A 113,816-nucleotide genomic window follows, 5' to 3' on the forward strand; every position below is an offset into this window, starting at 1 on the left:
GGCATGAATTCGAAGGCCGACATCAGGTCGCAGCAGTCGCGTCGCGCGCGGCGATAGAGCGTGATGGCGTCATCCAGCGAGTTGAGGGCGAGGAGCGCGGTGGCGACATTATCCGGATAGGGCGTGAGTTTCACCGACACGGCGGTGATGATGCCGAGCGTGCCTTCGGCCCCGATGAACAGCTGCTTGAGGTCGAGGCCGCGATTATCCTTGCGCAGCGTCGAAAGTCCATCGAAGACGCTGCCATCAGGCAGTACGACTTCAAGGCCGAGCACCAGTTCGCGGGTCATGCCGTACCGCAGGACGTTGATGCCGCCGGCATTGGTCGAGACATTGCCGCCGATGCGGCAGCTGCCCTGCGCGCCGAGCGCCAGCGGGAAGAACATGCCTTTTTCAGCGATCGCATCCTTCAGCTCGGCCAGGATGCAGCCGGCCTCGGCGACGGCGGAGAAATCGTCGGAGTCGATGTTGCGGATGCGGTTCATCCGTTCGAGGGTAAGCACGACCTGCTGTTGCGGCTCATCGGGCGTACCGCCCAGCACGAGGCCGGTATTGCCACCCTGCGGTACGATCGCAAGGCCAAGTTCGCGACAGGCCTTCACGGCCGCCTGCACATCCGCGGTCGAGCGCGGCCTGATGACTGCGACTGCGTCGCTGGTCACGTCGCCGTGCCAGTCCATGCAGTAGCGCTGCATGTCTTCTGCTTTTGTCAGAACAAGATCGTCGCCCAGAATGGCGCATAGGGAAAGGCGCTGCTCCGCGATCGAGCCCGGTGCCTTGGTCATGTGTTCCTCTCCTCCCTAGGACTTCCAGAACCTCCTCCGGCAGTCCCCAGGACACATTCAGCGTTTCGTCTCAGCTTTTTTAGCCGATGACAAACTAACCTATTTTCAACTTGACCATACAGGGTTATCAGACAACCTTACAAGGAGAATTTCGTGGGGCATCCACGAATGTGTGGGAGGAAAACATGCATATCCTTATCATCGGTGCGGCCGGCATGGTCGGCCGCAAGCTCACTGCGCGTCTCGTTTCGGAGAAAGGTCTGAACGGCAAGCCGATCAGTGCGCTGACGCTTGTCGATGTCGTCAAGCCCGATGCGCCGGAAGGGTTTTCCGGCAGCCTGGTAACGCGTGAATGCGATTACAGCTGCCCCGGCGAGGCTGACGTGCTGATCTCCACGCGCCCGGATGTGATCTTTCATCTCGCGGCCATCGTCTCGGGCGAGGCTGAGCTCGATTTCGACAAGGGCTACAAGATCAATCTCGACGGCACGCGCCATCTGTTCGATGCGATCCGCGTCGCGAACCAGAAGGAAGGTTATTTCCCGCGGGTCGTGTTCACCTCTTCGATCGCCGTCTTCGGCGCGCCGCTGCCTTATCCAATCCCTGACGAATACCACCTGACGCCGCTCACCAGCTACGGCACGCAGAAGGCGATCAGCGAATTGCTGCTGGCCGACTACAGCCGCCGCGGTTTCTTCGACGGCATCGGGATCCGCCTGCCGACCGTCTGCATTCGCCCCGGCAAGCCGAACAAGGCGGCTTCGGGCTTTTTCTCCGGCATTCTGCGTGAACCGCTGGTCGGCCAGGAAGCGATCCTCCCGGTCTCCGACGATGTGCGGCACTGGCATACGTCGCCGCGCTCGGCGGTCGGGTTCCTGATGCATGCCGCGGGTCTCGACCTGTCGAAGCTCGGCTGGCGCCGCAGCGTCTCCATGCCGGGCGTCAGCGCCACGGTGGGCGAGCAGATCGAGGCGCTGCGCCGGGCGGCCGGTGAGGATGCCGTCAAGCTCATTCGCCGTGAGCCGGACGAGATGATCATGAAGATGGTTGCCGGCTGGGCGCCCGGTTTCGAAGCCAAGCGGGCGACCGAGCTGGGCTTTACGTCGGAGAAGAATTTCGACGAGATCATTCAGGTCCATATCGAGGACGAGCTGGGGGGCAAGCTATGACCTCCGGCGACGCTTCCTCCACGCGCATTGCCGTTCTCGGCACGGGCCTGATGGGGTCGCCGATGGCGCGGCGGCTGGCAAAAGCAGGCTATGCGCTGACGGTCTGGAACCGCGATGCCGCAAAGGCCAAGCCGCTTGAGGCCGATGGCGCGGTCGTTGCCGCCTCAGCAGCCGAGGCGGTGCGGGATGCCGATATCGTCTTAACCATGCTGACGGACGGCAAGGCCGTTGGCGCGGTTCTGTTCGAGAGTGGTGTCGTCGATGCCCTGAAAGATGGAGCCGTCGTCGTCGACATGAGCTCGATTGCTCCACCGATCGCCCGTGACCACGCAGTCAAGATAGCCGGTCGCGGGATCGCCCATGTCGATGCCCCGGTTTCCGGCGGCGTTGTCGGTGCGGAAGCCGGTACGCTGGCGATCATGGCCGGCGGTGAGGCGGATGTGGTCGAAGGGCTGAAGGATGTCTTCGCCGTGCTTGGCCGCGTCACCCATGTTGGCCCAAGCGGCGCGGGTCAGGTCTGCAAGCTCGCCAACCAGCAGATCGTTGCTGTCACGATCGGTGCGGTGGCGGAGGCAATGATCCTGGTCGAGGCCGGTGGCGCATCGCGCGAGGCCTTCCGCAGCGCGATCCGCGGCGGTTTTGCCGATAGCCGCATCCTTGAACTTCACGGCGCCCGCATGGTCGAGAGGCGATTCGAGCCCGGCGGCTCGTCGCAGAACCAGTTAAAGGATCTGAATGCGGTTATGGCCCTTGCCGAGCAGCTGTCGCTGCAATTGCCGCTGACCAGTGCGGTGACGCAGGAATATACGGATTTCGTCGCCAAGGGCGGCGGCGTGAAGGACCATAGCGGTCTTCTGCTTCATCTCGAAGACCTCAATCCCAAGGCGTGAATGCCGTTTCACATCGCAAGGCAATGATCGGGAGAAAACATGAGCCAGCAGCTTTTCAGCCTTGAGGGACGCTCTGCCCTCGTCACCGGTTCTTCGCGCGGGTTGGGCAAGGCGATTGCCCAGGGTCTCGGGGAGGCAGGCGCCGCTCTTGTCATCAACGGGGTCGATCCGCAGCGCTGTGAGGCGACGGCCGCCGAACTGCGTTCGCTGGGTTTCAAGGCAACGGCCCTCGCCTTCGACGTGACCGACGAGGCGTCGGTGGTTGCCGCGATCGAAAAGCTCGACGCAGACGGCATCGAGGTGGATATCCTGGTCAACAATGCCGGTATCCAACTGCGCAAGCCGATGATCGAGCTGACCAGCGCCGAATGGCACAAGGTCATCGACACGAACCTGACGAGCGCCTTCCTGGTTGCCCGTGAGGTCGCCAAACGCATGCTGCCGCGCGGCCGCGGCAAGATCGTCAATATCGGTTCGCTGATGAGCGGTCTCGCGCGGCCGTCGATCGCGCCCTATACGGCGGCCAAGGGCGGGATCAAGCTTCTGACCCAGTCGATGACTGCGGAATGGGCGCCGCACGGCATCCAGACCAATGCGATCGGTCCGGGTTATATGCTGACCGACATGAACCAGGCGCTGATCGACAACAAGGAATTCAACGACTGGGTCATCGGCCGCACGCCCGCACGCCGCTGGGGTGACGCGAAGGATCTCGTGGGCGCGGCCGTATTCCTGTCCTCGTCGGCCTCCGACTATGTCAGCGGCCAGATCATCTATGTCGACGGCGGCATGGCCGCCGTCGTCTGACAGTGACCCTTACTTGACGAAAAGCTGGCGGGGGAAGTTCGTCAGCTTTTCGTAGCCAGTCTCGGTGATCGTGATCGTTTCCGACATGCCGAAGCCGCGGGCGAGCACGTAGGTGTGGAAGGTCTGGCCGGGTTCGAAGACCCAGGTGCTGTTCTCTGCCGATTCCAGCGGCTCGCCACCATTCGGCTGCAACAGCAGACCGACGGAATAGAAGGTCTTGTTCGTGTAGGTTTCGCGCAGCCCCGCCGACAGTACGCCGTCGCGGTAGATCGCATCGGGCACGCGCACCGAAACGCCGGGCTTCACCTCACGGATCGCCGCATCCTGGATGGCGATCAGCTGCTCGACAACCTTGTGATCGTCATCCTGTACCGGCCCGACCCGGATCGGGCGCATGAAGCGGGCGTGGTAGTGCTTGACGTTCGGCGTCGTCTCGATCTGCACGATATCGCCGGCTTCCAAAATACGGTCGGAATAGCCGCCATGCAGGTGGAAGGCGCGTTCGCCGGACGACATGACGCCCGGACCAGGAAGGTCGGAGCCGGCGCGGATCATCGCGGCGCAGACTTCGGCGGCCATTTCGCGCTCGCTCACGCCGACGCCGGCCGTATCGATCGCCGCCTGCATGCCCGCTTCCGCAGCCCTTGCCGCACGGCGCTGGTAGGCGATTTCAGCCGGCGACTTGATGAGGCGCATCTGCGGCGTCATCAGGCTCTCATCCTGCCAGACGATGCCGGGGAGTGCCGATTTCAGATATTCGTAGCGGCCGGCCGACAGCGGCCAGGCGGAGAGTTCGATGCCGAGCTTGGCAGTCTTGCCAATGCGGCTTTCGATCGCATAGGCGGCGACCGCCATGCGGTCGTCGCTATCCGTCCACATCACGCGGTCAGAGAAGACGCAGGTGCTGTCGAGATAATATTCCTCGACATCGCGGCAGAACATGGTCGGCTCGCCCTCGGCCGGGATGACGGCGAATTGCAGCGTGCCGTAGGCGCGGGTGAAATAGCCGGTGAGCCAGGTGACGGTTTCCGGCAGGAAGGCGACGAGGCCATCGAGCTGCTTCTTCTTCAGCTCGGCCTGCACGCGGGACAGGCGGGAGAGAAATTCTTCGCGTTCGAACCAGTAGGCAGGCGTTACCATCGTCATTCCTCGATCGGGATGTGCTTGAAATCGGCCTTGGGGATCAGGCGTTCTGGACCAGTTCGGCGAAGCGGGTGAGCATGGTCTTCGCCTCGGATGCCTCATGGGCCTGCGCCTTCAGGTCGTCGATATTGGCGCCGTCCTTTTCCATCCGCTCGCGGTTCTCCTCGAACCAGATGACGGCCTGCGCCTTGGTGACTTCCGGGTGGCCCTGGATGCCCCATATGTCCTTGTCCTTGTAACGCCAGACCTGGTTCGGGCAGTCGTCGGAATAGGCAAGGATCGTCATATCCGGATGGTCGGCCTTCACCTCGTCATTGTGCCAGACGAACATGTAGGCGCTGTCGACGAGATCGCGGCAGAGCTTGTCTGTCTTGGCCGCTTCCGTCAGCGGCAGGTCCTTGTAGCCGATCTCGCAGGAGGTGCGGCGGAACACTTGGTCGCGACCGCAGAGCGCCGAACCGAGGATCTGGCTGCCGAAGCAGATGCCGAGCATGGGGATTTCCATATCAGCCGCTTCGCGGATCAGGTCGTGTTCGCGCAGGATGAAGGACACGTCCTCATAGGCGCCGTGGGGGCTGCCGGAGAGAAAAATGCCGTCATAGCCCTTGAGTGAGGAGGGGAACTGGCCGTCATAAGCCCAATAACGATCGACCTGCAGGCCCCAGGTCTCGAACCGATCATCCAGTTTGGCAACCGACTGAAACTTGCGGCCGTTGCCGAGATAAAGAAGGCGTCCCGCCATGTCATTCCCCGTTTTCGAAATCTGCGCACCATTGGTATACCAATGGTCTTCAGGCCGCAATCGAGAATTCGTGGCATTCTGGCGCCGGTCTGCTATGCATCTGTCCGACAAGGTAAAAAGGGATGAAACATGCGCGTCGACCTCAATTCGGATCTCGGTGAGGGCTTTGGCCCATGGACGATGGGCGATGACGCCGCGATGCTCGATATCGTCAGCACCGCCAATATCGCCTGCGGTTTTCATGCCGGCGATCCGGACATCATGCGCGCCACCGTGCGGCTGGCGAAGGAACGCGGCGTCGCCTTCGGCGCCCATCCCGGCTACAACGACCTTATCGGTTTCGGCCGCCGACGCGTGCCGGGTCTGAGCCTTGCAGAGATCGAATCGCTGGTCGCCTATCAGGTCGGCGCGATGGCTGCGATCGCCGCACTCGAAGGTCATCCGATGACCCATGTGAAGACGCATGGCGCGCTCGGCAATGTCTCGGCGGATGACGATGCGACGGCTCTGGCCGTCGGCCGGGCGATCAAGGCGGTCGATCCGAAGCTCGCCTTCATGGTCATGCCGGGTACGGCCACTGCGCGGGCCGCCGAGAAACTCGGCCTGACGCCGATCAACGAGATCTATGCCGACCGCACCTATGCGGACAATTTCAACCTGTCGCCCCGCTCCGAGCCGGGTTCGGTGATCCACGATCCGGAGCTTCTGGTGGAGCGCGTCATCACCATGGTCTCCGAAGGCTGCCTGACATCGACCTCGGGCAAGCGGCTGGAAGTGCCGATCGGCTCGATCTGCGTGCATGGCGATACGCCCGGTGCCGTCTCCATGGCGCGGCAGCTGCGTGCGGCGCTGGAAAAGGCCGAGTGGACGATCGGCTCGTCCGTGCACTCATAATCTAGGGAGAGGGCGGGCCTGACCGAGGTTAGGCCTGATCCGGGATCAGGGCTTCTTGCGCAGGTCGCCGATCACGGCGACAAGGCGTTCTTCGGCGCGGATGAACAACTCTTCCGCCATGTCGGCCGAAATCGCGCGGAACATGAAGCGGCTGCCGGCCGGCATCTGGGCAAGGCGCGTCAGGTCGGACGAGATCACCGTCGCGATCTTCGGATAGCCGCCGGTCGTCTGGCCGTCGGCGGTCAGCACGATCGGCTTGCCCGATCCGGGAACCTGGATGGAACCGAGCACGGTCGCGTCTGAGACGATGTCATGGCCCTTGAACGCTTCCGTCTTCGGGCCGTCCAGCACCATCGCCATCCGGTCGCGCGACTGGGTCACGGTGAATGGCTGCGTCAGGAAGGCGCGCCAGGCAATCTCGTCGAAATAATCCTCCTGCGGGCCGGGCACGATCTGGATCGGGCCGGATCCGCGCAGATAGGGCGTGCCGAGCGTACGCGGCGAGAGTTTGGCAGTCGATCCGATCGGCAATGTGTCTCCGGTCGCAAGCGACTTGCCGTCCACGCCGCCGACACCGGTTCTCAGATGCGTCGAGCGGCTGCCGAGTACCGGCGCAATGGTAATGCCGCCGGAGATCGCGACATAGCCCCAGACCGAACCCTGCAGGCCGCCTACAGAAAGGGTCTCTCCGGCTTTGAGTATATGGCTCTCCCAGGTCGAGACCGGTTGGCCGTCGATTTCGATCGAACAGGCGCCACCCGTCACGGCGACCAGAACATCCCGATCTGCGGAAAAGCTGCCGCCCATCAGGGCGAATTCGATTGCGGCCGCTGCTGGGTCATTGCCAACCAAGGCGTTAGCGATCGCATGGGCGTCGCGGTCGACGGCGCCGGAGGTCGAGACGCCGCGGGAGCGATAGCCGTAACGGCCACCGTCCTGCACGGTCATCAGCGGACCATGCTTGAGGATGGTGAGGAGAGCGGTCATTCGGCGATCTCCTTCAGTTCGGCTGTTCCGGCCGCGACTTGTCCGTCCAAGTCCTTCGCCTCGTCTGCATCGATGCCATGGAAGCGGATCCTGTCGCCGGCCTTCACCAGGAAGGGTTCTGCTCGAGTGGCATCGAACAGTTTGAACGGCGTGCGGCCGAGAAAGCGCCAGCCACTCGGGCCGGGCACGGAGTTGATGCTCGACTGCCGTCCGCCGATGCCGATCGCGCCGGCCTCGATCCTTTGGCGCGGCACGGCGAGGCGCGGCGTGTGCAGGACTTCCGGCAGGCCGCCGAGATAGGCAAAGCCCGGCGCAAACCCGATCATGTAGACGCGGTATTCGGCCGAGGCATGCATGGCGATCACCTCGGCGACCGTCATGTTCTTCATCTCGGCCAGCTCATCGAGATCGGCCTGATGCTCGCCGCCGTAGAAGACCGGAAATTCCAAGAGCCGGCCCGTATGCTCGATCGCCCCACCACGCGTCGCGCGTTGCATCAGATCTTCGCCGAGTGCCGCGCCGCCGATCTTGCGCGGATCGTAGATCACCGTCAGCGAGCGGTAGGTCGGGATGGTTTCGAGAACGCCGTCGATGGGCTCCGCCGTCAGCGAGGCATCGAGCGACAGAACTTCAAGGTTCGCCGTCTCGCTGATCGCATCGGAAAACTCGATGCCGATGGCGCGGTCGCCGCAGCGGAGAATACGGGGATAGGAAATCTCTTTGCCGGGCTGAGGCATGAGGGGCATCACTTCAATCTACCAATTCGCGATCAGGTTCCGATGGGGGGAATCTCGCCGATCGTACGCAAATGCGCCAGTACCTTGCCGGCGACCTGAAGGCCAGTCTTTTCCAGCGCCTCCTCCGTCGATCCGCCGATATGAGGGGTGAGCACCAGGTTGGGGCAGGCCATCAGCGGATTGTCAGACGCAATCGGTTCGATCGTCAGGACGTCGAGACCCGCGCCGCCGATCGTGTCTTCCGTCAGGGCGGCGACCAGAGCCTGTTCGTCGATCAGCGAGCCGCGGGCGGTGTTGATCACGAAACCGTCGGGGCCGATCAGCGCCAGTCGGCGAGCGTCGATCACGGGTGTCGCCTCGGGAATGCCGTGCAGCGAGACGATATCCGCCCATTCGCAAAGGCTGTCGAGATCGGGCATCAGGACGATGCCTTCGGCCTGCAGTTCTTCGGCCGGCGTGAAGCGGGAGACCGTGGCGACCTGCATGCCGAAGGCCTGGGCCATGCGGGCGACGAGCCTGGCGATGTGACCGAAGCCGACCAGCCCAAGCCGCCGGCCGGAGAGTTCGAAGGTCCTGTGTTTTTGGCGGAACAGATGATCGCCGGTGCGGGAGGCCTGATCGGCGGCGACCAGCGAGCGGGCGCAGGTCAGCATGAGGCCGATGGCAAGTTCGGCCACCGATTGGGCATTGGCGCCCGGCGTGTTGGCGAGCGGAATGTCGCGTGCGGCGAGCGACGCCTTGTGCACCTTGTCGGTGCCGGTGCCATGCACGCCGACGATCCTGAGATTGGGCGCGGCCGCGATTTCCTGCTCGGAGAGGCCGTGATTGCGGGTGATCACGGCATGGGCTGTGGTGAGGTATGGCTCAAGGTCTGCGAAAGCTGTGGAGGAGGCGACATGAATGACAAGCCCCGCATCCTCCAGCAGGCGGACCGCGCTTTGCGCAATCGGCTGGACGATCAGACAGTCGCAACGGGGCGTAGCCATGGTCAGGCCTTCAAAGGCGGATCGAGGCACAGGGCCGAGACGAGGCGTGCCGCCTCGGCGAAGTCCGCGATATCCATGTGTTCGTCGGGATTGTGGCTGCCATTGGCATTGCGGATGAAGATCATGCCGGTCGGCACGCCGGCATCGGCAAAGACCGCCGCATCGTGGCCGGCGCCGCAGGCCATGGTCTGCGCTTCAATGCCCTGTTCCCTGGCGAAATCCGACAACGCCGTGACGATCGCGTCGTTCATCTTCGCCGACTTGCTGTCGGTCAGGCGGCCGAGTTCGAATTTGACCCGATGCTCGGCCTCGATGCAGGCCACGGTCTCGGACACGATCGCCTGCATCCGGGTGAGCGTCTGCGGTTCCTGGCTGCGAACATCCAGCGAGAAGCTGAGCTTGCCGGCGATCTTGCTGAAGGCGGCTTCGGACGGATCGGTGGCGAACTGGCCGAAAGTGACGACGAGGTCGGCACCCTCTGACTGAAGCTTGTCCCAGGCCTTGTCGAGTTCGGTCACGAGTGCGGATGCCGCGCGCACCGCGTCGCTGCGGTATTCTCGTGGCGTGGCGCCTGAATGGGCGTAGACGCCGACGCATTTCGCTTCGCGATAGCGGAATGAGCCGCGGATCCCGGTGACAATGCCGACCGGGATTTGTCGCTCGATGAGAACCGGTCCCTGCTCGATATGCGGTTCGATGAACATGGCGATATCGGCCGGGTCCAGATAGGATTTGCCGGAGCGCAGGAATTCCGTGTCGCCGCCGGCCGCATCGATCGCGTTGCCGAGCGAGATCTGGTCGGAGGAGCGTTTGACCTGATCGAGCTCCCTTGACGTGAGGCGGCCGAGTGCCGCGCGACTGCCGATATAGGAAGCGCCGAACCAGGTGCTTTCCTCGGCCCGGATCGCCATCACGGTGATGTCGCGCGGCGGGCGGATGCCGGCGCGGACGTAGCCCGAGATTACGGAAAGGCCGAGGAGGACGCCTGCGGCGCCATCGAAATTGCCGCCCATCGGCACGGAATCGAGATGCGAGCCGATGAGGATGCCGGGGCCTTCCTCGCGGCCCTTAGTCGTCATGTAGAGATTGCAGCCCGGATCGGTCTTCACCTCAAGCCCGAGCTTGCGGGCCTCGCGGCGCACCATGTCATGCGCGATCTGTTCGCCGAGGCCATAGGAGGTGCGCGTGATGCCGCGATTGGTTCCGGTGCGGCGCTTCAACTCGTCGAAAAGCCGTTCGGCCAGCTGGATATCCACCGGGGCTGCATTGCTGAGCGCGGACCGATCCATCCCGTCGCTTTCTGCCAAAACTGTCATGCGCGGGTCAGTCTCCCGATAATGCTGTCTCTAACGTGGTCGAGGTGCTGGCGCATGGCCTGGGCCGCGTCCTCGCCGCGCCCTTCGCGCAATGCGCCGACGATGTCGAGATGCTCGCGGCAGGTCGTTTCAAACCGTTCCGGCATGCTTCTCAGGTCGAAGATCTGCGTCTGGCGGCGCAGGGTGCGGATGATCTGGGCCAGCTGCGGGTTGCCCGCCGCGTCGCCGATGCCGCCATGGAGGCGGTCGTCGACATCGCGGACGGAGCCGCGATCAGGCTTGCCTTCGCCGTCCTCCGGGTTGCCAAGAAGGCCTTTCAGGTCCGCCTCGAGTTCATCGAGTGCGGCGGTCGGCATGCGACCGGCCGCCAGGCGCGCAGCTTCTGGCTCGAGCAGTTGGCGGATCTGCAGGGCGTCCATATAGTCCTCGATGCGCATCTGCTTGACCTGCAGGCCGCGGCTGCCCTGGCGGATCAGCAGGCCTTCGCTCTCGAGCATCAGCAGCGCATCGCGGATCGGCGTACGCGACATGTTCAGTGTGTCGGCGAGGCGGCGCTCGGTCACCATCGCACCGGGCTGCGCGGCACCGGAAAGGATCAGGTTCAATATCTGTTCGTAGGCCTGCAGCGCCAGCCGCTTATCGGTTTCAATCAGCATAAATATCCTGTCCCTCCCATAAGGAGACGGCTTCAAATACCTGTCTGGTGCCACACGCTTTGGCGGTTGTCACCAAAATGTACGCCCAACGGCTGTGCATCGTCCCCTGTGCGCCTCCCAGTGCACCGGAATTTTTGTATTCCGCTGGTTGACGACTGGTATACCAAACCGTAGTGTCATGCAACATCGAGCTTTGACGATCTTGTCGAAAGGACCTTCGCGTGAGTGCCATGCCGCAACCGAACCTTCCTTTTTCCCGGGAAGAGCATCTGCAGCGTCAGGATAAGCTGCGGACGGAACTTGCGGCGCGGGGCGTCGAGGCGATGCTCGTTTTTGCTCAGGAAAGCATGTACTGGCTGACCGGCTACGACACTGGCGGATATGTCTATTACCAATGCCTCGTCGTGCCGACCGACGGCCGTCAGCCGGTGCTTCTTACCCGCCGGCCGGATCTGGTGCAGGCGAAGCAGACCAGTATCATCGAGGACATCCGCATCTGGTGGGATGCCGAGGACGCCAATCCGGCGGCCGACCTCAAGGTCATCCTCGAGGAGCTCGACCTCGGCGGCAAAAAGATCGCCATCGAGCTCAATACCCATGGCCTGACGGGTTGGAATCTCTATCGCACCCAGCAGACGATCGGCGACTGGTGCGAGCTGGAGGACGACCGTCACCTGATCCGCTGGCTGCGCGTCTGCAAGTCGCCGGCCGAGATCGAGTATACCCGCAAGGCGGCCCGCATTCTCGATACGTCGCTGAATGCCGTCATCGCCGCTGCCAAGCCCGGCATTCTCGACAGTGACCTGAAGGCCGTTTACCTGACGTCGATCCTGGGGCAGGGCGCCGACATGCCGCCGAATGCGCCGCTATTCAATTCCGGTCCGCGCGCCGTCTATGGCCGCGGCGTTTCCGATCCGCGCCGGCTGGAAGAGCAGGACCAGATCCTCGTCGAGTATCCGGTCGCCTATCGCCGCTACAACGTGAAGACCGAGTGGACGATCCTGTTCGGCCAGGCCTCCGATGCGCATCGCAAGATGTACGACGTCGGCATGGAGACGCTGCGCAGGATGACCGAGATCGCCCGTCCGGGCACGACGCTCGGCGAAATCTTCGACGTCTATGCCGACGGGCTCGACAGGGGCGGCTACAAGCGCGCCCGCTACGGCGCGACGGGCTATTCGGTAGGCTGCACCTTCGCGCCGACCAGCATGGACGTGCCGCCGATGATCTATTCCGGAAACCCGACCGTCTGCCAGCCGGGCATGACGCTGTTCTACCACGTGATGAACGGCGATGCCGATACGGGCCTTGCCATGGGCGTCGGCCATACGTTGCTTGTCACTGATGGCGCGCCGGAAGTGCTGACCGGACTGCCGGACGAACTGACGGTGATCCGCTGACGAATACAAATTCCGCCGGGAAAATCATAAAAACAATGCCGCCCGGCTCTCTGTCGAACCAACTTTCTAGAGGGCAAAATGACAACTTTCATGATTTCCCGACGCACCATGGTCATGGGCCTTGCTGCAACGGCACTTCTTCCCGGCATCAACATCACCGACGCGCTGGCGGCTGAAACGCCAAAGGCCGGAGGCACGCTGAAGATCAGCCACTCGACACGCATCGCGACGCTGAACGTGCTGAACTGCTCCGGGCCGGCCGAATATCCGGTCGTCGACATGCTCTATTCCGGTCTCACCCGCATGGGTCCGGACAACAAGCCGATGGCGGATCTCGCCGAGCGCTGGGAAGGCAGTGAAGACGCCAAGACCTTCACCTTCTATCTGCGCCAGGGCATCGTCTTCCACGACGGCACGCCCTGCACGGCCGATGATGTCGTCGCCACCTTCCAGGCGATCCTCAACCCCGACATTCCGGCTGCCGCCCGGTCCGTCCTCAACATGATCGAGAAGATCGAGGCCGTGGATCCGTCGACCGTCAAGTTTACGCTGAAGACGCCGTTCGCCGACCTGCCGATCTCGACGGCCCATGCCAACGCCCGCATCCTGTCGAGGGCGGCTCTTTCCGGCCCGCGCGAAAAGCTCGACACGACGGCTAACGGCACCGGCCCGTTCAAGCTCGAGACCTATGACAGTGCCCGCATGGTGCGCCTCGTCAAGAACGAGAACTATTTCATCAAGGGCAAGCCGCATCTCGACGCCGTCGAAATGATGCTGTTCCCCGATCTCGCCGCCGAAAGCGCCAACTTCCTCTCCGGCGCAGTCGACGTCATGCTGGTCGTCCAGCAGGCCGATTTCCAGCGCATCGCCGATGCGACCGGCATTACTGCGCAGCGCATCCCGTCAGGCCGTTTCGTCAACATCACCATGCGCCAGGATCAGAAGCCGTTTGACGACGTGCGTGTCCGCAAGGCGCTCGCCATGTCCGTCGACCGCCAGATGATGGTCAATATCGTGCTGGAAGGCCTCGGTCGCCCCGCCTACGACAACCTCGTGTCGCCGGAATTCCCCTACGCGATCGAGACGCCAGAGATCGCCTACGATCCGGAAGGTGCCAAGAAGCTGCTCACTGAGGCCGGTTATCCGGACGGCATCAAGATCAAGCTCGTCGCCTCCAACCGCCCGGCCATCCGCGCCCAGGTGGCGATTGCGCTGAAGCAGATGGCACTGCCTGCCGGCTTCGACATCGAAGTCGAGACCATGCCGCACGACACCTATCTCGCCAATGTGTGGATGAAGGGTCAGTTCTACATGGGCTATTGGGGCATGCAGGCGACCGAGGACGCAACGTTCAACCTACTGCTCACCTCCAACGCGTCCTACGAGGACACGGCCTGGAAGAATGCCGATTTCGACAAGCTGGTTTCCGATGCCCGCGCCACCGTCGATCCCGAAAAGCGCAAGGAACTCTACGCCAAGGCGCAGCAGCTGCAGCTCGACGAGACGCCTTACATCGTGCCGATCTTCGAAGACATCCTGACCGCCAGCGGCAAGGGTGCAGAGGATTGGACGATCGCGCCTCTGTCCCGCTACTACTATATCGAAAACGTCTGGCTGAATAAGGCCTGATCGCATGAGCCGGGGCTATCTCATCCGCCGCTTGCTGGCTGTGTTTCTCGTGCTGGCAATCGTAACCTTCGCCGTGTTCGCAATCACGACGATGCTGCCGGGCAATGCGGCGATCATGATCCTGGGGGAATATGCCACTCCGGACGCGGTCGCTGCACTGGAAAGGCAGTTGCATCTGGATCAGCCCTGGTACACTCAATACTTGAGCTGGGTCGGCGGCATTCTGCACGGCGACTTCGGCACCTCGCTTCGCCTCTCCTTGCCGGTGACTGAGGTCGTCGGCGAGGCCTTCGCGAACTCCGCCATGCTGGCGCTGACAGCGCTCGTCGTCGTCACGATCACCGCCATCCCGCTCGGTGCGCTCGCCGCCATCAAGCGCGGCACGGCGATGGATCTCGGGCTTGGCCTGTTCAGCTATCTCGGCACGGCATTGCCGGAATTCGTTACCGCGACGCTGCTTCTCGTGTTCTTCGCGGCTCCGCAGCAGGGGATTTTTCCGGCGGGCGGCTTCGTCGCGCCCTGGGAAAGTCTCACCGGTTTCGGCGCCCATGTGGTGCTGCCTGCCGCAACGCTCGGGCTGGTGCTGATGGCCCACGTCGCCCGTCAGGTCCGTTCCGAAATGTCGGAAGTGCTGTCCTCCGATTATATCCGCGCCGCACGGCTGAAGGGTCTCAGTGAAAAGAGGGTCATTCGCCGGCATGCACTGCCGAATTCGCTTGCACCGGCCGTCGCCGTCATCTCGCTCGATATCGGCTATCTGCTCGGCGGCATCATCGTCGTCGAGGAAATCTTTGCCTGGCCGGGCCTTGGTCGCCTTCTGATCTACGCGCTGGAAAACCGTGACCTTCCCGTCATCCAGGCCGTGACCCTGCTTCTCGCGACGGTCTATGCCCTGTCCAACCTTCTGTCGGACATCGTCATCGCTCTGCTCGATCCGAGGGTGCGCTATGCGTAATTTCTTCTCTACCCCCACCGCCATTGTCGGTACGGCGCTTCTGTCGATCGTCTGCTTTGCGGCGATCTTCGGTCCCTTCATCGCGCCTTACGATCCGCAGGCGTTCGATGCGCTCAATCGTCTGCAGGGGCCGTCCATGGCCCATTGGCTCGGCACCGACCAGTTCGGCCGTGACCTTCTATCCCGTATCCTGACCGGCGCGCCCTCGACCGTCGCCTTCGGCGTCGGCGCAACCGTCGTCGGCGTCGGCATCGGCTCGATCATCGGCGTCGTCGCCGGTGTCTCCGGCGGCTGGGTCGACTCCACGATCATGCGCATCCTCGACGGTCTTCTTGCCGTACCGGACCTGCTGTTCACGCTTCTGATCGTGACAATCCTCGGCGGCGGCATGGAGCATGCAATGCTTGCGGTCTCGATCGCCTTCGCCCCCGGCATGGCGCGCATTTCGCGCAGCGCCGTGCTTTCGGTGCGCACCCGCGACTATGTGCGTGCCGCAGTCGCCCGCGGCGAATCCGGCTTCTACATCGTCCGCGCGGAAGTGCTGCCGAATGCGCTGAGCCCGATCGTCGTCGAGGCGACCATTCGCGTCTCCTTCGCCATCATGATCGGCGCGACGCTCGGCTTCCTCGGCCTCGGCGCCCAGCCGCCGAGCACCGAATGGGGGCTGATGGTGGCCGAAGCCCGCCAGTTCATGTTCCGCAATCCCTGGTGCGTTGCCGTTCCCGGCCTTTCCATCGCCATCGCCGCTCTCGGCTTCAACCTTTTCGGCGACGCCCTGCGTGACAGCCTCGACCCCAAGAGGAGCCACGGATGACAGCGCAGACCTTGATGAAGGACGCTCCCATCGCCGCCACCGAAAAGTCGGCACTGTCGATCATCGACTATTCGCTTTCCTACAAGACTGCCAACGGTCTCATTCCGGCGCTGCAGAACATCGACCTGACCATCCCGAAGGGCAAGACGGTCGGCCTCGTCGGTGAATCCGGTTCCGGCAAGTCGTCCATGGCATGGTCGATCATGCGCTACCTGCCGTCGAATGCGGTCGAGACGGGCGGCGCGATCCGCCTGGCCGGCGAAGAGCTGCTGGACTACACGCCGTTCCAGATGATGGATATCCGCGGCCGGCGCATGTCGATGGTCTTCCAGGATCCGTCGACCTCGCTCAACCCGACGATCCGGCTCGGCGAACAGATTGCCGAAGTGCTGATGCGCCACCGCGGCCTGACCAAGGTGCAGGCCTTTGCGGAGGCGGAAGCAGCGCTCGCCCGCACCGGCATCACCCGCCCGAAGGAAATGCTGCAGCGGTTTCCGCATGAGGCATCCGGCGGCGAGAAGCAGCGCGTGGTGATCGCCACCGCCTTTGCCTGCGAGCCGGAACTGATCATCTTCGACGAGCCGACGACCGCGCTCGATATTCTCACCGCACGCCAGATCCTCGACCTGTTCAACCAGCTGCGTGACGAGACGAATGTCTCGGCGCTCTACATTTCCCATGACCTCGGCCTCGTTTCGCGCGTCGTTGACGAAGTGAATGTTCTGCACAAGGGCGTCATCGTCGAGCGAGGTGCGGTCGATGAGGTGTTTCGCAAGCCTTCGGCGCCCTATACACGCCAGCTCATCGGCGCGGTGCCCAATCCGGACCGCTGGATCGGCGCGGATGCACCGGCCGAGCCGCAGACGCTGGTCAAGCTCGACAAGATCGGCGTCCATTATGGCGCGCCGTCGAGGATCCAGAAGATGTTCTGGCCGGAAGATGCCGACAACGTCGGCTTCTGGGGCGCCAAGGATGTCGCGTTCGAGGTCCGCAGGGGCGAACTGCTCGGCGTGGTCGGCGAAAGCGGCTCCGGCAAGTCGACCATCGCCAAGGTTCTCGCCGGCCTGCAGGATTTCGAGGGCCGTCTCGAATTCGACGGCAAGAATGTCGCCAGCCGCAAAGCGATCGACCGGGCCTATCGGCGCCGCGTGCAGATCGTCTTCCAGCATCCCGACGCATCGCTCAATCCGCGCCAGAAGATCGGCAAGATCCTATCGAGGCCGCTGAAGCTCTACGGCATCGTGCCCCGTGACCAGATCAAGGCGCGCATCGCCGAGCTTCTGGAAATGGTGCGGCTGCCGGCGGAATTCGCCGATCGCTATCCGCATGAACTCTCCGGCGGGCAGAAGCAGCGCGTGGCGATCGCCCGCGCTTTTGCGGCCGAACCGGAACTCGTCATCTGCGATGAGGTGACGGCAGCGCTCGACGTGTCCGTGCAGGCGGCGGTCGCCGAGCTTTTGGTCAAGCTGCAGAAGGATACCGGCGCGGCCTGCGTCTTCATCACCCATGACCTCAACCTTATCCGCCAGCTGGCGCATCGCATCGCCGTCATGCATCACGGCAAGCTGGTCGACTTCTTCGATCGTGCGGACGCCCGGTCGGATGATCGCGACGCCTATACCAAGGCGCTTCTCGATGCGGTGCCTGTCCACGCGGCGCCGCAGGAAACGGCGTCTGCATGATCTCCATCTATCCCATCATCAAGACTGAGAATGGCGACTTCGCATGAGCATGTATGTCCCCCAGGAATTCGCCGGTTCAACCCGTGGCGGTCGCCAGGTTCTGCTGAAGTTCAGGCAGGCGGAATTCGAAGGGCGCCTTGCGGCGACCCGCCGGCGGATGCGCGAGCGCGGGCTTGATGCGCTGATCGTGTTTGCCCAGGAAAGTCATTACTGGCTGACGAGCTACGATACGGCCGGTTATGTCTTCTTCCAGGCCGGTCTGGTGCTGGCCGACGACGGCAGCGATACGGTATTGCTTACCCGCACGCCCGATCTGCGGCAGGCCAATGTCGCCTCGCTCTATGACGATGTCCGTGTCTGGCTGAATGCCGAGGATGCCAATCCGGCAGAAGATCTGCGCGCCATCATGGCCGAGAAGGGGCTGGCCGGCAAAAGGGTCGGCGTCGAATATGCGACTCATGGCCTGACTGGCGCCAATGCCCGCATGGTCGACAAGGCGCTCGAAGGTTTCTGCGTCAACGAGGACGCCTCCGACATCATCCGCACTGGCCGGCTGGTGAAATCCGCGGCTGAGCTCGAGCATGTGCGCATGGCCGGCAAGCTTGCAGATGCAGCGGTGCAGGCGGCGATCGACGTTACCCGGGCAGGCATACCCGATACAGTTCTAAGCGGCGCGGCCCTGACCGCAATGCTTGCCGGCGGCGGCGACATTCCCTCTGGTGGCCCTCTCGTCAATTCGGGATCTCGCGCGCTTTACGGCCGCGGGATCGGCGGACCCCGATTGATCGAGGAGCAGGACCAGATCCTTGTCGAACTCGCCGGCTCCCATTGCCGCTATCATGTGGTGGTCGAGCATACGCTGGTGACCGGCAAGCCGGATCCCCGCCAGCTCGACATGCTGAAGGTGGCGAAGGATGCGCTTGACCAGATCAAGGACGCGGCGCGGCCGGGCGTCGCGCTCGGTACTCTCGACGATATCCATCGCCGCGTGCTGGACGATGCCGGCTTTGCCAAGGCGCGTTATGCGGCCTGCGGCTATGCGCTCGGCTGCACCTTCAAGCCGACCTGGATGGACGTGCCGCCGATGATCTATTCCGGCAATCCGCTGATCATGACGCCGGGCATGGTGTTCTTCGTCCACATCATGATACCGGATGCGACGACGGGTCTGACGGCCGGTGTCGGCCAGACCTTCGCCATCACCGAAAACGGATACCCGGAAGTCTTCAGTGACTTGGCCGTGCAGCTCTACTGCTGCTGAGAGGAGAAACAATGACATTCAACGTTGATACCAAGGGCGTCTATGCCATCGCCGCCACGCCGTTTCTCGACGACGGCGCGATCGACTTCAATTCGGTCGACAGCCTGACCGACTTCTACGAGAACAGCGGCTGCACCGGCATCACCATCCTCGGCATCATGGGCGAGGCGCCGAAGCTGGAAGCGGATGAAAGCCGTGCGATCATCAAGCGGGTGGTCGAGCGCGCCAAGGTGCCGGTCATCGTCGGCGTATCGGCACCGGGTTTTGCCGCCATGCGTTCGCTTGCCCGCGGCGCCATGGATATGGGCGCTGCCGGCGTGATGATCGCGCCTGCGCCGGGATTGAAGACCGACGAACAGACGATCAACTATTTCGCCAATGCCGTGGAAGCCGTCGGCGATGACGTTCCGTGGGTTCTGCAGGACTATCCGCTGACCCTCAACACGGTGATCGCCACGAGCGTCGTCGCCAAGATCATGGCAAACCATCCGTCCTGCCTCATGCTCAAGCACGAGGATTGGCCGGGTCTCGAGAAGATTTCCAAGCTGCGCGCCATGCAGCGGTCCGGCGAGCTTCGCCCTTTCTCCATCCTTTGCGGCAATGGCGGCATGTTCCTCGATTTCGAACCGGAGCGCGGCGCCGATGGCGCGATGACCGGCTATGGATTCCCGGACATGCTGGCCGAGCTGGTTTCTCTCTTCGCTGCCGACAAGCGCGACGAGGCGCACGACCTGTTCGATGCGCATCTACCGCTGATCCGTTATGAGCAGCAGCTCGGCGTCGGTCTTGCCGTGCGCAAGCATGTCCTGAAGCGCCGCGGCGTCATCGCATCGGATGCCCAGCGCAAGCCGGCGCAGACGCTCACCTCGACCGCCCGTGCAGAGGTCGACTACCTGCTTGCGCGTCTTGCCAAGAAGGACAAGCGCGCCGCAGTCTAAACGGCGGTAGAGTTCTCGGGAGCGGCGAGATACCGCTTCCGATGAAATCACTATTCGCTGGCATGGCCGATATGATGGGCGTAACACTGAGGCGTTGTAACCTCTTGCGCGGCCCCTAAACGCCATGTCGGAGCCTTTCGCCGCCGCGCTCGCCACCCATGGACAAGCGCAGTGGAAAACACCCTAGCGAATGATATGACCTCGTCATCCATTGACGAGAAGGTCAGGCTAAAATCCATTGTCGGCGGTTCCGCCGGCAATCTGGTCGAGTGGTATGACTGGTACGTATATTCGGCCTTCACCCTCTATTTCGCACCGATCTTTTTCCCTTCCGGCGACCAGACTGCAGAGCTTCTGAGTGCTGCCGCCGTATTCGCCGTCGGCTTCCTCATGCGACCGATCGGGGCGTGGTTCATGGGTATCTATGCCGACCGCAAGGGCCGCAAGGCAGGGCTGACGTTATCGGTTACGCTGATGTGCCTGGGGTCATTGATGATCGCCATTACCCCGGGCTACGCTACGATCGGTCTCGCGGCACCCACCATTCTCGTCCTTGCGCGCCTGCTGCAGGGTATAAGCGTCGGCGGCGAATACGGTGCCAGCGCGACTTACCTAAGCGAAATGGCGGGCCGCAACCGGCGTGGGTTCTTCTCCAGTTTCCAGTATGTGACGCTGATTTGCGGTCAACTGGTTGCGCTGGCCGTCCTGCTCGTTCTGCAGGCGGTTCTGACGGCCGAACAATTGCAGTCCTGGGGTTGGAGGATCCCGTTCCTGATCGGGGGCATTCTGGCGATCGCCGTGTTCTACATCCGCCGAGGCCTCGCCGAGACCCAGTCCTTCATCAATGCCGATGCAGGCGCCAAGAAAAGCTCGGGCGGGTGGGTGCTGTTCAGGCAGTACCCAAAAGAGGCTTTCCTGGTCATCGCTCTGACCTCGGGCGGGACGCTGGCGTTCTATGCCTACACCACCTACCTGCAGAAATTCCTGGTCAACACGTCGGGTTTCAGCAGGGAGGCGGCAACGGAGATCACGACGGCGGCTTTGTTCGTCTTCATGCTGTGCCAGCCGATCGCCGGTGCGCTGTCCGACAGAATCGGCCGCAAGCCGCTGATGGTCGGCTTCGGCATTCTCGGGACGCTGTTCACGTACCTGATCTTCACGTCGCTGGCGGTCACGACGTCTGCCATGACTGCCTTTGTCCTGTCGCTCGCCGGCCTGCTGATCGTCACCGGCTACACCTCGATCAATGCCGTGGTTAAGGCGGAGCTTTTCCCGGCGCATATCAGAACCTTGGGAGTAGCGCTTCCCTATGCCCTGGCGAATACGATCTTCGGTGGCACGGCGGAATTCGTGGCCCTCAAGTTCAAGCAGATCGGCCATGAGGAATGGTTCTTCTGGTATGTGACGATCATGATCGCCATCTCGCTCGTGGTATACGTGAGGATGCTCGACACGAAATACCACAGCCATATCCGAGAGGATTGACGGCTCACTTATCTGAACCTGCTTTACCCTGAGCGAGAGCGCATCATGATGCTCGTCTATTCGATCTGCCGGATGCCTCCGCGCCGGTAGGCGCAGCAGTCACATTGCAGCTTCAGCTCACTCGATAAAGCTTGGCGCAAGCCTCGATCAAGGATGCGCGGCTAGCTTCCAGTCTTCGCCAATCGGGGCCCGTTACGGGCAGAACGCTTCGTTTCCTTAAAGCTTGGACGATCAAAATTAACCTTTTGTTAACCATGTCGAAGCTAGACAGAGGCAACGATTTATTAACGTAGATGACCAAAGTGCTAACAGACGCTCGCTCCATCAGAATCAAGGGCCGTTCGTTCCTGGCGGTCGTTCTTTCGCCGGATCTTCCGCTCGATCAATGGCTTGTCCGCCTGGACGACCTTGCCTCGCGCTCGGCCGGCTTCTTCCTCGATCGTCCGGTCGTTCTCGACGTTTCGGAACTGTCGATCAAGAAGGCCGAACTGAAACAGCTCATCGACGACCTTGCCGAGCGCAATGTCCGGATCATGGGCGTCGAGGGCGCACGCCCGTCGCAGCTTGGCCCAGGCATGCCGCCGGCGATGAAGGGCGGCAAGCCTGCCTCCGACGTCGAAGTGACTGCACGCGATGCGGAAGCGGAAGCAACCGAGCCGGCAGAAGCGCAGGTTCAGGCCGTCCCGAAGCTCGAGGCACCGCAGGTTCGCGCGATCCCGCAGTCGCTCGTCATCGACGAACCGGTTCGCTCCGGCCAGTCCATCATCTTCCCGGAAGGCGACGTCACCATCGTCGGCTCCGTGGCATCCGGCGCCGAAGTCATCGCCGGCGGTTCGATCCATATCTACGGCGCCCTTCGCGGACGTGCCATGGCGGGATCGATCGGGAATACCAACGCACGCATTTTCTGCCGCCGCCTGGAAGCGGAGCTCATTGCCATCGACGGCATCTACAAGATGGCCGAGGACATGGATGAGAGCCTTCGCGGGCGGGCAGTTCAGCTGTCGCTCGAGAGCGACGTCATCATGGCAGACATACTTTTCTGAGCCGCAAAAGGTCAGATAACCAGGAGATCAAGATGGGGAAAGTCATCGTAGTCACGTCCGGCAAGGGCGGTGTTGGCAAGACAACATCGACCGCCGCACTCGGCGCCGCACTCGCTCAACGCAACGAGAAGGTCGCTGTCGTCGATTTCGATGTCGGGCTGCGCAATCTCGACCTCGTCATGGGTGCCGAACGTCGCGTGGTCTATGATCTCGTCAACGTCATCAATGGCGATGCCAAGCTGCCGCAGGCGCTGATCCGCGACAAGCGTCTCGACACGCTGTTCCTGCTGCCGGCCTCGCAGACGCGCGACAAGGACGCGCTGACGGAAGAGGGCGTCGAGCGCGTTATCGGCGAGTTGAAGAAGTATTTCGACTGGGTGATCTGCGACAGCCCGGCCGGTATCGAGAAGGGCGCCACGCTTGCGATGCGCCATGCCGATATCGCCGTCGTCGTCACCAATCCGGAAGTCTCTTCCGTTCGCGACAGCGACCGTATCATCGGCATGCTCGATTCCAAGACGCTGAAGGCCGAGAACGGCGAGCGGATGGAAAAGCATCTGCTTCTGACCCGTTACGATTCGACCCGCGCCGAACGCGGCGACATGCTGAAGGTCGATGACGTCCTCGAAATCCTCTCCATCCCGCTTCTCGGCATCATTCCGGAAAGCATGGATGTCCTGAAGGCTTCCAACGTCGGCGCTCCCGTCACGCTCGCCGACACCCGCAGCATGCCGGCCCAGGCTTATTTCGAAGCTGCCCGCCGTCTTGCAGGTGAAGTCGTGCCCGTAACCGTACCGGGCGAAAAGCGTGGCATCTTCGGAAAACTCTTCGGAAGGAAGGCCGCATGAGCATACTGCGTCTTTTCACACGATCGCGTTCGGCGCCTGCGGCGCGGGAACGCCTTCAGGTTCTGCTCGCCCATGAGCGTGCATCCGCCGGCTCCGATCTCGCAGCCATCCTGCGGGAAGAAATCCTCGCCGTCATCGCCAAGCACGTCGAACTCGACGGCGACCGCGTAACGGTGAAGCTCGATCGCGAAGCCGACGTCTCGATCCTTGAGATCGATGTCGAGATCCCGCTGGATGCCGCACGCGCGGCCTGATCGAGGCGCGGCGGATGACCGCCGCGACCACATCTGAATTGATGAAGGCGACCCGGACTTCCGTCCGGGTCGCCTTTTGCGTTCCGTAGGACTAGCGCGCCGGTTTGCGGATCGGGAAACGCCACAGCGCCGAGCGCTTGCCCCTCAGGAACATGTGGACGGGCCGTTCGAAGAATTCATATCCGGCAATGCCGACCAGCGTGCCAAGTATTGTCGCCACGATGAGCAGCAGCGGCGGGGCAAGCGAGAGCGCAAGCCCGATCTGGACGACGACCGATACGGCGAATGTGTGCCAGAGATAGATCGAGTAGGAACTGTCGCCAAGATAGGTCAGCGCTGGCATGGCGGGCAGTTTGCCCCTGGTCTCGATGCCAAGCGCGCCGAGCACGAGCATGAAGGCCAGAGGACCACAGGTCCACGCGTCGAATTCGAGCTTCATCACCTGGATCGTGGCAAAGCCGGCAATCGCGAGACAGACCAGGACGAACCCGATGGGCGCAGCAGGCAGGCGGCCATGTTTCCAAAGCTTGGCCAGCGCCGCGCCGGCGACGAATTCAAGGATGATCGGCGCGGTATAGAAGGCGAGCGTCTGGTTTTCCGGCTTGGCGACAATGCCGATCAGGGTGAGCAGGCCGAAGACGCCGGCTAGCGCCGCAAGCCTGACCGACGGCTTGAGGAACAGGACCAGGGCGAAGACGGCGTAGAAGAAGATCTCGTAGTTCAGCGTCCAGCCCTGGACGAGAACCGGCCAGAGATGATCGTTATTGGGAGAGGGCAGGGGAATGAAGAAGAATGATCCGAGCACATTCGCAGGATCGAGCTGAAGGTTCGGAAACAGTCCCACGATTGCGCCGATGACCATCACCGTCGTGGCGGCCCAGTAGGCCGGCGCGATGCGCTGCAGCCGATTGCGGAAGAAGCCCGCTGGAGTGTCCGGACGGCCGTCGCTGATCGCCATCATGATGAAGCCGCTGACGACGAAGAAGACGTCGACGCCCGCTGCGCCGATGGTGAAATGCAGCCCGGTCCGTTCGCCGGCATGGAAGACCACCACGGCGAAAGCGGCCAGTGCCCTGAGGTACTGGATGGAAAAGAGCGTCTGCATCTCGGGTGGCCTCAGCCTGTCTGCCTGCCGGTGCGTCCCGGCACGAATTGATCAAAGAAGACCCGGTTGGGTCTGCGTTGCGCCAGTGCCAGTCTGCCTGCCGCGAAATAGAAGAGGAACGAGCCCACATGATAGGGGTTCATGATGTCGATTTCGACGAAGGAACGGACGAGCAACAGGCAGGCAATGCCGAAAAACATCAATGATTCCGGTGTCCGCGCGATCACAAGGAGGCGCCGCAGATGCCCGATGATGATGGTCAGCAGAATGAAGACGAGCAGGACGGTCCCGATCACACCGGTCTCGACCATGGTCTCGATATAGGTGTTGTGGAAGTGGAAGCCGCTGCGGCCCGTGATCCCGAAGAAATCCCACAGACGTTCGGCCTCTGGGAAACCCTGCACCCAAAAGCCCTGATAGCCGATGCCTAGCATCGGATATTCGCTGGCGGCGAGCATGCCCTGCTGCCAGAGATAGGTGCGGCCGGTGAGGGTGGAATCCTTGCCGAATATGCCGAGGATCGCATCCATCGCGCCGAATTGCAGGGCGCCAACCACGGCCCCCAGACCAAGGATCAGGGCTGCTCCGAAGAAGGCGCGGCGATGCTTCGGCGACAGGAACATGAAGCCCTGCAGGCCGACGCATGCCGCGACGACCGCAACCGTGGTGATCACGGACGTGGCCGACTGCGAGGCCAGAAGCGAGTAGGCTGAAAGAAGGCTGATGCCGCCGGCCGCAGGAAACCAGATGCCGCGCTCCCGAAAGAGCATGACGGCGGCATAACAGAAGAAAACGCCAAGCGAAGCATAAAAGCCGAGCTGGTTCTTCGAAGAGAAGGCGCCGACGAAGCTGAACGTCCCGTCCATGGCGTCCGGCAGATAGATGCCGAACAACATCGAATAGACGAGCACCACGGCCGTTCCGGCAATCGCTCCGCGAACCAGCGTGCGCGTACTGATGGTGCGCATCGCAATGAGGGCGCAAACGATATGCGTCATGTACTGGATGGCCGTCCGCAGCGAGGTCCCGAAGGCCGGCGACCAGAAGGCGGAGATGAAGCAGAACAGCCCGAACCCGAAGATCCAGAGATATTTCAGATAATTGCCGAGCGCGCGCTTGTAGTCGACGAGAACCAGCAGGAACCAGACGCCGTAGTAGCCGAGGATCGAAATCTGCCCGAACCTGTTCGAATAGGCGAACACGAAGAAGGACAACGCTACGGCGGCTATGCCGTAGAGTTCGTTCTTGGTCGGATCGATAAGGGTAGATTTCGCAATCTTCACGCGGGCTCCACCGTTTACTGCATCAGGAGTTCGGACGAGACCTTGATGACGTCGCCGGGGCGCAGTCGCGTGTTCTCATCGACGGTCAGCTGCTTCGGCCCGTCGCCTTCGTCGCGCACGACGACGTACTTGATCGTCGCGTCCTGATTGTTGGGATCGAGCTTGATCGCCTCGGCAGACTGGGCCAGGGCTTCCTGCATCAGCTGCCGGCTGGTCGAAAGTTCGAGACCGAGCTTTTCCAGAGACGCCTCGGTATCCTGCAGATCTTGAGTACGCTGGGCATCCCAGTCGTTGCGCAGGTTGATCTCGTCCTGGTTGGCCTTGTTGATATCCTGCTTGGCGCGGAGAGCGGCCGTGCTCGTGTCCAGCATGTTGGATTCGAGATCTGCTGCACGCTCTTCCGCCGATAGGCGCCGGCTGGAAGTTGCCAGACCCTGTTCGGTCAGCTTCGCCATTCTGTCGCGATCATCATTGACAAGCTTAAGCTGGCGATCCTGCGTCGTCGCCTTCTGAGCGAGCGACTGAACCTCGGTGTTCAGAAGATCCTTCAGGTCCGCGAGTGCCTTGAGCTGGAGCTCATAGCGCTGGCGCCTGGATTTCATCAGGGTGGCTTCACTGTCGATCAGCTGCTGAGCATTCGGCAGTTTTTTCAGCTCTTCGGGGATCTGCAGTTCGGTCGCGCCGGATATTTCCGCCAAGAGGCGTGTATGGCGGGCGATCAGCCGACCCCGTTCGGTATCGCTGACATCCGCGTCACCACGGGCGCGGATGAAATCGCGGGCGAAACGCTGACCCGCGTCCGAACGACGCAGACCGCCTGCAAGACTGACCGCCTTCAGGACGGTGAGATTGGGAGAATAGGGATATTCGCCGGGTGTCTCGATATCTCCAGAAACGAAGACGGGACGGAACTGGGCAATTTCGACGGAGGCGGAGGGCAAATTGCGCAAGGCGAACTGGCTTTGAAGCTTCTCGCCGATCGCCTTGCCGACCTCGGCCGGCGTCTTGCCGGCGGCGTCAAGGTCGCCAATGAAGGGCATGGAGAGAGCTCCGGAAGGCCCGACCGTGTAGTCGCCGCTGACGACGTTCCAATCTCTGATGCTGCCATCGGCAGGCTGCCACTCGGCGACGCGGATACGCAGCTTGTCCATGACGCCCAGGCGATAGGCGTCGTCCTGAGCAGCTTCCTTGTTCGGAGCCGCCTCATTCTTGACCGCGTCGTTCTGAACGGCGTCTTGCGCCCATACGGGCGCGGTGGTGGACGACATGAACATGCCCGCCGCCATTACAAGCGCCGGGAAGCCGGTGGGAAGGACCTTACGGATGCCCATCAGATCTCCTGTATTTCTTTAGTTTGAAGGCACTACCAAGAGCGGTCGATGCAGCGTCCCGATTTCTCGCGGACGCTGCCCGGTGACGCTCAGTAGCTGCCGCGTGCCAGGCATACGGCGGGTATTGTCCGCAGAATGATGGCAACATCTTGCACAAGCGACCAGTTCTGGACGTAGTGCGTATCGAAAGCGATGCGGCTTTCATACGACACGTCGTTGCGGCCGCTGATCTGCCACAGGCCAGTCAGGCCAGGGCGGGTCTGCAGATAGAAGACTGCAGAGCTGTCATAGACCTTCAGTTCGTCGTCCACGACCGGGCGTGGTCCAACAACACTCATTTCACCGCGGACGATGTTGAGCAACTGAGGAAGTTCGTCGAGGCTGAGCTTGCGCAGCACGCGGCCGACCGCGGTGACGCGCGGATCGTCCTTGAGCTTGCGGGTGCGGCGCCACTCTTCGGCAGCCTCGGGGTTTTCCCTGAGGTGTTTGCGGAGAAGCTCATCACCGTTCACAGCCATGGTCCGGAACTTAAGGCACTTGAAGGTGCGCCCGCCGTGTCCGATGCGGCTGTGACCGTAGAATGCAGGCCCTTTATCCGAGAATTTCACCAGCGCCATAATCATCAAAAATATCGGGCTGAAAATAATCAGGGCCAGACCGGCCGAAGCGATATCGAAACTTCTTTTTGCCAAACCGCCAATCGGGAGAGTGAAGGCGGAGTGATCTAGATTCGTAAGCGGCGTATCTGCCGAACGTGTCGCGGACTTCATGGGGAGGACTCCACTTAGGTTTTGCGATAGTCGGTGCCTTTTCGGCGCATCAATGTGCAGCTATGGGATAATAATTCTGTGTTCGGAATTTGATGCTAGTCAAAATTTTCTGACAGGACCTCCCGATGAGCCCCCATGGCGTCCAAGGACCCATCGGTAGCACACCCATTGGTAGTATATAAAAACATAAAGACCTGCGAAAATACTACGAACGTCGTGTAAATTTGAATCGATCTCGAATGTAATAGGTAATCGAAACTTGATCTGATCGTATTACCTATCGCGGCAGGCGATCAAAGCGAGCGCCGCTTCTTGAGGGCCGGACCATAAGTAGCTTGCCCTTCGGACCAAAGGCCTAGGCCTGTTGCACTGCAATACAATGGTGCAACGCAAAAGCGCATGATCGCGCTCAGTGACCTTTGTAACAAAAGTTGATCAGATAACGTGGCCGTGAAGCAGCCGCGAACGCTGGTTGGTTCCAAACCGCGGCAATTCGGGCTGAAATGTGGCAATAATGTGGTGAGATATATGTAGTAACTTAGTGTTGAATCGATTTGAGGCCGCTCATTTGCGGCTCTTTGCCGACCTTACCAAAGTTTCATGCGCGCAACGGCCCTGACGGGTCCGAGAGCCTTGAATCCTCTCCGTTTGGCCCATAAAGTACAGGCTTAGGAGAGGGCATTATAAATTGTCAGTTTTCTAAGAAAATCCCTCGGGAGGAATGATGATGTACGCACCGCGCGTCTTTGTGAGCATGATGGCAGTTCTGATCGTGTTTGCAGTGGCGGCGTACCTCACGACCGGTTCCTTGCTGACCGCCCTCGGCGAAACGCTGCTCTGTGCGATTATACTTCAAGTCGGTTATTTCATCGGTGTCGTCTACCTTGTGCATCGCGAAAAAACCGGTGCCGGCAAGGATCGCCACCCCGACGCCCGTTCACCCCGGCAGGTTAACGATGACCTCGGACGCGATGAAATCCGGGCCGATGCGGCTGCAAGGGTTCGTCTCCACGATCGGTGATATACTTTAGCAGTTGCTGCCGCACTGCAAAATCTCGCCTCTTTCACATCGTCGCCATTTTCCTAAGTTTCATGGTCTGTAACGACAGACGATGGAGACGGGCATGGCGGATAGCGCTACTCAGACGATCTGCGTGATCATCGCAGCAAAGAACGCATCCGACACGATCGGTCTGGCGGTGGCATCCGCCTTGCGCGAGGATGCGGTGTCCGAGGTGGTCGTGGTCGATGATGGATCGAGCGACGCGACAGAAGCCGCGGCACGTGCCTTGGATGACGGCAGCAACCGGCTCAAGGTCATCTCCTTTGCGCAGAACCGCGGGCCGTCTGCGGCACGCAATGCGGCGATCGCGCAGTCGAGCGCGCCGCTCATCGCCATTCTCGATGCCGACGACTTCTTCTTCCCTGGCCGGTTCGCGCCGATGCTGGCCGAGACCGATTGGGATTTCATCGCCGACAATATCGCCTTTGTCGCGGATCCTACCGCACTTGCCGCCCCGCCGCGCTTCCAGTCGAGGGCGCGATCGATGTCCCTGGTGCAGTTCGTCGAGGGCAATATATCCAAGCGCGGCAAGCCGCGTGGCGAGACGGGCTTCCTGAAGCCGATCATGAGTCGCGCGTTTCTTGACCAGCATGGTCTGCGATATGACGAAGAACTCCGTCTCGGCGAGGATTATGATTTCTATGTCCGGGCACTTGCCAAGGGCGCGCGCTACAAGGTGATCGAGCATTGCGGTTATGGCGCCGTCGTGCGCGGCGATTCCCTCAGCAGCCGTCATCGCACCGAGGATCTGCGGCGTCTTTACGAGGCGGATAACGCCATCATGTCCCAGATGGCGCTTGCGCCGGATGCCAGGCACGTCATTACGACGCACAGGGATCATATCCGCGCCCGCTACGAGCTGCGGGCTTTCCTCGATGTGAAGTCTCAGTCAGGCAAGGCGGCTGCGATCAGCCACATGCTGAAGCGGCCGGACGCTCTGCCGGCGGTGGTGTCGGGCATCGCCTTCGACAAATATGATGCCCTGCGACGGAAGAACAATTCGTCCGCGGCATCCCTGCCCGTCACGCCCCGCTATCTTCTGTCCGGAATACCGGCTGCCGGCAAATAGTCGGCCCCGCCGCTACAAGACGTGGCCGGGTTTTACCCTAGCGGGGACGGCGGTCGAGCTTGCCGGCGCCGAGGCGCATGGCGGCGCCCAGGATCGCGGGATCGCGCATGATCCAGCGTGCGAGCAGGCCGAACTCGGGCGCCTGCCGCCTCTTCAGCCGTCCAGCCTGGCTCCAGAGTGCCTGTCGTCGCGCGGTATTCTTGTAGGAGGCGATCGATGCGACATCTGCCGGGCGGCTGTGAAATCGCGTTTCCAGTGTGTCGAGCGCAACCCAGGTGTTGAACTGCTGCCGCAGGAACTCGGGCGAGCGGTTATCGATGCCGTGGAAGATGTTGACGCCCATGCCGCGCGCGGCACCCGGCTCGTCGCATAGGATCGTGCGTGCGGATTTGAGGATGCAGTCTGCGAAGAACAATACGTCCTCCGCCGCCAGTCTCAGCGAAGGCTCGAACCTGACGGTTTCAAATACCGGCCCGGCGATCACCATGCAGCTTAAGTGAAGGAAGGCCCAGTCCCTCAGCATCACGCTGGCGAGATCCGGGATTTCTATGACAAGAGGATCGCTTTCGAGCCGCTTGCCACCTTCCTTCTCTTCCAGCTTGGCGATGCCGAAGTGATAGTAGAATTCCTCGCTCGCCTGCATCGATGCCCAGTAACATTGGGCGCCGAAGCGGGTCATGAAATCATGGGCATTCTTGAGGTGGTCTGGCAGCCACATGTCGTCCGAATCGAGCAGGGCGACGAATTGCGTTTCGCTCGGGACGTGGTCCAGTCCGGTATTGCGGGCAGCACCCGGGCCACCGTTCTTCTGGCGGATGACGCGGATCTTCGACATGCGCTCCGCACTCATGTCCTTCAACTCGACATCGGCTGGCAGTGGTGATTCATCATCGACAATAACGATGTCGAAATCCTGCAGGGTCTGCTCGAAGATCGAGTTCAGCGCCCGGGACAGGATGCCGGCCTCCTTCTGGTAGAAGGGGATGACCACAGTGAATGCCGCCATGTTTCGTGGACCTTACCTATTCGAAGAATTGAAACTCACGCAGGGTCTGCCGCCTTGAATGCTCAGGCATTCGTCGGCGCAAACTGCACCTTGCGCGTTGGGGGTGCATAGAGAAAACCGGCTCCGCTCCGGTCCGCCACTGTCTTGATCGCCAGCGATAGCCCGACTGCGATGATACACACGAAAGGCACAGCAAGATAACCGGCGGCGGGATTTTCGCCGATCGCCAGTGAAATCAGCGCTGCCAGCGCCGACACGATCATTACGTGGGTGACGTAGACGGGAAGCGTGTTCTGTCCGAAGTAGGAAAATGCCTGCCTGATGCGCTGTATTCGCGACATGAGCATCGCCGTCCCGCACAGCCAGGCAAGCCCTGCGACCGATGAGGCCATTGCCCATGCACCCTTGTCGATGGCCTGCAGTCGCCATCTCAGCACGTAAAGAGCGCTGAACGCCAGAAATCCGACGACCGCGGTCATGACCGGGCGGGCGGTGATCTTGTGGACGATCGCCTTGCCGTACCAGCAGCCGAACAGAAAGAAGGCGAAATACTGCAGTAGATTGCGGTGGGTGAAGAGATCGATCTGCAGATGGTTGCCGAATGTCAGCAGCGAGACGATTGCGGCAACGCCGATGACCGCCGCATGGGAGAGTGACGATGCAGCCTTGGTCGCAACCATGTAGATTGCCAGAGCCCATATGAACCAGATGCCGGTGCTCGGCGCCCACCACATTTCGATCAGCTGATAGAGGTCGTTCCCTTCCGTCGGCAGCAGGCCGTTGACCTGGACGTAGCGGAAATAGAGCCAGCGTATCGTGCTCCACACGGCGAAGAGGTAGAGGAGCAATCGAACCTTGCGATAGAGGAACTCGCGCCATGGCTTCTGGGTGGCCGATGCGGCGAGGAAGCCGGAAACGGTAAAGAAGAGCGGCATCCGGATGGGGGTCATGACGTCGCTGATGCGGCTATAAAGGTCGGGCGCCAGATGATGGAGATTGAGATAGAGAAGGGTGTGGTAGATCACCACGAAGAAGATTGAGATACCCTTGGCAATATCCAGCCAATCGATGCGGGCTTTGGGCTGCATGGATTCCTCCGGCATTGTGCGCTGCGGGAGATAAAAACCTAATTGCGGCAAAACCGAGAGTGACTCGTCATCTCGGCGCACATTAGGTGTCGCTTGCCGGGTTGTAATAGGATTTGGACAATCATCCCTTGTGGAAACATGAAATCAACACATTTTCAGCTTTTCTCTGCGGGCCATATGTGTTGCAGTGCAAAAAAATGCGTTGCGCCGAGCCGGGGGCTGTCCTGTAACGTTCGCCCTCTGAAGTTGATTTGATCGTCGAAGGGAACGCCATGCTCCCCCAGCCTGTTGATATTAGCCTCATAATCTCGTCGAGAAACAGGGCTTATGGACTGTCGGGATGCCTTGAGGCGCTTGCTTCAGCGGCCCGTCAGGCAACCAATCTTCGTCTCGAACTCGTGTTCGTCGACAATGGTTCCACGGATGGTACGTCTGATATCGTCCGCGAATGGAGCCTGTCCGCGCCAATCGAGACGAACCTCATCCATGAAAGCAGGCCCGGCCTTTCCAACGCGCGAAACGCCGGTATCATGGCGGCACAAGGCCGAATCCTCGCCTTCACGGATGACGATTGCGAGGTCTCCGCCGACTATTTTACCGTTCTGTCCAGCCTGTTTGCCGACGATGACACCATCGTCATGCGCGGCGGCAGGGTTAACCTCGGCGACGAGCGCGATCTGCCGATCACGATCAAGACGGATGCAGATCGCGCTGTCCTGAACCACGACCTGCATGCCGGCGGCTTCATCCACGGCTGCAACATGGCTTTCCCGAAGGCCCTGGTCGATGCGATCGGCCTTTTCGACGCCCGCTTCGGTGCGGGGGCGGAATTTCGTTCGGGTGAAGACACCGACTACATCCATCGCGCGTTCGCGGCCGGTTTTTCCGTGGAATACTGGCCCGAGCTTGTGGTGAAGCATTTTCACGGTCGGCGCGACATCAAGGATATCCAGAAGCTGCACAATGGCTATTCCTACGGCAATGGCGCGCTCTACGCGAAATATATGTTCGATCGCCGGTCGAACATGCGGGGCATGCTGCGCTGGGATATCCGTCAGGCTGTCAAGGAAGTCTTCGGCGGGCGCAAGCTGGATCCGGAAATGGGGCTGACCTATCGGGGTACGGTGCAGCAGAACCTTGCGGGTGTGCTGGCCTATTGGAGAAGTCCAGGGCGGCAGATGTCCGCCCCGAAATGAACCTTTAAGATCACGTGCTACCCGGCATGCCCTCATGCTGCCGGATAAATGGGGATAGCTGCGGCACTTGGCCCGTTTCGGGCGTTTGCCCTAGCCGATTGGATCATTCATGGATGCTGGTGCCGTCGACGGTGGCGACCTGAAAAAAAGAACGGCCACCTCTATTCTGTGGTCGATCGTACGCGTCGGATGGAGCACGGTTGCGACATTCGTCATCTTCGTCTTTCTCGCAAGAATACTGGGACCGCAGGATTTCGGCACCTTTGCGCTTGCCAGTCTGTTCGTGGAAATCGGCAGGGTGCTCGCCTATGCCGGCCTCGGAGACGCGATCACCCGCCAGCTCGACCTCGACGAAGAGCTGGCCGACACGGCGTTCTGGGCGTCACTTGCATTCAGCGTGCTTGTCGGGCTGGTCATCTTCGTCATGGCCCCGGCCTATGGCGAACTCGTTCGCGATCCCGCCGTCAGCGAAATCTTGCAATGGCTGGCGCCGCTCCTGCCGCTGTCCTCGCTTGCCGTTATCCATAATGCCCGGCTGGCCCGCGATTTCGGCCACAAGAGCCTTGCCGCCCAGAGCATCGTCGCCAGCCTTCTTTCCGGCGCAACCGCGGTCGCGGCAGCCTTCCTCGGCTGGGGCGTCTGGTCGCTCGTCGCCCAGACGGCGGTCAATGCCGTCGTCATCGTGCTTCTCGGCTGGCTGTCCTATCGCTGGATCCCGAGGTTCAGGTTCAATTTCGCCCTGTTCCGCTCGGTCTTCCTGTTCAGCGTCAGTCTCGTCGTCAGCCAGCTTCTCTGGATGCTGCTCGCCCGCGTGCAGGATATTTTCATCTCGCGCTGGTACGGCTCGGTGGAAGTCGGACGCTACAGGATCGCCTGGCGCCTGATCGAACTGATCTCGCAGGCGGTGCTGTCGCCGATCGGCAGCGTCGCGCTCGTCACCCTGTCCAAGCTCCAGAATGATCCTGCCGCCTTCCGCAACGCGTATAACCGCATCGTCGGTCTCGCGGCGCTTGGAACATTCCCGCTTCTGCTGGGCTTCGGCGCCCTGTCCGACCAGCTGATCCTGTTCCTCTTCGGTAACAAGTGGGGCAATGCCGGCGACATCGCCACGGTGCTGGTGATGATGGCGGTTCCGTTCGTCATGAATGTCTTCGCCTCGTCGGCGCTTGCTGCCGTCAACAGGGCCGAGAGCATCCTCTCCGTCGCGGCGCTGCAGCTCGCCATGACGGTGCTGCTGACCTGGCTTCTCATCCCCTACGGCATCCTGGCGGTTGCCGCTGGTTATGCCGCGCGCGCCTGGCTCACCATGCCCTATCAGCAATATGTGCTGAAGCGCTATGCCAATATCGCGCCGCTCGGGACGATGAAAGCCATAGCGATGCCGTTCGTTGGATCGCTGGTCATGGCCGGCTGCGTATGGCTCGCAAAACCTTTCATCCTGGCCGCCATTTCGCCGGTCTGGCTTGCCACGGGCGTCTGTATCGCTCTCGGCGCTGCCATCTATGCCGCATTCATGCTTCTTTTCGCCTTCAGCATGATCCGGCCCTATCTCGACATGGTGTTGTCCATGCTGCCTTCCCGTTGGAGGCCGCTTGCACACCGATAAAATCCGGCTTTCGAAGCAAGGCCTCTGCTCTCACGTCAAGGAGACCCCATGCAGGAAACGAGCGTGAATACCATCAAAAGGCTCCAGGGGCTGATCAATACCTGCCTCTCCGACCTGGTCGATCTGTCGGGACGCTACGCGCTCCTGGACTTCCCGAACCACTACAATATCGGGGACAGCGCGATCTGGCTGGGAGAGCTCGCCTATTTCGAACAGGGCCGGTCGCGGCCGACCTTCGTCAGCGAAATCCGCACCTATAAGGAAGATCGGATGCTGGCCGCCATCGGCGACGGCCAGATCATTCTCCATGGCGGCGGCAATTTCGGCGACATCTGGCCGGGCTATCGCCAATTCCGCGAGGACATGCTGACGCGCCATCGCGGACGGCCGATCGTGCAGATGCCGCAGACGATCCATTTCAAGAGCCAGGAAAACATCGACAGCACCGCCAGGGCAATCGAGCAGCATGGCAACTTCACGCTGCTCGTCCGCGACAAGAAGAGCCTTGAATTCGCGCGTCGGTGGTTCCAGTGCGAGGTGCGTCTCTGCCCCGACATGGCCTTCTGCATCGGACCGGTCGCACGGCCGGCGCCGCAGCACGATCTTCTCCTCAACCTTAGAGAAGACCAGGAAGTCGGCGCGCCGCATGATACGTCCAGGGCCATGGCGCGCCCGAACGTCGTCAAGGCGGATTGGCCGCTGGAGGACGAAGCCGATTATCAGCGGCGCACCAAGCGGGCGGCGGTCGTCAAGGCGCTGCTGCGCGGAAATGTCGGCGGCCGAGCAAAGATGACGGAGCTGACCTACCGAGAACGGGCCGAGCAGCGCTTCGATCGGGGCGTGAAACTGCTCAGCTCGGCAAAGCAGGTCATCACCGACCGCATGCACGGCCATATCATGTGCCTGCTGCTCGATGCGGACCATTGCGTGCTCGACAACAGCTACGGCAAGACCAGCAGCTTCATCGAGGCCTGGGGCACGGTGAATGGCGAGCGGGCTGCCATCGTCAACAGCATGGACGAGGCATTGGCGATCCTGGATGGCCGCAAGGCCAAGGGTCGCGAGGCGTTCGTCGCCTAGTCCGGCCTGCCAGCCTGGAATATATCTTTGTCGCAGCCGGGACTCGTCGTACCGGCTGCGATTTTCATACCGGTTTCCGTAATCAGTGCAGCCTGGTATCGCTCGCGAGGTGATCGGATACCTCGCAGATAATGGCAGCCAAGCCGCAAAGGCGCCTTTGTTTTGCCGCAATTTCTTCTGTTTCCGCCAGCCACCTCACGAGGAAAGCACGATCAGGAAAAAAAATGTGATCGTTTTCGTGACTATGACTCGTGCTGCATTGCAGCAAATCCGGTGGGCCGTGGCTGCTTAAACCTAAGGTTATCAAGGGCAGGGGGTAATCTACCGCTTTCGACGCGCTGCCCAAACGGCGCATATGCGAAATCTCGCACCTCGCCTTTTTTGCTGCGCTGCCACATTTTGCTCCAAACTCCACGTGATCCTTGTCGGCAAACGCGGGCTCAAGTCTGCTCTGATTGAACCGGCGGTGACGGGAGGCGCTGCCCAAAAGGGGTGACCTGTTTGACTGTTGATCAGAACATATCCTCCCGCATCAATTTGATGCGCATACTACTGATCTCCGGCATCGTCTTCGTGCACGTGCCGTTTAATCCGGCCACAAGTCCCTTCCTCGGGACGAATGGCTGGTTTGACTGGCTTCGCGTCTTTCTCGGCGACAGCCTCTTTCGTGTCGGGGTTCCGTGCCTCAGCATGATTTCCGGCTACCTGCTTTTCCGCAAGGGCATGCAGTCCTTCGATTACGGCAAGACCCTGCAGTCGAAGGCCAAGACCGTGCTGTTGCCGTTCCTGCTTTGGAATCTCGGCCTGTTCGCCGCCGTCTGGCTTGTCCAGAGCGTCGGGATCGGCCAGGGGTATTTCCACGATGTGCATGGCTCGTCGGTTCGCGATACGCTGACTCTCGCCTTTGCCACGGAAGATCTGCCAGTCAATCTGCCGCTTTATTTTCTTCGCGATCTAATCGTTTGCATTGCGCTGTCACCGCTGCTCGCGCTGCTTGTTCGTCGCTTTGCGGTTCCCACGCTCGCGATACTGTTCGTGTTTGCAGTGCTTCCCGGCGTCGCGATCCCGATCGTTATCAAGAAGACGATCCTGTTCAGCTTCACCATGGGCATATTCCTCGCGCTTCGCGGGGCTGATCTCAAGATGCTCGACCGTTTCGCCGTGCCGGGCACGGTCGTCACGATCGCGGCGGCACTCGCTTTGTCGATCGCCCAGTATCAGTCGGGCCCGGATTATCCCTGGATGGTTGATCTCGCCCGCAATGCCCTTTCCATGCTCGGCGCCTTCGGTTTCTGGATGATATCGGCCATCGCCATCCGCAGCCGTACGGGCCAGAGGCTCGCTGCGACGGGCAGCCTCAGCTTCTGGATCTTCTGCGCCCACTATCCCGTGTTGATGGTCTTGTGGATGGTCTGGAACAAGATCGCAGGCGTCAGCGCCTATCCGGTCTTCTATCTCGGCGCCGTGGCGCTGACGCTTACCGTCATGGTCATCACCAACGCTCTGGCCATGCGCCTCATGCCACCACTTTACCAGGTGCTGACCGGCAGCCGCGGCCGCAAGGAGAAGCTTGCAAACGCTACCGCCAGCCGCTCCGTCGGGGCAGGCCATTCTCCGATCGAACCGAATTTGTCACAGCAGCGCAGGTGAGACATGACGTATCTCTTAAACAAGCTCACGATCATCCTCGGTACCGTCATTGCCGCATCCGCCGCCGTTCCCGCAGTCGCACAGGATCTCTCGGCCGGCAAGTCGTTCCTGGAGACTTTCGATACGTTCGACCGTTCCTTCTGGTACGTGTCTGACGGCTGGAACAATGGCGGCCATCAGAACTGCACTTGGTCGCGCAAGCAGATCAACACCGAAAACGGTGCGCTGAACCTCAACTATTCCGAGGGCCAGTCCAAGGATCGCAAATATCTCTGCGGCGAAGTGCAGACGCGCGGCCGTTACGGTCACGGTGTCTACGAGGTGCGGATGAAGGCTGCGACCGGTTCCGGCCTGAACTCGGCCTTCTTCAGCTATATCGGCCCGTCCGACAAGAAGCCCTGGGACGAGATCGACTTCGAGGTGCTTGGCAAGAACGCCAACCAGGTTCAGGTCAACCAGTATATCAACGGCAAGGGCGGAAACGAGAAGCTCATTCCAGTGGCCGGCGGTGCCGACCAGGGCTTCAACGATTATGCCTTCGTCTGGGAACAGGATCGTCTGCGCTATTTCCTGAACGGCCAGCTCGTGCAGGAAGTCACCGACAAGTCCAAGATCCCGACCAATGCCCAGAAGATCTTCCTGAGCCTCTGGGGCACCGACACGCTGAAGAGCTGGATGGGCACGTTCGCCTATAACGGCCAGACCACGATGACCATCGATCGGGTGTCTTTCACCGCGCTCGGGGACAAATGCCAGTTCCCTGAATCCGTTGCCTGCAACATCGACTGAGCCGTTTCGACGGCTTTGTCGGCATCCCGCCTTTCAGTCTTCCACAGAACAGGAGCCGGCCTGCTTGACCATCCACGTTCTATACCTTGCGCATGATCTCGCCGATGCTGCCATCCGGCGACGTGTCCTGACCCTCAAGGCCGGGGGCGCAGAGGTGACGGTTGCCGGCTTCCTGCGCGGGCGCAATCTCCTGGAGGGCGAGCCGGGCGTCGAGACGATCGTGCTCGGGAAGACGGCGGATGGCCGTTTCGCCCAGCGCATCGGCGCCGTGGTGAAGGCCAGCCTGACGCTGAAGGGAAGCCTGACCGGAGTCAGGCGCCCGCATGTCATCGTTGCCCGCAACATGGAGACACTGGCGCTTGCCGGCCAGACGGCGCGTCTTTTCGACCGTCGGCTTCCGGTCGTCTACGAGTGCCTCGATATTCACCGTCTGCTGCTCGACGACGGCATCAAGGGCAAGCTGATGCGGGCGGTCCATCGCTATTTCGGCCGCCGGGCACAGCTGCTGATCACGAGTTCTCCGGCTTTCGTCGAGAATTTCTTCAAGCCACGCTCCGGTCTCGACCTGCCCGTGATGCTTCTGGAGAACAAGGTCCTGGACCTCGATGCCGATGTCGATCAGGTCGAGCAGTCGGCGCGTCCACCGAAGCCGGGCGAGCCCTGGCGCATCGGATGGTTCGGAGCGATCCGATGCCGCAAATCTCTGTCGATCCTGACCGAATTTGCCGACCGGATGGACGGCAAGGTCAAGGTCGTCATCCGCGGCCGTCCAGCCTATAGCGAATTCGACGATTTCGACCGGATCGTTGGCGAGGCGCGCCATGTGGAATTCCACGGCGCCTACCGCAATCCGGAGGATCTCTCGCAGATCTATGACGACGTGCAGTTCAACTGGGCGATCGACTTCTTCGAAGAGGGGCTGAATTCCGACTGGTTGCTGCCGAACCGTCTCTACGAAGGCGGTCTGCATGCGGCCGTTCCGATCGCACTCGCCTCGACCGAAACCGGACGTTTTCTGGCGCGGCGCGAGATCGGCGTGACGATCGACAAGGCGACGCCCGGTGCGCTCACGCGGATCTTCGAGGCGATGACGCCGGAGATCTACACCGAACAATTTTCTCGCGTCGCGGCCATCGAGCGCGGCCAATGGGTGACCGGACCCGCGGATTGCCGGGCGCTGGTCGCCAGGCTCGCCTCGCTCAAACCCGACCTACAGTCGCCTGCCGAAATGCAGGCTGCTTCAACAATGCAGTCGTGAGGTGGATCATGGTAGAGAGTAGCGTTTCCGGTTCCGACATGTCCCGCTTCGAGGTCAGCCCTCGTGTCCTGCTCGTCATTCCGTGCCTCAACGAGGCAAAGACGATCGACCCGCTGCTGCACAAGCTGGCTTTGCAGCGCGGCAACATGGACATGCTGATCGTCGTCGCCGATGGCGGCAGCAAGGACGGCACGATCGAGATCGTCCAGCGCCTGACGGGAGAGATTTCTGATCTCGTGCTGATGGACAATCCGCGGCGCATCCAGAGCGCTGCGATCAATCTCGCGGTCGACCGTTTCGGCGGGGATCGTGATTATCTGATCCGCATCGATGCCCATGGCGACTATCCGGATAATTACTGCCGTGCGCTGATCGAGGAAGCCGAGTCGAAGCAGGCGGATTCGGTCGTGGTCGGCATGGAAACGGTTGGTTTCGGTGCCTTCCAGCAGGCGGCGGCGATCGCGCAGAATTCCAAGCTCGGCAATGGCGGTTCCAAGCATCGCGCCGGCGGCGGCGGTGAATGGGTCGATCATGGCCACCACGCCCTGATGCGCATCGCCGCCTATTCCGCGGTCGGCGGCTATGACGAGAGTTTCAGCCACAACGAAGACGCAGAGCTGGACTTCCGGCTGCGCCGATCCGGCTTCCGCATCTGGATGACCGGCAAGACCTACATGACCTATTATCCGCGCTCCAGCGCGTCGGCGCTTTTCCGCCAGTATCTCGGCTATGGCCGTGGCCGCGCGAAGAACCTGATGAAACATGGCTCTATCCCGAAGATCCGCCAGGCGATCCCGCTTGCCGTGGCACCTGTTGTGGCCGGCGCGGTCCTGGCGCTGCTTCACTGGTGGGCCGCGGTGCCGTTCGCGGTCTGGGTTGCCGCCTGCCTCGCCTACGGTGCCTATATGGCGATCGGCCAGCGCAACATGCTGGCGCTCTTTGCCTCCATCCCGGCGATGATCATGCATTTCGCCTGGTCGGCGGGTTTCTGGATGGAGTTGATCGGCTTCAAGCGGAAGAGGGCTGCATGACGAACACCAATCCGATCCGCATCGATATCGGCATTTGCACCTTCCGGCGCCCGGCGCTTGAGGAGACGCTGGAGTCGCTGTTCAAGCTGACCGTCCCTTCGGATGCTCAGGTTCGCCTGATCGTGGCTGATAACGACGCCGCGCCAAGCGCCAAGGATCTCGTCGACAGCATGGCCGCGCGTTCGCCGTTTCCGATCCGCTACGTCCATTGCCCGAAGTCGAACATCTCGATTGCCCGCAATGCCTGTCTTTCGGCCTGCGAGGCGGACTTCCTGGCCTATATCGACGATGACGAGACTGCGACGCCCGGTTGGCTCGCCGCGCTTGTCGAAAAGGCGCGCGAGACGGGTGCCGAAGCGGTGCTTGGTCCGGTCCGGGCGCTCTATGGCGACGACAGCGCCGGCTGGATGCGCGATGGCGATTTCCACTCGACCATGCCGGTCTGGGTGAACGGCCGCATCATCACCGGCTATACCTGCAACACGCTGCTCGACATGCGCTCGCCGCTGGTTGCCGGCCGGCGCTTCGCGCTCGCGCTCGGCCAGAGCGGCGGCGAGGACACCCATTTCTTCTCGCAGCTGACCGAAGCCGGGGGGCGGATTGAATTCGCCGAGAATGCGCTCGTACTGGAACCCGTACCGGCAAGCCGGGCCAGCTTCGGCTGGCTCGCGAAGCGTCGTTTCCGCTCGGGTCAGACCCATGGTCGCATCGTGGCTGCGAATAACGGCGGTGCGAAACGGATTCCGAAGGCGCTGATCGCGGCGGCCAAGGCCGGTTATTGCGGTGCCGTTGCTGCGGGCTTCATGCTCATGCCGGTCCGGCGCAACCGTTACGCGCTGCGCGGCGCACTGCATGTCGGCGCCGTCATGGGCATGCTCGGGGTTCGGGAAATCCGCCAATACGGCACTGCGGAGGCGGCATGACCATCGAGACGCCCGATATCAGCTTCATCATCGCCGCCTATAATGCCGAGGAGACGCTTGAGCGCGCCATCGACAGCGCGCTTGCGCAGGTCGGCGTCACGGTCGAAGTGATCGTTGTCGACGATTGCTCGACGGATCGGACCCGCGACATCGCCGGCGCCTATACCGATCCGCGCGTCAAGCTGATCTGCCAGCCGCAGAACGGCGGGCCTGGCAGGGCACGCAATACCGGCATCGCGGCGGCAACCGGCCGCTGGGTGGCGACGCTCGATTCCGACGATGCCGTGAAGCCGGACCGCTCGCTGTCCATGCTGCAGAAAGCGGCGGCCTTCGATGCCCAGATCGTCGTCGACAATGTCGATGTCGTGCCGCTCGAAGGTGGCGCGCCGAAGACGATGTTCGATCACAAGGAGCTCGAGCGGCAGCGGGAAATCTCACTGGTGGACTTCATCTCCTCCAACGTCATTTTCAACACGACGTTCAACTACGGCTACATGAAGCCGATCTTCGATCGTGCCTTCCTCGCCCGGCATGATCTCGCCTTCGATGACATGCTGCGCATCGGCGAGGATTACATCCTGTTCGCATCCGTGCTGGCCAGCGGCGCCCGCTGCGCCGTCGACCCGAATGTCGGATATGTTTACTATCTGCGCGCCGGCTCTATCTCCCGCGTCCTGAAGCATCAACATCTTGACGACATGCTGGAGGCAGACCGCGCATTTCTCTCTCGTTTCAAGCTGGGCCCTGCCGAAATGCAGGCGCAAACGCGCCGCACCCGCAGCATCATCGAGGCCCGCTCGTTTCTTACGCTCGTCGACGACATCAAGCGAAAGTCCGTCGGCAGCTTCCTCAAAACTGCAATGGGCAATCCGGGAGCGCTGAAGCTCTTCAGGATGCCGATTGCCGTTCGCATGCGTCGGTTCGCTAAAGCGGCCGGCGTCAACTGAAATCCTGACACACAGGGCGGGGGCGCCCTCTAGAAAGGACGAAGGAATGGACTTGAAAAGACCAGTTCGGAAGGCGGTGATACCCGTTGCAGGCAACGGCACCCGTTTCCTGCCGGCCACCAAGGCGATGCCCAAGGAAATGCTGACGATCGTCGACAGACCCGTCGTGCAGTATGCCGTCGATGAAGCCATGCAGTCGGGCATCGAAAACATCATCTTCGTCACCAGCCGTAACAAGACGGCGATCGAAGATTATTTCGACAGCAATCCGGAACTGATTGCCAGCCTCACCCGCGCCGGCAAGACGGTGCAGGTGACCCAGCTCGAAAAGATGCTGCCGCTCGCCGGCACCGTCAGCTATACCCGCCAGCAGGTGCCGCTCGGTCTCGGCCACGCCGTCTGGTGTGCTCGCGAACTTGTGGGCGACGAGCCCTTTGCGCTCCTGTTGCCCGACATGGTATCCTACGGCGCTCGCGGCTGCATGTCCGGCCTGATGGACCTCTATGAAGAAGTCGGCGGTAACGTGTTCGCGGTCGAGCAATGTGCTCCGGAAGAGACGTCCAGCTACGGCGTTGTCAGCATGGGCAACGACGTCCAGCACGGCTTCCAGGTCACCGGAATGGTAGAAAAGCCGAAGCCTTCCGAGGCTCCGTCAAATTACTATCTCAATGGCCGTTATATTCTGCAGCCGGAAATCTTCGAATTGCTGGAAAGCCAGGAGCGTGGTGCCGGCAACGAGATCCAGCTGACGGACAGCATGCAGAAGCTTCTGAAGGTGCAGCCGTTCCACGCGCAGCCTTACAAGGGACGCACCTTCGACTGCGGCAGCAAGCGCGGCTTCATCGAGGCCAATGTGGCTTTCGCCATGCTGCGTTCCGACATGAGCGGCGATCTCGCCGTCACGATCAAGGAGTTGCTCGATTCGCACGAGACCCGAGTTCGCGCAGCTTAATCGCGCAAAACGCATCGAAACGGCGGGAGTACCGCCGTTTCATTCCGAATTCCCAAAGCGGATGACACTATGGACCAGGTAAATTTCCGACCGATGACGATCTTTCCGAACGAGCCGAAAGACCAGGACACGTTCATCGATCTCGACAAGCTGTGGTCCGCGGCCATGCGCCGCCTCAAGGTGATCATCGCCTGCGTCGTCGTGATGGTCGCACTGGCCGGCGTCTATCTGCTCATGGCCCAGCCGATCTACACGGCGGCAACACAGATTCTGGTGGACGACAACCTTTCGCGTTACGCGGAAGATGATCCGGAAAGCGGCCAGACGGCACAGCAGATCGACAACCGCATGTCGAGTGCGGTCGAGATCCTGAAATCGAAGGCATTGGCTCTCAGCGTCGTCGACAAGGCGAATCTTGCCGAGAACGACCTGATCGTCGATCCTCCCAAGTCGCCGACCGATCTGATCAAGGGTGCGGTGAAAAGCATTGTCTCGCTGGTGACGCCGGGCGAACCGCCGGCAACCGAAGAACAGATCCTGGCCGGCAAGCGCCAGAAGGCTGGCGCCGTGCTTCAGCAGTCGATCTCGGTGGAAAGGGTAGGGCGCAGCTCCGTCATCGCGCTCACCGCCCGCTCGCCCAGTCCCGCGCTGTCGGCACGGCTCGCCAAGACCTATGCCGAGGCCTATCTCACCGAACAGCTGAACGCCAATTTCGACGCGACGGAACGCGCCAGCGTCTGGCTGCAGGAACGTCTCAACGATCTCAACACGCGCGCGCAGCAGGCGTCGCTGGCGGTCGAGCAGTACAAACGTGAAAAGGGCCTCGTTTCCCCGCGCGGCGAACTCCTGTCCACTCAGCAGCTTTCCGATCTCAACACCCAGCTGATCTCGGCCCAGGCCGATGTCGCCACCGCCGCTGCCCGCTACAACCAGTACAAGGCGATCATCGACAAGGGGCCGGATGCGGCCGTCCAGAACGCGGTCGTCTCCAACCGCGACACGGACAACACCGTGATGCAGGACCTGCGCAAGCGCTACATCACGATCAATGATCGCGAGCAGGGCATCATCCAGCAGTTCGGTGCCGATCATCCGCAGGCGATTGCGATGAAGGCCGAGAAGCAGGATGTCGCCCAGCAGATGTTCCGCGAACTGCAGCAGCTGACCGGCAGCTTCAGCAACGAGCTGGACGTGGCCAAGTCGAGGGAAGCATCACTGCGGGAAAGCATCCAGCGTGTGGCCGGCAACAATTCCGATGCCAATGTCAACATGGTCCAGCTTCTGGAACTCGAGCAGCGGGCTTCGGCTCTCAGGACGCTTTACGAGTCCTATCTGCATCGCTTCGAGCAGGCTTCCCAGGCATCCTCGCTGCCGATCGCCAAGGCCCGCGTCATTTCCGACGCCGGCGTTCCGACGGCGCCGTCCAGCCCGCGCAAGACGCTGACCATGGCTTTGTCGGTCGTGCTCGGCCTCCTGATCGGTGGTGCCGCCGCGACGGTTCTGGAGCTGCGTGAACGCTTCTTCCGCACCGGCGACGATGTGCAGCGGAAGCTCGGTGCGCGGTTCCTCGGCTATCTTCCGAAGATTGCCGGCTCCGGCCGCGACGATGCAGCGAGCGCCAATCCAGCGCCCGCGGCCCCGCCGAAGGACCAGGGTGATGCCGCCAACCAGCCGCAGGGGGATCCGATCTCCTTCCGCCGGATGATGCGTATTGCCGTGGAGGCTCCGCGCTCGCAATTCGCCGAGACGCTGCGCAACACGAAGCTTGCCTGCGACATCGTTCTGCAGGGCAAGAAATGCGCCGTCATCGGTGTCGTGTCCTGCCTTCCCGGTGAAGGCAAGTCGACGGTTGCGGCCAACCTTGCTGGCCTCATCGCATCGAGCGGTGCCCGCACGCTGGTGATCGACGCCGACCTTCGCAATCCCGGCCTCTCCAAGATGCTGGCCAGCGAGCCGGAACTTGGCCTCGTCGACGTCATTCTCGGCAAGACGTCGTGGACGACGGCTGCCCGCGTCGATCGCCGTTCGCGCCTGACGATCCTGCCGATGACCCCCCGTCGTCAGGTGACCCATACCAGCGAGCTTCTGGCCTCGACCGGAATGAGCCAGTTCCTGGAAAGCATCAAGGAAACCTTCGACGTCATCGTCGTCGACCTGGCGCCGCTGATCCCGGTCATCGACGCCAAGGCCTTCGAACCCTATGCGGACGGTTTCGTCTTCGTCACCGAATGGGGTGCGACGCCTGCCAAGGCGGTCCAGAGCGTGCTGCAATCGGAGCCGCAGATTGCGGCAAAGACGATCGGCGTGATCCTCAACAAGACCGATCTTGCCGAGCTGCACAAATATGCAGATCCGGGTGCGCCGGAACGTCTGCGCGGCAACTACATGTCCTACTATCGGGACAGGGAGCCGACGCAGGAAACGGTGAAGTCATAATCAGAAGCAGTTTGCGGCCCGGTCATCCCGGGCCGCAAATCGTTTGTACGGTGTGTTCGAGAAGAGGCGGCGCCTCAGCGCTTGACGCGCAGACCGTCCATCAGCAGGCCGATCAGCCTGTTGGCGCGTTCGCGCCATTCCGGCGCGTCCGGGATCGAATAGATGCTCGACATGGCGTGCATCAGATCCGTCTGGCAGATATCGTCGCGGACCAGTCCCTGTTCGCGCGCAGTCATCAGCAGCTTCTCGAAGGCGCCGCGGATGCGACCGAAGCCTTCGGCAAACATCGATGAATTGGAACTGGCGATGATCTTCAGGCTGCTTGCCATGCCGCGCTTGGTCGCCATGTAGTTGACGAAGCGCAGCATCCACTGTTCGAGCGCGATATCGGCCGGATATTGCCGGGCCAGTTCGTCGGCGGATTCCGCAAGGTTCTGCAGCTCGCGCCTGTAGACGACTTCGACCAGATGCTCGCGCGTCGGAAAATGCCTGTAGAGCGTGCCGATGCCGACGCCGGCACGGCGGGCGATGTCCTCGAGTGAAGTCTCGACGCCATTCTCGGCAAAGGCCAGGGCCGCGACCTCGATCAGCTTGTCGCGGTTGCGACGTGCATCGGCCCTCAGTTTCGGGGTCGTCTGATCTACCGTTTCCGGCGCGGCCGAGTCCAAAATCCTGCTCCAACGCAATCAGCCCTTGACGGCAGCCGTCAAGTCGCTAGTTTAAACGGAGGCGCCTCCGCTTTGGAGGTCCTTCCACTTTTAGACCATAAGTGGGGGTGGATGTCATGCCGAAATATAGTCGACTTCCATCTCAGATAGAATTTTTTCGGATTTCGACCAGTCGTTCAAGCCGGAATTTCTCGTGACGATATCAGGAGAGCTTATCATGACCCGAACTATTCACGTCACACTCGATATAAACGGGGAGATGCACTCGCTCGATGTCGAGCCACGCGTCACACTTCTGGATGCACTTCGCGATCATCTGGAGCTGACCGGAACCAAGAAAGGCTGCGACCAGGGCCAATGCGGCGCCTGCACCTGCCACGTCGATGGCCAACGCGTCCTCTCCTGTCTCACCCTGGCGGCCCAGGTCGAGGGTCGTCAGGTCACCACGATCGAAGGCATTGCCGATGACGACGGCACATTGCACGCGGTGCAGAGAGCCTTCCTCGAACACGACGCCTTCCAGTGCGGTTACTGCACTCCTGGCCAGATCATGTCGGCCGTTGCCTGCATCCGCGAAGGCCATGCCGGTTCCGATGCCGAAATCCGGGAGTATATGTCCGGCAATCTCTGTCGTTGCGGCGCCTATAACAGCATCGTGGCTGCGGTGCGTGAAGCGGCGGAACTGACGGCCGGCGTGCGCCAGAAGGCGGAGGCTGCGTGATGAGAGATTTCTCCTACACCCGCGCTTCTTCCACGGAGGACGCCCGCAAGGCAGCTCTGGAGGCCGGCGCCATGATCCTGGCCGGCGGCACGACCCTGCTCGACCTTGCCAAATGCGGTGTTGCCGAGCCGGATCAGCTGATCGACATCAGCCACATTCGCGGGCTCGACGGAATTGCCGTGGATGACAGGGCTGCCACGATCGGCGCGCTGGCAAAGATGAGCGCCGTCGCGGATCATCCCGAGATCCTGTCGGCGTTTCCTGCCGTCTCGCAGTCGCTGTCCCTGGCGGCATCGCAGCAGTTGCGCAACATGGCGACGATCGGCGGCAATCTGCTGCAGCGGACGCGATGTCCTTATTTCCGGGATCCTTCGACGTTCCCGGCCTGCAACAAGCGTGAACCCGGCTCCGGCTGTTCCGCCATCGGCGGCGTGACGCGCAATCACGCGGTGCTCGGCACGAGCGAGTATTGCATCGCCACCTATCCCGGTGATTTGGCCGTTGCGCTCGTGGCCTTCGATGCCGAAGTGAACCTCGGCACGCGTACGGTTTCGGTCGAGGACTTCTTCCTCGCACCCGGGGATACACCGGAAAAGGAGACCGTGATCGCGCCCGGCGAGATGATCATGGGTATCAGCATCCCGGTTTCCCCCGCCGCGAGACATTCCACCTATCTCAAGGTCCGCGACCGGCAGTCCTACGAGTTTGCTGCCGCGAGCGCAGCCGTTGGTCTCGAGTTCGAGACGGATGGTAAAACCGTGAGGGGCGTTCGGGTGGCGCTCGGCGGCGTCGCGACCAGGCCTTGGCGTGCTCGCGCCGTCGAACAGGCGCTGGTCGGGAAGGTCCTCACGGAAGAGGCTATCGCCTCTGCCGCCGCGCTTGCCATGGAAGGTGCCGTCGCGCACGGCGCCAATCGCTACAAGATCGAGCTCGCGCCCCGCGTGATCGCCCGCGCACTGCAGACCGTAGGAGGCCTCGCATGACCATCATGGAACCCCGCAAACACGGAAGTGCTGCCGACGGAATGGTCGGTGGCCGCATGTCGCGTTTTGAAGGCGAGCTGAAGATCACCGGCTCGGCCACCTATGCGCTCGAATATCCGATGGAAGACGCTGCGCATGCGGTGCTCGTGCAGAGCACGATCGCGGCCGGCCGCATCGTCTCGGTCGATACGTCGAAGGCGCTCGCCATGCCGGGCGTGCTGGCGGTGCTCACCCCGGAAGACGACCTAGGCCTCAGGGCCTGCGGCGACTGGATGGGCTCGGCGGCGAAGGACGAGCCCTATTATCCGCTGCCGAAAGTGGTGCAGTTCAACGGCCAGTCGATCGCAGCCGTCATCGCGGAAAGCCGGGAACAGGCGTCTGAAGCGGCAAAGCTCGTCACCTTCACCTATGAGGAGACACCGTCGGTCACGAGCTTCCACGATCCGAATGCCGGCGAGGGCAAGCTCATGCCCAATCTCGTCGTCAACTGGGGAGATGCGGAAGCCGCGCTTGCCGCAGCAGCCGTCAGGATCGAGGCAACCTACGAGACGCCGCGCGAATACCACGTTGCGATGGAGCCTCACGGCTTGGTGGCGAAGTGGGACGGCGACGAACTTACGATATGGGAGCCGAGCCAGTGGTCTCACGGCATGGCGCGCATGTATGCAGAATGGTTCTCCGTGCCTTATGAGAACGTTCGGATCGTTTCGCCCTTCATCGGTGGCGGTTTCGGCTCCAAGGGGCAGCCGCTCGCCTATGGCGCGGTCGCCGTTGCAGCTGCGAAGCGGCTCGGCCGGCCGGTCAAGCTCGCCGTCACCCGGCCGCAGAATTTTACCAGCTATGGCGGGCGTGCCGCTACCCGGCAGACGATTTCGCTCGGCGCGACGAAGGACGGCATCCTGCAGTCGATCGTCCATCGCGGCATGAGCGAGACCTCGATCTACATGGACTACCCGGAGCAGACGGGTGCCGCGACCCCGGTTCTCTACAAGGTGGAGAATTTCTCCTCCGAACACCGCGTCGTGCCGGTCAACACGGTGACGCCCGGCGCTCTAAGAGGCCCGGGCAAGAACCCGAGCTCCTACGGCATCGAATGCGCCATGGAAGAGCTTGCCTATGCGCTCGGCATGGATCCGCTGGAACTGAGGCTGAAGAACTATGCCGATCACGACTACCAGTCGGGCAAGCCGTGGTCGACGCGTCAGCTGCGCGAGGCGCTGACCGAAGGCGCCAAGGCCTTCGGTTGGGACAGGCGCAGCCATGAACCGCGCTCGATGCGCGACGGCAACCAGCTCGTCGGCTGGGGCATCGGCTGCGGCACGTTCCCGGTCATACGTGCGCCGAGCGAAGCGATGATCCGTGTTCTGGCCGACGGCACGGTCGAGGTCGTCAGCGGCTCGATCGATATGGGGCAGGGCACCTATACGATCCTTGCCCAGACGGCGGCGGAGGCGATGGGCGTTCCCGTCTCGCAGGTCGTCGTGCGTCTCGGTGATTCCCGCCTGCCGGGGTCTGCCATCGCCGGTGGATCGATGCTTGCCGGCTCCATCACCGGGGCCGTACACAAGGCGGCGATCGCGGCGCGTGACGAGATCGTAGGGCTGGCGCTCAACACGCCGAACTCGCCGTTTGCCGGCAGCGGCGCCAATACGCTCGTCGTTGCCGATGGCGAGATTTCCACCACGCTTGCCGACGGGCCGAAGGTGACGATCGCCGAGATGATGAAGGCACTCGGCCGCGAGCACCTGGAGATCCGACGCAACACGCTGTCCGACGATGCGCAGGAAGCGGCGGAGCAGCGCAGGGCCTGGACGACCATGGCGCGGGTTATGGGGCCCACAATGGGTGAATTTTCGATGCACAGCTGGTGCGCCCATTTCGCCGAAGTCAGGGTCGATGAGGCCTTCGGCACGGTGCGCGTGTCGCGCATGGTTTCGGCCTTCGACTGCGGTCGCCTCTATAATCCAAAACTGGTCGAAAGCCAATGGCGCGGCGGCATCATCATGGGCATCGGCCAGGCGTTGCTGGAAGAAGGTCTCGTCGATCCGCGCAATGGCCGCACGATCAACAACAATGTCGGGGACTATCTGGTGCCCACCAATTCCGACATTCCGGATCTGCAGGTCATCTCGGTCGGCGTGCCGGACCTCAATGCGTCCGCGCTCGGCGGTAAGGGTGTCGGTGAAGTCGGCATCGTCGGCGTGGCGCCGTCTATCGCCAATGCCGTCTTCCATGCCACCGGCAAGCGGGTGAGGGACCTGCCGATCACGCTTGAAAAGCTGATCTGATCAAACCGGCGCATCCGGCTTCAGTGCCGGGTGCGCCTAAGTTGTTCTCGGCAGGTTCGACGTACCGAGGCTTCCCGCCAGTCGCTCCGCCAGCTTTTCCTTCCGAAAATACTCGGTGACGAAATCGATGAAGACGCGCGTCTTGGCCGGCAGCAGTGTTCGGTTGGCATAGTAGAGCGAGATTGTGCCGATATCGGCGTACCAGTCCGGCAGCAGCCGGATGAGTTCTCTTCGCTCGAAATAAATCAACGCGTCCGGCGTGGCGATCAGCGCGACGCCGAGACCGAGGCTTGCGGCGCTGGCAATGGCCGCCGGGTCGTTCATTATGAAGGTACCGGTTAGGGCGGCCGGCATTTCCTCGCCGGCGATATTGCGCATGGACCATTGCCGGATGCGCCCGGTATTGGACGATCTCATCTGGATGCCGACAAATGCTGAAAGCCCTTGCGGGTCCACCGGCATGGCGCGATCCCGCATGTAGGCGGGAGATGCCACGGCCACGAGATGAGCGGGCGCCAAGGTCCGCGAGATCAGGCCGGGCGTGAGGTCGAGGCCACCGCCGATCGCCGCGTCATATCCCTCTGTCACCAGATCCACCTGACGGTTCTCGAATGTCCATTCCGGCCTGATCCTGGGGTATTTCTCCATGAAGGCCGGCAGCAGCGGCAGGATGTAGTCCCGCCCGAAATGCGGACTCATGCTGACCTTGAGTATACCGACGGGCTCGCTATTGCCTGACGAAGCATCGGCGATCGCCACCTGCAGGGCTTCGACATGGCCGCCGACCTGGGCGAGAAACCGTTCGCCCGCTTCCGTCAATGCCAGCTTGCGGGTGGTTCGCTGGAAAAGCCGGATGCCGAGGCTGCGCTCCAGCATCGCCACGTTGCGGCTGACGGCGGCGGGCGTCAGCCCGAGCCTGCGGGCGGCGGCCGAAAAGCCGCCGAGTTCTGCCGACCGCACGAAGGACTCGAGATGGCCAAGATTTTCCATGAGCCTATTTTCAATTATAGCTTGAAAATGATGCGCATCATTACCGTCTAATCGGACGCCAATAAAGGGCAGATATTCCGTTCATCGAAACACGAACGGAGAAAATCTCATGACTATCGGTATCATCGGCGCCGGCAATATCGGCGCAGCCATTGCCCGCATTCTTGCCCGCGCAGGCATTCACGCCACCATCGCAAACAGCCGCGGCCCGGAGTCGCTGGAGCCACTCGTTGCGGAACTTTCGCCCTGGATCTCGGCCGTCACGATCGAGGAGGCGGCAAAGGCGGACATCGTCTTCGTTGCCGTGCCGTGGTCGAAGCTGCCTGGAGCGCTGGCAGGCCTTCCGAACTGGGGTGGCCGCATCGTTGTGGACACCAATAACCCGATCGAGGCGCCGCTGTTCAAGCCCGCCGAACTCAACGGCCGCCTGTCGAGCGAGATCTTCGCCGACATGGTGCCGGGTGCTCGGGTGGTGAAGGGGTTCAACCACCTGTTCGCAGCCTTACTCGAAGCCGACCCCACGTCGGATGGCGGCAAGCGCGTGCTGTTTTATTCCGGCGACGATGCCGACGCGAAAGCCGAGGTCGGCCAGTTGATCGACAAACTGGGCTTCTTCGGCATCGATCTCGGCCCGCTTTCGGTCGGCGGGAAGCTCGTGCAATTTCCCGGCGGGGCCTTGCCCTCGCACAATCTGGTCAAGCTCGGCTGACCATCAGTCTTCCGAATAGCGCTCCTCGTTCCACGGGTCGCCGCGCATATGGTAGCCGTTCTTCTCCCAGAAGCCGGCATTATCGATGCCGATGAAATCGATCCGCTTCAGCCACTTGGCGCTCTTCCAGAAATAGAGATGCGGCACGACGAGCCTGACCGGCCCGCCGTGCTCTTCCGTCAGCGGGGCGCCCTCCCAGTCCGTCACGATGATCGCGTCGGGGGAGGCGAAGTCGGAAAGAAGCAGGTTGGTGGTGTAGCCGTCATAGCTGGTCAGCATCACCGCCTTGGCTTCGTCTGTCGGGTCGACGGCATCGAGAAAGTCGCGGGTGGAAACGCCCTTCCAGTTGTTGTCGTAGCGCGACCATGTGGTCACGCAATGGATGTCCGACAGCATGTCGGTCTGCGGCAGCGCCTGGAAGGCGGCCCAGTCGAAGGTTCCGGGCTTGTTGACGAAGCCGTAGACGTCGAGCTTCCACTGTGCCGGCGAGATGCTCGGCTGCTGGCCGAGGTCGAGAACCGGCCAGTTCTTCACCAGATGCTGGCCGGGCGGCAGGCGATCCGTCTCCGGCCGCGTATGCCGGCCGGTCAGGAACTTGCCTTCGTCGGCCCATTTGCGCTTGGTGGCGGTAAGCTTCGAATTCGGCTGTTGCGTTCCGGTGTCGTCGGCCATCGGCGGTTCTCCCTGCATGGATCCCAGGACGGGGCGGTGCATCTGCGTCATGCCTGATGCATGGCGTCGTGGCCTTGCGTCGCCCGATAATCTGATGAACAAGAGGGGCAAATCAACCGCTCGTCTTTCACATTTCACTCCGGAACATCATGGCCGCCTTCAATCCCCGCTTTAACCCGCTGGTCGACAAGCTCTCCCTTCCTCCCGTCCCGTCCGTCGCCGCCTGGGGCCGCGCCTATGACGGATCGAAAGGGCCGCTGATCGATCTGTCGCAGGCCGTGCCCGGATATCCGGCGCATCCCGACATGCTGAAGCTGCTCGGCGAGACGGGCGCCTCCAAGGCCTATACGGGTTACGGCCCGATCGAGGGTGAGACGGTTCTGCGCGAGGCCTATGGCGCTCACGTCGCCGAGGTCTACGGCGCGCCGCTTGTCGCCGCCAACACCCATATCACCTCCGGCTGCAACCAGGCCTTCGTCTGCGCCGCGATGACGGTTGCCGGTCCCGGCAATACGGTGCTGATGACCGAGCCCTTCTATTTTAACCACGAGACGACTCTCGCGATGATGGGGATCAGGACCGATTTCGTGCCCTGCAAGGCGGAAGCGGGCTTCCTGCCGGAGGTCTCCGAGATCGAGGCTGCCATCACCCCTGACGTGAAGGCGCTGGCGCTCGTTTCTCCCAACAACCCGACCGGCGCCATCTATCCGCCGGCACTGCTGGAATCGATCTTCAAGCTCTGCCGGAAGAAGGGCATCTGGCTGATCCTCGACGAAACCTATCGCGACTTCCTGCCGGAAGCCGGGCAGCGGCCGCACGGGTTGTTTGGGCTCGACGGCTGGGAAGACACGCTGATCAGCCTCTACAGCTTTTCCAAATCCTTCTGCATTCCCGGCCACCGACTGGGCGCTATCACGGCGAGCGAAGCGGTGATCGGCCAGGTCGCCAAGATCATGGACAACCTGCAGATCTGCGCCCCGCGCGCCGCCCAGGCTGCCGTCGCGACCGCTCTCCCGCTGCTGGCCGACTGGCGCGAGGAAAACCGTCAGGAGATCGGCCGCCGCGCCGAGGCGCTGAAGGCTGTCATGCGGGAGCTGCCGGAGTGGAAGCTCGATGCGATCGGCGCCTATTTCGCCTTCGTGCGCCATCCCTTCACCGGCGTCGGCTCGGCCGAGGTGGCGGAGAAACTTGCAAAATGCGCCGGCGTCACCTGCATTCCGGGCGTCTATTTCGGCGAGGGTCAGCAGGCCTATCTGCGCTTTGCCTTCGCCAATGCGGATGCCGGGACGATCGCGGGCCTGACGGAACGTTTGAAGAACTTTTCGCTGTCGTAACCGGCGCCTTGGCCTTATAAGACAAGGCCATGGTCCAACGTTCAGGCAGCGCCGATCTTCCGCTTCATGGCGGCCGGGTTCCCCGGTGGCTCGGTGAACGCATGACGCGTCTCGGCGCCGTCATCACCGAGGCGATCGTCATCCATTACGGCCGCGACGAACTGCTCGCGCGGCTCGCGCATCCTTTCTGGTTCCAGTCCTTCGGCGCCGTGATGGGCATGGACTGGCATTCGTCCGGCATCACCACCAGCGTCATCGGCGCGTTGAAGCGCGGGCTCACCCCGATGTCGGGCGAACTCGGCATCCATGTCTGCGGCGGCCGCGGCAGGAACTCACGGCAGACGCCGGACGAACTGATCGCCATCGGCAACCGCGTCGGCATCGACGGCGGGGCTCTGGCCCAGACCAGCAAGCTCGTCGCCAAGGTCGACAGCGCCGCCGTTCAGGACGGGTTCGATCTCTATCTGCACGGTTTCATCGTTACCGACGACGGCAAATGGGTGGTGGTGCAGCAGGGCATGAACGACGAGAAGCGCCAGGCGCGGCGCTATCACTGGCATTCTGAGGGGCTGAAAGGCTTTCTCGATTCACCCCACGCGGCGATCGAAGGCCGCGGGCAGGGGGAGATCGTTAATCTTGCCGATCACCGCGCAGACGCCTCCCGCAAGGGCCAGCTCGACCTGCTCGCCTCGCTCGGGCCGGACCGGATCGTGCGCGAGGTCGTGGCACTCGATCCGAAGCGCCAGGCAAAGGACCTTGCGCAGCCGATGCTGCCGCATCTGATCATGCCGGCGCATCACGACGTGCGCGAGGAAGACGTCAACATGCGCCGCCTGCACGGCACGCTCGCTGCCGCGGCCAATCGCGGACCGAAGGATTTCGAGGACCTGCTGATGACGCCCGGCGTCGGCGCCCGCACGGTCTCGGCGCTCGCCATGGTGGCCGAGGTGGTCCACGGCGCGCCCTGCCGGTTTTCCGATCCCGCCCGCTTCTCGCTCGCCCATGGCGGAAAGGACCGCCATCCTTTCCCGGTGCCGCTCAAGGTCTATGACGAGACGATCAAGGTGATGAAATCGGCGGTGGCCAAGGCGAGGCTCGGGCGCGAGGAAGAGCTGCAGGCGCTTAAACGCCTCGACGACCAGTCCCGAACGCTCGAACGCTACGCCACCGGGCCGGACTTGAAGGAAATCGTCGCGGGAGAGTTTTCACGCTCGCACGAATGGGGTGGGCGGAGCGTGTTCGGGTGGGAGCCGGCAGAGGATGAGGAGCGGGGGAAGCGGAGGGGGTGAGGGACCAAGATTTGCTCCAAGCTTGCCGCGGCCACTTCCAGTTGGATCACACCGTCTTATTTTTTGGTCACTGAGGCTCTGTGAAGCTTGCTCGATGCGTTACGTTATATTGACTTACCGTCGATCTCGATACGCGATATAAGAGGCAGCGACAGTATTTATCAATATCGCAATATATAGCTTTGTAGAGCCCGGAAATTCTATCTCAAAAGGATATAGTAAAAGGAATACACAAGTTAGAGCGAACGATATTATTAGATAACGCTGCATCAAAATCATGACTCCGGATAACTGATAACACCTTTTTGATATCTAAGCAGAATGTGTACCGAGCTTGAACGCTGGCGTGAAGGCATTTCTGCATCGGAGTCGGCCAGCGGCGGCTGAGTACGACACGGTGTTCGGCATCTTGCGCCGGCAGATTTGCGTCCAATGGAACTCTGCCTCACCTCTCGTGTTCTTCACCAGCACCACAGGAGGACATCATGACCCGCGATAGCACATCTGACGAAGCCACTCGCTTTGGCAGCAGCCAGCCGGGCGTTGCCAAGAGCGTCGGCACCGGCGAGGCTCCGGTCAAGAAGCAGCCGAGCGCGGAAAGCATCGAGATCAACAAGGCCCGCAAGGCGAGCGGCGCGGAAGGCGATGCCGATCGCGACGAGCATGTCGCGGATGCAGGCGATTCCGGCTGAGATCAGGCCGTCGCGCCGACCGTGCCGGTCTGGTGGATCTCGATCAGCGACGGGCCTGCGATCTTGCGGAATGCCTGCAGTGCCGCCGGCAGTTCAGCGACATCCGACAGGCGCGTGGCGGGCAGTCCGAAAGCCTCGGCGATCTTCAAAAAGTCCGGAGGCGTGGGCTTCACGCCTTCCGGCTTTATGCCGTTTTCCACCATGTAGCTCTCGATTTCCTGATAGCCGTCATTGTTCCAGACGAGGAAGATGACGTCGGCCCCGGCGTCCTTCGCGGCACCGATCTCGGCAAGCGTGAACTGGAAACCGCCGTCGCCCGTGAGGCAGACGACGGGGGCTTGGCGATCGGCGATCGCCGCGCCGATAGCCGCCGGCGGACCATAGCCCAGCGCGCCGTAACCGGTCGCGGCATTGAACCAGCCATGTGGCCGCCCCGCCTCGTAATAGAGATTGCCGGCATAGACGGCCTGGGTCGAATCCCCGACGATGATGACGCCGGGGAGCGCATCGCGCACCATATCCAGCACGGCGATCTCGGCGCGGATTTTTGGCGTCAGCTCGGCCAGCGACGCGTTGCGCACTGCGTCAGCGCGGCTTGCTCCGTCGGCCTGCAGGCGGTTGCCCGCGCCGACCGCTTCCCGCAGATCGCTGGCGGCATTTTCCGCCGAGGACAGGATGGAGAGCGCCGCCTGCGGGCCGCGGGCGAGCTGCGTCGCGTCGATATCGATGCGGATCAGATGGGCGATTTCGGGAAAGCCGTTGTCGACATACATGTCGTAGTCGGTCTGGGCCATCTGGGTGCCGAAGGCGAGCACGAGGTCGGCTTCGGCGATCAGGCGGCGGACCGATTTCAGGCTCGGGCTTGCGGGGACGGACAGCGGATGGCCGGAAAAGGCGCCGCGGGCATTGGTGGTGGTCACCAGCGGCGCGTCCAGCTGCTCGGCCAGAGCCAAAATGTCCTTCGACGCCTCGACTGCGCCCCCACCGACGAGAATGACGGGCTGTTTCGCAGCCAGGCAACGGGAGGCAGCCTCCGCCATGGTCTCAGCATCCGCCCGAGGCCGGGCGGGCGCAATGTTGCGCAGGCGCGGCGGCTGAATGGGGAGCGCCATCACATCGGTTGGGATTTCGATATGCACTGGTCCCGGCCGGCCGGAGCGGAGGATGGCGAAGGCGCGCTCCATCACGTCGGTAAGGTCGTTCGGGTCATGCAGCGTGTGGCTCATCAGCGCCAGCGTCGCCATCATGCCCCGCTGGTCGGGCAGTTCGTGCAGCCGGCCGCGGCCATGGCCGAGCGTGGCGCGGGCGTTGACGCCGGAGATCACCAGCATCGGCACCGAGTCCTGATAGGCCTGCGCCATCGGCGTGATGATATTCGTCAGCCCCGGTCCGGTGATGACGAGGCAGACGCCCGGCCTGCCGCTGACCCGCGCATAACCGTCGGCCATGAAGCCGGCGCCCTGTTCGTGGCGGGGCGTGATGTGGCGGATTCTTGATCCCGCCAGCCCGCGATAGAGCTCGACGGTATGAACGCCGGGTATGCCGAAGACGGTGTCGACACCGTTTGCCTCGAGGAGATCGATCAGTGTCTCGCCGACAGTCTTCAGCCTATCCGACATTCAATTCATCCAACGTTGAGGGGCGCTTCTCTCTGGGATGCGATGCGGCCGGCGAGATCGCCGATGCGCGTGATCGCGGTTTCCAGCACGTCTTCCGGCACGGTCAGCGAGATGCGCAGGAAACCTGCCGCCTGGTCGCCGAAAGATGTGCCGGGCATGACCGCGACCTTTTCCTGCTTCAGCAGCTCCCAGGCGAATTCCTCGCCGCCGAGGCCGGTCGCCGCGACGTCGAGCAGAATGAACATACCACCTTCCGGCGCCACGGGCTTGACCAGATTGCTGCCGGCAAGCGCCTGCTCGACGATCTTCACCCGCCGCGCATAGTTTTCGCGCATCACGTCGGCCGTCTCGAAATGTTCTGACAGGGCAAGCGCCGTCATATCGGCGATGAAGGGCTGTACGCCGAACAGCATGATCTCGGAGACCGGCAGAAGCTTGTCGCAGAATTCCGCCGGGCCGGCGGCCCAGCCGGAGCGGAAGCCCGGTGCGGCATGGGATTTGGAGATCGATGCGACGACGATCGTGCGCTCGGCAAGCTCGGCCATGTCGAAGGGCGAGGCGAACTTGGTGCCGTCGAATATCAGCTGTTCGTAGACTTCGTCGCAGACGATCCAGAGATCGTGCTTGCGGCAGATCTCGCCGATCTCGGCGATTTCGGCTGCGGTCAGAACCGCGCCGGTCGGGTTGTGCGGGGTATTCAGCAGCAGCACGCGCGCTTCCGGCGTGATCGCTCGCTCCAGGTCCTCCGTCTGCATGTGGAAACGGTTCTCAGGCCTGAGCGGCACGGGGATCATATGGGCGCCGGTCGAAGCGATGACGCCTTCATAGGTCGCATAGAGCGGATCGCCGACCAGCACACCGTCGCCGGCGCCGACAAGGCCGGTCATCACGCAATAAAGGGCGCTCTGGGTGCCGGGGAAACAGAGGAAGTTGCGCTCGGTCACGCCCGGTCGCCGCTTGGCGTATTTCGCCACTAGCGCCTTCAGCGTGTTCGGCTCGCCGCGGCCGTTGGAATAGCGGGTGCGGCCGGCATGCATGGCGCGCGCCGCTTCATCCAAGAGCGCCTTGTCAGGTGCCACATCCGGTTCGCCGATCGTCAGTTCGATCACATCCTCGCCTTCGGCCTTCATGCGGCGGGCGGTGATGTGAAGCGCCCAGCGGCCGGAGCCGAGATGGGCGAGACGGTCGGTGATCGAGGCATAGCGCATGCGTAATTTCCTTTTTATGCGTCGGAAGCCAGTTCGCCCGGCTTCAGTCTCAACAGCGCCTCGACGGATGAGAGCGCGCTGTCGGCGATTTCGTCTTCGGCAAACAGGTCCGAGGTCAGCGTGCCTTCCAGCCACAGCCCGTCGATCAGGGCGTTGAGCGAGATGGCGTAGCTGCGACAGTCCTTCTGCGTCAGGTCCGTCCCCCGCTCTTTGAAGAAAGCGGTGAGCAGCGCTTCCAGTGCCTCCAGGAAGGCGAGGTAGTTTTCCCGGTGAATGGCGGCGAAAGTCTGGTCGGTCTGGATATGGCTGATGAAGGCTGCCCAGAGCGACAGCGTGCGGCTGTCGGTGACCGGAGGCGTGACATTGGCAACGATGAAACGGCGGAGACACGCGCGGGGCGTCTCGCCCTGTTCGGAGGCCTCGATCGCCATCTTCGTCATGCCGGTCATGACAGCCCGATAGGCCGCTTCCAGCATCTGGTCCTTGCCGGTGAAATAGTGGCGGATCAGCCCGGCGGTAACGCCGGCGCGCAGCGCGATCTGGCGCACCGTCGCACCCTGGATGCCGAGTTCGGCGATGCAGTCCAGCGTCGCCAGGATCAGGTCCTCGCGGCGCTCGGTCTCGCTGGCACGGGTATAGGTGCGGCGCGCTGATGCCATGGGGGTGTTCGTTCCTGCTTGGCCGATGCGTATTCGAACCTTGTTATACGATCGAATAATAACCGTACAGGCAAGAATTACCGTTTGCCGTTCGCCAGCCGCAACGCTTCCGGCCTTCGCCGCAGGATCAGCATCGAAGCCGCGCCGAAGGCCGGGCCGATGGCGAGAACCGCAAAGGTCCATTGCCAGCCGCCGAAAAAAGCCGCCAGTTTTGGCATCAGCCAGATCATCAGGATGGTCAGTGCGAAGCCGATACCCATCTGCAGCGACAGCGCCGTGCCGACATAACGGCGGTCGGCAAGTTCGGTGACCGCGGCGGAAAACTGGGCAGAGTCACCGACGATCGAGATGCCCCAGACGATGACGATCGGAACGAGCAGCCAGAGCGGCCCGTCGAAGGCGAAGCCGATCAGCAGAGCGCAGCTTCCGGAGACGATCATCAGTCCCGCCGTGGTTGCGGTGCGGCCATAGCGATCCGAGAGGAAGCCGCCGAGAAAACATCCTGCCACACCGGAGGCGACCGCCAAGAACGTCAGCAGTGATGCGCTACCGCTAAGGCCCGTGCCACCCGCCTGATAGGCGGCGGTAAGCCAAGCCAGCAGCCATGCCCACATGGCGTAGAGTTCCCACATATGGCCAAAATAGCCGAAATTGACGAGCAGCAGGTTGCGGTCGCGCAGGACCTGCGGGATCTGGCGCGGATCGAACACTGCCTTGCCGAAAGCGTCCGGTCCTTCGCGGGTGCCGGCAAGGAAGAGGATGGCGGCGGCAAGGCTTGCGGCACTCGAGGCGGCAATGACGATTTGCCAGTCGACACCGGCGGTCAGCCCGCGCACGAGATGCGGTAGCGATGACCCCGCGGTGATCGCGCCGATGACAGCGGCAAGCGCCATGCCGCGCCCCTTGACGAACCATGTGGCTACCAGCTTCAGGGCCGGCGGATAGACACCGGCCAGCGCCAGTCCGGTTACCATGCGCAGGAGGATTGCGACCGTCGGGCCGGGGTCGAGCAGCAGCGCCGCATTGGCGACAGCGGCAAGCGCTGCCGAACAGCCCATTAGCCGGTTCATGCGAATGAGATCCGGCAGGTTGAACAGGCTGGCGGCGAGAGCGCCGATGACGAAGCCCGCCTGCACGCCATTGGTCAGCCACGCGGCGGCGGCGTCGGACAGTCCCCAGGCGAGTTTCAGTTCCGGTGCGATTGCCGTGGCGGAGAACCAGGTGGAGAAGGACAGGACCACGGCAAGGCTGATCGTGGCCAGCATGGTAAAGCGGCCTTGGGGTTTTACTCTCGTGTCTGACATCATGCCGTGCCACCCGCCTCTGGCCTGCCGGCCATCTCCCCCACAAGGGGGGAGATCCCAAGCCTGCTGACCATCGCCCAGCCTGATCGCCGGGTCAAAATAATCGCTTTTCGGTGATGTGTATTTGGGCGTAGGGGTGCATCTGGCCGATCTCCCCCCTCGTGGGGGAGATGCCCGGAAGGGCAGAGGGGGGTATCCGTGACTTTACCCACCTTATCCCGCCATCCGCGCTCTTGCCCCCACATGCCGCCCCGGCAATCTCGGCGCGTCGAACAGCTTTTCCCGCAGCGTACCATCCCGATAGCTGGTCTTGTACATCCCGCGCTCCTGCAGGATTGGGATGACTAGGTCGATAATGTCGTCGAAACATTCCGGCACGACGGTGCGCGACAGGTTGAAGCCGTCGATATCGGCGCCTGTCGCCCATTCGGCCAGGGTGTCGGCGATCTGTTCCGCCGAGCCTACCATTGGCGGCTGCCGGCTGCCGAGCGGCATCTGTTCCAATAGCTTGCGCAGCGTCCATTGCGGTCCGGCCGAACGCGTCATCGCCTCGACATTGGAGACGATCGCGGCGCTCTTGCCGGTCTGGATCGGCTCGTCAAGATCGTATTTCGAGAAGTCGATGCCGAGCGATGCCGCGGCATGCACGAGCGCGCCCTCGGAACTCGCATATTGGCGGTAATCCTCGAATTTCTCCTGTGCTTCCTTTTCGGTGCGGCCGGTGACGATGGTCGCGCCCATGAAGATCTTGATATCGTCGGGAAAACGCCCGGCCGCCAGCGCCCGGGCGTTGATATCCTCGACGATGGCGCGCACGCCCTCGATCTTCTGGCCGTTGACGAAGACGCATTCGGCATGGGTGGCGGCAAATTCGCGCCCACGCGTCGAAGAGCCCGCCTGGTAGAGCATCGGCGTGCGCTGCGGAGACGGCTCGCAAAGGTGCATGGCATCCAGGCTGTATTGTTTGCCGTCATGCCGGATCTTCCTGACTTTTGCTGGATCGGCATAGGCGTGGTTGGCGCGATCGAAAATGACGGCGTCGTCGCGCCAGCTTCCTTCCAGCAGGCCGTAGATGACCTGCATATATTCGTCGGCCAGATCGTAGCGATCGTCATGGGCGGCCTGCTGGGAGAGGCCGATCGCCTTCGCCGCGCTGTCCAGATAGCCGGTGACGATGTTCCAGCCGATGCGCCCGCCGGTCAGGTGGTCGAGGGTCGACATGCGGCGGGCGAAGAGAGACGGTGGCTCGTAGGTCAGGTTGGCGGTGATGCCGAAGGAGAGGTGTTTCGTCACCGCCGCCATGGCCGGCACCAGCAGCATAGGGTCGTTGACCGGCACCTGCACGGCACCCTTCAGGGCCGCATCGGCATTGCCCCCGTAAACATCGTTGACGCCGACGACATCGGCCAGGAAGATGCCGTCGAACAGGCCCGCTTCGAGGCGGCGGGCATAGTCCATCCAGTAGCCAAGTTCCTTGTAACGATGCGACTGGTCGCGCGGATGTGTCCAAAGTCCTTGCTGGATATGGCCGACGCAGTTCATGTCGAAGGCGTTGAAGCGAATTTCGCGTGCTATCTTCTGCACCATGACCGTCAGCCTTTCGTTGCGGAGGTCTTCCGTCTCCTATATGGTCATATTGTCTACTATAGGAGACGTGCCGCATGCAAGGACCGGATGATTTGGAACAGGATCCCGCTGAGGCCATCGCGGCGACGCTCAGACATGAGCGGGAAACCCGAAAGTGGTCTCTCGCCGATCTGGCCGAACGGTCCGGCGTCTCCAAGGCGATGATCAGCAAGATCGAGCGCAGGGAGGCGAGCCCCACGGCAACCGTGCTCGGGCGGCTCTCCGGTGCTTTCGGTGTCCCGTTGTCGGTGCTGATCGCTTCGGCGGAAAGGGCGTCGGAGCGCTTGAGCGTGGCGGAAGCGCAGGTGGTCTGGACCGATCCGGAGACCGGCTATCTCCGCAGAGCGATCTCCCCGGCTGGAGCGCCGGTGGAACTGATCGAGGTGAGCCTGCCATCCGGCGTGCGCGTACCCTATCCGGCATCTGCCTTCGCGTTTCAGCAGCAGCAGATCTGGGTTCTGGAGGGGCGTCTCGATTTTTCGGAAGGCAACGTCCTGCATCACCTGAAAGCCGGTGACTGCCTTCTGCTCGGCGTACCGTCCGACTGCGCATTTTTCAATCCCGGACCCGTCCCGGCGCGATATCTCCTCGTTCTGTCCCGGCGCTAAAGTCGTATATATCAGCAAAGCTGGAACTATTCCCCGTGTCGGGCTTTCCCCATGCGACGGCCGCGCCCGGGAGAGCAGGCCGCCCCCGAACTGGGCCGGGAACGGGAGGAGGATCCAGATGCAATCCGAGATGCCGTTATTCGGCGATGCCGGACGAAGCCTTGCGGACGAACTGTCGGCGCTTGCGCTCCGCGACCCCGTCATCGTCGTCTTCTCGCCCCAAGCGGTCGGCTTCGCCTTCGAGGCGGCGCAACGCCTGGGCTGCGAACTGGACCTGCTGCTGGTTGGATACATTCCCGCCCCCGGTCACCCCGATCAGGTCATCGGATCGGTGCTCGACCTCGCCGTGCCGCAGGTTACCGTCGATGAGAACCTGGCGCGGAAATTTCATGTCCCACCGGGTTATCTCAACGCTGAACGGCAGCATCAGCTCGCCGAGCTCGAACGGCTGCATCTCATGTATCTCGGTGACGATGACCCTGAGCGGCACAATCATGCCGGCAAGGATGTCGTGCTCCTCGACGACGGCATTGATGCCGAAGTGCTGAACGCGGTGATAAAGCGGTTTGTCGACGGCGGAGCCCGATCCGTCCGCGTCATGAGCTCACCATCAACCGGGGCGCAGCCCATCGATGATCGGACGATCGCTCATCTGCTCAAGGAAGCCCGTCGTATCCACAGGCTACTCCACTAGGCAATTCGCCACTTGCGCCTCTGTTCGCATCCCTCGGATGCAAAAATAAGACATATTGTCATATAGTGATTTCGGTGTGACCTTCCCCGCCATCGCGCGGAGCGCGAGGGACAGTGAGATCCAATCTCTTTGGCCGCATCGGCCAGTGTCTGGGGACGGAACATGACTTTCGCGGAAACGGATTTCGTGGAGTCGCAGGGCGACAGGAAGTATCGAACCAGCGAGCGTGTCGGCGGACTTGTCGACTGCTCATCGCTTCAGGTCGAGCTCCGCAGTTTCGATCCCGGCTGGCAGGTGGATCTGACGCTTGAATGCACCGAGGTTGCCGTGCTGCTTTCCGGGCGCTCGAAGATCAGGTGGGCCGAAGACGGTCATCGCCGGGAGGCGATCGCCCGGCCGGGTGTCGCATGGATATGCCCGGCGGGCGTGCATGAGAGCGGCGTCGAAATTGTCGGCACCATGCCGGAATCGCTGCATATCTTCCTGCCGCCGTCGCTGGTCGGCGAAAATGCGCTTTCCAATTTCGAGATCGACCCCGCCAAGGTGCAGCTCGCCTATGCGGGCGGTGTCCCGGATCCCGTGGTGCTGCATATCGGCATGCTCTACCGCAGCCTGCTCAACCGGCCTCTGCAGCCGACCGACCGGCTGTTTCTCGATGGCATCCAGCAGGCGCTTGCCGCCCATCTGCTCGGTGCCTATACGGCCACGCGCTGGAAGAACCGTGTCACGAGATCGACGATCGATCCACGACGGCTGCAGCGCGTGCTCGATTTCATCGAGGCGCGTATCGATGCGGAGATATCGCTGGACGATCTTGCCGCCGAGGCCTGCCTCAGCCCGTTTCATTTTTCCCGTATGTTCCGGGAGGCGACCGGGCTTACCCCGCATCGCTATGTCACCGAGCGCCGCGTCGAGGCGGCACGGGAAAAGCTCGTGCTGAACCATTCCTCGCTGGTCGAGATCGCGCTCGATACGGGCTTCGGCTCGCAGGCCAATTTCATCCGCGTCTTCCGCAAGGCCACGGGTATGACGCCCGGCCAGTATCGCACGCTCTATCGGCGCTGAACGCGTTATCGTGACACGCCGGGCTCTCAATGCGCGACCAAAGCGCAAGATCTGCGCATCAGCGCGCAAGATGCGGAAATATCCGCCGAGCCGTGAAGCCTAAGCTGCCTCATCGAATTCGATCGCCTTTGTCGGGCGATCATCGGGGCAGGAGGCAGCGCATGATCAGCTCGGAGCAGGCCCGCAAAATCATCGCCGCCGGTGAGGACAGGGCCAGGCAGATCGGCGTTCCCGTCAATATCGCGGTGCTTGATGCCGGCGTTCACCTCAAGTCCCTCCACAGAATGGATGATGCGCTTCTCGGCACGATCAGCATCGCCGTCGACAAAGCCCGCACGGCCGCTCTTTTCGGCATGCGCACGGAAGACGTCGGGGAATTCTGCAAGCCCGGCGGCACGTCGCCCGGGCTTGAACAGACCAATGGCGGCCTCGTCGTGTTCGCCGGCGGTATTCCGCTGCGCGATGCGGGCGGCGTGCTGATCGGGGCCGTCGGGGTTTCCGGCGGTGCGGTCGCCCAGGATCTCGAGGTTGCGGAGGCCGCCGCCGCGGCGCTCGGCGGCTGACGAGGTCGGCTGCAACATTTTCATCACCGAATTGCGAAAGGAGAGCACGATGTCTACCAGGACCATCCTCATTACCGGCGCAGGCTCCGGCTTCGGCGAAGCCGCCGCCATCGGCATGGCCAAGGCGGGGCACAACGTCATCGCCACCGCGCAGATATCCCCGCAGGTCGCGGCGCTGCGCAACAAGGCGGCCGATCTCGGCCTCAAGAACCTGCGCGTCGAGCGGCTCGATCTCGATGATCCCTATGACATCGCCTTTGCGCAATCCATCGACATCGACGTCCTGTGGAACAATGCAGGCATGGGCGAGACGGGCCCCGTCAGCGAGATTCCGCTGGATCTCGTTCGCCGCAACTACGAGATCAATGTCTTCAAGCCGCTCGAGCTGACGCAGGGCTTCATCAGGAAATGGGTCGCTGACGGCAAGAAGGCGAAGATCGTCTTCACCTCCTCGATGGGTGGCCTGTTCACGCCTGCGGGCTGGGGTACCTATGTCTCGACGAAGCACGCACTGGAATCGATTGCCGAGGCGATCGCCCAGGAAGTCACGCCCTTCGGCATCAAGGTCCAGACGATCAACCCGGGCGCCTATCTCACCGGCTACAACGAGACGATGGCCGATGCCGCGTTCCGCTGGCTCGATGACAGCAGGAACTTCACCAAGCGGGCCGAGCTGCGGGCCACTTTCGATGCGCTTCTGGCGTCTCCCCAAGGCCATATGGACCCACAGGAAATGATCGACCGCATGATCGCGATCGTGCCGGCCGATGAAGGCAAGTATCGCAACGTCATGCCGAAGTCGGTCGAGGACATGCTCAAGCAGCACGAGATCGATGCTTGGGACGTCCGCATATGACCCTCGTTTTTTCCCCGCGGCGTCCCTTGCCGAACGTGGCGCAGTCAACGCATGTCCTGGAGGACGCCATGCCCCTTATGACAAGTGCAAACGTCCGCAGCATGAGATCCCGGACCCGCCGTATCTTCAACGCGGCCCTGGGCATTGCCGCCACAATACCGGCGATGGGCGTCGTGGAAGCCCGCGCCTCGTCCGAGACGCTGACGGAAACCGAAAGTCGCAACAAGGCGACCGTCGAGACAGCGTTTCAGGCATGGGCGGCCGGCACGGGCGGTCCTTTTGACCTCCTGGCGGACGATGCCCGCTGGACGATCGAAGGCTATTCGCTGGCATCGAAGACCTATTCCAGCCGCGAGGAATTGATGCGCGAGGTCATTCGCCCGTTCAATGCACGGATGAAGGAGCCGCTGAAGCCTTCGATCCGCCGCGTTTATGCCGATGGCGATGGCGTGGTCGTGTTCTTCGACGCCCGTGGCATGGCTCGCGACGGGCAGCCCTATGTCAACACCTATGCGTGGTTCCTCGACATGCGCCATGACCGCATCGTTCGCGTCTCGGCCTTCTTCGATTCCATCGTGTTCAACGACCTCTGGACCCGCGTCTCGCCGGGACCCTGACACCCGTCTGGAACGGCTGGAAGGTGGCATGCGGCCGGTTCACCTGAGGTGGTTGCATGCCATTTTGCTCTCGGCGCTTCGGACTTACGTCAGCATGGCCTGTGTGCTAGGGTGTACACACTTGAGCACAGGAGCCGCAAGATGTCTGCCAGCACAACCATGACAATCCGGGTTCGGCCTGACGTAAAGGAAAAGCTTGATCGGGTTGCTGAAGTTACAAAGCGCAGCAAATCGTTCCTGGCCGGTGAGGCGGTTGCAGCCTATGTCGATCGGGAACTCGAAATCATTGACGGGATCAAGCGCGGTATGGCGGATGCGACCGCTGGCCGCGTCCTGCCGCATGACAAGGCGATTGCCGGCATGCGTGAGGTTGTCGAGGCAGCAAGACGTAAAAAAGCATCGGAAGAATGAGGCCCGTCGTCTGGTCGGAAACTGCGCATCGCGATGCGCTCGAAGTTCTGCGTTATATCGCAGATGACAACCCCGCCGCAGCAGAAAGGATCGTCGATGCGATCGAACGATCGGGAGAGCAACTGGGAAAGGTTGCGACCGGTCGGCCGGGACGTGTTGCAGGTACGTACGAGAAGTCCCTCGATCGGCTTCCCTACATCATTGCCTATGAATTGCGGTCTATCGCGGGACGCGAAAGCATCGTCATTCTGCGCATTATCCACACGTCTCGCGAGTGGCTCGATGAGGAGTGGCCGGAATAGATCGGCAGATGGGCGATCGTCCCGGCCGGTGTCAAACCTCGATCGTCGCCATCAGCGGCAGGTGATCCGAAGCGAGCCTCGCAAGGGGGGTGGATATGACTTCGGCGTCCATGACCTTGATGCCCTTCGAGACAAAGACGTGGTCGATCTTGAGGAGAGGAAAGCGCGAGGGAAAGCTCGGTCTCAAGGTGCCGGCAATTGAGCGGCGTACATCTTCGAGCTTTCCGGCGATCCGCTTGTAGGGCGGGCTCGAAGGTATCGAGTTGAAGTCGCCGAGCAGGACTACGGGCTGGTCGGTGCAGCGGTCGTCTCCCAGCCATTCGGTGCCTAGAAGCGCATCCGCCTGGCGCATGCGGTCGATGCGGCGCAGGCCGAGATGGGTATTCAATACCTGCAGACGCACGTCTCCGACTTCCACCTCGATCCAAAGCGCCCCGCGCTGTTCGCCAACCGAAGGCAGCGGGCCGGCCTTCACCTGCTCTGCGGGCAGGGCGGTCAGGATCGCGTCGCCGTAGCGCTCCTCCTCAACATCGAGGGCTGCATGGAAATGGTGCTTCATCTTCAGGATTTCGGCGATCGCATGGGCCTGGTCTATCCCGCCGGTGCGCTTTCGTCCGACGTCGAGCTCCTGCAATCCGATGATGTCGGGTCTTGCCTCCGCGATCACCTCCGCGATGCGTTCCGGTGCCAGGCGCCGGTCGGTGCCGATGCAGCTGTGGACGTTATAGGTCAGGAGCTTGAGGCGGCGGGATGCCGGTGATTTGGCCGGGGAGGACTGCATAGGGCAGGGAACACGTTCGCCCGCCTTTTCGTTCCCTACCTAGAAGGCAATAGGAGCGAAGATGATCGGCAGGAAGCATATCGTACAATTGGCCATCCTCGCCGCCGTCTGCATCGCTGCCTATCTCGTCTATCGGAGCCTCGGGCGTTATACCTATTACGAGATAGAGGAGGCGGTTCAGGCCATCCCCTTCACAAGCCTTCTCTCCGCGTTTGTCTTCGTGGCAGCCTCCTATTTGTGCCTTACCTGTTTCGATGCGCTTGCCGTGCGGTATGTCGGCAAGCCGCTCGCCTATAGGCAAAGCGCGCTCGCTTCGTTCTCGGCGCTTTCCATCGGCCACAATGTCGGCATGGCGGCGCTGAGCAGCGGTGCCGTGCGCTACCGCTTCTATTCACGCTGGGGGCTGACCGGGTCGGATATCGCCAAGGTGATCGGTTTTTGCGGCGTGACCGTTGGGCTTGGACTGTCGGCGCTTGCCGCGCTGGTCCTGCTGCTCGATCTCGGGCCGGATACCGATCTCTTCGGCATCGATCAGGAAACCCGTATCGCGGCCGGCATTGCCTGCCTCGTCGTGCCGCTCGCCTATCTTGCGATCTGCCTTTTCGGCATCCCGATCCGGCTCGGCCGCTGGAGGCTCGATCCTCCGCGCCTGCCGCTTGCAGTAGCGCAGGTCCTCGTCGGCACGCTCAATTTCGCCTGCGTCGCCGCCTGCATCCACCAGCTTGTCGCCGTCTTCGGATCGATCACCTATTTCGAGGTCGCCGGTGCCTATGTCACGGCCAATGTCGCGTCGCTGATCAGCCACGTTCCGGGCGGCCTCGGGGTGCTGGAGGCGACCATGCTCAACATCCTGCCGGGAACGAGGATCATCGGCGCTCTGGTCGCCTTCCGGGTGCTTTATTTCTTCGTGCCGCTGATGATCGGCCTGCCGACATTCCTGGCGAGCGAAGCCTATTACCGGCGCCGCTACCGCCTCTCAGAACACCCGATGGGCTGACAGGCGGGTCACGAGCCGGCGGATGCCAGCCTGTATCTGGGGCACGGGCCAGAAGGGCTGTTTCGGATCGACGATGCTCGTGCCGGGCAGGCTGTCCGTCTCGCCCTTTTCGACATCGACGTCGAAGGGTTTCAGGTGGCGGCCGTTGACGTTCAGCATCTCGATGGTGCGGATCAGCGATCCTGTCTCGGCAAAGCTGCGGCGCACCAGTTCAGGATCTGCCGCCAGATGCTCGGCGAGAAGATCGACGCGCAGTTCCGCAATCGCCTCACGACCCGCGGCCTCGTCCGTCTCCACCGCAAGGTCACATTCGGTATCGAGGCCTTCCGAACGGTTGTTGAGGTTGGATGAACCGACCCGGACGAAACGATCGTCGGAGATGATCAGCTTGGAATGGACGATGACTTCCTGTTCGCCGCCGTCTTCCGTCTGAGTCACCGCATAGAAGACGCGCAGCCGGTCATAGCGATCGGCACGCTTCAGGCGACGGATCAGCCGGGTGCGGTTGTTGCCCATCATCAGCTTTTCGAGGAAGCCGTGGGATTCCCGGGTGACCAGCACGACGATCTCGGGGCCTTTCTGCTTGCGCAGACGTTTGGCCAGCGTTCTCGCGACGCCGAAGGAGGCGAGATACTGGGTCTCGATATAGAGATGACGCTCGGCGGCCTTCACCGCATCATGGGTAAGCCGGATCGCCTCGCGATGGCCCCGGCGGCCCTTCCATTTCCACGGCTCGGTGAGTGCGAGACCGGTCGAGCATCGTTCGAGCGCGGGCACGAGATCGGATGGCCAGGGGCTCGGGCCTGGCACCTCGACGCCCGCCAGTTCCTCGCCCGTCGCCTTCTTCCAGCGGCGCCGTGCGGTGTCGCCGATCAATCGCGCCGTGTCGCCGGTCACGATCGTCTGCATGTCATGGACAGGCCCATAGGGCGCGCCGTCCGGCGCAACACGCACCGGATTGACGGCCTTGTGCTCCCGGTCGTCCCAGCGCCGTGCGGTCAGGTCGATGCCGCCGAGGAAAGCGGTCTTGTCGTCGATCGCCACCATCTTCTGGTGATGGCTCGCCCGCAAAGGATGGCGGAAGTCGAAGCGCAGCAGGATGCGCGGATGGTCCGCCCAATCCATCTTGCCGAACATGCGGAAACTCTTGCCGGAATAGACCGGACCCATGCCCCAGACGAGAAGGCGCACTTCGAGTTCGGGCTTTTCGTCGACGAGGCGCCGCAGAAGCGCGCCGATCGTTTCGGAACCTTCCTCGCGGGGACGCAGCCGGATATAGGGGTTAAAGTCCCAGCCGATGATGAAGATGGATTTCTCGGCCTGGCGCAGGACTTCGTCCAAACGGAGGAAATAGTCTTCGCCATCGATGAGAAAGGCGATGCGATCGGCCTTGGCGGAACGCCAGACGTTGCGGCCGGGTCGGATAACCCGTGCACGGTCGGTTCCAGCGTCAATCACGCTCGATTTGGAAAAACTGCTCACGTCCACCTAACCCACCTCGTCACTGCGGACGGATGAACGTCGGGATCGCGGGTTTGGTTCCCGCGGCAAGGGATCACGGGCATGGGTATGTTTCAACTGTGACCGTGTTCGAGGGGCACGCCGAGCGTAGTCTGCGTCGGCGAAAGATAAGTGTCGTCGACCAGCTCCATCGCGACGAAGACCACCACCAGGATACCTCCCGCGGCAACCAGCAGTTTCCAGAGGCCCGGCTTGATTTCATCCTTCTGCGGCTTGGCGGCGACCAGTGGGTTTTCCGTTCTCTCGTCCTCAGTGCCGTCTTCCGTGACCTGTATCGGGGATGTCATGTCCGTTCTCTTTTCCGGTACGCCCCGCTTTCGGGTAGGCCTGCCACCGCGTGGAGTTCCTATGCGGCTGGCCCTAGGCATTTCCGGGCGGCATGTAAACCGGCGGGTTGTTCGTTTCATCCGGGTTCGGCAGCGGTGCCTCGTCCGGCAGGCGGTCTGGTTCCGGCTCGTCGATCGGCGGATCGGGCGTCCAGATCGGGGCCGGCATCGGCGGCTGTTCGCTTGGTTCGCGAGGATCTGGGGTCATCGAAATCTCCATTCTCATATGTCGACAACCGTCGGCCTGCTTGAAGGTTCCCTTGTTTTTCGTCCCGCTTCGGCAAGCGCGGCGATGGAGTGGACGCGGAACTTCTTCTCAAGGTCGCGGGTTCCCATGTGGCCTTTGTCGACCCGTGCGCTAACTTCAACCGACGGGAGGAAAGCCGGATGACCCATGCCAAGGACAATTTTATCGCATGGCTGAAAAGTGCCCATGCGATGGAAGAACAGTCGAGTGCGATGCTGATGGCGCAGACGCGGAGACTGGAAAACTATCCCGATCTCAAGGCGCGGATGATGCACCATCTGGAAGAGACCAGGGTTCATGCGGCCGATCTGCAGGAGCTTCTCAACCGGCTGTCAGGCGCGCCTTCGCCCCTCAAGGATATCGCAGGCCGGATCGCCGCCACCGTTCATGGCATTCCCGGGATGCTGGTGAGCGACGAGGTCGTCAAGTCCGCCGCTGATGCCTATGCGTTCGAGCATCTGGAAATCGCCACCTATCGCACGCTCCTCACTGCCGCCGACGAGCTGGGGGAAGACGAGGCCTCGGCCGTGTTGGAGCGCATACTTGGCGAGGAAATAGCCATGGCATCCTGGCTGGAGGAAAATCTCGATCCGATTGCCCGCATCTTCCTGATGCGTGACGAGCGTGATCTTCAAGCCAAGCGGTGAGCCGTTAATGTGGGTTAGGCGCGTCGGCGACTAGCCGAGAAAACCGTTGCCGTCGAAATGCCGGTGCAGGCCCGCTTCGTCTGTGACGCCGCGCTGATAGAGCTGAATCATCTCGGCGGCGAGTTCCGTCGCGGCAGCACTGCCGCTCGCCACACCACGCTCCGCGCGCAGATCGTCATAGATGCGCTTGAGGAACGCCAGCTCGTTTGGTTCGAATGTATTGCTTATGGCTGCCGGATTCATTTTCTGCCTCCATCATGGGGGCGAAAGAGCGTCTGGTCTTTCGATCGCCGGTACCCTGTCCCTTAGCCTGCGATGGGGAAGAGCCTACTATCTTCCGCCGCTGTTGCAAGCGGCGGCTCATTAAATTGCGGTAAGGAATCGGTGATTGGAGCGTCAACCGATAGGCGCATCGATTGCGGCTGAACTCCTAGGCCTCAGGGCTCTAATCCGTCTCCAGCAGGAAGAAGGTCGTCGGGCCCGATGGCGTGTCGTTGGACAGGCTGAGTTCAATGCGGCCGTTGCCCATTTTCAGCGCCGGATGAACGGTGCCATCCAGCCCTATCGGCGACAGGCGCCAGCGTGCCAGCCGATCGTTGAATGACACCTCTATCCTGCCCTTGCGGATCAGCACCGGAAGCTTGCCGAAATCGTCGATGACACGCTCGTCGGCATCCTGAAAACGCATGCCGGTATTGCGCGCGTCGGTCGCATAGATCAGCAGGATCCGTTTGGCATCGGCCAGAGACGCGGAACCATCGATCGCGGCGGCGGCAAACAGGCCGCTGCCATCGCTGCCCCTCACCGTCACATTGCCGAGATCGGTCGGGCGGGTGAATTGTGCGAAAGCGAATGCCTGGTTGCGCGACGTCGACAGCGCAAGGCTCAGCTCGTTGCGGTTGAGCAGCAACTGGCCCGTATCGCTCTCGAACAGGCCCTTGACCGGATCGGTGCGGTTCTTCTCCGAAATCAGCCCGGCCTCTTTCAGCGACGAGAGGATTTCCTCGAAGGCTTCCGGATCGCGCGGCTGGTTGACCGCCATCGCCTCGCGCAGCCCGTCCGTTTTCTTCAGGCCTATGCCGGAGACAAGGCCGAGTTCGGTCAGGGTGTCCGGCTCCCTCTGCTGCATGTCGTCGTTCAAATCCTCCTCGCCGCGCACCATGAAGGGAATGGTGTTGCGGGCGGGCGCGACGTCACCACGGCGGAAGGTGAGCGCCGCCAGCGTCTCGCTGGCACGGGCGATCGGATCAAGCGCGATCGCGTAGGGCAGCATGGCCCGCTTGTGGGGAAAATCCTCGCCGTATTTCAGGATGATCGGTCCATGGCCGTGGCGGCAGAGGATATCCCAGTTCTGGAACGACGCGTAGGCGGGCATCATCAACCCGGCCTCGTAGCGATACTTGTTCCAGAACAGATGGTCGTATTCGGTCATCACGAAGGGCTTGCCCAGCCAGCGGGCCGATGCCGCAAGACGCATGTAGGAAGCTGTATCGCCGACCGAGCTCTTGTCCTGGATTCTCGAACCCGAGGCATAGCCCGACACCCAGTCGTGATAGGTGTTCATGGTGACGACCGGCAGGTCCATGCGGGTGAGGCTCGTCTGCACCGTCGCCCAGTTGTTGTAATCGCTGACCATGCCGCGATAGCCAAGGCTGCGGACGAAATCCGTCATCCTCGCCGCCGACTTGCGCTCGGTCTCGACGAAGAAGGCCTGCAGGTCGCGAAGGCGCGGGCTGTCGGCATAACGATCGAGCGGCAGTCGGATGTTGCGGTCCTCCAGGCGCTCATCGGAGCGCAGGTCCCACCATCTGGCCCTCAACGCCTCGGTGGACGGATAGCGGGCTGCGAGCCAGTCGTTGAACGGGCCACGCAGGCTGTCGGGATAGGGACGGCCCTTCTTGTCGGTGACGACGGTCGAAAATTCCATGCCGTTCTCATTGACGAGAACGATGAGGCTCAGCGCGTCGTCGCGGATCGGCGCGACGCCCGTATAGGGGTTCACGCGGCCGAGGAAGTCACTGACCATCGTCTGCCAGTGCTGGTAGGCCTTTTCCTCGTAGTTGATTTCTCCCCGCAGGCCTTCCGCCGGGTCCCAGCGCTCGAAGTCGCCGCCATAACCGCCATGCCACGAGGTCAGGCCGTCCACCATCCAGTAGATGCCGGCCTTCTTCAACGCCGCCATCAGGTAGTGGATGCGGTCGAGCACTTCAGGATCGAAATCGAAATCCTTCTGCCGGCCGTTCATCAGCGAGGCATCGGTAAAGTGGAAGCGCGCTATGTTGTAGCCATGCAGGACCAGCTGGCGGACATAGGCGTCAGCCTCGGCATGATCGGGAAATCCGCCGGCTGCCGGGCCGAAGCCGAGCGAGGCGCAGAACAGGCGCTGCGGCTTGTCGGGCGTTCCGGCAAACGCGATGCGGCCTTCCGGATTGGTGACCAGCCGGTGCTCGGCATCGATCGTGCCGTTCGGCATCAGGCCGGAGAAATCGAGCGGACTGCCTGACTGTATTTCCAGTGAAATTTCCCGGACGGGAAGCCAGTCAGCCGGAAGCGCGACCTGGGTCGACCAGGTGAGGCTCAGTAGCGTTGTCAGGCTGAGCGCTAGATTCTTCATCCGGTTCTCCGACGGGGCGACTCTCGATCCAGGATCGCGGGTTTCGACGTGGTCTGAAATATCCTACCGGAAGCGCCACCGCATGGAAGAACCAGGCCACCACGGTATAGAGCCCGAGCGAGAAGCTGCGCTTGCGGAAGGACATGAGAACGACTACGGCGCAAAAGATGCCGACGACGACGCCCAAGGGCAAGAGAAGACCGGGCAGCGCCAGCATGATCACCAGGGAAATGACGATCCACGCCCAGACGACGGCCCAGAGCCTGAGCTCGGGCAGTTCGCGCAGCATGCGGTGGAAATAGGGTTTTCCGGTCGCCGCCCTCAAAACCTCGCCGATACCGAACAGGTATTTCGACTTCCAGCGGCGGACGAGCAGCCGGTAGGAATTGATACTGTGGCCGTAATGGCTGACGAAGCGGCGGTCGAGCCTGTGCAGCTTCCATCCACCATCGCGCAGGCGGATGCCGAGGTCGAATTCCTCGTAGCCATGCAGGTTGCGATCGGTCATGTAGCCGATGTCCTCGATCGCCCTGCGCCGGTAAAGCCCGCCGCCATTCATCCGGTCGATGGAGCCGATGCGGTTTTCCGGGGCGTTGCGCTGAACGCGGCGAGTGTATTCGAGATTGTCCAGCATCATCTCCTGGACATGGCCGGTGACGCCGGCCGTGCGGGGATGGCGGTCGAGGAAGGCGATCGCCTCCGGCAGGAATTCCGGGTCGAGATCCATGTCGCCATCGATCAGGCAGACATATTCATGCTGGGCATACTGATAGCCGAGCTGCGGGCCGAGGCCGCAGCTCGGTCGCGCCGGCGCGGTGATCTGGACGATCTGCACCGGATAACCCGAGGCGATCGTGACCGTCCGGTCGCGCGAGCCGCTATCGGCAATGATGACTTCACCCTGGCCTTCCGGCAGCGCCGCCAGGGCGAACTCGATCGTCCGCGCAATGTTCTTCTCCTCGTTGAGGGTCTTGATGACGACGGATACCGTCATGATGTGGACCTTCCCTTTGGTGACGTCATGGCTTTGCGGTAGACCGCGATCGTGTCACGGCTGATTGATGGCCACGCATAGGTCTGCTCGATTTCGCGTATGCGGGCGAGCGCCCGTTCGGGCTCGAAGGGGGCATCCATCTTGCGGCGCAGAGCGGCGGTCAGGGCGTCGATATCGCCGGTCGGGAAATAGTCTTCTGGCGGCAGGTCCACCTCGTGGTTGGCAGGAATGTCGCTTGCGAGAACCGGCAGGCCGTAGCCGAGCGCCTCCAGAAGGGCGATGGGCATGCCCTCGTGGCTCGAGGGAAGCACGAAAAGGCCGGCCTGTGAAAACAGCGTCGCGAGATCGTCACCCCTCTGGAAGCCGGTCAGCACCACGCCGTCCACCTTGGCGGCCATGGTCTCCACCTGCTTGGCATAACCGGTATCGCGATGATCGGCGCCGCCGATCAGGGCGAGCTTCCATTCGGTCTGGTCGAGGCGGGCATAGGCCTGGATCAGGTCCAGCTGCCGTTTCTCCGGAACGAAGCGCGCAACCAGCACGATATAGCGGCGGCGGCGTAGCTCGAAGCGTTCAAGAAGCGGGCCTGCGATCGGCGCCGCGCGAACGGTCACCCCGTTCGGGATATGGGCGACCTTGCTGCCATAGCGGTCGCGCATCGTGTCGGTCACTTCGCGCGACACGGCGATGCTGCCATTGGAAAAACGCATGGCCAGCCGTTCGCCGAGCCTCAGGATGGATTTCGCAAAACCGTTCCATTTCTCCCGGTCGTAGTCGTAGCCGTGATGGGTGACGACGACACGCAATCCGAAAAGGCGGGCCAGAGGCGCGAAGAGGCCGGGGCCGACCGCATGGATATGCAGGATGTCCGGTCGTTTGAATGCGGCGTAGACGACGCCGAAAAATGTGTGGAAGAAGGCCTCCGTCGATGCGGATGAAGGCGCCCATAGGGGAGTTATGCGCACGCCCCGCCACGCCGTCATCGGTTGCTTCGACAGATATTTGCGACGGCCGACGACCTCGACATCCCATCCGCGTAGAACCAGTTCCTGGGCAAGCATCTCGACATGCGTTTCGACCCCGCCCTGAATATCGGGCACGCCGCGCAGACCGAGCATCATCACGCGGTGGCGCACGGTCTCGCGATCCGCTGCAGGTCCCCTGTAGGGCACGATATCGGGAAGGCTGGGGGAAAGGCTCGGGGGAGAGGTCAGCGTGTATCGGGCGTTCGGATCGCTATCGGAAAACTCGGCCCGCGGCAGGTCGCGATCCTGCGGCAGAGTGGGGTCCGCGCTCTCGGAGCGCCTGGCAAAAAGTCTGGGTCGGCCGGCCGGCCGATCCGCCTTTGCGCGGGATTCCGTCTTCTTGTTCATCAGCCGCACCAAGAAATCATTTCTTAAGTGAAGTCTTAAACACGGAACCTTTCAAACTTACTACAGCAAATTCTAAAATTTTAATGATCCTGTATGCTTTCAGGCCATTTTTTTGTGGGGAGAGTAAAATTCCGGCGCTCATCGAGGCGCGGAATGGGGGTCAGATGAGCTCGGCGTAGAGGGCCATCATCCGGTCCCGGTAGAGGGAACTGGAGAAATTCTCGGCCACCCATTGGCGGCCTGCCTTGCCCATTCCGGTGCGCTCCGAAGGAGATCGCTCTGCCATGCGGGCAAGCGTATCCGCAAGGCTGTCCGCAGAAGCAGGCGCGGCGATTGCACCGGTTTCGCCAGGCCGGATAAGTTCGGGAATGCCGCCGATATCGCTGCCGATGACCGGACGTCCCAGCGCATAGGCTTCCAGAACGCTGATCGGGGCATTTTCGTACCATTCGGACGGCAACACGAGCGCGCGGGACTGGCCGATGAGGCGGAAGAGATTTGCGCCGGAAAGGTGGCCGGTGAAGGTCGCATCAGCGCCGAGATCACCCGCCAGTTTCTTCAAGCGTGCCTCTTCCGGACCCGTGCCGGCGATCATCAGTTTCTGCCCTGATGCCGCGGCGGCGCGAATCAGCGTGTCTACGCCCTTTTCCGGCGCGAGCCGCCCGGCAAAGACGAAATAGTCGCCCTCTTCCCAGTCGGTGGAAAACGAGGCGACATCGACGAAATTCGGAATATGGACGAGCTTTTCCCCCGGCCAGCCCCATTCCATCAGCTTCTCGCGATAGAAGCGGCTCGGCACGACGAAGCGGTCGACCTTGTTGCGGTAGGTGCCGAGCGTCTTGTGCAGGAGCGTTTCGGCAAACACCACGCCGCTTAAGGGAAGCGAGCCCTTGATGCAGCGATGGACCATCACGTTGTAGATGTGTCCGCCCTTGCATTCCTCGCAGACCTTGCCGTCACGCAGCATCTTGTATGCGGGACAGGCGAGCTTCAGGTCATGGGCGGTCATGACCGTGGGAATGCCGGCCTTGTTCAGCGTCTGGAAGACGGCCGGGGAAAGATGGTGGTAGATGTTGTGGGCATGGGCGATGCTGGGCCGCGCCTTGTCGATCAGCCGCTCCAGTTCCCGTTGCGCCTCGAAGGAATAGATCACCTTCGCCGCCTGCACGACCTTGTCGCGCAGGCCGATGTCGCGTCCGTATTCGATCTCGGAGACGAAATAGTCAGACCAGGGGGAGGGCAGGTTCTGTTCGTGCTGCATGGCGAACGGGACGACGTCCCAGCCCGCTTCCTCGAACAGCGCAGAGTGGTCGAAGAACACGGCTTCGGCGCCGCCGCGACGGTAGAAATAGTTGTTGATGTTGAGCAGGCGACGCGCCCCGCTCATCCCTGCGGGTGCGTTCATTGTGCCGCTCCCGTCCAGCCGAGTGCCCGGGTCGCGGCATCGACGGTCATGATTTCGCAGCCGCTTTCCCGGGCGTAGCGGACAAGCGCATCGAAAGTGGCCGGCGTGCAGCCGAAGGGCGTCGGCTCATCCGCAACGTCGTGGGTGAAGAAAACAAGCCAGCCCGGATCCTGCGCAACGTCGTCGATCCAGCGCGTCAGGTCAGACGCATAGTCTTCCGGCTGACGGATCTCGACCGCCTTGACCATCATCCGGTCGACATCGCCGCGATTGATCGCCTCGCCGGCACCGCGACAGCTGACATAGCGGCGAGCAAGTTCGCGGCGTGCCAGCGGCCAGGCCGAGTTGTAGGGGAAGGCGAAGTTGGTCGGCCGGCGGGAAACGCCGGCCTGCTTGAGGTATTCGACGTTTCGATCGATGTCCTTGCCCAGGGCGGCACCATAGCTGCGGATCCGATCATGGGTGAAGGTGTGGCAACCGATCTCGTGTCCGCGCGCGAAAAGGTCGTGGCAGCCGTCACGATCGATCAGCGTCCGGTCGGGTTCGACGACCCCCTCCAAGGCGCCGGCGATGTAGAACGTGCCGCGGGCATCGTATTTCTCCAGGATGGCCGCACCATTGGTCAGGGCCGTGTCCGGCACGTCGTCGAAGGTGAACGTCACGATCGGGCGACTGGTCTCGACCCTGCGGGTCGGGCTGGCGAGATCCCAGATCAGCCGGTTGCTCAGGCGGTCGACGATGCTGCTGAGGCGTTCGCTGAGATCAGACATGCGCGGATGCCCCGTGCTTGGGTGCCGCATCGGTCACCAGGTCAACCTTCTGAAGCCTGAATGCATAAAGCGCGACGCAGAAGCTGAACCATTGGTAGCTTCCGCTATCGAAGAAGACGGATTCCAGTCCGGCATTGTAGAGCGTGTAGAGCCAGACACGCACGAAAAGACGGGTGATGTGGGACTGCGCCTCCGGCACGCCGTCCTTCCGCATCAGGGCCTTGAGCGGCATGAAGAGGACGAAGAACAGCGTCATGATCAGGCCCGGCAGGCCGGTCAGCAGCCAGATGTCGATGAAGGAATTATGGGCGTTGTAGGCCTCGACCGCCCAGGTCTCGATCGAATTGTTGCTGTAGACCAGTTCGCGGGTCTGCCAGAAGGCCTTCATCCCGTAGCCGAGGATCGGGTTGTCCTCGATCGCGGTAAAGGCGAAGCGCCAGATGTCGGCGCGGTTGGTGAAGGTGGGGTCGACGCCGAAACTGTTCACCAGCGCACGAAATGGCGGAATGACCGCCGAGCCGACCGCGAGCAGGTTGAAAGCCGCGACGCCTCCGAGTGCGATCGGGATGCGCAGCGCGCGATAACGTTCGAAGAACCAGGAGATGACGAGAACGGCCGGCAGCATGGCGGATGCCGTCTTGCCGCCGGTATGGAGCAGGAAGAACCAGGCAAGGCCGATGATCAGCAGCCCGAGAAAGCGCGACCAGACGCGCATGACGAAGAAGCCGAAGAAGGCGGCCATGACCATGGCGCCGGCTGCCGCGTTCTTGTGGGTGAAGTGACCGCGCCAGAACCCAGCATTCATCGGTTCGCGCAGTTCGGATGCCTGGTGGATGGCGAGCTGCGGTTTGAAGATCACGCCGAAATAGGCAAAGCCCAGCATGATCAGCGTGCCGATCGCCACAAGCTTGCCGAACTGCCGCTCCGAGGCGGGCAATAGCAGGAAGATGGAGGCGTTCATCACGGTCAGAATGGCGAGCACGATCGTCTTGGCGCTCTGCATAGGGTAGTTGGACAGGAACGCGGTGACGAAGAACCAGGTGAACAGCGACGCCAGCAGAACGCGCGGCTGCAGGATGATCGACCGCATCGGGTGCATGAAACCGTAGGCCATCAACGACAGCGTCAGCCCGATCGTGACGATCTGGTTGATGCTGCTGGATGACCCGGCCGAAGGATCGAGCACCGCGGTGCCGCGAAGGTCGACATAGGGGTTGGTGGTGACCCAATAGAACAGGAAAACGGCCATGAACAGGCACGGACCGATGATGTTTCGGCCGGCGGCTGGTGCATGTATGTCATCGGCCGTCGCGACTGACATTGCGTTCCTCAGGCGTATCTTGGTTCGAAGGCGTAGTAGCGTCGGCGTGCATCGCGCAGGTGGCCGGAGAGGCCCAGAGCCAGCGCCAGCGCGGTGCCCAGCGCAAAGCCACCGGCGGCGCCCCCGGCCAGCAGGATCACCGTGCGCGGCGGCCAGCTCTTGCTCTTTGGCGGTACCGGCGGCGAGATCACCCGCACATTGGTTGCATTGATCTGCTGGCGCTCGTTGATCTGGCGGGTCCGCGACAGATAGGTCTCGTAGACGGCGGCCCTGGCCCGTGCATCACGCTCCAGCTCGCGCAGCCTCACCTGAGCATCATTGTCGTTGAACACCGTCGAGCGCTCGGCATCCGCACGGCCGCGAAGCTGCGACAGGGTCGAGCGGGCCTCGTCGGCCTCGGTTTTTACCGTTTCCAGAATGCGGTTCGCCTCGGCGGCGATGGCATTCTCGACGGCGGCCTCCTCCGATTGCAGGGCGATCAGCCGTGGATGGCGTGCCCCATAGGTGCGGCTCAGCGCGCCGATCTGCTGCTGCAGCGTGTTGTAGCTCGTGCGCAGCGTCTGCATGCCGACGGAATCGAAGATCGTGGCCGTCGCCGTGCGGCGATCGGCAACCGCCGAGCGCATCTGGTCGTAGCGCGATTGGGCCTGGAACAGGCGCTGCTGGGCATCGAGAACCTGGGTGTCGAGTGCGCTGGAAATACGGCTGCTCGCGAGTTCCCCGGTGCTGGATTCCTGGATGTTGTTCTGGCGCTTGAACTGCTCGACCTTTTCCTCTGCATCGGTCACCGACATGCGCAATTCGTCCAGCCGGCTGTTGATATCGGCTGCGAGTCGGCCTGCACTGTCGGACGAGGAAACGAAGAGTTCGGATTCGAAGGCGCGCACGATCGCTTCCGACAGCTCGACGGACTTTTCCGGATCGGAGCTCCAGACGGCCAGGGTGACGACGAAGGAGCGCTCTTCGCGACCCGCGGTGATACGGTCGCCGAGCTCCCGCAACACCGAAAGCTCTTTCTGTTCGGGCGTTGCCGGTTCGGGCGATCCGAACAGGTTGCCGAAAGGCGACGGCTTGTTGAATTCCGGATCCTCGGTGAGGTTGAGATCCCGGATGACCTTGTTCAGCACGTTGCGCGAGGTCAGCACGCGAAGCTTGCTTTCCACTTCCAGCAGCTGGGAATCGCGCTGCGGATTGGCCGCGAACACGTCGTCGGAAACGACGTTGAGGTTCTGCGGATCGACCATGATGTCTGTGTAGACCGTGTAGCGGGGCGTGCTCATCGTCGCATAAAGGAAGGCAGCGATCACGCCGAGTACTGTCATGGCGATGATGAGAGCGAGCCTGCGGCGCAGCCAGGTCAGGACATCGCCGATGCCGATCTGCGACAGGCTCTTGATCTGGGCATCGACCACGGAATTGCCCGGAGCGCCGGCAACCGGCGCCGCGTTGCGATAATCCTGCTCCCTGAAGCGGGAGGCATGATGTGCCTGGGATGTCGATGCAGGCTGCGGCGGAGCAGGCTGTGTCGCATCGGCGTGCGACGGGGCCGGCTTTTCGGCCCGGTACGGCCGATCTTCCCCAGCCTGCTGCTGCGGAGCGTCGAGGTGGTCGAGCAGGGAACTGCCGTGGCGATGGCGCGCGCCTGCGAGCTCTGCCGCGCGCGCCTGCACGGATGTCGTTTGGTCTTGCGCCGATCGTTGGCTTTCGGGATCCCGCGGCCGGTACATCAACACCTCCAGCTGTTATGGGATATCGGACGGAGCAGCCATGACGACGAAAACTCCCAATCGCTAATATGCGTTCCGCCGCGTGAATTTTGGGTTAACCGGCTGATCCGGCACAAGGTTGTGCACATGGTTATGGCCCTCATCGCACTGTGGCCGGCTCCGCCAGCGGGCGCGCGCGGTCCTTCTCGACATAGCGAAGATAGACCGTCCAGGCCGCGACGGCCATGAGCAGCTCGATCACGTAATAGGAGATGAAGGTGCCGGTCGGCGGGGCGTACCACGTTGCCCAGGCGGCAAGGCCCGAGCCGAGCAGACTGCCGGCGCCGAGCACTGCCGCACGCGGGCCTTGGTGGCCGGCCGCGCCGAGCGCTTCCACTGCGATCGCATAGATGCCGACCGGAATCACCACCCAGCAGAGAATGCGCACGAAGGAGACGAGCGACAGATATTGCGTGCCAAACAGGTAAGGCAGGATCGGTGCCAGAATGTAGACGGCGACCGCGGCTCCGACGCTGATCGCAAAGGCCGCCCCGAGGATGCGGGTCACCCGCTTTGCAGCGTTGTGCAAGCCGCCTTCGGCGATCTTGGCGGTGCCGGGATAGACGATGCGGTTCAGCGCGTCGACGGAGAGATAGCTGCTTTCGATGATGCGGCGGGCGACGCTGTAGCTCGACATGACTTCGGCGCTCGCCACCACGCTCAGCACCAGAAGGTCGGCATTCTGCCGCGCGGCCTTGAGGATATAGGGGATGCTGAAGAACATGCCGAGGCGCAATTCCTCCCGAACCAGGCGGAAGCGGGGTTTGCTGAACGGCAGCAGTGCCTTGACGCAGAGCGCCAGCATGATCGCATGGGCGGCGAACTGCCAGACGATCCAGCCCGACAGCGTGTTGACGCCGAAGGCGAGGCAGGCGAGCACCGCGGCAGCCGTGCGGATCAGCGCGAAGCCCATGACGATGACATTGGCGGAACGGAAGTTGGAAAACGCGATGAAGACCTGTTCGGTAAACAGGATACAGCGCAACAGGACGATATTCGTCACCAGCATGATGATGATTTCGAATTCGCCGATCGGGTCTTCCGTCGTGGCGTTGAGGAAGAAGGGCAGGATGATGGAGCCGACCACGACAAGGATCACGCCGCTTATGGCGATCAGGATCATGTTGTGGCCGAGCATGTCGGGATAGATGTCGTGGTCGCGGGCAACGCGCCGCACGAGGCATTCGGTGGCGCCGAGGCCGCAGAGATGCACCGCGATCGACGAAATGGCGGTAACGGCGACGAAGAGACTGAATTCATGCACGCCGAGGAAGCGCGCAAGAATGGCGAAGGTCGCCAGCTGTGCTGCCGAACTGACGATCAGGCTGCCGCCGGATGCCGCGTAGGACATCACCATGGGCAGAAGGATTCGCGGTTTCGGGAAGCGGCGAGGGAATTTCATCATGGGTGACCCTTCGCGGTCATTGCCGGCTCATCATGAGCCGTATCGGCATTTCTGGTTATGAAGCGGTCCACCCAGAGCTGGGTGGAGAGGATGCCGACAAAGGCGGCGTTGTCACGGAAGCCGGCGACATCCTGCGCCCGGCATTTGTTGTGAAGTTTCGATACGGCCAGCGGGTTGAACAGTCCGGCCTCGATGATCGCCCGTTCCGAAAACATCTCGGCGACATAGGGCTTTTCCTGCCTGTTCGGACCGGTGAACGAGCCGCTGTCGGGCGCGCGGTAGGGCTGTTTCTGACGCTCGGTCACGCTTTTCGGCAGAAGATCCTTTCCGGCTTCGCGCAGGATGTGCTTCTCGCGCAGTCCCCGCAGCTTGGCGTCGGGCGACAGCCGGCAGGCGAATTCGACGAGGCGATGGTCGAGGAAGGGAAAACGTCCTTCGATGCCGTGCGCCATGGCCATCCGGTCGCCCTGGCTGGAGAGGATATAGCCCGGCAGCAGCAGGCGGGCTTCGAGATATTGCGCCTGATGCAGCGGATGCCAGCGGCCGAAGCGTTCCGGCAGGCGGGCGGCAAGTTCCGCTGCCGCGTCGTAGTCGCCTAGTGTCTGCCTGAGATCGGTCGAATAGAAGATCTTCGCCGCTGCCGTGTTTTTCATCCGCGGGCGATGGGAGAAGAGCGGATCGGCAGGATCGGTCGCGCCGGCGCCGAAGAAGGCGGAGAGATATTCCGCCGACTGCTGCTTCAGCCCCGGCAGGTAGGGATAGAGCTTGCGGAAGAGATGCGGTCTGATCTTCGAGCCGGGCTGGCGGGCGCAGAAACGACGCACCTTCGCCTCGCGAAAGATGTCGTAGCCGGCAAAGATCTCGTCTGCGCCTTCGCCGGTCAGCACCACCTTCATGCCGCTTTCGCGCACAAGCCCGGCCAGCGTGTAGAGCGGCGCAGGCGCGGTCCTGAGGATCGGCCGCTCGGCGAAATTGACGATATCGGGAAAGCTTGCGGCAATCGCATCCGGTGTCGAGGCGATCGATCGGTGATGCGTGCCGATGGCGGTCGCTACTTCATGCTGGAAGCTGCTTTCGTCGTGTTCGGCGCTGTCGAAGGTGACGGAAAAGGTGTTGAGCCCGCCCGGCGCCATCGGTGCGGCAAGTGCCGTGATCAGCGAGGAATCCAGCCCGCCCGAAAGGTAGGAGCCGACCGGCACGTCGGCGCGCATGCGCAACCGCACGGCATCGGTCAGCAGTGCCCGCAGCTCTTCCTGGTGGTCGATTCCGTCCGCCGGACCGTTGTCGCCGGCATCGGGGAAATCGAGCGTCCAGTAATAGCCGAGCCGGTTCTCGCCGCCCTTGCGGATCAGCTTCTGGCCGGGCTCGAGCTCGAAGATGTTGCGGAAGGCGGTGCGTGGCGCGATCGGTGCCCAGAGCGTGAAGATCTGGTCGAGCGCGATCGGATCGATTTCCGCCTCGATGCCCGGCACGGTGAGTAGCGCCTTCACTTCCGAGGCGAAATAGAGCGTGCCCTGGTGCTCGGTATAGAAGAGGGGCCGCACGCCCATGCGGTCGCGCGCCAGCATCAGCCGCCGCTCATAGCCGTCCCAGATCGCGAAGGAAAAGTCGCCGTTCAGCCGATCGAGGCAGGCCTCGCCATAGGTCACGTAGAGCTGCAGCAGGACTTCGGTGTCGGAACCGGTGCGGAAGGTGATGCCGCGCGCCTTCAGTTCGTCGCGCAGTTCGACATAGTTGAAGATCTCGCCGTTGAAGGCGATCGTATAGCGGCCGTCCGCGGTCGACATCGGCTGCTGGCCGTCCGCAAGCCCGACGATCGAAAGCCGCACATGGGAGAGGCCGATGCCCGGTGCCGCCCATACGCCGCGACCATCAGGCCCGCGATGTTCGATCGCATGCGCCATCGCCGACAAAAGGGCCTGGGGACGCTCTACGCCACATGCCTCACCAACGAAGCCAGCAAAACCGCACATCTGTTTCCATCATGAACAGGCCAATCAGCTCGTTCCTATATGGAAGAGCTTGCTAATATACTTACGGGATTTCTAAAATTCGATCAAAGCCCAAAACAGGACATCCGCTCGGCTATTTCATCGACAGGACTACGGTCGGCCAAAGTTCTGAAACGGTTGGATGAATCGGAACGGCCCAGCGCAGGTCGTCATAATTTGCGCCAACGTTCATCAGGTCCAGAACACCGTGGATAGCCTCGTCGCCGCCGGTGCCGAGCAGCGCCGCACCGAGGATTTTCTTCGTTTTGGCGTCGGCGATAATCTTCATGAAACCCTTGGTCTCGCCCTTTTCGACCGCCCGGCCGACATTGGTCATCGGCCGTTTGCCGACGATGACGTCATGTCCGGCCTTGCGTGCCTCGGCCTCGCCCATACCGACGCGGCCGAGCGGCGGATCGATGAACAGCGCATAGCCCAAGAGCCGCTGCGAGACCTTGCGGTCCCCGCCGTCGAAGAGGTTGGCGGCGACGATTTCGAAGTCGTTATAGGCGGTGTGGGTGAAGGCGCCGCGACCGTTGCAGTCGCCGAGCGCCCAGATGCCCTCGATATTCGTTTTCAGCGCGTCGTCGGTTTTGATGAAGCCGCGCGCGTCCAGTTCGACACCCGCCTTGTCCAGTCCGAGATCGTCCGTGTTCGGGCCTCGGCCGACCGCCAACAGCACGTCCGACCCGATCACCTCCGGGTCGCCTTCGTCGCAATTCACGCCGACGGCGATCCCGTCCGCATGCTTGCGAAAGCGGATGCATTCGGCATTCGTGCGGACATGGATGCCTTCCGCCTCGAGGATCTCGCGCACGGCAGCGGAAATGTCCTCGTCTTCTCGCCCGACCAGCCGCGGGCCCTTTTCCACGACCGTGACTTCCGCGCCGAAGCGGCGATACATCTGCGCATATTCCAGCCCGATATAGCTGCCGCCGACGATGACCAGGTGTTTCGGCAGCCGGTCCAGCATGACGATATCGGTGTTTGTCATATAGGGAATGTCACTGATGCCGGCGAAATCCGGGATGGTGGCGCGGCAGCCGACATTGAGGAAGATCTGCGGTGCGGTCAGTAGCTGGTCGCCGACGCGGATGACATTGCTGCTCTCGAACCGGGCATGGCCGCGGATCAGCTCGCAATGCTCCATGCCTTCCAGCCAGTGCTCGTTGCCGTGCCGGCTGTCGAGCGTCACCTTGTGCGAGCGGCGCATTACGGCAGGCATGTCGATCGTCACGTCGCCGCCGATGCCGATGCCGTATTCCGATGCGCGGCGAGCGAGATGGGCGGCATAGGCACTGGCGACCAGCGTCTTGGTCGGCTTGCAGCCGGTATTCACGCAGGTGCCGCCGACATGCTTGCGCTCAATGATGGCGACGGATTTGCCCGCGTCGTTGAACCGGCCGGCGAGCGATGGGCCTGCCTGGCCAGCGCCTATGATGATCGCGTCGAAAGTCTTCATACCACAGGTGCTCCCGGCAGAAGCAGCGCGATGACGATCGCGGCGATGATGGCGACCGCATCTTCGACAAGCGCGGCCGGTGTATCTTTGCCGAGCTTTTCGGCGAGTTTCGCCCGTGCCGCCGCCCCGCCATAGGTGCCGATGACGGCGCCGAGAATGCCGGAGACGAGCCCTGCGATCCAGTAGCCGTAGGGCGTGCCGATCGCAGCACCGGCAACGGCGCCGGTCAGCAGCCGTGCGCCGAACTGCTGGGGTATCTTGCGGCTCGGCGTCGTCGGCAACTTGTCGGTCACCAGTTCGAGAAAGGCGAAGATCGTCAGGATCAATACAGCCCATTGGGAGCCGAGGAAGGCGAGCCATGTGCCGTTGAGGTTGAGCCAGCCGAGCGAAGCCGCCCAGGCAACGACGGCCGGTGCCGTCATGGCGCGAAGGCCGGAGACGACGCCGATGAAAAGCGCGAGCAAGGAAACCATCAAACAACCCCTATGCCGCGCAACGCGGCCACCCTCAATAATTGCAATTCGAAGCGATATCACACCGCGTGTGACGCGTCTTTGATATTGCCCACGTCCTTGGCATTTCCAGTACCACGGCACAGATGGCGTGGATAAGCACCGTAGCCAGTAGCAAAATCTCCGTGTGTCCGTAGAATACGCTACCTTTGGTCGAGGGAGGAGGAGCCCTTCGGACGTGAAGCATCGTATTGCGGCAGTCTTTGTCCTGTCTCTGGCGGTCGGCCTCGTGCTGGCCTTCAGGCTGCATGGCTATGTGGCACGCAGCTATATGGATGAGGCGCGGCTGCAGGCGGAAACGACGCTGAGGCTTGCAGTCTCGGCGCTGGACGGGCATCTGAAGCGCTACGAGGCGCTGCCGGCACTGACCGCCGACGACGAGATCATCGAGGTTCTGATCCGCGATCCCGGCAACGAAGCGCTGAGGCTGGCTGCCAACCAGTATCTGAAGGCGGTCAATGCGCTTCTGAAATCCTCCGACATCTACGTCATGACGATGGATGGAGAGACGGTCGCTGCCAGCAACTACGATTCCTCCGTCAGCTTCGTCGGTGAAAATTTCAGCTACCGGCCCTATTTCCAGGAGGCTGCGCGGGGCGAGCATTCGCGCTTCTTTGCCGTCGGCACGACCTCGGCCAAGCGCGGTTATTACTTCAGCTCGCCGATCGTGATGGATGGCAAAATCCTCGGCGTCATCGTCTTCAAGGTCGATCTCGATACGATCGAGGCTTCGTGGACCGGCGGTGACGACCGCATCTTCGTCTCCGACCCCGAAGGCATCATCTTCATGACCGGCAGCGACGAATGGCGGTTCGCCGCCATCCTGCCGCTCACACCGGAGCGGATCGCCCGCACCGAGGGATCGAGGCGTTATGCGGATGTGAAGCTGCACGAACTGCCGCTCACTTACGGCACCTTTGCCGGCCACGAAACGATGCTGATCTCGAACGCCAGCCAACGTGGCGGCGGCACCGAGCGCGAATATCTGTTCGTCTCGCAGGTCATGCCTTCGGCCGGATGGACGGTGAATGTGCTGATGGATACCGCCTCCGTCCGTTGGCAGGCGCAGACGACCATGGCTGCCGTCTTCCTTGCCATCTGCCTTGCGGGGCTGGCGCTTGCGATCGTCCTGCAGCGTCGGGCGCGGCTCAAGGAGCGCATGCTGCTGCAGGCCGAAGCGCAGAACGAGTTGGAGAGGCGGGTGGCCGAGCGCACGGCCGATCTTGCCCGCGTCAACAGCCGCATCGAGGACGAGATCGCCGAGCGCCGCCTGACCGAACAGAGGCTGCGCCAGACCCAGGCGGATCTCGTGCAGGCCGGCAAACTTGCCGGGCTCGGCCAGATGTCGGCGGCACTCTCCCACGAGCTGAACCAGCCGCTGGCGGCGGCAAAGACCTATGCCGAAACGGCCGGGCTTCTGATCGAGCGCGACCGGATCGAAGAGGCGGGCGACAACCTCAGGCGTATTTCGGCGCTGATCGACCGCATGGCCTCGATCAGCCGGCACCTGCGCAATTTCGCCCGCAAACCGAACGAAAAGCTCGGTGCCGTCAGCGTCGAGGATGTCATCCGCGATACGATCGATATCATCTCTGCCCGGCTGAAGGCGGCCGATGCGTCCTTGGAAATCTCCGTCGAACCGTCTCTGCCGCCGGTCATGGCCGGCGCCATCCGCCTGCAGCAGGTGCTGGTCAACATCGTCACCAATGCGGCGGATGCCGTCGAGGGGCTGGAGGACCGCCGCATCGATGTGACGGCATCGGGTGTGGGGGAGAAGGTTCTGATCGTGATCCGCGATCGCGGGCCGGGTGTTGCGGCTGCGATCCGCGAGCGCATCTTCGATCCCTTCTTCACCACCAAGGGTGTCGGCAAGGGGCTCGGGCTCGGGCTGTCGATCTCCTACAATATCGTCAAGGATTTCGGCGGCAGCCTGTCCGTGACGGACCATCCAGAGGGCGGTGCCGTGTTCACCATCGAACTCGACCAGGCCGACGGCGCGCTGATGGAGGCGGCCGAATGAACCAGCAACGCGTGCTTCTGGTCGATGACGAGGAGGAGCTCAGGCGCTCCACCGCTCAGGCGCTGGAACTATTCGACCTCTCCGTCGACACGTTTCCCAACGCGGAAAACGTGCTGGAGCTTTCCGGTTTCGGCTTTGATGGCGTCATCGTCAGCGATATCCGCATGCCGGGGCTGGACGGCATGACGCTGCTTCATCGCATCCGCGAACTCGATGCGGAAATCCCGGTCATCCTTGTCACCGGCCATGGCGACGTACAGCTCGCGGTCAAGGCCATGCGCGAGGGCGCATACGACTTCCTCGAAAAACCGTTCACGCCGCAGCATCTCGCCGGTGTCATTCGCCGGGCGCTGGAACGGCGTTCGCTGATCCTCGAAAACCGGCGCTTGAGGGCCGTCGCCGGCAAGCGCGACGACATGGAAGCCCGCATGCCCGGCCGCACCCAGGTGATGGTCGACCTGCGCTACCGGATCCGCGCGATCGGCGCGACGGATGCCGACACGCTGGTCATCGGCGATACCGGGGTCGGCAAGGAAGTCGCGGCGCGCGCGCTGCACGAGATCAGCCCACGGGCGGACCGGCCTTTCATCGCCATCAATTGCGCGGCACTTCCCGACACCCTGATCGAAAGCGAGCTGTTCGGCCACGAGGCTGGCGCGTTTCCCGGCGCGATCCGGCCGCGTTACGGAAAATTCGAGCATGCACGGGGCGGGACGATCCTGCTTGACGAGATCAGTTCCATGCCCTTCGACCTGCAGGCGAAATTCCTGCGCGTACTGCAGGAGCGGGTGATCACCCGTCTCGGATCGAACGAGACGGTGCCGCTCGATGTCCGCTTCATCGCCACCAGCAAGGTTGATCTGGAAGCAGAGGTGGCGGCCGGGCGTTTCCGGGCCGATCTCCTCTATCGGCTGAATGTCGCGACGCTGCATGTTCCGGCGCTGTCGCAACGGCGGATGGATATCCCGCTGCTCTTCCTGCAGCTCGTCCGCGAGGCGGCGGCACGCTACGGCCGCGAGGACATGATCGTGTCGCCCGACGTCGTCTCCTCGATCGCCCAGCGCGACTGGCCGGGCAATGTCCGCGAGTTGCGCAACGCTGCCGACCGGCTGGTGCTCGGCCTCGATCCGGGAACGGGAGAACCGGGTGCCGCACCCCAGGAAAACGCCGGTCGCCTTGCCGAAAAGGTCGCCGCCTTCGAACGCAATCTCATCGCCGGCGAAATCGCTGCCCACGGAGGGGCGCTGAAGCCCGTCTACGAAGCCCTCGGCATTTCCCGCAAGACGCTCTACGAGAAGATGCAGAAGTATGGGCTGGATAAGAAGATGCATGGGCTGGACGGACTTGTGGATCATGGGCGCGGGGAGGGGGCCTGATCCATTTTTCCGCAGATCGCTTGCCCCTCGATTTGCAAAGCAGCCCCCATATGTTCGAACAAGCGAGCTGTTTTTCCGATCTTCATACCGAGAGATATTTGATGAGTGAGATTGCGCAGAAGATAGATGAGGTTATCAAGATCGGCCTCATCGACCTTTTGAGATTGCACGGCTTCAAGAAAGGCGGTCGCAATTGGCATCGGGCCGAGAGCGACAACTGGCTGATAGTCAATGTCCAGGCGAGCACTTCAAATGTTGCAGCGGGCGGCAAGTTCACGATCAATCTCGGCGTTTATGTCACTGCTGTCGAGCTTCTTGCAGGACAGGCTGCCATTGTCGGTAAGCCAATGGAATCCCAAGCGACGGTTCGCGAAAGACTGGGAGTGCTCGCTGACGGCAGCGACAGTTGGTGGACGATTGAACAGAGTTCCGACTTGAACGCGATCGCGGCAGATCTCGGTGACAAAATGCTGTCGCTCGGGCTTCCATGGCTAAATGCTCACCTTGATATCTCACGCGTAGCTGCCACCCTCGAAAACACACCGTCCTTGCGTGCTGTCAGCGCGGCATTCCTCGCGGGCGACAGGGATGGTGCTATTAAACGACTGCGGGCGGCGGCGGATAGTAGGCCGTCAGCGCAAGAACATTTTGCGAGGTGGGCTGCCCATAACGGTGTTGCTATCTAAGCCCCGTTAACGCCGGCCGCCGCCAATGGAGTGGAGCATGTTTTTCAATCCGGACATCGGGTTCTTCATTACCCTGTTTCTTGCGATCTTTCTCGTTATGGCGACCTGCATCGCCCATCTGTTCTGGTTTGCCCGGCTCACATTCTCTTCTGCTATCGTTGGTCGGCCTCGCGCGGCGCGCATCGCCGTTCTGATCGCGGCGTTTGCCCTGCCTGTCGCCAGCTTCTATGCTTTCTACGTAGCCCGTTGGTGGCGCAGCCTCAAAGGCGAGCTGACCCTTGAAGCGTTTCGGCCATTGGCCTTCGTCACCATCACAACCCTCGCCATGGCTGTGTTCGGCACCTTTCGGCTGACGCTTCGCTTTCCGTCCCTGAATTCCGGATGGTTCGATATGCTGGAAAACCTAATCGGCCTTGGCCTGATTTTCGCCGCCGTGCAGTTGCTGCTTCATGATCCTGCGAACGGCCGCGCCTCGTTGGCGCAAAGCCCATATCGCCGGAGCCGCAATCGTCCTGATGCCCTTCCTGATCTTTGCCTAAGCAAGCCTTGTTTGGCACTAGCTTCGCATGGGTAGATTTCCACCCATGGTGGATGGCGCTTGTCCCCAAATCCACCCATGCTGCGGCGCGGTCGCGATATTATCTCATGGGTTGCAGGCGCGGGCCAATTGCCAGCCTTTTCCCGCCCCCCGCAAATGTCCTTATTCGGCGCAGGAGGAGACCGTGCGCCGGCCGACATTTATGTCCTGAGGAGGAAATCATGAAGCTTCTGAACGCCGTTCTCGGCGCAACCGCGCTCGCTGCCCTGTCGCTCTTTTCGGCACAGGCGGGCGCCCAGACCTATCCCGAGCGCCAGATCACCATGGTCGTGCCGTTTGCGGCCGGTGGCCCGACCGATACGGTTGCCCGTCTCGTCGCCGAATCCATGTCCAAGGATCTCGGCCAGCAGATCGTGGTCGAAAATGTCGGCGGCGCGGGCGGCACGCTCGGTGCCGGCCGTGTCGCGGCTGCGGAAGCCGATGGTTACACCGTGCTGCTCCACCATATCGGCATGGCGACCAGCGCCACGCTTTACCGCAAGCTTGCTTATGATACGCTGAACGCCTTCGACTATGTCGGTCTCGTCACCGACGTGCCGATGACGGTCGTCGCCCGCAAGGACATGGAAGCGACCGACCTCAAGGGCCTCGTCGAATATGCCAAGGCCAATGCCGACAAGGTGACGGTCGCCAATGCCGGCATCGGTGCTGCCTCGCATCTCTGCGGCATGCTGTTCATGAGCGCCATCGAAACGCCACTTGTCACCGTTCCCTACAAGGGCACCGGTCCGGCGATGACCGATCTTCTCGGCGGCCAGGTGGATATCATGTGCGACCAGACGACCAACACGACGAAGCAGATCCAGGGCGGCACGATCAAGGCTTACGCCGTCACTTCGCCGGAGCGCCTCGACATCTTCAAGGACCTGCCGACCGTCAAAGAAGCAGGATACGAAAGCATGACCGTCGGCATCTGGCACGGCATCTACACGCCGAAGGGCACGCCGGCCGAGATCAACGATCGCCTGTCGAAGTCGCTGCAGCTGGCGCTGAAGGACGAGAACGTCTCCAAGCGCTTCGCCGAACTCGGCACCAAGCCTTCGCCGGACGCAGACGCCACGCCGGCGGCGCTGAAGGCCAAGCTCGAAACCGAAATCGCCCGCTGGAAGCCGATCATCGAGGCGGCCGGTCAGTACGCGGATTAACGAAAAGTCCCCTCCCCAACCCCTCCCCACAAGGGGGAGGGGCTTTACTCGCGGCGCATATCTTCCTTCCCTTGTATCTCGGATTGACGAGGTGGCGCCACGAGTCTTCTCCCTCCTTGTGGGGAGATGCCGGCAGGCCAGAGGGGGTATCCTTCTCCAAGGAGACATCATGAATTCCCAGTCCATCGACAAGGCCAACCTGATCTGCGGAGTCCTGCTGGTTCTGGCCGGCATCTTCTTCGCCTATCAATCGATCGAACTCGAACTCGGCACGGCGTTCCGCATGGGGCCGGGCTATTTTCCGTTCATCCTGGCGCTGGCGCTGATCCTGTTCGGCGGGATCATCCTCTTCCAGGCGTTTCGCGCCGCAGCCAGCGAGCCGATCGGGCCGATCGCCTGGCGCGGCATCCTCTTCATTCTGGCGGCGCCGATTTTCTTCGGCATTACCGTGCGCGGCCTCGGCTTCGTGCCCTCGCTGTTCTTCACCGGGCTGATCGCCGCCTTCGCCTCCCACAAGATGAAGCCGCTGACGGCCGTCGTGCTGGCAGCATTGCTGACGGTCTTCTCCGTCCTCGTCTTTTCGTACGGGCTAGGCCTGCCGTTCCAGCGCTTCGGACCCTGGGTCCGGTTTTAGGAATTGACTGATGGAACTGTTCAATAACCTTCTCCTCGGCTTCCAGACTGCCGGCTCGATCTATAACCTGTTCTTCTGCCTGATCGGGGTTCTGCTCGGCACGCTGATCGGTGTGCTGCCCGGCATCGGCGCGACGGCAACGATCGCCATGCTCCTGCCGATCACCTTCCAGCTCGAGCCGGTCTCGTCGCTGATCATGCTCGCCGGCATCTATTACGGCGCGCAATATGGCGGCTCGACCACGGCGATCCTGATCAACATGCCGGGCGAATCCTCGTCGGCCGTCACCGCCATCGATGGCTACCAGATGGCCCGCAAGGGCAAGGCGGGCGCAGCGCTTGCCATTGCCGCCATCGGCTCGTTCTTCGCCGGCACGGTTTCGACCTTCCTCGTCGCCATCTTCGCGCCGCCGCTTACCGAGATCGCGCTGCAGTTCGGCGCCGCCGAATACTTCTCGCTGATGGTGGTCGGCCTCGTCTCGTCGATCGCGCTGGCGCATGGCTCGGTCATCAAGGCTCTCGCCATGGTGGCGCTCGGCCTGCTCTTGGGCCTCGTTGGCACCGACATCTATACCGGCGCGCCACGCTTCACGCTCGGCATCCGCGAATATGCCGACGGGCTGAACTTCGTCGCCGTCGCGGTCGGCGTGTTCGGGATCGCGGAAATCCTGCGCAATCTCGAAAACGAAAAGACCCGCGAAGTGCTGATGGCGAAGGTTTCGGGCCTGATGCCGAGCCGCGAGGATATTCGCGAGATGATCGCGCCGGTGCTGCGCGGCACGGCGATCGGCTCGATCCTCGGCATCCTGCCGGGCGGCGGGGCGATCCTCGCGTCCTTCGCCTCCTACACGGTGGAGAAGAAGGTTTCGAAGCGTCCGGAAGAGTTCGGCCATGGCGCGGTTGCCGGCGTTGCCGGTCCGGAATCGGCCAACAATGCCGGCGCGCAGACCTCGTTCATCCCGCTGCTCACCCTCGGCATTCCGGCAAACCCGGTCATGGCGCTGATGATCGGCGCGATGATCATCCAGGGTATCGTGCCCGGCCCGAATGTCGCGGCCGAGCAGCCGGCGCTGTTCTGGGGCATCATCGCCTCGATGTGGATCGGCAACCTGATGCTCGTCATCCTCAACCTGCCGCTGATCGGGCTGTGGGTGAAGCTGTTGACCATCCCCTATTACCTGCTCTTCCCGATCATCATGGCCTTCTGCTCGATCGGGGTCTACAGCGTCAATTCCAACGTCTACGACCTCTATGCCGTCGCCTTCTTCGGCCTGCTCGGCTACCTGCTCTTGAAGCTGCGTTGCGAGCCGGCACCGCTTCTGCTCGGCTTCGTGCTCGGGCCGCTTCTGGAGGAAAACCTGCGACGCGCGATGATCCTGTCGCGCGGTGATGCAACCACCTTCGTCACGCGGCCGATCAGCGCCGGGCTGCTGTTCATCGCGGCGATCGTACTGGTCGTGGTCTTCCTGCCGAGTGTCAGGAAGAAGCGCGAAGAGGTGTTTGTCGAGGAGGATTGATAGTGTGAGCATGAGGAGCGTCGGCGCCAGCCGGCCCCCCTCTGGCCTGCCGGCCATCTCCCCCACAAGGGGGGAGATCAGCTGGGAGCCCGCTCCTCGTTTCGACAGCAAACGTTTTTCTGGCTCAGCTACGATTCTGCGCTCGATGGGACATCGTGCCGCATGTGATCTCCCCCCTTGTGGGGGAGATGCCCGGCAGGGCAGAGGGGGGTGTCGGCCACCGAGAGCGACCTACACCTCCAGCACCGCCTGCAACTCACCAACCGGCGTCGCCCCGGCCATCCGCTTCAGAAGCAGCTCCGCCATCAGCCGTCCCGCTTCCGACAGGTCCTCGTAGATTGTCTCGATCCTTGGGCGAACCTGATCGAACAGGCCGGAGGTCTGCTTGGCCACCAGCCGCAGGTCGCGGCCGATCTCGAGCCCGAGGTCGTGCGCCGCCGACATGACCGCCATCGCCGACACTTCACCGCCGCAGATGAAGCCATCCGGCGGATGGCCCTCTGCCAGCCTCGCTGCGACATGCTCGCGCACCGCATCCGCCTTGCTGTCCAGCGTGATGCCGCTCGCGATCTCGAAGCCGACGCCTTCTTCCCTGACCGCCGTCATGAAGCCGTGGCGCATGTGGTGGTGGAAGGTGAAGCGTTCCGGCGGCAGGATGATGAACAGCCGTCGACAGCCGGATGCGATCAGCCTCTTTGCGGCATTGTAGGTGAAGAGGTAGTTGTCGTAATCGACGTAAGGGTGCGGTGTCGCAAGCTCCGTCCTGCCGTGGCAGACGAAGGGAAAGCCCGCTTCCACCAGGAATTTCACCCGCTCGTCGGACGGTTCCGTGCGGCTGAAGAGAATGCCGTCGGCCATCCTGTTGCGGACGATGTGCCGGACCGGATCGATCTGCGGCGTATCGGAAAAATGCGGCGTGATGACGAGGTGATAGGCAGTGCCGCGCAAAGCCGCCGTCATGCCGCGGATCATCGACGTGCCGTAGCCGAGGATTTCCTCATGGGGATCGAGGATGAGGCTGATGACATTGGTGCGGCCGGTGCGCAGGCGCTGGGCCGCGCGATCCGGCAGGTAGCCGAGCTGCGCTGCCGCCTGTTGCACGCGCTGACGCGTCTCCTTGGCGATATGCGGATCGTCGCCGAGTGCCCGGGATACGGTGGTCACCGCAAGCCCGGTCAGCTCGGCGATCGTCTTCAATGTCGGCTTGGTCCGGGTGCCGGTATTTCCGGGCGCAATTCCGGGCGTGTTCTTTCGGCCTTCGCCGTCCGCGTCGTCCAGCGGCATGTCATGTCCTCCGGTCCGTCGCGAATGCGCCGGACACCTCCATATATATCGTTACAAATTCCACGGCGATTTCCAGAAATTTTTTCAAGCCGCTGCAAATTCGGCTTATTGCCTCAATTTCCGCAATGGAAATCAAAAGGATAAGAGTTGATCGGAAAGCTTGGCGAAAACCTATGGCTGTGGGTTGACACGCCCCGCGTTTATAACGTTATAAATTCCCCTATCCGGAGAGGAGCCCGGATTAGAGGGAGATAATCAATGAACATTCGAGCTATCAGCAAACTCGCTGCCGGCGCTGCCCTGATCGCGATGACGGCGGGTGCCGCCAAGGCGCAGGAGCAGGTCGAAGTGCTGCATTGGTGGACGTCCGGCGGCGAAGCCGCGGCGCTCAACGTGCTGAAGGAAAACCTCCAGAAGGAAGGCGTTTCCTGGAAGGACATGCCGGTTGCCGGTGGTGCAGGTTCCGCCGCTATGACCGCGTTGCGCGCCCGCGTCACCGCAGGCGACCCGCCGACCGCAGTCCAGCTGCTCGGCTTCGACCTGCGCGACTGGTCCGAAATGGGCGTCGCCGCAAACCTCGACGATCTTGCCGCCAAGGAAGGCTGGGACAAGGTCATTCCGCCGGCGCTGCAGGAATTTTCCAAGTATGACGGCAGCTGGGTCGCGGCCCCCGTCAACATCCACTCGACCAACTGGCTGTGGCTGAACAAAGCCGCGCTCGACAAGGCCGGTGCCAAGGAGCCGACGAACATGGACGAGCTGTTCGCGCTGCTCGACAAGTTCAAGGAACAGGGCATCACCGCGCTCGCCCATGGCGGCGTTCCGTGGCAGGACGGCACGCTCTGGGAAGCCGTGGTTCTGTCCCGCGGCGGTCCGGACTTCTACAAGAAGGCCGTGCTCGAAGCCGATCCGGAAGCGCTGTCCGGTGACACGATGAAGCAGGTCTTCGACGACATGACGAAGCTGCGCACCTATTTCGACCCCAATTTCTCGGGTCGCGAATGGAACCTGTCGACCGCTCTCGTCATCGAAGGCAAGGCCGGCGCGCAGGAAATGGGCGACTGGTCCAAGGGCGAATGGCTGCGCGCCAACAAGAAGCCGGGCACGGACTTCGTCTGCATCCGCTTCCCGGGCACGCAGGGCTCCGTCCTGTTCAACGCCGACCAATTCATGATGTTCGACGTGGGTGACGAGCAGAAGGACGCCCAGATGAAGATGGCATCCGCCGTCGAAAATCCGAGCTTCCAGATCGCCTTCAACAAGGTCAAGGGTTCGGTTCCGGCCCGTACCGACATCCCGGACACGGAATTCGACGATTGCGCCAAGAAGGGCATGAAGGACCTCGCCGAGGCTTCTTCCAAGGGCACGCTGATGGGCTCGCTCGCTCATGGTTACGCCCAGCCGGCCGCCATCAAGGAAGCCATGCTCGACGTCATCACCCAGCACCTCAACGGCCAGCTGACGACGGATGCGGCTCTGAAGCGTCTGCCGGAAGCGGTTGCTGCGGCGAAGTGATCACTCTGGAGTGCGGGATCTCCCCATGCGGTGGCTCACGCACTCCCTCATCCCTGTGCTTGTCACAGGGATCCAGCAGCGTCGCGTCTGCGGCGCGGAAAGGTCTTTTCACGCGAAAGACTTCGCGTGGCTGGATTCCTGTGACAAGCACAGGAATGAGGGTGGAGATGGCTGCGTCCGTCTCCAAACATCCTGAGCATGGCGACCGTGAAATACTTCGCGGTCTCTAATCTTTCTATGTCGCTCCCGACCGGAGATCCCCATGACGACAATCGACCCCGTACCCGCCGTGGTCCCCGAACGGGCCGGCCGAACGCTCGGTGATACGCTGCGCAACGGCCTGCCCAAGCTGGTGCTGGCGCCGTCCTTCGCGATCATCTTGGTCTTCGTCTACGGCTTCATCCTCTGGACGATTACGCTGTCGTTTACGACATCGCGCATCCTGCCGGTCTATAAATGGGGCGGGTTCGATGCCTATTTCCGGCTCTGGTCGCAGCCAAACTGGTATGTGGCGATGCAGAACCTTGCCATTTTCGGCATTCTTTACATCGCGCTCTGCACGGCGATCGGCCTGTTCATCGCCATCCTGATGGACCAGCGCATCCGCGCAGAAGGCGTGCTGCGGCCCATCTTCCTCTATCCGATGGCGCTCTCCTTCGTCGTCACCGGTACGGCATGGAAGTGGTTCCTCAACCCGGGCCTCGGGCTGGAACACACGATGCGCAATCTCGGCTGGGAAAGCTTCACCTTCGACTGGCTGGTCAATCCGAACATGGCCATCTACACCGTCGTCATCGCCGGCGTCTGGCAGGCCTCGGGCTTCATCATGGCGATGTTTCTCGCGGGCCTGCGCGGTATCGACGGCGAGATCATCAAGGCGGCGCAGATCGATGGTGCGTCGACCGTATCGATCTACCGGCGGATCATCATTCCGCTGCTGCGTCCGATCTTCCTGTCGGCCTTCATCGTGCTCGCCCATATGGCGATCAAGTCCTACGACCTCGTCATCGCGCTCACCGGCGGCGGGCCGGGCAATGCGACCGAGCTGCCGTCCACCTTCATGTATTCCTACACGTTCAACCGCAACCAGATGAATGTCGGGTCGGCCAGCGCGGTCATGATGCTGATGGGCATCACGGCGATCATCGTCCCGTATCTCTATTCCGAACTGCGGGAGAAGAAGCAATGAGCGCCGCACAGGAAACAGTCAGCGCGGGCTCGGCGCGCTTCGCCCGTTATTTCATCTATGCAGCACTGATCGTGCTGGCGGTCGTTTACCTGCTGCCGCTCTACGTGATGCTCTCGACGTCCTTGAAATCGCTCGACGAGATCCGCGGCGGCGACATGCTGGCGCTGCCTTCCGATCCGTCGATCGCCGCCTGGGTCAAGGCATGGGGCGAGGCCTGCATCGGCGTCTCCTGCGTCGGCATCAAGGGCTATTTCTGGAACTCGATCAAGATGGTCGTTCCGGCCGTCTTCATCTCGACGCTATTAGGCGCGCTGAACGGCTACGTGCTGACCAAATGGCGTTTCCCGGGCCACAAGCTGGTCTTCGGCATGATGCTGTTTGCCTGCTTCATCCCGTTCCAGGCGGTGCTGATCCCGATGGCCCGGCTGCTCGGCCTCATGGGCCTGTCCAATTCGACGACCGGCCTCGTCATGGTCCATGTCATCTACGGCCTCGGCTTCACCACCCTGTTCTTCCGCAATTACTACGAGGCGTTTCCGGACGAGCTGGTGAAGGCCGCGATGATCGACGGCGCGGGCTTCTTCCGCATCTTCTGGCGCATTCTGCTGCCGAGCTCGGGGCCGATCATCGTCGTCACCGTCATCTACCAGTTCACCAATATCTGGAACGACTTCCTGTTCGGCGTTTCCTTCTCGTCCGGCACGTCCTCGCCGATGACGGTGGCGCTCAACAACCTCGTATCCTCCTCCACCGGCGTCAAGGAATACAACGTGGACATGGCGGCGGCCGTGTTTGCAGCACTTCCGACGCTCTTCGTCTATGTCGTCGCCGGACGCTATTTCGTGCGCGGTCTCATGGCCGGCGCCGTCAAGGGATAACGCAATGAGCTTTCTTGAAATCAGGAACATCCGCAAGAAGATCGGCAATGTCGAGATCCTGAAAGGCATCGACATCGAGTTGGAAAAGGGCGGCTTCCTCGTGCTCGTCGGCCCGTCCGGCTGCGGCAAGTCCACGCTGCTCAACGCGATCGCCGGCCTGCTGCCACCGTCGTCGGGCGATATCGTCATCGACGGCCAGGTGGTCACGGATCTGCATCCGTCGAAGCGCGATATCGCCATGGTGTTCCAGTCCTACGCGCTCTATCCGAACATGACGGTGGAGGAGAATATCGCCTTCGCGCTCGAGATGCGCGGCGTCGACAAGGCAGAGCGTGCCAAGGCAGTGGCACAGGTCGCCAAGACGCTGCAGATCGAGCATCTCCTGACCCGCCGCCCGAGCCAGCTTTCCGGCGGGCAGCGCCAGCGCGTCGCCATGGGCCGTGCGCTGGTGCGCAAGCCGCGCGTCTTCCTGTTCGACGAGCCTCTCTCTAACCTCGATGCGAAGTTGCGCGTCGAGGTGCGGGCCGAAATCAAGGCGCTGCACCAGAACACCCATGCCACGATCGTCTACGTCACCCACGACCAGATCGAGGCGATGACGCTTGCCACCAAGATCGTCGTGCTGAAGGAGGGTATGGTGCAGCAGGTCGGCACGCCGGCCGAGATCTACAATCGCCCGGCCAATCTCTTCGTTGCCGATTTCATGGGCTCGCCGGCGATGAACATGCTGAAGGGCACGGTCGTCGCCGGCGGTATCTCTCTGTTCGGCGCCAAAGGCGTTACGGTCAAGGTTCCCCCATCGGTCACGGCTTCCTTGCCCGAGGGCAAGCAGGTCATTCTCGGCCTGCGTCCGGAGGCAATCTCGGATGAGGGTTCGGCCGATGCGGCTGCCAGCGCGAAGGCCGATGTCGAAGCCGAGGTGACAATTGTCGAGCCCACCGGTTCAGACACGTTCGTGACCGGAAAGTTAGACGGCACGATGTTTACCGGCCGTGCGCGCGCCGAGACTGCCGTCACCCCAGGCCAGACCTTCCACTTCGTCTTCAATCTGGACAAGGCGGTCGTCTTCGACCCGGAGACCGGTAATCGTATGGGCTAGGGTGCGGCAAACTTGTCCAAACCTGCGATGGCATGCGAATTGCGCCAATCATTTCTTTGCGTTACCCGCAAAAGCGGTTAGAAAAGTCCCGCTGAGATGTATTGGCGTAGGGCGGGACGTAAAAATGTCAGAGACAATCGGGCGGGCTTGTACCTGCCGCGATATCTAGGGTGCAAGACTGCGGAATGCTTAGATTTTCGCGTCTTTTCCCGACAGCTTCGATTGGCGCCTATCTGGTTGCCCTGGTGATTGTTGTCGCCTTGCCGCTGCTCGCCTTCGTCGGGTTTCTCGTGCTGCAGCTCGAGGGGCAGGAGCGCGAGGGGCTGGCCAGCGAGACGGCCGAGGACGCGCAGCTGATTGCCCGCTCGGTCGATCGCGAACTGCAGGACATGGCGACCACGCTGCGTCTTCTTCTGACGTCGCCGGAGCTGGAAGCGGGCGACCTCAGGGCCTTCCACGACCGGACCCAGCGCAGCCTGCGCTCCAATTCCCTCTATGTCATTACCGTCGACAAGGACGGCCAGCAGCGGCTCAACACGCGCTCGCCCTTCGGCGAGCCGCTCGGCAAGATGTCGAACATGCCGGCGCTCGAATCCGTCTTGAAATCCGGCATTACCGAGGTCTCTGACGTCTTTTACGGCAGGACCAGCGGCAAGTGGGTGTTCAACGTCGCCATGCCCGTGCCGGAGGAGATCAATCATTCCGGCTCGGCGATCATCATGACGCAGAATGCCGACGACCTGCAGAAGCTCATCTCGATCGAGGGCCTGCCGGCCGGATGGTCGGCCGCCGTGGTCGATGGCCAGGGCAAGGTCGTGTTGTCGGTCGGTGCTGACAAGATCACGTCAGGCGAAGCGTTCCCGGGCAATACGTTGCGGCTCATGACCGGCTTCAAGGGCACGATCGAGGATGTCGATGGCGACAGCAAGCAGATGTACGGCTATGCCCAGATCACCGGCTGGACCTGGAAGGCTGTCGTCTGGGGCCCGATCGACACGGCCCAGGCAGGCATCCTGACGACATTCCGTCAGCTCGTCGCCGGCGGGGCGATCTTCCTCGCGCTTGCCGTGCTGCTCGCCTATGCGATCGGGCGCCAGCTCAGAACTCCGATCCGGCAGATCGCCAACATGGCGGAGCGGATCGGCAAGGGCGAGATCGTGGCGCCGGTCGAGACACGCATCACCGAGGCGAACCAGATCGCGGTGGCGCTTTCCAACGCTTCGTTCGACCGCAGCCAGGCGGAAGACCGCATCCATCTCATCCTGCACGAACTCGTCCACCGGACGAAGAACATCCTGACGCTGATCCAGGCGATGATGCGCCAGCTCGGCCGGCAGGATACGACCATGCCGGAATTCCAGAGGGCGATCACCAACCGCCTCCAGGGGCTCGGCAAGTCGATCGAGGCGCTTGCCAAGGAACAGTGGGCCGGGGTGCGCCTGCGCCGGGTGATCGAGATCCATCTGTCGACCTTCGAGGCCGGCGACCGGGTGCTGATGCAGGGCGACGATTTCATGCTCAAGGCCGAGGCGGTCCAGAACCTCGGCCTGGTGTTGCATGAACTGGCGACTAATTCGGTCAAATACGGCGCGCTGTCGGTTCCACAGGGCCGGGTGCGCATCTCGTGGGACGACATCGTCGCCAACGACGAGACCGGCCCGAAGATCAGCATCGTCTGGGAAGAAACGGGCGGCCCGCTGGTCACCGAGCCGTCGCGCCAGGGTTTTGGCACCACCATCATCCAGCGCCATGCGATCGCGGCCTTTGGTGGCACGGTCGATGTCGAATTCCGCCCGGAAGGGTTGGTCTGGCGCCTTGTCGCCCCTCGCGCCAATCTGGAGCGGGACGCCACCGATGATCGGCGCAGTCTCGCTATTTGATCTCTCGTCCGGGAACGAAGGCTCTCGGCCGCCGTTTTTACGGCCATGGATCTTTCGCTCAAAACCATCGAAATAGACGCCGTCTCGCTTGAGGCCATCGGCCTTACCTATGTCAACGATACCGAACCCGGCATCCGGCGCCTGAAGCGTGGCAAGGGGTTCTGCTACAGGATGCCGGACGGCCTGCTCCTTTCCGACGAGGACGATCGCCTGCGGATCGCGGCTCTCGGCCTGCCGCCGGCCTATGAGAATGTCTGGATCTGCATCGATCCGCGCGGCCATCTTCAGGCCACCGGCTACGATTCCCGCGGGCGAAAACAGTATCGCTATCACACCGAATGGCAGAGCTTTCGCAGCGAGCAGAAATTCGACCAACTGCTGCGTTTCGGCGAAGCACTGCCGAAGATCCGCCGCAAGGTGAAGCGCGATCTGGCGCTCGGCCTCGACCAGTCGGATTGCGTGCTTGCCGCGCTGGTGGCGTTGATGGACGTTACCCATCTGCGCGTCGGCAACCGTGCCTATGCCAAGGAAAACCGCACTTATGGTGCAACGACGCTTCTGAAGCGGCACATGGTGCTGTCCGGCGATGCGGTGCTGTTACGGTTCACCGCCAAGGGCGGCAAGCGGGTCCAGCACACGCTGAAACATCCGCGCCTGCAGCGCATCCTGGAGGAGATCGCCGACCTGCCAGGTCGTCAGCTCTTTTCCTTTCCCGATGAACACGGCACGCCACGGCCGGTCGATTCCGGCCGGCTCAACGCCTATCTCGCCAAGGCGGCCGGCTTTCCGGTCTCCGCCAAGACATTCCGCACCTGGGGCGGCAGCCTCGCCGCGTTTCTCATGGCCTGGAAGACCGTCGAGGAGGATGACAGGAGGCCCAGGATCAAGGCGCTCACGAAGGCGGCTTCAGACGTGCTGCAGAACACGCCCGCGGTCTGTCGTTCCAGCTATATCCATCCGAGCATCCTCGAGCTTTCCGAGGACGACGCGCCGCTGCGCAAGGTAATGAATGCTCAAAATGCGCAAAAGCCCCCGCGCGGGCTGAGGCTGGCCGAGGCAAGGCTTGTGGAATTCCTGAAGGTCGCGTCGACGGGCTAGTATGGTTCCGCGATAGGCTGGTACAAATGTTTCCCGTCATGGTTGCGAAATCTTGACGGGTAGGACTAGCGATGTGCGCCTGGAGGGGAGGGTGTTTGAGCTTGCAGGAACACGGTTGCATCCAGATAACCTGGAGGCGGAACAGTTCCGGCAGACGCGATGGTGGAAGTCACCAAGCCCTCTCAGTCGCTAGAGGGATCGGCCCTGGCGCAGGCCTGGATCGATCATGCATGACAGCGAAAGGCCGCCCGGTAGGGGCGGCCCATCAACTCGTTTTCCTTGGTATCAGCCGAAGCCGTTATGCCGCTCGGCGCTGGTGGCGACCTTCGGCCACCTCCTCGACGATCTTGTCGATGAATTGCGGCAGATCCTTTGGCGAGCGCGAGGTGATGATGCCATTGTCGGTGACGACGGCTTCATCTTTCCAGTTGGCGCCGGCATTGCGCAGATCGGTGCGGATCGAAGGATAGGATGTCGCCTGGCGGCCCCGCAGGGCATCGGCCTCGACCAGCAGCCACGGGCCGTGACAGATCGCGGCAACCGGCTTGCCGCTGCCGATGAACTGCCGCACGACATCGACCGCGTCCTCGTTGCTGCGCAGGACATCCGGGTTGATCTGCCCGCCCGGCAATACGAGCGCATCAAAGTCCTCGGCCCTCACCTGCTTGACGTCCAGATCGACGGTAACGGTGTCGCCCCAATCCTTTTCGTCCCAGCTCTTGATTTCGCCGGTCTTGATGGAGGCGATCTTCACCTCGGCGCCGCGTCTGGTCAGTTCCTCCAGCGGCACCCTGAGCTCCGAGCGCTCGTAGCCGTCGGTGGCGAGAATGAGGATGGTGGCGGATTCGATATTGGCCATGTGTCACTCCTTTCGAGTTGTTCTTTCTGGCTCATGCCCGGCCGTCAGAGACGGCCGGTAGACAGGTCCCTTCCATTGATCGACGCAGGTACGCTGATTTCCTCTCGCGGCGCCTTGGGAAGCGGGAGCACCACGGCGTCGGGTACGACGACCTGCAATTCCTTCGGCCGTTCGGCCGCGAAGGTTGGTTTCTCATGCGATGGCAGGAAGCGGTTCCTGAGAATTCTGAAAAGATGTCTCATGATGATCTCCCGTATCGGTCGGCAGGGACCTGTTACGAAGGGCAAACAATCCCCGCAGGTAAATCGTTCCGAAATTTTCCCGAAGTCTTTCGCGTCGTCACATGGCGTGACCGGGTTCGCGGGAAGGGGTATTGCCCTGATTTCAAGCGCTCAAGATCGGCGCAGGCGGAGGGCGTATCATGCCTCGCCGCAAAAGGATGCTCTCGCGACCTGCCGTGCAAGCCGCGAGAGCATGGCGCCCCAAGCGCACCCGGCGCCGGGGCATCTCCTCCTCAGGAGACCTTGAAACCTTTAGACGGGAATTACCATCATGTAGCAGGCGGCGATCACCAGCACGAAACCCGCAGCTTCTACCCATTCCCTGACCATAGACGCCTCCCAACGCATTCCAGGTACAGAACGTATTAGCGCCATTCTAGTTCCACAAAATGGCCATAAACGTGGCGGGATTGCCGAAATTATGAACGCGGCTCACATTCATCGACGAGGCCTCCCCCGTTGATCTCGCGCGTGTGCGAGCAGAAGAGAAGGACTGATGCTTCCAGGAGCCGATGGAGGTCAGCGAGCATGACGGCTACTTCCGGGTCGGATAGACATCCGGAATTGCTCCGTCCGGTCACTACGCTGCCATCCGATATCCCGTAACGGAAGCCTCGGACATGGCCAGGGCTCTCAGTATTGACATATCGGTAAATCTCGATATATACGGGCCATGGAATTGCTAGAAATATTCAAGGCCCTCTCAAACCGGACCCGTCTTGAAATCCTCAAAGGTTTGAAAGACCCCGCAAAGAACTTCCCTCCACAGGATGAAGGTGACGTTCTGACGGTTGGTGTCTGCGTCAGCAGCATCCAGGAAGGCGTCGGACTGTCGCAGTCGACGGTGTCCGATTATTTGGCAACTCTACAACGGGCGGGCCTGGTTGAAGTCAAGCGCATCGGTCAATGGACCTACTACAAACGGAATGAAGCAACCATCAGAGCTCTTGCCGAGATCATAGGCAAGGAACTGTAATTTTTTTACCAGGTAATATCGAAAATTCGCGATATTCCTTTTTAACGAAACAAGGATGTGCAATGAAAGCAATGACCCTCAAATCATTTGGCGGCCCGGAAGCGTTCGAACTTCGCGATGTGGCCAAGCCTGTTCCAAGCCCGGGGCAGGTCCTCGTCCGGGTACATGCAACCTCCATCAATCCGTTGGATTACCAGGTGCGACGTGGTGATTATTCCGATCTGGTGCCGCTGCCGGCGATTACCGGGCACGACGTATCCGGCATTGTCGAGGCCGTCGGACCGGGCGTGACGACCTTCTCGCCCGGGGACGAAGTTTGGTACACCCCGCAAATATTTGACGGGCCGGGAAGTTATGCCGAGTACCACGTTGCTGCCGAAGGAATTGTCGGGAAGAAACCTGTCTCGCTGACCCACCTCGAGGCCGCAAGCCTGACCCTCGTTGGCGGGACGGTATGGGAAGCTTTGGTCGTGCGTGCGGCGCTGAGAGTGGGGGAAAGCATTCTGGTCCACGGCGGCGCGGGAGGGGTTGGCCATGTGGCGATCCAGGTCGCGAAAGCCATGGGAGCAAGAGTGTTCACGACCGTGCGTGAAGCAAACTTCGAGTTCGCAACAAGTCTGGGTGCGGATGTGGTCATTGACTACACGACCGAAGATTATGCCGATGCCGTCATGCGGGAAACGGGCGGCCGCGGAGTCGATGTCGTGTTCGACACCATTGGCGGCAACACATTGTCGCGCAGCCCCGACGCACTTGCGCAGCTCGGCCGCGTCGTCACGATCGTGGATATTGCCCAGCCGCAAAATCTCGTACAGGCCTGGGGCAAGAACGCGAGTTATCACTTCGTTTTCACACGACAGAACCGCGGCAAGCTCGATGAGTTGAGTGCATTGGTGGAGCGTGGTCAGCTGCGGCCGCATGTTGGCGCCGTCTATTCGCTTGCCGACATTCCGCTCGCCCACACTCTTCTGGAGACCCGCAACAATGGTGTTCGAGGAAAAATCGCCATAGCAGTCGGGCCTTCGGCTAATCTTGCCGGTGCGGATTTGCCCTGAGCCCTCGACGTTGGCTGCCGGGATCGTTCCGCCGGACTGCCCGGCCGGCGGAACAACGGCCTAGTCCGCCTCCGCCCTGGCGCGCGCCGCCTCCAGTATGGATCGCATCTCGCGAGCGGCTGCGTTTTCGATGGCGAAGGCCTCTTCCGGCATGACGCCGGGATCCTCCTCATTGTCCTTGAAGGTCGCGTCGTCGCGGAGTTTTCGCAGGAAGCTTGTGATGGTCACCTCGCCGCCGATCATTGCCGCCAGCATTTCGATCATCAGCTCGCGATGGGCGTTCAGCCGTCCTTCCAGTTCTTCGGGTGCCAGAGACGTCATGGTCGCTCCTTCCGGATATTGGGGCCTTGAATGATCAGGCCGGTCATGACGGGGAGATAGGAGCCGCAAGGCCATTGGGAACAATGACTGCGACGGAAAGTTCACCCTGCAGCACAAGACAGGAGGAGAGCATGGCGCATATGGCGAAATCGGGCAAAGGCCCGAGCGAGGGCAGTGAGGAGATGGATGTCCGCGATCGGCTGATCCTGGCGCTCTACGCCCAACTGAAAGCGGAGCGGCAGACGCGCGAGGCGCTGGAATATGTCATCCGCAACGGCGCGCTGGCACCCGAGGTGCTCGAAGCGATTGCCGCCGATCCGGTGCCGGCAGTGGCCGAGGCCGATATCGCTGCCGTCGAGAAGGTCGTCGCTCTCGATCTTCGACGCCGCAGGAACCCATCTCAGCCGTAGCGGGAGGCCGTTGCAGCCCTTTTGCGCCTGGAGGCGACGCCTTGGGGTGAGTTTTCTGCTCTTTCGTGCATCGGCGGAACCAAATGCCGCGCCGCACCATTGTCAGGCAGATTTTCTCACCCAGGTTTCCGGCAAGGGGGTTCGGCATGGATATGAAGGCCAATCATTTCACGATCGAGGCGGGCAACTGGCTCCAGCTTGGCGCCAATTTCGACGGCGAGGGCGTCAACTTTGCCATCTTCTCCGCCCATGCCGAGCGGGTCGAGCTCTGCCTCTACGATCCCAGTGGCAAGGTCGAGATCGCGCGGCTCGATCTTCCAGAATACACTCACGAGATCTGGCATGGCTACGTGCCCGGCCTGAAGCCCGGCGCACTGTACGGCTTCCGCGTTCACGGCCCTTATGATCCCGAAAACGGCCATCGCTTCAACGCCAACAAGCTGTTGCTCGATCCTTATGCGCGCGAACTCGTCGGTGATATCCAGTGGAACGAGGCGCATTTTGCCTACGATCTCCTGCATGAGGACAAGGATCTCGTCTTCGACAGCCGGGACAGCGCGCCCTTCACTCCCAAAGCTAAGGTGATCGACCCCAACGAATTCGACTGGCAGGACCAGAACCGCCCCAGCATCTCCTGGCCGGCGACCGTGCTCTACGAGACCCATGTGAAGGGTTTCACCCAGCTCAATTCTGCCATTCCGAAGGAATTGCGCGGCACATTCGAGGGCATGGGTCACAAGGCATCCGTCGACTATATCAAGAGCCTCGGCATTACTTCGGTGGAACTGCTGCCAGTCCATTACTTCCCCGACGACCAGCATCTGCTCGACAAGGGCCTGAAGAATTTCTGGGGCTACAACACGCTCGGCTTCTTCGCCCCGGCCTCGCGCTATTACGGCCCGCGCGGCATCCAGGGGTTCCGCGACATGGTGCGGGCCTTCCACGATGCCGGTGTCGAGGTCATTCTCGACGTGGTCTACAACCACACCGCTGAAGGCAACGAGCTCGGCCCGACGCTTTCCTTCAAGGGCATCGACAACTTCTCCTATTACCGCACGATGCCGGACCAGCATCGCTATTACATCAACGACACCGGCACGGGTAACACGGTCAACACGTCCCACCCGCGCGTGCTGCAGATGGTGATGGATTCGCTGCGCTACTGGGCGGAATCGATGCATGTCGACGGTTTCCGCTTCGATCTCGGCACCATTCTCGGCCGCGAGCCGGAAGGCTTCGACGAGCGCGGCGGCTTCTTCGATGCGATGACGCAGGACCCGGTCCTGTCGAAGCTCAAACTCATCGGCGAGCCCTGGGATATCGGCCCCGGCGGCTATCAGGTCGGCGGCTTCCCGCCCGGCTGGGCCGAATGGAACGACAAGTATCGCGACACGGTGCGCGAATACTGGAAGGGCGACAATGTCTCGACAGATTTCGCCGCCCGCCTGCTCGGGTCCGGAGATCTCTATGACCAGCGCGGCCGCCGCCCGTGGGCTTCCGTCAATTTCATCACCGCCCATGACGGTTTTACGCTGAACGACCTCGTTTCCTACAACGAGAAGCACAACGAGGCGAATGGCGAGGACAATAACGACGGCCACAACGACAACCGCTCCTACAATTACGGAGAGGAAGGCCCGACGGAAAACGAGGCCATCAACGACGTGCGCGACCGCCAGAAGCGCAATTTCCTCGCCACCCTGTTCTTCTCGCACGGCACGCCGATGCTGCTTGCCGGCGATGAATTCGGCCGCAGCCAGATGGGCAACAATAACGGCTATGCGCAGGATAGCGAGATCTCCTGGGTCCACTGGGACGACCTGCCGGAGACCTGCGAGGCGCTGCGCGAATTCACCCGCCACATCATCAAGCTGCGCGCCGAACAGCCGCTGCTTCGCCGGGAAAACTGGCGCGACGGGATGGACATCAAGTGGTTCAACGCCGGCGGCGGCTTCCAGCAGCCCGAGCAGTGGGACGAGGGCACGACGCTCGGCGTCTATATCGGCCGCCCGGACCTGCAAACGGAGGAGGGCATCTGGCACGACGTGCTGATGCTGTTCAACCCGTTCGAAGGCAACGTGCCCTTCCGCATCCCGCAATTCGGCGAGGGCGGCTGGGTACTGGAACTGACCACCTGCGACACCAAGAAACACGGGCTCGTCATCACCAAGGAAAAGGATTTCGAGCTCGAAGGCCGCAGTCTGGCGCTGTTCAGGCGGCCGTAAGCCATCTGTTACAACCGTCTTTGATTTCGTGAGGCCCGATCCGTCTGGATCGGGCCTCATCTGTGAAATGGTCCGCCTGTGGGCTCTGCATCACTTCAGGCTGGAAGCAGCACCAGCACGGCGCATGCGACGAGGTTGGCCACGAGGAAATAGGGGGCGTTCAACAGTCCGTATTGCAGCGGTCGCGGAAACAGCGGGTTGATCGCGATGGTGAACGTCATCGGCCCGAGAAAGCCCATCCCCACGACGAGCCCGAGAACCAGCGCGTCGGCCAGGGACGTGATGCCGAGCGCCCTGATAAGCAAGGCGTCAGCGATAGCGATCACCAGCGAGCACAGCATCGGCCCGACAACGAATATTGCGCCGGAGACCTTCTGCTCTTCCTTCGACAGTTTTTCCCGTCCCGTTACATAAAGATACTGCTTCGGGACCAGGGCCATGAAGTAGATGGCGCCCAGAATGGTGAAGGCGAGTGTGGCTGCCAGTACGGCAATCCAGTGAATTTCGGCGAAGGCTGCGAGCATGGCGTTTCCTTTGTTGGCGCGCTGTCGATGAGGCTGCTATAGGCTGAGGCAACTGACAGTTTACGGCAGTTGAGTGATGGCTCGGACCGACAGGCTTTTCCGACTTCTCCAGGCAATGCGCACGATGCCCGCACCGATCACGGCTGCCCGGCTGGCGGAGGAGACGGGCGTATCCGTTCGTTCGCTCTATCGGGACATAGACAGCCTGCGTGCGGCAGGCGCGCGGATCGAGGGCGAACGCGGATATGGCTACAGGCTGACGGAGGATTATTCCCTCCCGCCCCAGACGTTCGGCCGCGAGGAAATCGAAGCCATCGCGCTCGGCATGGCCGAGGTCAGGCACATGGGCGATCCCGTCCTGGCGAAGGCTGCCATTTCCGTAATTGCCAAGGTGGCGGCCTCCTTGCCTGACGACCGCGAGCAGCAGCTGTTTCACGCGATCTCGCAGGTCTTTCGGCCCGAACAGCGCTACGCTGCGACGGATCATGCCGAGACGATCAGGCAGGCCTGCTGGAAGGAGGAGGCTCTGGACATTGAATATATCGACAGGGATCAGATCCTCAGCAAACGCACAATCCTGCCGCTTGCCATCATGTATACCGACAGGGTGCAGACCGTATTGTCCTGGTGCTGCCTGAGAGAGGCCTTCAGGATGTTTCGAACCGACCGGATCGTGCAAGCCAGATCCAATGGAACGAGTTTCCGGCCAAGGCGCGCGGTTCTGCTGCGTCACTATCTGGCTGATCTTGCAAGAGGCGACGAACGGTCGGATATCGCGACGGATGCGCCGGCAGAACGGGAATCCCGGCCCTAAGGGTTATCAACGCTGCGCTGTCATGAGATTGGCGCCGCGACGGCCATGGACAATCCGGGTTGCCTGCACTGCCATATTTTGCGATCACCCTCGGCAACCGGACCTGATCAGGTCGCGCGATGAGGGAGAGCCATCATACCGATCGTCAGGGACAAGTCTCGTTTGTTTACTGCGGAGAGACTTCCGGCTCAGGGAGAGGCGAAGGACAGATGAGTAAGGGCCTGATCGTCTTCATGCGGATTTTCCTCGTCGTTTTCGGCCTGATCTTCATCGGCGGGGGCGGGTTCGTCATTCTCGCGTGGCAGGGCACATTCGACCATGGCATCGTCTATGGCGTGATTGCCGGCCTCGCTGTCTTTGCCGGTTTCGCGTTCGTCTGGACCGGCATTTTCGCCGGCGCGCGAACGATCGATGGATGGACGGATGCCGTCACGGTGCATGAGGCGAGCCTCATCCCCGTCATCATCTCCATACCGATCTTCCTGATCTGGGCCTGCATTCCCTCGCGCTGGCCGTCACGCAGCAAGGCGCGTTCCGGCGAGATGAGCGGCGACGGATTCGGAGAAGGGATGGCGAAAAGGTCCCGGCGGCGCAAACGCGCATGATGCGACGGCTGCTGCCGTCCGACTGTTACCAGAATTTCAGCCGTCTCAGGCCCGTTGTCTGGGGTTGAGTCGTCTTCCTGATGACGTTTTCATAGACGGAGGCATATTGCTGGGCTGAACGTTCCCAAGAGAATTTCGTCTTCATGCCCTGGTTCTGCAGCCGCGCCCACATTTTCGGTTCTTCATAGGCGTGCAGCGCACGGCGCAGCGCCAGCCGCAGGCCGTTGGCGGTGACCGGATGGAACTGGAAGCCGGTGGCGACGCGGGCGGACATGGCCGCGTCATTGGCGTCGATGATGGTTTCCGACAGCCCGCCGGTGCGCGAGACGACCGGCACGCAACCGTAGCGCAGTGCGTAGAGCTGGGTCAGGCCGCAGGGCTCGAAGCGCGACGGCTGGACGATTGCGTCCGATCCGCCCTGGATCAGGTGCGCCGTCGGCTCGTCGTAACCGACATGCACCGCCATGCGGCCGGGATAACGGGCCGCAGTTTCCATCACCGACTTTTCGATCGCATGGTCGCCTTGGCCGAAGATGATGATGCGGCCGCCATTGTGGATCACCTCGTCGGCCGTCTCCGCCAGCATGTCGATGCCCTTCTGCCAGGCGATGCGGCTGACGGCGGAGAAGATCGGTCCGCCATCGTCCGGCTCAAGGCCGAAATGTTCGAGCAGAGGCGCCCGGTTGTCGCGCTTGCGGCGCAGGCTGCTAATGTCGAAATTCTGCGGCAGGTAGGGGTCGGTCGCCGGGTCCCATACATCGAGATCGATGCCGTTGACGATGCCGCGCAGCGCCTGGACCCTTTCGTTCAG

At 62.1% G+C, this 113,816-nt stretch carries 108 protein-coding genes (2 of these 108 only partly in view); 64 read left to right on the forward strand and 44 right to left on the reverse strand.

Features of this window, described 5'->3' with window-relative positions; all coding sequences use genetic code 11:
• Positions 1 to 785: the 5' portion of an FAD-binding oxidoreductase gene (locus tag BM216_RS10470; RefSeq protein ID WP_092998808.1), read on the reverse strand. Its footprint begins 670 nt before the window's first position; 785 of the gene's 1,455 nt are visible here — the first part of the coding sequence; its start codon is at positions 783 to 785; its stop codon lies off the left edge, out of view.
• A 185-nt stretch (positions 786 to 970) separates the two neighbouring features.
• Here BM216_RS10470 and denD point away from each other — a divergent pair, with 185 nt between their 5' ends.
• The 3 genes from denD to BM216_RS10485 are packed head-to-tail and all read left to right on the forward strand — an operon-like array spanning position 971 to position 3,651.
• Positions 971 to 1,954 carry a D-erythronate dehydrogenase gene (gene denD, locus BM216_RS10475; RefSeq protein WP_092998810.1) on the forward strand — a complete coding sequence of 328 codons (984 nt, stop codon included), beginning with the start codon at positions 971 to 973 and terminating at the stop codon, positions 1,952 to 1,954.
• Positions 1,951 to 2,844, forward strand: a complete 894-nt coding sequence (locus BM216_RS10480) for an NAD(P)-dependent oxidoreductase (protein WP_092998812.1) — start codon at positions 1,951 to 1,953, stop codon at positions 2,842 to 2,844. Before denD ends, BM216_RS10480 begins: the two co-directional genes overlap by 4 nt.
• A gap of 39 nt (positions 2,845 to 2,883) precedes the next feature.
• On the forward strand, positions 2,884 to 3,651 hold the full coding sequence (locus BM216_RS10485) for an SDR family oxidoreductase (RefSeq protein WP_092998814.1): 768 nt from the start codon (positions 2,884 to 2,886) through the stop codon (positions 3,649 to 3,651).
• A gap of 9 nt (positions 3,652 to 3,660) precedes the next feature.
• Here BM216_RS10485 and BM216_RS10490 read toward each other — a convergent pair whose 3' ends face one another.
• Positions 3,661 to 4,791, reverse strand: coding sequence for a M24 family metallopeptidase (locus BM216_RS10490; RefSeq protein ID WP_092998816.1), 1,131 nt, complete (start codon positions 4,789 to 4,791; stop codon positions 3,661 to 3,663).
• Positions 4,792 to 4,834: 43 nt separating this feature from the next.
• The gene (locus tag BM216_RS10495) at positions 4,835 to 5,536 is read right to left on the reverse strand and encodes a type 1 glutamine amidotransferase (protein WP_092998818.1); all 702 of its coding nucleotides are present in this window, start codon (positions 5,534 to 5,536) and stop codon (positions 4,835 to 4,837) included.
• Positions 5,537 to 5,665: 129 nt separating this feature from the next.
• Between BM216_RS10495 and BM216_RS10500 the strand changes: the two genes are divergently transcribed.
• The gene (locus BM216_RS10500) at positions 5,666 to 6,430 is read left to right on the forward strand and encodes a LamB/YcsF family protein (RefSeq protein ID WP_092998820.1); all 765 of its coding nucleotides are present in this window, start codon (positions 5,666 to 5,668) and stop codon (positions 6,428 to 6,430) included.
• A gap of 45 nt (positions 6,431 to 6,475) precedes the next feature.
• Here BM216_RS10500 and BM216_RS10505 read toward each other — a convergent pair whose 3' ends face one another.
• Genes BM216_RS10505 through BM216_RS10525 form a run of 5 tightly spaced genes read right to left on the reverse strand, consistent with a single transcriptional unit; the run spans position 6,476 to position 11,112 of the window.
• Entirely contained in the window at positions 6,476 to 7,417 is a 942-nt protein-coding gene (locus BM216_RS10505; RefSeq protein WP_092998822.1) for a 5-oxoprolinase subunit C family protein, read from the reverse strand.
• Positions 7,414 to 8,163, reverse strand: coding sequence for a 5-oxoprolinase subunit PxpB (gene pxpB / locus BM216_RS10510; protein ID WP_244530142.1), 750 nt, complete (start codon positions 8,161 to 8,163; stop codon positions 7,414 to 7,416). Before pxpB ends, BM216_RS10505 begins: the two co-directional genes overlap by 4 nt.
• Positions 8,164 to 8,186: 23 nt before the next feature.
• Positions 8,187 to 9,140 (reverse strand): NAD(P)-dependent oxidoreductase, encoded by a 954-nt coding sequence (locus tag BM216_RS10515; RefSeq protein ID WP_092998826.1) that lies wholly within the window; start codon positions 9,138 to 9,140, stop codon positions 8,187 to 8,189.
• Positions 9,141 to 9,142: 2 nt separating this feature from the next.
• Positions 9,143 to 10,456, reverse strand: coding sequence for a hydantoinase/carbamoylase family amidase (locus BM216_RS10520; RefSeq protein ID WP_092998828.1), 1,314 nt, complete (start codon positions 10,454 to 10,456; stop codon positions 9,143 to 9,145).
• On the reverse strand, positions 10,453 to 11,112 hold the full coding sequence (locus BM216_RS10525; protein ID WP_092998830.1) for a GntR family transcriptional regulator: 660 nt from the start codon (positions 11,110 to 11,112) through the stop codon (positions 10,453 to 10,455). The genes BM216_RS10520 and BM216_RS10525 overlap by 4 nt, the downstream gene beginning before the upstream one ends.
• A gap of 230 nt (positions 11,113 to 11,342) precedes the next feature.
• On the opposite strand from BM216_RS10525, the gene BM216_RS10530 reads away from it, so the two are divergent.
• The 11 genes from BM216_RS10530 (at position 11,343) to minE (ending at position 23,424) form a co-directional block, all read left to right on the forward strand.
• On the forward strand, positions 11,343 to 12,512 hold the full coding sequence (locus tag BM216_RS10530; protein WP_092998832.1) for a M24 family metallopeptidase: 1,170 nt from the start codon (positions 11,343 to 11,345) through the stop codon (positions 12,510 to 12,512).
• A 78-nt stretch (positions 12,513 to 12,590) separates the two neighbouring features.
• Positions 12,591 to 14,141 (forward strand): ABC transporter substrate-binding protein, encoded by a 1,551-nt coding sequence (locus BM216_RS10535; protein ID WP_092998834.1) that lies wholly within the window; start codon positions 12,591 to 12,593, stop codon positions 14,139 to 14,141.
• 4 nt (positions 14,142 to 14,145) lie between these two features.
• On the forward strand, positions 14,146 to 15,096 hold the full coding sequence (locus BM216_RS10540; RefSeq protein WP_092998836.1) for an ABC transporter permease: 951 nt from the start codon (positions 14,146 to 14,148) through the stop codon (positions 15,094 to 15,096).
• Positions 15,089 to 15,910: an ABC transporter permease gene (locus BM216_RS10545; protein ID WP_092998838.1), complete on the forward strand. Its 822-nt coding sequence runs from the start codon at positions 15,089 to 15,091 to the stop codon at positions 15,908 to 15,910. Before BM216_RS10540 ends, BM216_RS10545 begins: the two co-directional genes overlap by 8 nt.
• Entirely contained in the window at positions 15,907 to 17,592 is a 1,686-nt protein-coding gene (locus BM216_RS10550) for a dipeptide ABC transporter ATP-binding protein (protein WP_244530143.1), read from the forward strand. The genes BM216_RS10545 and BM216_RS10550 overlap by 4 nt, the downstream gene beginning before the upstream one ends.
• 43 nt (positions 17,593 to 17,635) lie before the next feature.
• Entirely contained in the window at positions 17,636 to 18,853 is a 1,218-nt protein-coding gene (locus BM216_RS10555) for a M24 family metallopeptidase (RefSeq protein ID WP_092998840.1), read from the forward strand.
• Positions 18,854 to 18,864: 11 nt separating this feature from the next.
• Positions 18,865 to 19,791, forward strand: a complete 927-nt coding sequence (locus BM216_RS10560; RefSeq protein WP_092998842.1) for a dihydrodipicolinate synthase family protein — start codon at positions 18,865 to 18,867, stop codon at positions 19,789 to 19,791.
• Positions 19,792 to 19,986: 195 nt separating this feature from the next.
• Entirely contained in the window at positions 19,987 to 21,276 is a 1,290-nt protein-coding gene (locus BM216_RS10565) for an MFS transporter (RefSeq protein WP_092998844.1), read from the forward strand.
• Positions 21,277 to 21,569: 293 nt separating this feature from the next.
• Positions 21,570 to 22,322 carry a septum site-determining protein MinC gene (gene minC / locus BM216_RS10570; protein ID WP_092998846.1) on the forward strand — a complete coding sequence of 251 codons (753 nt, stop codon included), beginning with the start codon at positions 21,570 to 21,572 and terminating at the stop codon, positions 22,320 to 22,322.
• Between the two features lie 32 nt (positions 22,323 to 22,354).
• Entirely contained in the window at positions 22,355 to 23,170 is an 816-nt protein-coding gene (gene minD / locus BM216_RS10575; RefSeq protein WP_092998848.1) for a septum site-determining protein MinD, read from the forward strand.
• Positions 23,167 to 23,424, forward strand: coding sequence for a cell division topological specificity factor MinE (gene minE / locus BM216_RS10580; protein WP_092998850.1), 258 nt, complete (start codon positions 23,167 to 23,169; stop codon positions 23,422 to 23,424). Before minD ends, minE begins: the two co-directional genes overlap by 4 nt.
• 91 nt (positions 23,425 to 23,515) lie before the next feature.
• Here the strand turns inward: minE and BM216_RS10585 are convergent, their stop codons facing one another.
• The 4 genes from BM216_RS10585 to BM216_RS10600 all read right to left on the reverse strand — a co-directional run bounded on the left by BM216_RS10585 (position 23,516) and on the right by BM216_RS10600 (position 27,913).
• Complete coding sequence (locus tag BM216_RS10585; protein WP_092998852.1) at positions 23,516 to 24,529, reverse strand: acyltransferase family protein; 1,014 nt, start codon at positions 24,527 to 24,529, stop codon at positions 23,516 to 23,518.
• Positions 24,530 to 24,540: 11 nt separating this feature from the next.
• The gene (locus tag BM216_RS10590) at positions 24,541 to 25,812 is read right to left on the reverse strand and encodes an O-antigen ligase family protein (RefSeq protein WP_092998854.1); all 1,272 of its coding nucleotides are present in this window, start codon (positions 25,810 to 25,812) and stop codon (positions 24,541 to 24,543) included.
• 14 nt (positions 25,813 to 25,826) lie between these two features.
• On the reverse strand, positions 25,827 to 27,143 hold the full coding sequence (locus BM216_RS10595; protein WP_244530144.1) for a polysaccharide biosynthesis/export family protein: 1,317 nt from the start codon (positions 27,141 to 27,143) through the stop codon (positions 25,827 to 25,829).
• Between the two features lie 89 nt (positions 27,144 to 27,232).
• Entirely contained in the window at positions 27,233 to 27,913 is a 681-nt protein-coding gene (locus tag BM216_RS10600; RefSeq protein ID WP_092998856.1) for a sugar transferase, read from the reverse strand.
• Positions 27,914 to 28,637: 724 nt separating this feature from the next.
• On the opposite strand from BM216_RS10600, the gene BM216_RS10605 reads away from it, so the two are divergent.
• Both BM216_RS10605 and BM216_RS10610 read left to right on the forward strand, forming a co-directional pair.
• Positions 28,638 to 28,934 carry an exopolysaccharide production repressor protein gene (locus BM216_RS10605; RefSeq protein WP_244530145.1) on the forward strand — a complete coding sequence of 99 codons (297 nt, stop codon included), beginning with the start codon at positions 28,638 to 28,640 and terminating at the stop codon, positions 28,932 to 28,934.
• 103 nt (positions 28,935 to 29,037) lie between these two features.
• Complete coding sequence (locus tag BM216_RS10610; protein WP_092998860.1) at positions 29,038 to 30,045, forward strand: glycosyltransferase family 2 protein; 1,008 nt, start codon at positions 29,038 to 29,040, stop codon at positions 30,043 to 30,045.
• A 37-nt stretch (positions 30,046 to 30,082) separates the two neighbouring features.
• Here BM216_RS10610 and BM216_RS10615 read toward each other — a convergent pair whose 3' ends face one another.
• Positions 30,083 to 31,051 (reverse strand): glycosyltransferase family A protein, encoded by a 969-nt coding sequence (locus BM216_RS10615; protein WP_092998862.1) that lies wholly within the window; start codon positions 31,049 to 31,051, stop codon positions 30,083 to 30,085.
• A 62-nt stretch (positions 31,052 to 31,113) separates the two neighbouring features.
• Positions 31,114 to 32,139, reverse strand: coding sequence for an acyltransferase family protein (locus tag BM216_RS10620; RefSeq protein ID WP_177230758.1), 1,026 nt, complete (start codon positions 32,137 to 32,139; stop codon positions 31,114 to 31,116).
• Positions 32,140 to 32,411: 272 nt separating this feature from the next.
• Here BM216_RS10620 and BM216_RS10625 point away from each other — a divergent pair, with 272 nt between their 5' ends.
• The 11 genes from BM216_RS10625 (at position 32,412) to BM216_RS10675 (ending at position 46,007) form a co-directional block, all read left to right on the forward strand.
• Complete coding sequence (locus tag BM216_RS10625) at positions 32,412 to 33,335, forward strand: glycosyltransferase family 2 protein (RefSeq protein ID WP_092999371.1); 924 nt, start codon at positions 32,412 to 32,414, stop codon at positions 33,333 to 33,335.
• A gap of 109 nt (positions 33,336 to 33,444) precedes the next feature.
• Positions 33,445 to 34,941 carry a lipopolysaccharide biosynthesis protein gene (locus BM216_RS10630; protein ID WP_092998866.1) on the forward strand — a complete coding sequence of 499 codons (1,497 nt, stop codon included), beginning with the start codon at positions 33,445 to 33,447 and terminating at the stop codon, positions 34,939 to 34,941.
• 63 nt (positions 34,942 to 35,004) lie between these two features.
• Positions 35,005 to 36,021, forward strand: coding sequence for a polysaccharide pyruvyl transferase family protein (locus BM216_RS10635; RefSeq protein ID WP_244530146.1), 1,017 nt, complete (start codon positions 35,005 to 35,007; stop codon positions 36,019 to 36,021).
• 540 nt (positions 36,022 to 36,561) lie between these two features.
• Complete coding sequence (locus BM216_RS10640) at positions 36,562 to 37,671, forward strand: acyltransferase family protein (protein ID WP_092999373.1); 1,110 nt, start codon at positions 36,562 to 36,564, stop codon at positions 37,669 to 37,671.
• A gap of 3 nt (positions 37,672 to 37,674) precedes the next feature.
• Positions 37,675 to 38,460 (forward strand): endo-1,3-1,4-beta-glycanase ExoK, encoded by a 786-nt coding sequence (locus BM216_RS10645; protein WP_092998870.1) that lies wholly within the window; start codon positions 37,675 to 37,677, stop codon positions 38,458 to 38,460.
• Between the two features lie 64 nt (positions 38,461 to 38,524).
• Positions 38,525 to 39,718 (forward strand): glycosyltransferase, encoded by a 1,194-nt coding sequence (locus BM216_RS10650; protein WP_092998872.1) that lies wholly within the window; start codon positions 38,525 to 38,527, stop codon positions 39,716 to 39,718.
• Between the two features lie 38 nt (positions 39,719 to 39,756).
• Positions 39,757 to 40,749, forward strand: a complete 993-nt coding sequence (locus BM216_RS10655; RefSeq protein ID WP_092998874.1) for a glycosyltransferase family 2 protein — start codon at positions 39,757 to 39,759, stop codon at positions 40,747 to 40,749.
• The gene (locus BM216_RS10660; protein WP_092998876.1) at positions 40,746 to 41,672 is read left to right on the forward strand and encodes a glycosyltransferase family 2 protein; all 927 of its coding nucleotides are present in this window, start codon (positions 40,746 to 40,748) and stop codon (positions 41,670 to 41,672) included. The genes BM216_RS10655 and BM216_RS10660 overlap by 4 nt, the downstream gene beginning before the upstream one ends.
• Positions 41,669 to 42,619 carry a glycosyltransferase family 2 protein gene (locus BM216_RS10665; RefSeq protein WP_092998878.1) on the forward strand — a complete coding sequence of 317 codons (951 nt, stop codon included), beginning with the start codon at positions 41,669 to 41,671 and terminating at the stop codon, positions 42,617 to 42,619. Before BM216_RS10660 ends, BM216_RS10665 begins: the two co-directional genes overlap by 4 nt.
• 46 nt (positions 42,620 to 42,665) lie before the next feature.
• Positions 42,666 to 43,571, forward strand: coding sequence for a UTP--glucose-1-phosphate uridylyltransferase (locus tag BM216_RS10670; RefSeq protein WP_092998880.1), 906 nt, complete (start codon positions 42,666 to 42,668; stop codon positions 43,569 to 43,571).
• Between the two features lie 69 nt (positions 43,572 to 43,640).
• Complete coding sequence (locus BM216_RS10675; RefSeq protein ID WP_092998882.1) at positions 43,641 to 46,007, forward strand: polysaccharide biosynthesis tyrosine autokinase; 2,367 nt, start codon at positions 43,641 to 43,643, stop codon at positions 46,005 to 46,007.
• Between the two features lie 74 nt (positions 46,008 to 46,081).
• On the opposite strand, the gene BM216_RS10680 is transcribed toward BM216_RS10675, so the two are convergent.
• Positions 46,082 to 46,675 carry a TetR/AcrR family transcriptional regulator gene (locus tag BM216_RS10680; protein ID WP_092998884.1) on the reverse strand — a complete coding sequence of 198 codons (594 nt, stop codon included), beginning with the start codon at positions 46,673 to 46,675 and terminating at the stop codon, positions 46,082 to 46,084.
• 217 nt (positions 46,676 to 46,892) lie between these two features.
• On the opposite strand from BM216_RS10680, the gene BM216_RS10685 reads away from it, so the two are divergent.
• From BM216_RS10685 to BM216_RS10695, 3 genes are read left to right on the forward strand one after another with little or no spacing between them, the layout of a single operon-like run.
• The gene (locus tag BM216_RS10685; protein WP_092998886.1) at positions 46,893 to 47,396 is read left to right on the forward strand and encodes a (2Fe-2S)-binding protein; all 504 of its coding nucleotides are present in this window, start codon (positions 46,893 to 46,895) and stop codon (positions 47,394 to 47,396) included.
• Positions 47,396 to 48,379, forward strand: a complete 984-nt coding sequence (locus BM216_RS10690; RefSeq protein WP_092998888.1) for an FAD binding domain-containing protein — start codon at positions 47,396 to 47,398, stop codon at positions 48,377 to 48,379. Before BM216_RS10685 ends, BM216_RS10690 begins: the two co-directional genes overlap by 1 nt.
• The gene (locus BM216_RS10695; protein ID WP_092998890.1) at positions 48,376 to 50,667 is read left to right on the forward strand and encodes a xanthine dehydrogenase family protein molybdopterin-binding subunit; all 2,292 of its coding nucleotides are present in this window, start codon (positions 48,376 to 48,378) and stop codon (positions 50,665 to 50,667) included. The genes BM216_RS10690 and BM216_RS10695 overlap by 4 nt, the downstream gene beginning before the upstream one ends.
• Before the next feature lie 36 nt (positions 50,668 to 50,703).
• On the opposite strand, the gene BM216_RS10700 is transcribed toward BM216_RS10695, so the two are convergent.
• A complete protein-coding gene (locus BM216_RS10700) occupies positions 50,704 to 51,657 on the reverse strand; it encodes a LysR family transcriptional regulator (RefSeq protein ID WP_092998892.1) in 954 nt (317 codons plus the stop codon).
• Between the two features lie 109 nt (positions 51,658 to 51,766).
• Between BM216_RS10700 and BM216_RS10705 the strand changes: the two genes are divergently transcribed.
• On the forward strand, positions 51,767 to 52,366 hold the full coding sequence (locus tag BM216_RS10705; protein ID WP_092998894.1) for an NADPH-dependent F420 reductase: 600 nt from the start codon (positions 51,767 to 51,769) through the stop codon (positions 52,364 to 52,366).
• A 3-nt stretch (positions 52,367 to 52,369) separates the two neighbouring features.
• Here BM216_RS10705 and BM216_RS10710 read toward each other — a convergent pair whose 3' ends face one another.
• Entirely contained in the window at positions 52,370 to 53,038 is a 669-nt protein-coding gene (locus tag BM216_RS10710; RefSeq protein WP_092998896.1) for a sulfite oxidase-like oxidoreductase, read from the reverse strand.
• 149 nt (positions 53,039 to 53,187) lie between these two features.
• On the opposite strand from BM216_RS10710, the gene BM216_RS10715 reads away from it, so the two are divergent.
• From BM216_RS10715 to BM216_RS10725, 3 genes are all read left to right on the forward strand, one after another.
• On the forward strand, positions 53,188 to 54,372 hold the full coding sequence (locus BM216_RS10715; protein ID WP_092998898.1) for an aminotransferase: 1,185 nt from the start codon (positions 53,188 to 53,190) through the stop codon (positions 54,370 to 54,372).
• 29 nt (positions 54,373 to 54,401) lie between these two features.
• Positions 54,402 to 55,661: a DUF763 domain-containing protein gene (locus tag BM216_RS10720; protein ID WP_092998900.1), complete on the forward strand. Its 1,260-nt coding sequence runs from the start codon at positions 54,402 to 54,404 to the stop codon at positions 55,659 to 55,661.
• A 485-nt stretch (positions 55,662 to 56,146) separates the two neighbouring features.
• On the forward strand, positions 56,147 to 56,353 hold the full coding sequence (locus BM216_RS10725; RefSeq protein WP_092998902.1) for a hypothetical protein: 207 nt from the start codon (positions 56,147 to 56,149) through the stop codon (positions 56,351 to 56,353).
• A 2-nt stretch (positions 56,354 to 56,355) separates the two neighbouring features.
• On the opposite strand, the gene BM216_RS10730 is transcribed toward BM216_RS10725, so the two are convergent.
• The 5 genes from BM216_RS10730 to BM216_RS10750 all read right to left on the reverse strand — a co-directional run bounded on the left by BM216_RS10730 (position 56,356) and on the right by BM216_RS10750 (position 62,730).
• Positions 56,356 to 57,972 (reverse strand): 5-guanidino-2-oxopentanoate decarboxylase, encoded by a 1,617-nt coding sequence (locus BM216_RS10730; protein WP_092998904.1) that lies wholly within the window; start codon positions 57,970 to 57,972, stop codon positions 56,356 to 56,358.
• A gap of 5 nt (positions 57,973 to 57,977) precedes the next feature.
• Entirely contained in the window at positions 57,978 to 59,180 is a 1,203-nt protein-coding gene (locus tag BM216_RS10735; protein ID WP_092998906.1) for a pyridoxal phosphate-dependent aminotransferase, read from the reverse strand.
• 14 nt (positions 59,181 to 59,194) lie between these two features.
• Positions 59,195 to 59,839 (reverse strand): TetR family transcriptional regulator C-terminal domain-containing protein, encoded by a 645-nt coding sequence (locus BM216_RS10740; RefSeq protein WP_092998908.1) that lies wholly within the window; start codon positions 59,837 to 59,839, stop codon positions 59,195 to 59,197.
• Positions 59,840 to 59,916: 77 nt separating this feature from the next.
• Positions 59,917 to 61,146 (reverse strand): MFS transporter, encoded by a 1,230-nt coding sequence (locus tag BM216_RS10745; protein WP_092998910.1) that lies wholly within the window; start codon positions 61,144 to 61,146, stop codon positions 59,917 to 59,919.
• Between the two features lie 210 nt (positions 61,147 to 61,356).
• Positions 61,357 to 62,730, reverse strand: coding sequence for an LLM class flavin-dependent oxidoreductase (locus tag BM216_RS10750; protein WP_210217034.1), 1,374 nt, complete (start codon positions 62,728 to 62,730; stop codon positions 61,357 to 61,359).
• 74 nt (positions 62,731 to 62,804) lie between these two features.
• Between BM216_RS10750 and BM216_RS10755 the strand changes: the two genes are divergently transcribed.
• From BM216_RS10755 to BM216_RS10790, 8 genes are all read left to right on the forward strand, one after another.
• A complete protein-coding gene (locus tag BM216_RS10755; protein WP_092998912.1) occupies positions 62,805 to 63,377 on the forward strand; it encodes a helix-turn-helix domain-containing protein in 573 nt (190 codons plus the stop codon).
• A 118-nt stretch (positions 63,378 to 63,495) separates the two neighbouring features.
• Positions 63,496 to 64,071, forward strand: a complete 576-nt coding sequence (locus tag BM216_RS10760) for a phosphoribosyltransferase (RefSeq protein ID WP_092998914.1) — start codon at positions 63,496 to 63,498, stop codon at positions 64,069 to 64,071.
• A 162-nt stretch (positions 64,072 to 64,233) separates the two neighbouring features.
• Positions 64,234 to 65,136, forward strand: a complete 903-nt coding sequence (locus tag BM216_RS10765) for an AraC family transcriptional regulator (protein WP_092998916.1) — start codon at positions 64,234 to 64,236, stop codon at positions 65,134 to 65,136.
• A gap of 161 nt (positions 65,137 to 65,297) precedes the next feature.
• Entirely contained in the window at positions 65,298 to 65,699 is a 402-nt protein-coding gene (locus BM216_RS10770) for a GlcG/HbpS family heme-binding protein (RefSeq protein WP_092998918.1), read from the forward strand.
• A gap of 49 nt (positions 65,700 to 65,748) precedes the next feature.
• Positions 65,749 to 66,555 carry an SDR family oxidoreductase gene (locus BM216_RS10775; protein ID WP_092999377.1) on the forward strand — a complete coding sequence of 269 codons (807 nt, stop codon included), beginning with the start codon at positions 65,749 to 65,751 and terminating at the stop codon, positions 66,553 to 66,555.
• Between the two features lie 68 nt (positions 66,556 to 66,623).
• Positions 66,624 to 67,172, forward strand: coding sequence for a nuclear transport factor 2 family protein (locus BM216_RS10780; RefSeq protein WP_092998920.1), 549 nt, complete (start codon positions 66,624 to 66,626; stop codon positions 67,170 to 67,172).
• A 141-nt stretch (positions 67,173 to 67,313) separates the two neighbouring features.
• Positions 67,314 to 67,583 (forward strand): CopG family ribbon-helix-helix protein, encoded by a 270-nt coding sequence (locus tag BM216_RS10785; protein WP_092998922.1) that lies wholly within the window; start codon positions 67,314 to 67,316, stop codon positions 67,581 to 67,583.
• Positions 67,580 to 67,885 (forward strand): type II toxin-antitoxin system RelE/ParE family toxin, encoded by a 306-nt coding sequence (locus tag BM216_RS10790; protein ID WP_092998924.1) that lies wholly within the window; start codon positions 67,580 to 67,582, stop codon positions 67,883 to 67,885. Before BM216_RS10785 ends, BM216_RS10790 begins: the two co-directional genes overlap by 4 nt.
• Before the next feature lie 31 nt (positions 67,886 to 67,916).
• Here BM216_RS10790 and BM216_RS10795 read toward each other — a convergent pair whose 3' ends face one another.
• The gene (locus BM216_RS10795) at positions 67,917 to 68,666 is read right to left on the reverse strand and encodes an endonuclease/exonuclease/phosphatase family protein (RefSeq protein WP_092998926.1); all 750 of its coding nucleotides are present in this window, start codon (positions 68,664 to 68,666) and stop codon (positions 67,917 to 67,919) included.
• 61 nt (positions 68,667 to 68,727) lie between these two features.
• Between BM216_RS10795 and BM216_RS10800 the strand changes: the two genes are divergently transcribed.
• Positions 68,728 to 69,663: a putative bifunctional lysylphosphatidylglycerol flippase/synthetase gene (locus tag BM216_RS10800; protein WP_092998928.1), complete on the forward strand. Its 936-nt coding sequence runs from the start codon at positions 68,728 to 68,730 to the stop codon at positions 69,661 to 69,663.
• Here the strand turns inward: BM216_RS10800 and BM216_RS10805 are convergent.
• From BM216_RS10805 to BM216_RS34015, 3 genes are all read right to left on the reverse strand, one after another.
• Positions 69,643 to 71,145: a phospholipase D-like domain-containing protein gene (locus tag BM216_RS10805; RefSeq protein ID WP_092999379.1), complete on the reverse strand. Its 1,503-nt coding sequence runs from the start codon at positions 71,143 to 71,145 to the stop codon at positions 69,643 to 69,645. The two genes, BM216_RS10800 and BM216_RS10805, sit on opposite strands and share 21 nt — an antisense overlap.
• A gap of 92 nt (positions 71,146 to 71,237) precedes the next feature.
• The gene (locus BM216_RS10810; protein ID WP_092998930.1) at positions 71,238 to 71,471 is read right to left on the reverse strand and encodes a hypothetical protein; all 234 of its coding nucleotides are present in this window, start codon (positions 71,469 to 71,471) and stop codon (positions 71,238 to 71,240) included.
• A gap of 73 nt (positions 71,472 to 71,544) precedes the next feature.
• The gene (locus BM216_RS34015) at positions 71,545 to 71,718 is read right to left on the reverse strand and encodes a hypothetical protein (protein WP_092998932.1); all 174 of its coding nucleotides are present in this window, start codon (positions 71,716 to 71,718) and stop codon (positions 71,545 to 71,547) included.
• A gap of 179 nt (positions 71,719 to 71,897) precedes the next feature.
• Here BM216_RS34015 and BM216_RS10820 point away from each other — a divergent pair, with 179 nt between their 5' ends.
• Positions 71,898 to 72,404 (forward strand): ferritin-like domain-containing protein, encoded by a 507-nt coding sequence (locus BM216_RS10820; RefSeq protein ID WP_092998934.1) that lies wholly within the window; start codon positions 71,898 to 71,900, stop codon positions 72,402 to 72,404.
• Between the two features lie 30 nt (positions 72,405 to 72,434).
• Here the strand turns inward: BM216_RS10820 and BM216_RS10825 are convergent, their stop codons facing one another.
• The 12 genes from BM216_RS10825 to BM216_RS10880 form a co-directional block, all read right to left on the reverse strand.
• The gene (locus BM216_RS10825; protein ID WP_092998936.1) at positions 72,435 to 72,647 is read right to left on the reverse strand and encodes a hypothetical protein; all 213 of its coding nucleotides are present in this window, start codon (positions 72,645 to 72,647) and stop codon (positions 72,435 to 72,437) included.
• A gap of 202 nt (positions 72,648 to 72,849) precedes the next feature.
• A complete protein-coding gene (locus BM216_RS10830; RefSeq protein WP_092998938.1) occupies positions 72,850 to 75,018 on the reverse strand; it encodes a glycoside hydrolase in 2,169 nt (722 codons plus the stop codon).
• On the reverse strand, positions 74,945 to 76,012 hold the full coding sequence (locus BM216_RS10835) for a glycosyltransferase family 2 protein (RefSeq protein ID WP_092998940.1): 1,068 nt from the start codon (positions 76,010 to 76,012) through the stop codon (positions 74,945 to 74,947). The genes BM216_RS10830 and BM216_RS10835 overlap by 74 nt, the downstream gene beginning before the upstream one ends.
• Entirely contained in the window at positions 76,009 to 77,385 is a 1,377-nt protein-coding gene (locus BM216_RS10840; RefSeq protein WP_244530147.1) for a glycosyltransferase family 4 protein, read from the reverse strand. Before BM216_RS10840 ends, BM216_RS10835 begins: the two co-directional genes overlap by 4 nt.
• A gap of 160 nt (positions 77,386 to 77,545) precedes the next feature.
• Positions 77,546 to 78,772: a glycosyltransferase family 4 protein gene (locus BM216_RS10845; RefSeq protein ID WP_092999383.1), complete on the reverse strand. Its 1,227-nt coding sequence runs from the start codon at positions 78,770 to 78,772 to the stop codon at positions 77,546 to 77,548.
• 14 nt (positions 78,773 to 78,786) lie between these two features.
• A complete protein-coding gene (locus BM216_RS10850) occupies positions 78,787 to 79,560 on the reverse strand; it encodes a polysaccharide deacetylase family protein (protein ID WP_092998942.1) in 774 nt (257 codons plus the stop codon).
• Positions 79,553 to 80,881, reverse strand: a complete 1,329-nt coding sequence (locus BM216_RS10855) for an O-antigen ligase family protein (protein WP_092998944.1) — start codon at positions 80,879 to 80,881, stop codon at positions 79,553 to 79,555. The genes BM216_RS10850 and BM216_RS10855 overlap by 8 nt, the downstream gene beginning before the upstream one ends.
• Before the next feature lie 8 nt (positions 80,882 to 80,889).
• Positions 80,890 to 82,608: a GumC family protein gene (locus BM216_RS10860; protein WP_092998946.1), complete on the reverse strand. Its 1,719-nt coding sequence runs from the start codon at positions 82,606 to 82,608 to the stop codon at positions 80,890 to 80,892.
• Positions 82,609 to 82,747: 139 nt separating this feature from the next.
• Positions 82,748 to 84,052 (reverse strand): lipopolysaccharide biosynthesis protein, encoded by a 1,305-nt coding sequence (locus BM216_RS10865; protein WP_092998948.1) that lies wholly within the window; start codon positions 84,050 to 84,052, stop codon positions 82,748 to 82,750.
• Entirely contained in the window at positions 84,049 to 86,025 is a 1,977-nt protein-coding gene (gene asnB, locus BM216_RS10870) for an asparagine synthase (glutamine-hydrolyzing) (RefSeq protein WP_092998950.1), read from the reverse strand. Before asnB ends, BM216_RS10865 begins: the two co-directional genes overlap by 4 nt.
• A 112-nt stretch (positions 86,026 to 86,137) precedes the next feature.
• Entirely contained in the window at positions 86,138 to 87,505 is a 1,368-nt protein-coding gene (locus tag BM216_RS10875; protein WP_092998952.1) for an FAD-containing oxidoreductase, read from the reverse strand.
• Complete coding sequence (locus BM216_RS10880) at positions 87,502 to 87,978, reverse strand: DUF4126 family protein (protein ID WP_092998954.1); 477 nt, start codon at positions 87,976 to 87,978, stop codon at positions 87,502 to 87,504. Before BM216_RS10880 ends, BM216_RS10875 begins: the two co-directional genes overlap by 4 nt.
• A 268-nt stretch (positions 87,979 to 88,246) precedes the next feature.
• Here BM216_RS10880 and BM216_RS10885 point away from each other — a divergent pair, with 268 nt between their 5' ends.
• The 7 genes from BM216_RS10885 (at position 88,247) to BM216_RS10915 (ending at position 95,992) form a co-directional block, all read left to right on the forward strand.
• The gene (locus tag BM216_RS10885; RefSeq protein ID WP_348272002.1) at positions 88,247 to 90,037 is read left to right on the forward strand and encodes a sensor histidine kinase; all 1,791 of its coding nucleotides are present in this window, start codon (positions 88,247 to 88,249) and stop codon (positions 90,035 to 90,037) included.
• A complete protein-coding gene (locus tag BM216_RS10890; RefSeq protein WP_092998956.1) occupies positions 90,034 to 91,413 on the forward strand; it encodes a sigma-54-dependent transcriptional regulator in 1,380 nt (459 codons plus the stop codon). Before BM216_RS10885 ends, BM216_RS10890 begins: the two co-directional genes overlap by 4 nt.
• 101 nt (positions 91,414 to 91,514) lie before the next feature.
• Complete coding sequence (locus BM216_RS10895; protein ID WP_177230759.1) at positions 91,515 to 92,099, forward strand: DUF4304 domain-containing protein; 585 nt, start codon at positions 91,515 to 91,517, stop codon at positions 92,097 to 92,099.
• Between the two features lie 37 nt (positions 92,100 to 92,136).
• On the forward strand, positions 92,137 to 92,673 hold the full coding sequence (locus tag BM216_RS10900) for a hypothetical protein (protein WP_092998960.1): 537 nt from the start codon (positions 92,137 to 92,139) through the stop codon (positions 92,671 to 92,673).
• 185 nt (positions 92,674 to 92,858) lie between these two features.
• Positions 92,859 to 93,842 (forward strand): tripartite tricarboxylate transporter substrate-binding protein, encoded by a 984-nt coding sequence (locus BM216_RS10905; RefSeq protein WP_092998962.1) that lies wholly within the window; start codon positions 92,859 to 92,861, stop codon positions 93,840 to 93,842.
• A 169-nt stretch (positions 93,843 to 94,011) separates the two neighbouring features.
• Entirely contained in the window at positions 94,012 to 94,476 is a 465-nt protein-coding gene (locus BM216_RS10910; protein WP_092998964.1) for a tripartite tricarboxylate transporter TctB family protein, read from the forward strand.
• Positions 94,477 to 94,486: 10 nt separating this feature from the next.
• Complete coding sequence (locus BM216_RS10915) at positions 94,487 to 95,992, forward strand: tripartite tricarboxylate transporter permease (protein ID WP_092998966.1); 1,506 nt, start codon at positions 94,487 to 94,489, stop codon at positions 95,990 to 95,992.
• Positions 95,993 to 96,223: 231 nt separating this feature from the next.
• Here BM216_RS10915 and BM216_RS10920 read toward each other — a convergent pair whose 3' ends face one another.
• Positions 96,224 to 97,276, reverse strand: coding sequence for a substrate-binding domain-containing protein (locus tag BM216_RS10920; RefSeq protein WP_092998968.1), 1,053 nt, complete (start codon positions 97,274 to 97,276; stop codon positions 96,224 to 96,226).
• 264 nt (positions 97,277 to 97,540) lie between these two features.
• Here BM216_RS10920 and BM216_RS10925 point away from each other — a divergent pair, with 264 nt between their 5' ends.
• From BM216_RS10925 to BM216_RS10955, 6 genes are all read left to right on the forward strand, one after another.
• On the forward strand, positions 97,541 to 98,791 hold the full coding sequence (locus BM216_RS10925) for an ABC transporter substrate-binding protein (protein ID WP_177230767.1): 1,251 nt from the start codon (positions 97,541 to 97,543) through the stop codon (positions 98,789 to 98,791).
• A 262-nt stretch (positions 98,792 to 99,053) separates the two neighbouring features.
• Positions 99,054 to 99,980: a carbohydrate ABC transporter permease gene (locus tag BM216_RS10935; RefSeq protein ID WP_092998974.1), complete on the forward strand. Its 927-nt coding sequence runs from the start codon at positions 99,054 to 99,056 to the stop codon at positions 99,978 to 99,980.
• Entirely contained in the window at positions 99,977 to 100,858 is an 882-nt protein-coding gene (locus BM216_RS10940; protein ID WP_092998976.1) for a carbohydrate ABC transporter permease, read from the forward strand. Before BM216_RS10935 ends, BM216_RS10940 begins: the two co-directional genes overlap by 4 nt.
• A 4-nt stretch (positions 100,859 to 100,862) precedes the next feature.
• Positions 100,863 to 101,957: an ABC transporter ATP-binding protein gene (locus tag BM216_RS10945; protein ID WP_092998978.1), complete on the forward strand. Its 1,095-nt coding sequence runs from the start codon at positions 100,863 to 100,865 to the stop codon at positions 101,955 to 101,957.
• 185 nt (positions 101,958 to 102,142) lie between these two features.
• Positions 102,143 to 103,837, forward strand: a complete 1,695-nt coding sequence (locus BM216_RS10950; RefSeq protein ID WP_092998980.1) for a sensor histidine kinase — start codon at positions 102,143 to 102,145, stop codon at positions 103,835 to 103,837.
• A 72-nt stretch (positions 103,838 to 103,909) separates the two neighbouring features.
• Positions 103,910 to 104,935: a DNA topoisomerase IB gene (locus BM216_RS10955; protein ID WP_177230768.1), complete on the forward strand. Its 1,026-nt coding sequence runs from the start codon at positions 103,910 to 103,912 to the stop codon at positions 104,933 to 104,935.
• Positions 104,936 to 105,233: 298 nt separating this feature from the next.
• Here BM216_RS10955 and BM216_RS10960 read toward each other — a convergent pair whose 3' ends face one another.
• Both BM216_RS10960 and BM216_RS10965 read right to left on the reverse strand, forming a co-directional pair.
• Positions 105,234 to 105,794: a type 1 glutamine amidotransferase domain-containing protein gene (locus BM216_RS10960; protein ID WP_092998984.1), complete on the reverse strand. Its 561-nt coding sequence runs from the start codon at positions 105,792 to 105,794 to the stop codon at positions 105,234 to 105,236.
• A gap of 44 nt (positions 105,795 to 105,838) precedes the next feature.
• On the reverse strand, positions 105,839 to 106,036 hold the full coding sequence (locus tag BM216_RS10965) for a hypothetical protein (RefSeq protein ID WP_092998986.1): 198 nt from the start codon (positions 106,034 to 106,036) through the stop codon (positions 105,839 to 105,841).
• Positions 106,037 to 106,748: 712 nt separating this feature from the next.
• Here BM216_RS10965 and BM216_RS10970 point away from each other — a divergent pair.
• Positions 106,749 to 107,051: an ArsR/SmtB family transcription factor gene (locus BM216_RS10970; protein WP_092998988.1), complete on the forward strand. Its 303-nt coding sequence runs from the start codon at positions 106,749 to 106,751 to the stop codon at positions 107,049 to 107,051.
• A gap of 62 nt (positions 107,052 to 107,113) precedes the next feature.
• Complete coding sequence (locus BM216_RS10975) at positions 107,114 to 108,106, forward strand: zinc-dependent alcohol dehydrogenase family protein (protein WP_092998990.1); 993 nt, start codon at positions 107,114 to 107,116, stop codon at positions 108,104 to 108,106.
• 60 nt (positions 108,107 to 108,166) lie between these two features.
• Here the strand turns inward: BM216_RS10975 and BM216_RS10980 are convergent, their stop codons facing one another.
• Positions 108,167 to 108,427, reverse strand: a complete 261-nt coding sequence (locus BM216_RS10980) for a hypothetical protein (RefSeq protein WP_092998992.1) — start codon at positions 108,425 to 108,427, stop codon at positions 108,167 to 108,169.
• 131 nt (positions 108,428 to 108,558) lie between these two features.
• Between BM216_RS10980 and BM216_RS10985 the strand changes: the two genes are divergently transcribed.
• Both BM216_RS10985 and glgX read left to right on the forward strand, forming a co-directional pair.
• A complete protein-coding gene (locus BM216_RS10985) occupies positions 108,559 to 108,837 on the forward strand; it encodes a hypothetical protein (protein ID WP_092998994.1) in 279 nt (92 codons plus the stop codon).
• A gap of 146 nt (positions 108,838 to 108,983) precedes the next feature.
• The gene (glgX, locus tag BM216_RS10990) at positions 108,984 to 111,062 is read left to right on the forward strand and encodes a glycogen debranching protein GlgX (RefSeq protein WP_210217035.1); all 2,079 of its coding nucleotides are present in this window, start codon (positions 108,984 to 108,986) and stop codon (positions 111,060 to 111,062) included.
• A 95-nt stretch (positions 111,063 to 111,157) separates the two neighbouring features.
• On the opposite strand, the gene BM216_RS10995 is transcribed toward glgX, so the two are convergent.
• Positions 111,158 to 111,586 (reverse strand): DUF1761 domain-containing protein, encoded by a 429-nt coding sequence (locus BM216_RS10995; RefSeq protein ID WP_092998996.1) that lies wholly within the window; start codon positions 111,584 to 111,586, stop codon positions 111,158 to 111,160.
• A 76-nt stretch (positions 111,587 to 111,662) separates the two neighbouring features.
• Between BM216_RS10995 and BM216_RS11000 the strand changes: the two genes are divergently transcribed.
• Positions 111,663 to 112,400: a helix-turn-helix transcriptional regulator gene (locus tag BM216_RS11000; RefSeq protein WP_092998998.1), complete on the forward strand. Its 738-nt coding sequence runs from the start codon at positions 111,663 to 111,665 to the stop codon at positions 112,398 to 112,400.
• 209 nt (positions 112,401 to 112,609) lie between these two features.
• Complete coding sequence (locus tag BM216_RS11005) at positions 112,610 to 113,005, forward strand: hypothetical protein (RefSeq protein WP_092999000.1); 396 nt, start codon at positions 112,610 to 112,612, stop codon at positions 113,003 to 113,005.
• Between the two features lie 25 nt (positions 113,006 to 113,030).
• Here BM216_RS11005 and glgA read toward each other — a convergent pair whose 3' ends face one another.
• Positions 113,031 to 113,816, reverse strand: partial view of a glycogen synthase GlgA gene (gene glgA / locus BM216_RS11010; protein ID WP_092999002.1) — the 3' portion only. Its footprint extends 696 nt past the window's final position; 786 of the gene's 1,482 nt are visible here — the last part of the coding sequence; the start codon falls outside the window, past its right edge — the gene reads right to left on this strand; the stop codon is at positions 113,031 to 113,033.

The sequence above is a fragment of the Rhizobium sp. NFR07 genome (assembly GCF_900111905.1).
Classification (GTDB): Bacteria; Pseudomonadota; Alphaproteobacteria; order Rhizobiales; family Rhizobiaceae; genus Neorhizobium.

Coding starts and splice junctions, on each gene's coding strand:
- denD (WP_092998810.1), top strand. CDS start 971: ATGCATATCCTTATCATCGGTGCGGCCGGCATGGTCGGCCGCAAGCTC.
- BM216_RS10480 (WP_092998812.1), top strand. CDS start 1,951: ATGACCTCCGGCGACGCTTCCTCCACGCGCATTGCCGTTCTCGGCACG.
- BM216_RS10485 (WP_092998814.1), top strand. CDS start 2,884: ATGAGCCAGCAGCTTTTCAGCCTTGAGGGACGCTCTGCCCTCGTCACC.
- BM216_RS10490 (WP_092998816.1), bottom strand. CDS start 4,791: ATGGTAACGCCTGCCTACTGGTTCGAACGCGAAGAATTTCTCTCCCGC.
- BM216_RS10495 (WP_092998818.1), bottom strand. CDS start 5,536: ATGGCGGGACGCCTTCTTTATCTCGGCAACGGCCGCAAGTTTCAGTCG.
- BM216_RS10500 (WP_092998820.1), top strand. CDS start 5,666: ATGCGCGTCGACCTCAATTCGGATCTCGGTGAGGGCTTTGGCCCATGG.
- BM216_RS10505 (WP_092998822.1), bottom strand. CDS start 7,417: ATGACCGCTCTCCTCACCATCCTCAAGCATGGTCCGCTGATGACCGTG.
- pxpB (WP_244530142.1), bottom strand. CDS start 8,163: ATGCCCCTCATGCCTCAGCCCGGCAAAGAGATTTCCTATCCCCGTATT.
- BM216_RS10515 (WP_092998826.1), bottom strand. CDS start 9,140: ATGGCTACGCCCCGTTGCGACTGTCTGATCGTCCAGCCGATTGCGCAA.
- BM216_RS10520 (WP_092998828.1), bottom strand. CDS start 10,456: ATGACAGTTTTGGCAGAAAGCGACGGGATGGATCGGTCCGCGCTCAGC.
- BM216_RS10525 (WP_092998830.1), bottom strand. CDS start 11,112: ATGCTGATTGAAACCGATAAGCGGCTGGCGCTGCAGGCCTACGAACAG.
- BM216_RS10530 (WP_092998832.1), top strand. CDS start 11,343: ATGCCGCAACCGAACCTTCCTTTTTCCCGGGAAGAGCATCTGCAGCGT.
- BM216_RS10535 (WP_092998834.1), top strand. CDS start 12,591: ATGACAACTTTCATGATTTCCCGACGCACCATGGTCATGGGCCTTGCT.
- BM216_RS10540 (WP_092998836.1), top strand. CDS start 14,146: ATGAGCCGGGGCTATCTCATCCGCCGCTTGCTGGCTGTGTTTCTCGTG.
- BM216_RS10545 (WP_092998838.1), top strand. CDS start 15,089: ATGCGTAATTTCTTCTCTACCCCCACCGCCATTGTCGGTACGGCGCTT.
- BM216_RS10550 (WP_244530143.1), top strand. CDS start 15,907: ATGACAGCGCAGACCTTGATGAAGGACGCTCCCATCGCCGCCACCGAA.
- BM216_RS10555 (WP_092998840.1), top strand. CDS start 17,636: ATGAGCATGTATGTCCCCCAGGAATTCGCCGGTTCAACCCGTGGCGGT.
- BM216_RS10560 (WP_092998842.1), top strand. CDS start 18,865: ATGACATTCAACGTTGATACCAAGGGCGTCTATGCCATCGCCGCCACG.
- BM216_RS10565 (WP_092998844.1), top strand. CDS start 19,987: ATGACCTCGTCATCCATTGACGAGAAGGTCAGGCTAAAATCCATTGTC.
- minC (WP_092998846.1), top strand. CDS start 21,570: ATGACCAAAGTGCTAACAGACGCTCGCTCCATCAGAATCAAGGGCCGT.
- minD (WP_092998848.1), top strand. CDS start 22,355: ATGGGGAAAGTCATCGTAGTCACGTCCGGCAAGGGCGGTGTTGGCAAG.
- minE (WP_092998850.1), top strand. CDS start 23,167: ATGAGCATACTGCGTCTTTTCACACGATCGCGTTCGGCGCCTGCGGCG.
- BM216_RS10585 (WP_092998852.1), bottom strand. CDS start 24,529: ATGCAGACGCTCTTTTCCATCCAGTACCTCAGGGCACTGGCCGCTTTC.
- BM216_RS10595 (WP_244530144.1), bottom strand. CDS start 27,143: ATGGGCATCCGTAAGGTCCTTCCCACCGGCTTCCCGGCGCTTGTAATG.
- BM216_RS10600 (WP_092998856.1), bottom strand. CDS start 27,913: ATGAAGTCCGCGACACGTTCGGCAGATACGCCGCTTACGAATCTAGAT.
- BM216_RS10605 (WP_244530145.1), top strand. CDS start 28,638: ATGATGTACGCACCGCGCGTCTTTGTGAGCATGATGGCAGTTCTGATC.
- BM216_RS10610 (WP_092998860.1), top strand. CDS start 29,038: ATGGCGGATAGCGCTACTCAGACGATCTGCGTGATCATCGCAGCAAAG.
- BM216_RS10615 (WP_092998862.1), bottom strand. CDS start 31,051: ATGGCGGCATTCACTGTGGTCATCCCCTTCTACCAGAAGGAGGCCGGC.
- BM216_RS10620 (WP_177230758.1), bottom strand. CDS start 32,139: ATGCAGCCCAAAGCCCGCATCGATTGGCTGGATATTGCCAAGGGTATC.
- BM216_RS10625 (WP_092999371.1), top strand. CDS start 32,412: ATGCTCCCCCAGCCTGTTGATATTAGCCTCATAATCTCGTCGAGAAAC.
- BM216_RS10630 (WP_092998866.1), top strand. CDS start 33,445: ATGGATGCTGGTGCCGTCGACGGTGGCGACCTGAAAAAAAGAACGGCC.
- BM216_RS10640 (WP_092999373.1), top strand. CDS start 36,562: ATGCGCATACTACTGATCTCCGGCATCGTCTTCGTGCACGTGCCGTTT.
- BM216_RS10645 (WP_092998870.1), top strand. CDS start 37,675: ATGACGTATCTCTTAAACAAGCTCACGATCATCCTCGGTACCGTCATT.
- BM216_RS10655 (WP_092998874.1), top strand. CDS start 39,757: ATGTCCCGCTTCGAGGTCAGCCCTCGTGTCCTGCTCGTCATTCCGTGC.
- BM216_RS10660 (WP_092998876.1), top strand. CDS start 40,746: ATGACGAACACCAATCCGATCCGCATCGATATCGGCATTTGCACCTTC.
- BM216_RS10665 (WP_092998878.1), top strand. CDS start 41,669: ATGACCATCGAGACGCCCGATATCAGCTTCATCATCGCCGCCTATAAT.
- BM216_RS10670 (WP_092998880.1), top strand. CDS start 42,666: ATGGACTTGAAAAGACCAGTTCGGAAGGCGGTGATACCCGTTGCAGGC.
- BM216_RS10675 (WP_092998882.1), top strand. CDS start 43,641: ATGGACCAGGTAAATTTCCGACCGATGACGATCTTTCCGAACGAGCCG.
- BM216_RS10685 (WP_092998886.1), top strand. CDS start 46,893: ATGACCCGAACTATTCACGTCACACTCGATATAAACGGGGAGATGCAC.
- BM216_RS10690 (WP_092998888.1), top strand. CDS start 47,396: ATGAGAGATTTCTCCTACACCCGCGCTTCTTCCACGGAGGACGCCCGC.
- BM216_RS10695 (WP_092998890.1), top strand. CDS start 48,376: ATGACCATCATGGAACCCCGCAAACACGGAAGTGCTGCCGACGGAATG.
- BM216_RS10700 (WP_092998892.1), bottom strand. CDS start 51,657: ATGGAAAATCTTGGCCATCTCGAGTCCTTCGTGCGGTCGGCAGAACTC.
- BM216_RS10705 (WP_092998894.1), top strand. CDS start 51,767: ATGACTATCGGTATCATCGGCGCCGGCAATATCGGCGCAGCCATTGCC.
- BM216_RS10710 (WP_092998896.1), bottom strand. CDS start 53,038: ATGGCCGACGACACCGGAACGCAACAGCCGAATTCGAAGCTTACCGCC.
- BM216_RS10715 (WP_092998898.1), top strand. CDS start 53,188: ATGGCCGCCTTCAATCCCCGCTTTAACCCGCTGGTCGACAAGCTCTCC.
- BM216_RS10720 (WP_092998900.1), top strand. CDS start 54,402: ATGGTCCAACGTTCAGGCAGCGCCGATCTTCCGCTTCATGGCGGCCGG.
- BM216_RS10725 (WP_092998902.1), top strand. CDS start 56,147: ATGACCCGCGATAGCACATCTGACGAAGCCACTCGCTTTGGCAGCAGC.
- BM216_RS10730 (WP_092998904.1), bottom strand. CDS start 57,972: ATGTCGGATAGGCTGAAGACTGTCGGCGAGACACTGATCGATCTCCTC.
- BM216_RS10735 (WP_092998906.1), bottom strand. CDS start 59,180: ATGCGCTATGCCTCGATCACCGACCGTCTCGCCCATCTCGGCTCCGGC.
- BM216_RS10740 (WP_092998908.1), bottom strand. CDS start 59,839: ATGGCATCAGCGCGCCGCACCTATACCCGTGCCAGCGAGACCGAGCGC.
- BM216_RS10745 (WP_092998910.1), bottom strand. CDS start 61,146: ATGATGTCAGACACGAGAGTAAAACCCCAAGGCCGCTTTACCATGCTG.
- BM216_RS10750 (WP_210217034.1), bottom strand. CDS start 62,730: ATGGTGCAGAAGATAGCACGCGAAATTCGCTTCAACGCCTTCGACATG.
- BM216_RS10755 (WP_092998912.1), top strand. CDS start 62,805: ATGCAAGGACCGGATGATTTGGAACAGGATCCCGCTGAGGCCATCGCG.
- BM216_RS10760 (WP_092998914.1), top strand. CDS start 63,496: ATGCAATCCGAGATGCCGTTATTCGGCGATGCCGGACGAAGCCTTGCG.
- BM216_RS10765 (WP_092998916.1), top strand. CDS start 64,234: ATGACTTTCGCGGAAACGGATTTCGTGGAGTCGCAGGGCGACAGGAAG.
- BM216_RS10770 (WP_092998918.1), top strand. CDS start 65,298: ATGATCAGCTCGGAGCAGGCCCGCAAAATCATCGCCGCCGGTGAGGAC.
- BM216_RS10775 (WP_092999377.1), top strand. CDS start 65,749: ATGTCTACCAGGACCATCCTCATTACCGGCGCAGGCTCCGGCTTCGGC.
- BM216_RS10780 (WP_092998920.1), top strand. CDS start 66,624: ATGCCCCTTATGACAAGTGCAAACGTCCGCAGCATGAGATCCCGGACC.
- BM216_RS10785 (WP_092998922.1), top strand. CDS start 67,314: ATGTCTGCCAGCACAACCATGACAATCCGGGTTCGGCCTGACGTAAAG.
- BM216_RS10790 (WP_092998924.1), top strand. CDS start 67,580: ATGAGGCCCGTCGTCTGGTCGGAAACTGCGCATCGCGATGCGCTCGAA.
- BM216_RS10795 (WP_092998926.1), bottom strand. CDS start 68,666: ATGCAGTCCTCCCCGGCCAAATCACCGGCATCCCGCCGCCTCAAGCTC.
- BM216_RS10800 (WP_092998928.1), top strand. CDS start 68,728: ATGATCGGCAGGAAGCATATCGTACAATTGGCCATCCTCGCCGCCGTC.
- BM216_RS10810 (WP_092998930.1), bottom strand. CDS start 71,471: ATGACATCCCCGATACAGGTCACGGAAGACGGCACTGAGGACGAGAGA.
- BM216_RS34015 (WP_092998932.1), bottom strand. CDS start 71,718: ATGACCCCAGATCCTCGCGAACCAAGCGAACAGCCGCCGATGCCGGCC.
- BM216_RS10820 (WP_092998934.1), top strand. CDS start 71,898: ATGACCCATGCCAAGGACAATTTTATCGCATGGCTGAAAAGTGCCCAT.
- BM216_RS10825 (WP_092998936.1), bottom strand. CDS start 72,647: ATGAATCCGGCAGCCATAAGCAATACATTCGAACCAAACGAGCTGGCG.
- BM216_RS10830 (WP_092998938.1), bottom strand. CDS start 75,018: ATGAAGAATCTAGCGCTCAGCCTGACAACGCTACTGAGCCTCACCTGG.
- BM216_RS10835 (WP_092998940.1), bottom strand. CDS start 76,012: ATGACGGTATCCGTCGTCATCAAGACCCTCAACGAGGAGAAGAACATT.
- BM216_RS10840 (WP_244530147.1), bottom strand. CDS start 77,385: ATGAACAAGAAGACGGAATCCCGCGCAAAGGCGGATCGGCCGGCCGGC.
- BM216_RS10845 (WP_092999383.1), bottom strand. CDS start 78,772: ATGAGCGGGGCGCGTCGCCTGCTCAACATCAACAACTATTTCTACCGT.
- BM216_RS10850 (WP_092998942.1), bottom strand. CDS start 79,560: ATGTCTGATCTCAGCGAACGCCTCAGCAGCATCGTCGACCGCCTGAGC.
- BM216_RS10855 (WP_092998944.1), bottom strand. CDS start 80,881: ATGTCAGTCGCGACGGCCGATGACATACATGCACCAGCCGCCGGCCGA.
- BM216_RS10860 (WP_092998946.1), bottom strand. CDS start 82,608: ATGTACCGGCCGCGGGATCCCGAAAGCCAACGATCGGCGCAAGACCAA.
- BM216_RS10865 (WP_092998948.1), bottom strand. CDS start 84,052: ATGATGAAATTCCCTCGCCGCTTCCCGAAACCGCGAATCCTTCTGCCC.
- asnB (WP_092998950.1), bottom strand. CDS start 86,025: ATGTGCGGTTTTGCTGGCTTCGTTGGTGAGGCATGTGGCGTAGAGCGT.
- BM216_RS10875 (WP_092998952.1), bottom strand. CDS start 87,505: ATGAAGACTTTCGACGCGATCATCATAGGCGCTGGCCAGGCAGGCCCA.
- BM216_RS10880 (WP_092998954.1), bottom strand. CDS start 87,978: ATGGTTTCCTTGCTCGCGCTTTTCATCGGCGTCGTCTCCGGCCTTCGC.
- BM216_RS10890 (WP_092998956.1), top strand. CDS start 90,034: ATGAACCAGCAACGCGTGCTTCTGGTCGATGACGAGGAGGAGCTCAGG.
- BM216_RS10895 (WP_177230759.1), top strand. CDS start 91,515: ATGAGTGAGATTGCGCAGAAGATAGATGAGGTTATCAAGATCGGCCTC.
- BM216_RS10900 (WP_092998960.1), top strand. CDS start 92,137: ATGTTTTTCAATCCGGACATCGGGTTCTTCATTACCCTGTTTCTTGCG.
- BM216_RS10905 (WP_092998962.1), top strand. CDS start 92,859: ATGAAGCTTCTGAACGCCGTTCTCGGCGCAACCGCGCTCGCTGCCCTG.
- BM216_RS10910 (WP_092998964.1), top strand. CDS start 94,012: ATGAATTCCCAGTCCATCGACAAGGCCAACCTGATCTGCGGAGTCCTG.
- BM216_RS10915 (WP_092998966.1), top strand. CDS start 94,487: ATGGAACTGTTCAATAACCTTCTCCTCGGCTTCCAGACTGCCGGCTCG.
- BM216_RS10920 (WP_092998968.1), bottom strand. CDS start 97,276: ATGCCGCTGGACGACGCGGACGGCGAAGGCCGAAAGAACACGCCCGGA.
- BM216_RS10935 (WP_092998974.1), top strand. CDS start 99,054: ATGACGACAATCGACCCCGTACCCGCCGTGGTCCCCGAACGGGCCGGC.
- BM216_RS10940 (WP_092998976.1), top strand. CDS start 99,977: ATGAGCGCCGCACAGGAAACAGTCAGCGCGGGCTCGGCGCGCTTCGCC.
- BM216_RS10945 (WP_092998978.1), top strand. CDS start 100,863: ATGAGCTTTCTTGAAATCAGGAACATCCGCAAGAAGATCGGCAATGTC.
- BM216_RS10950 (WP_092998980.1), top strand. CDS start 102,143: ATGCTTAGATTTTCGCGTCTTTTCCCGACAGCTTCGATTGGCGCCTAT.
- BM216_RS10960 (WP_092998984.1), bottom strand. CDS start 105,794: ATGGCCAATATCGAATCCGCCACCATCCTCATTCTCGCCACCGACGGC.
- BM216_RS10965 (WP_092998986.1), bottom strand. CDS start 106,036: ATGAGACATCTTTTCAGAATTCTCAGGAACCGCTTCCTGCCATCGCAT.
- BM216_RS10970 (WP_092998988.1), top strand. CDS start 106,749: ATGGAATTGCTAGAAATATTCAAGGCCCTCTCAAACCGGACCCGTCTT.
- BM216_RS10975 (WP_092998990.1), top strand. CDS start 107,114: ATGAAAGCAATGACCCTCAAATCATTTGGCGGCCCGGAAGCGTTCGAA.
- BM216_RS10980 (WP_092998992.1), bottom strand. CDS start 108,427: ATGACGTCTCTGGCACCCGAAGAACTGGAAGGACGGCTGAACGCCCAT.
- BM216_RS10985 (WP_092998994.1), top strand. CDS start 108,559: ATGGCGCATATGGCGAAATCGGGCAAAGGCCCGAGCGAGGGCAGTGAG.
- glgX (WP_210217035.1), top strand. CDS start 108,984: ATGGATATGAAGGCCAATCATTTCACGATCGAGGCGGGCAACTGGCTC.
- BM216_RS10995 (WP_092998996.1), bottom strand. CDS start 111,586: ATGCTCGCAGCCTTCGCCGAAATTCACTGGATTGCCGTACTGGCAGCC.
- BM216_RS11000 (WP_092998998.1), top strand. CDS start 111,663: ATGGCTCGGACCGACAGGCTTTTCCGACTTCTCCAGGCAATGCGCACG.
- BM216_RS11005 (WP_092999000.1), top strand. CDS start 112,610: ATGAGTAAGGGCCTGATCGTCTTCATGCGGATTTTCCTCGTCGTTTTC.